The sequence below is a fragment of the Sediminibacillus sp. JSM 1682029 genome (assembly GCF_041366435.1).
GTDB lineage: Bacteria > Bacillota > Bacilli > Bacillales > Amphibacillaceae > Sediminibacillus > Sediminibacillus terrae.
Genome location: NZ_JBEWYY010000009.1, coordinates 1 through 115,343, shown reverse-complemented (window position 1 = coordinate 115,343; position 115,343 = coordinate 1). Strand labels below are relative to the sequence as shown.

The 115,343-nt window shown below is 44.2% G+C and carries 95 protein-coding genes, 1 rRNA gene and 1 pseudogene; 72 read left to right on the top strand and 25 right to left on the bottom strand.

Annotated features, from left to right (window positions below; translation table 11 throughout):
• Positions 1–143 precede the first annotated feature (143 nt).
• Entirely contained in the window at positions 144–1,094 is a 951-nt protein-coding gene (corA, locus tag ABVF09_RS15150) for a magnesium/cobalt transporter CorA (protein WP_371069568.1), read from the bottom strand.
• 167 nt (positions 1,095–1,261) lie between these two features.
• On the opposite strand from corA, the gene ABVF09_RS15145 reads away from it, so the two are divergent.
• The 4 genes from ABVF09_RS15145 to pdxA all read left to right on the top strand — a co-directional run bounded on the left by ABVF09_RS15145 (position 1,262) and on the right by pdxA (position 6,520).
• A complete protein-coding gene (locus tag ABVF09_RS15145) occupies positions 1,262–3,004 on the top strand; it encodes a sigma-54-dependent Fis family transcriptional regulator (protein WP_371069567.1) in 1,743 nt (580 codons plus the stop codon).
• Between the two features lie 185 nt (positions 3,005–3,189).
• A complete protein-coding gene (locus ABVF09_RS15140) occupies positions 3,190–4,212 on the top strand; it encodes a 2-keto-3-deoxygluconate permease (protein WP_051382142.1) in 1,023 nt (340 codons plus the stop codon).
• 15 nt (positions 4,213–4,227) lie between these two features.
• Positions 4,228–5,559 carry a four-carbon acid sugar kinase family protein gene (locus ABVF09_RS15135; RefSeq protein ID WP_371069566.1) on the top strand — a complete coding sequence of 444 codons (1,332 nt, stop codon included), beginning with the start codon at positions 4,228–4,230 and terminating at the stop codon, positions 5,557–5,559.
• The gene (gene pdxA / locus ABVF09_RS15130; RefSeq protein ID WP_371069565.1) at positions 5,522–6,520 is read left to right on the top strand and encodes a 4-hydroxythreonine-4-phosphate dehydrogenase PdxA; all 999 of its coding nucleotides are present in this window, start codon (positions 5,522–5,524) and stop codon (positions 6,518–6,520) included. Before ABVF09_RS15135 ends, pdxA begins: the two co-directional genes overlap by 38 nt.
• 520 nt (positions 6,521–7,040) lie before the next feature.
• Here the strand turns inward: pdxA and ABVF09_RS15125 are convergent.
• Together ABVF09_RS15125 and ABVF09_RS15120 are read right to left on the bottom strand one after the other, a co-directional pair.
• Positions 7,041–7,988: a nuclease-related domain-containing protein gene (locus tag ABVF09_RS15125; protein ID WP_371069564.1), complete on the bottom strand. Its 948-nt coding sequence runs from the start codon at positions 7,986–7,988 to the stop codon at positions 7,041–7,043.
• 107 nt (positions 7,989–8,095) lie between these two features.
• Entirely contained in the window at positions 8,096–10,102 is a 2,007-nt protein-coding gene (locus tag ABVF09_RS15120) for a glycoside hydrolase (protein ID WP_371069563.1), read from the bottom strand.
• Between the two features lie 216 nt (positions 10,103–10,318).
• Between ABVF09_RS15120 and ABVF09_RS15115 the strand changes: the two genes are divergently transcribed.
• The 7 genes from ABVF09_RS15115 (at position 10,319) to ABVF09_RS15085 (ending at position 17,960) form a co-directional block, all read left to right on the top strand.
• The gene (locus ABVF09_RS15115) at positions 10,319–10,987 is read left to right on the top strand and encodes a GntR family transcriptional regulator (RefSeq protein ID WP_153463403.1); all 669 of its coding nucleotides are present in this window, start codon (positions 10,319–10,321) and stop codon (positions 10,985–10,987) included.
• A 44-nt stretch (positions 10,988–11,031) separates the two neighbouring features.
• Positions 11,032–13,086 (top strand): alpha-glucuronidase family glycosyl hydrolase, encoded by a 2,055-nt coding sequence (locus ABVF09_RS15110; RefSeq protein ID WP_371069594.1) that lies wholly within the window; start codon positions 11,032–11,034, stop codon positions 13,084–13,086.
• A gap of 389 nt (positions 13,087–13,475) precedes the next feature.
• Positions 13,476–14,645 carry an extracellular solute-binding protein gene (locus ABVF09_RS15105; protein ID WP_051382140.1) on the top strand — a complete coding sequence of 390 codons (1,170 nt, stop codon included), beginning with the start codon at positions 13,476–13,478 and terminating at the stop codon, positions 14,643–14,645.
• A 61-nt stretch (positions 14,646–14,706) separates the two neighbouring features.
• A complete protein-coding gene (locus ABVF09_RS15100; RefSeq protein ID WP_371069562.1) occupies positions 14,707–15,816 on the top strand; it encodes an ABC transporter ATP-binding protein in 1,110 nt (369 codons plus the stop codon).
• Between the two features lie 5 nt (positions 15,817–15,821).
• Positions 15,822–16,685, top strand: a complete 864-nt coding sequence (locus ABVF09_RS15095) for an ABC transporter permease (protein WP_153463400.1) — start codon at positions 15,822–15,824, stop codon at positions 16,683–16,685.
• A gap of 18 nt (positions 16,686–16,703) precedes the next feature.
• Positions 16,704–17,606 carry an ABC transporter permease gene (locus tag ABVF09_RS15090; RefSeq protein ID WP_371069561.1) on the top strand — a complete coding sequence of 301 codons (903 nt, stop codon included), beginning with the start codon at positions 16,704–16,706 and terminating at the stop codon, positions 17,604–17,606.
• A gap of 138 nt (positions 17,607–17,744) precedes the next feature.
• Positions 17,745–17,960, top strand: coding sequence for a hypothetical protein (locus tag ABVF09_RS15085; protein ID WP_371069560.1), 216 nt, complete (start codon positions 17,745–17,747; stop codon positions 17,958–17,960).
• Between the two features lie 152 nt (positions 17,961–18,112).
• Here the strand turns inward: ABVF09_RS15085 and ABVF09_RS15080 are convergent, their stop codons facing one another.
• Together ABVF09_RS15080 and ABVF09_RS15075 are read right to left on the bottom strand one after the other, a co-directional pair.
• Complete coding sequence (locus ABVF09_RS15080) at positions 18,113–18,268, bottom strand: DUF1540 domain-containing protein (protein WP_074599965.1); 156 nt, start codon at positions 18,266–18,268, stop codon at positions 18,113–18,115.
• Between the two features lie 339 nt (positions 18,269–18,607).
• Positions 18,608–19,417 carry a C40 family peptidase gene (locus tag ABVF09_RS15075; RefSeq protein WP_026571265.1) on the bottom strand — a complete coding sequence of 270 codons (810 nt, stop codon included), beginning with the start codon at positions 19,415–19,417 and terminating at the stop codon, positions 18,608–18,610.
• Positions 19,418–19,773: 356 nt separating this feature from the next.
• Here ABVF09_RS15075 and ABVF09_RS15070 point away from each other — a divergent pair, with 356 nt between their 5' ends.
• The 5 genes from ABVF09_RS15070 (at position 19,774) to ABVF09_RS15050 (ending at position 27,808) form a co-directional block, all read left to right on the top strand.
• A complete protein-coding gene (locus ABVF09_RS15070; protein ID WP_051390475.1) occupies positions 19,774–20,388 on the top strand; it encodes a YesL family protein in 615 nt (204 codons plus the stop codon).
• Between the two features lie 23 nt (positions 20,389–20,411).
• On the top strand, positions 20,412–23,135 hold the full coding sequence (locus ABVF09_RS15065) for an alpha-mannosidase (protein WP_371069559.1): 2,724 nt from the start codon (positions 20,412–20,414) through the stop codon (positions 23,133–23,135).
• On the top strand, positions 23,125–24,444 hold the full coding sequence (locus ABVF09_RS15060; protein WP_371069558.1) for a glycoside hydrolase family 125 protein: 1,320 nt from the start codon (positions 23,125–23,127) through the stop codon (positions 24,442–24,444). Before ABVF09_RS15065 ends, ABVF09_RS15060 begins: the two co-directional genes overlap by 11 nt.
• Positions 24,445–24,630: 186 nt before the next feature.
• Positions 24,631–26,301, top strand: a complete 1,671-nt coding sequence (locus ABVF09_RS15055) for a sensor histidine kinase (RefSeq protein ID WP_371069557.1) — start codon at positions 24,631–24,633, stop codon at positions 26,299–26,301.
• On the top strand, positions 26,294–27,808 hold the full coding sequence (locus ABVF09_RS15050; RefSeq protein WP_371069556.1) for a response regulator transcription factor: 1,515 nt from the start codon (positions 26,294–26,296) through the stop codon (positions 27,806–27,808). The genes ABVF09_RS15055 and ABVF09_RS15050 overlap by 8 nt, the downstream gene beginning before the upstream one ends.
• A 301-nt stretch (positions 27,809–28,109) precedes the next feature.
• On the opposite strand, the gene ABVF09_RS15045 is transcribed toward ABVF09_RS15050, so the two are convergent.
• Positions 28,110–30,035 carry a CDP-glycerol glycerophosphotransferase family protein gene (locus ABVF09_RS15045; RefSeq protein WP_371069555.1) on the bottom strand — a complete coding sequence of 642 codons (1,926 nt, stop codon included), beginning with the start codon at positions 30,033–30,035 and terminating at the stop codon, positions 28,110–28,112.
• A gap of 530 nt (positions 30,036–30,565) precedes the next feature.
• Between ABVF09_RS15045 and ABVF09_RS15040 the strand changes: the two genes are divergently transcribed.
• The 5 genes from ABVF09_RS15040 to ABVF09_RS15020 all read left to right on the top strand — a co-directional run bounded on the left by ABVF09_RS15040 (position 30,566) and on the right by ABVF09_RS15020 (position 39,539).
• Positions 30,566–31,495 carry an ABC transporter permease gene (locus ABVF09_RS15040; RefSeq protein ID WP_371069593.1) on the top strand — a complete coding sequence of 310 codons (930 nt, stop codon included), beginning with the start codon at positions 30,566–30,568 and terminating at the stop codon, positions 31,493–31,495.
• A gap of 19 nt (positions 31,496–31,514) precedes the next feature.
• The gene (locus ABVF09_RS15035; protein ID WP_026771840.1) at positions 31,515–32,492 is read left to right on the top strand and encodes a carbohydrate ABC transporter permease; all 978 of its coding nucleotides are present in this window, start codon (positions 31,515–31,517) and stop codon (positions 32,490–32,492) included.
• A gap of 30 nt (positions 32,493–32,522) precedes the next feature.
• A complete protein-coding gene (locus ABVF09_RS15030) occupies positions 32,523–33,995 on the top strand; it encodes an ABC transporter substrate-binding protein (protein ID WP_371069554.1) in 1,473 nt (490 codons plus the stop codon).
• An 80-nt stretch (positions 33,996–34,075) separates the two neighbouring features.
• Positions 34,076–36,406: a glycoside hydrolase family 3 N-terminal domain-containing protein gene (locus tag ABVF09_RS15025; protein ID WP_371069553.1), complete on the top strand. Its 2,331-nt coding sequence runs from the start codon at positions 34,076–34,078 to the stop codon at positions 36,404–36,406.
• A complete protein-coding gene (locus ABVF09_RS15020; RefSeq protein ID WP_371069552.1) occupies positions 36,393–39,539 on the top strand; it encodes an alpha-mannosidase in 3,147 nt (1,048 codons plus the stop codon). The genes ABVF09_RS15025 and ABVF09_RS15020 overlap by 14 nt, the downstream gene beginning before the upstream one ends.
• A gap of 298 nt (positions 39,540–39,837) precedes the next feature.
• Here ABVF09_RS15020 and ABVF09_RS15015 read toward each other — a convergent pair whose 3' ends face one another.
• Positions 39,838–42,555 (bottom strand): endo-beta-N-acetylglucosaminidase, encoded by a 2,718-nt coding sequence (locus ABVF09_RS15015; RefSeq protein WP_371069551.1) that lies wholly within the window; start codon positions 42,553–42,555, stop codon positions 39,838–39,840.
• 296 nt (positions 42,556–42,851) lie between these two features.
• Here ABVF09_RS15015 and ABVF09_RS15010 point away from each other — a divergent pair, with 296 nt between their 5' ends.
• Positions 42,852–43,664 carry an endonuclease/exonuclease/phosphatase family protein gene (locus ABVF09_RS15010; protein WP_371069550.1) on the top strand — a complete coding sequence of 271 codons (813 nt, stop codon included), beginning with the start codon at positions 42,852–42,854 and terminating at the stop codon, positions 43,662–43,664.
• 80 nt (positions 43,665–43,744) lie between these two features.
• Here ABVF09_RS15010 and ABVF09_RS15005 read toward each other — a convergent pair whose 3' ends face one another.
• Complete coding sequence (locus ABVF09_RS15005) at positions 43,745–44,791, bottom strand: C40 family peptidase (RefSeq protein WP_026571275.1); 1,047 nt, start codon at positions 44,789–44,791, stop codon at positions 43,745–43,747.
• Between the two features lie 438 nt (positions 44,792–45,229).
• Here ABVF09_RS15005 and ABVF09_RS15000 point away from each other — a divergent pair, with 438 nt between their 5' ends.
• From ABVF09_RS15000 to ABVF09_RS14915, 18 genes are all read left to right on the top strand, one after another.
• A complete protein-coding gene (locus ABVF09_RS15000; RefSeq protein ID WP_026771835.1) occupies positions 45,230–46,021 on the top strand; it encodes a zinc-ribbon domain-containing protein in 792 nt (263 codons plus the stop codon).
• 149 nt (positions 46,022–46,170) lie between these two features.
• Positions 46,171–47,958 (top strand): zinc ribbon domain-containing protein, encoded by a 1,788-nt coding sequence (locus ABVF09_RS14995; RefSeq protein ID WP_371069549.1) that lies wholly within the window; start codon positions 46,171–46,173, stop codon positions 47,956–47,958.
• 277 nt (positions 47,959–48,235) lie between these two features.
• Positions 48,236–49,030: an SDR family oxidoreductase gene (locus ABVF09_RS14990; protein WP_371069548.1), complete on the top strand. Its 795-nt coding sequence runs from the start codon at positions 48,236–48,238 to the stop codon at positions 49,028–49,030.
• Between the two features lie 22 nt (positions 49,031–49,052).
• Entirely contained in the window at positions 49,053–50,936 is a 1,884-nt protein-coding gene (locus ABVF09_RS14985) for a BglG family transcription antiterminator (RefSeq protein ID WP_371069547.1), read from the top strand.
• A gap of 3 nt (positions 50,937–50,939) precedes the next feature.
• A complete protein-coding gene (locus ABVF09_RS14980; RefSeq protein WP_153461658.1) occupies positions 50,940–51,410 on the top strand; it encodes a transcriptional regulator GutM in 471 nt (156 codons plus the stop codon).
• Positions 51,394–51,945, top strand: coding sequence for a PTS glucitol/sorbitol transporter subunit IIC (gene srlA / locus ABVF09_RS14975; RefSeq protein WP_026771830.1), 552 nt, complete (start codon positions 51,394–51,396; stop codon positions 51,943–51,945). The genes ABVF09_RS14980 and srlA overlap by 17 nt, the downstream gene beginning before the upstream one ends.
• A 10-nt stretch (positions 51,946–51,955) precedes the next feature.
• The gene (srlE, locus tag ABVF09_RS14970; RefSeq protein WP_371069546.1) at positions 51,956–52,966 is read left to right on the top strand and encodes a PTS glucitol/sorbitol transporter subunit IIB; all 1,011 of its coding nucleotides are present in this window, start codon (positions 51,956–51,958) and stop codon (positions 52,964–52,966) included.
• 18 nt (positions 52,967–52,984) lie between these two features.
• Positions 52,985–53,335, top strand: coding sequence for a PTS glucitol/sorbitol transporter subunit IIA (locus tag ABVF09_RS14965; protein WP_371069545.1), 351 nt, complete (start codon positions 52,985–52,987; stop codon positions 53,333–53,335).
• A 147-nt stretch (positions 53,336–53,482) separates the two neighbouring features.
• Positions 53,483–54,199 carry a GntR family transcriptional regulator gene (locus tag ABVF09_RS14960; RefSeq protein WP_026571286.1) on the top strand — a complete coding sequence of 239 codons (717 nt, stop codon included), beginning with the start codon at positions 53,483–53,485 and terminating at the stop codon, positions 54,197–54,199.
• 146 nt (positions 54,200–54,345) lie between these two features.
• On the top strand, positions 54,346–54,831 hold the full coding sequence (agaV, locus tag ABVF09_RS14955; protein ID WP_026771829.1) for a PTS N-acetylgalactosamine transporter subunit IIB: 486 nt from the start codon (positions 54,346–54,348) through the stop codon (positions 54,829–54,831).
• Positions 54,832–54,868: 37 nt separating this feature from the next.
• Positions 54,869–55,648 (top strand): PTS N-acetylgalactosamine transporter subunit IIC, encoded by a 780-nt coding sequence (gene agaW / locus ABVF09_RS14950; RefSeq protein ID WP_153461667.1) that lies wholly within the window; start codon positions 54,869–54,871, stop codon positions 55,646–55,648.
• Positions 55,638–56,456 (top strand): PTS system mannose/fructose/sorbose family transporter subunit IID, encoded by an 819-nt coding sequence (locus tag ABVF09_RS14945; RefSeq protein WP_371069544.1) that lies wholly within the window; start codon positions 55,638–55,640, stop codon positions 56,454–56,456. The genes agaW and ABVF09_RS14945 overlap by 11 nt, the downstream gene beginning before the upstream one ends.
• Before the next feature lie 25 nt (positions 56,457–56,481).
• Positions 56,482–56,898, top strand: a complete 417-nt coding sequence (locus tag ABVF09_RS14940; RefSeq protein WP_371069543.1) for a PTS sugar transporter subunit IIA domain-containing protein — start codon at positions 56,482–56,484, stop codon at positions 56,896–56,898.
• A gap of 53 nt (positions 56,899–56,951) precedes the next feature.
• Positions 56,952–58,133, top strand: a complete 1,182-nt coding sequence (locus ABVF09_RS14935; protein WP_026771828.1) for an SIS domain-containing protein — start codon at positions 56,952–56,954, stop codon at positions 58,131–58,133.
• 16 nt (positions 58,134–58,149) lie between these two features.
• Positions 58,150–59,352, top strand: coding sequence for an N-acetylglucosamine-6-phosphate deacetylase (nagA, locus tag ABVF09_RS14930; RefSeq protein WP_371069542.1), 1,203 nt, complete (start codon positions 58,150–58,152; stop codon positions 59,350–59,352).
• Entirely contained in the window at positions 59,315–60,277 is a 963-nt protein-coding gene (gene lacD / locus ABVF09_RS14925; protein ID WP_153461670.1) for a tagatose-bisphosphate aldolase, read from the top strand. Before nagA ends, lacD begins: the two co-directional genes overlap by 38 nt.
• Before the next feature lie 34 nt (positions 60,278–60,311).
• Positions 60,312–61,247, top strand: a complete 936-nt coding sequence (locus tag ABVF09_RS14920) for a hexose kinase (protein WP_371069541.1) — start codon at positions 60,312–60,314, stop codon at positions 61,245–61,247.
• Between the two features lie 387 nt (positions 61,248–61,634).
• On the top strand, positions 61,635–62,342 hold the full coding sequence (locus ABVF09_RS14915; protein ID WP_237648575.1) for a copper homeostasis protein CutC: 708 nt from the start codon (positions 61,635–61,637) through the stop codon (positions 62,340–62,342).
• A 146-nt stretch (positions 62,343–62,488) separates the two neighbouring features.
• On the opposite strand, the gene ABVF09_RS14910 is transcribed toward ABVF09_RS14915, so the two are convergent.
• Entirely contained in the window at positions 62,489–62,617 is a 129-nt protein-coding gene (locus ABVF09_RS14910) for a hypothetical protein (protein ID WP_268744594.1), read from the bottom strand.
• Positions 62,618–62,966: 349 nt separating this feature from the next.
• On the opposite strand from ABVF09_RS14910, the gene ABVF09_RS14905 reads away from it, so the two are divergent.
• From ABVF09_RS14905 to ABVF09_RS14895, 3 genes are all read left to right on the top strand, one after another.
• The gene (locus ABVF09_RS14905) at positions 62,967–63,947 is read left to right on the top strand and encodes a formylglycine-generating enzyme family protein (protein ID WP_026771824.1); all 981 of its coding nucleotides are present in this window, start codon (positions 62,967–62,969) and stop codon (positions 63,945–63,947) included.
• Between the two features lie 292 nt (positions 63,948–64,239).
• Complete coding sequence (locus tag ABVF09_RS14900; RefSeq protein WP_026571303.1) at positions 64,240–64,521, top strand: AbrB/MazE/SpoVT family DNA-binding domain-containing protein; 282 nt, start codon at positions 64,240–64,242, stop codon at positions 64,519–64,521.
• An 83-nt stretch (positions 64,522–64,604) separates the two neighbouring features.
• Positions 64,605–64,817 (top strand): hypothetical protein, encoded by a 213-nt coding sequence (locus ABVF09_RS14895; protein WP_026571304.1) that lies wholly within the window; start codon positions 64,605–64,607, stop codon positions 64,815–64,817.
• A gap of 80 nt (positions 64,818–64,897) precedes the next feature.
• On the opposite strand, the gene ABVF09_RS14890 is transcribed toward ABVF09_RS14895, so the two are convergent.
• The gene (locus ABVF09_RS14890) at positions 64,898–65,197 is read right to left on the bottom strand and encodes a hypothetical protein (protein WP_026571305.1); all 300 of its coding nucleotides are present in this window, start codon (positions 65,195–65,197) and stop codon (positions 64,898–64,900) included.
• 177 nt (positions 65,198–65,374) lie between these two features.
• On the opposite strand from ABVF09_RS14890, the gene ABVF09_RS14885 reads away from it, so the two are divergent.
• Entirely contained in the window at positions 65,375–65,818 is a 444-nt protein-coding gene (locus tag ABVF09_RS14885) for a hypothetical protein (RefSeq protein WP_153461674.1), read from the top strand.
• Between the two features lie 101 nt (positions 65,819–65,919).
• Here ABVF09_RS14885 and ABVF09_RS14880 read toward each other — a convergent pair whose 3' ends face one another.
• Positions 65,920–66,090: a hypothetical protein gene (locus ABVF09_RS14880; RefSeq protein ID WP_153461676.1), complete on the bottom strand. Its 171-nt coding sequence runs from the start codon at positions 66,088–66,090 to the stop codon at positions 65,920–65,922.
• A 137-nt stretch (positions 66,091–66,227) separates the two neighbouring features.
• On the opposite strand from ABVF09_RS14880, the gene ABVF09_RS14875 reads away from it, so the two are divergent.
• Entirely contained in the window at positions 66,228–66,542 is a 315-nt protein-coding gene (locus tag ABVF09_RS14875; RefSeq protein ID WP_051382136.1) for a DUF5634 family protein, read from the top strand.
• Between the two features lie 367 nt (positions 66,543–66,909).
• On the opposite strand, the gene ABVF09_RS14870 is transcribed toward ABVF09_RS14875, so the two are convergent.
• A complete protein-coding gene (locus ABVF09_RS14870) occupies positions 66,910–67,743 on the bottom strand; it encodes an aldo/keto reductase (protein ID WP_371069540.1) in 834 nt (277 codons plus the stop codon).
• Positions 67,744–68,100: 357 nt separating this feature from the next.
• Here ABVF09_RS14870 and ABVF09_RS14865 point away from each other — a divergent pair, with 357 nt between their 5' ends.
• From ABVF09_RS14865 to ABVF09_RS14800, 14 genes and pseudogenes are all read left to right on the top strand, one after another.
• A complete protein-coding gene (locus tag ABVF09_RS14865) occupies positions 68,101–69,618 on the top strand; it encodes a response regulator transcription factor (protein ID WP_371069539.1) in 1,518 nt (505 codons plus the stop codon).
• A gap of 9 nt (positions 69,619–69,627) precedes the next feature.
• Positions 69,628–71,448 carry a sensor histidine kinase gene (locus ABVF09_RS14860; RefSeq protein WP_371069538.1) on the top strand — a complete coding sequence of 607 codons (1,821 nt, stop codon included), beginning with the start codon at positions 69,628–69,630 and terminating at the stop codon, positions 71,446–71,448.
• 110 nt (positions 71,449–71,558) lie between these two features.
• A complete protein-coding gene (locus ABVF09_RS14855) occupies positions 71,559–72,860 on the top strand; it encodes an extracellular solute-binding protein (protein WP_371069537.1) in 1,302 nt (433 codons plus the stop codon).
• Between the two features lie 153 nt (positions 72,861–73,013).
• Positions 73,014–73,928, top strand: coding sequence for a carbohydrate ABC transporter permease (locus ABVF09_RS14850; protein WP_051382168.1), 915 nt, complete (start codon positions 73,014–73,016; stop codon positions 73,926–73,928).
• Positions 73,925–74,740: a carbohydrate ABC transporter permease gene (locus tag ABVF09_RS14845; protein ID WP_026571312.1), complete on the top strand. Its 816-nt coding sequence runs from the start codon at positions 73,925–73,927 to the stop codon at positions 74,738–74,740. The genes ABVF09_RS14850 and ABVF09_RS14845 overlap by 4 nt, the downstream gene beginning before the upstream one ends.
• Before the next feature lie 26 nt (positions 74,741–74,766).
• Positions 74,767–77,877: a beta-galactosidase, LacZ type gene (gene lacZ / locus ABVF09_RS14840; RefSeq protein ID WP_371069536.1), complete on the top strand. Its 3,111-nt coding sequence runs from the start codon at positions 74,767–74,769 to the stop codon at positions 77,875–77,877.
• A 378-nt stretch (positions 77,878–78,255) separates the two neighbouring features.
• Positions 78,256–80,334: a beta-galactosidase gene (locus ABVF09_RS14835; protein ID WP_371069535.1), complete on the top strand. Its 2,079-nt coding sequence runs from the start codon at positions 78,256–78,258 to the stop codon at positions 80,332–80,334.
• Positions 80,321–82,045 carry a glycoside hydrolase family 35 protein gene (locus tag ABVF09_RS14830; protein WP_371069534.1) on the top strand — a complete coding sequence of 575 codons (1,725 nt, stop codon included), beginning with the start codon at positions 80,321–80,323 and terminating at the stop codon, positions 82,043–82,045. The genes ABVF09_RS14835 and ABVF09_RS14830 overlap by 14 nt, the downstream gene beginning before the upstream one ends.
• A 799-nt stretch (positions 82,046–82,844) precedes the next feature.
• Positions 82,845–83,069 (top strand): annotated as a pseudogene (locus ABVF09_RS14825) (lipid II flippase family protein); the annotation flags it as partial.
• 13 nt (positions 83,070–83,082) lie between these two features.
• Positions 83,083–83,427, top strand: coding sequence for a hypothetical protein (locus ABVF09_RS14820; RefSeq protein WP_371069533.1), 345 nt, complete (start codon positions 83,083–83,085; stop codon positions 83,425–83,427).
• Between the two features lie 82 nt (positions 83,428–83,509).
• A complete protein-coding gene (locus tag ABVF09_RS14815; RefSeq protein WP_371069532.1) occupies positions 83,510–83,929 on the top strand; it encodes a hypothetical protein in 420 nt (139 codons plus the stop codon).
• A 93-nt stretch (positions 83,930–84,022) separates the two neighbouring features.
• Complete coding sequence (locus ABVF09_RS14810; RefSeq protein WP_153461695.1) at positions 84,023–84,481, top strand: hypothetical protein; 459 nt, start codon at positions 84,023–84,025, stop codon at positions 84,479–84,481.
• Between the two features lie 305 nt (positions 84,482–84,786).
• Positions 84,787–85,956: a hypothetical protein gene (locus ABVF09_RS14805; RefSeq protein ID WP_371069531.1), complete on the top strand. Its 1,170-nt coding sequence runs from the start codon at positions 84,787–84,789 to the stop codon at positions 85,954–85,956.
• A 30-nt stretch (positions 85,957–85,986) separates the two neighbouring features.
• Complete coding sequence (locus tag ABVF09_RS14800; RefSeq protein ID WP_026571323.1) at positions 85,987–87,231, top strand: metal-dependent hydrolase family protein; 1,245 nt, start codon at positions 85,987–85,989, stop codon at positions 87,229–87,231.
• 239 nt (positions 87,232–87,470) lie between these two features.
• Here ABVF09_RS14800 and ABVF09_RS14795 read toward each other — a convergent pair whose 3' ends face one another.
• The 9 genes from ABVF09_RS14795 to ABVF09_RS14755 all read right to left on the bottom strand — a co-directional run bounded on the left by ABVF09_RS14795 (position 87,471) and on the right by ABVF09_RS14755 (position 96,298).
• Positions 87,471–88,103 (bottom strand): DUF4352 domain-containing protein, encoded by a 633-nt coding sequence (locus ABVF09_RS14795; protein ID WP_153461699.1) that lies wholly within the window; start codon positions 88,101–88,103, stop codon positions 87,471–87,473.
• 150 nt (positions 88,104–88,253) lie between these two features.
• Positions 88,254–88,385 carry a hypothetical protein gene (locus ABVF09_RS14790; RefSeq protein WP_272914930.1) on the bottom strand — a complete coding sequence of 44 codons (132 nt, stop codon included), beginning with the start codon at positions 88,383–88,385 and terminating at the stop codon, positions 88,254–88,256.
• Between the two features lie 398 nt (positions 88,386–88,783).
• Positions 88,784–89,692 carry a glycine betaine ABC transporter substrate-binding protein gene (locus ABVF09_RS14785; protein WP_153461701.1) on the bottom strand — a complete coding sequence of 303 codons (909 nt, stop codon included), beginning with the start codon at positions 89,690–89,692 and terminating at the stop codon, positions 88,784–88,786.
• A 5-nt stretch (positions 89,693–89,697) separates the two neighbouring features.
• Entirely contained in the window at positions 89,698–90,369 is a 672-nt protein-coding gene (locus tag ABVF09_RS14780) for a cysteine hydrolase family protein (protein WP_153461703.1), read from the bottom strand.
• Positions 90,370–90,389: 20 nt separating this feature from the next.
• A complete protein-coding gene (locus ABVF09_RS14775) occupies positions 90,390–90,923 on the bottom strand; it encodes a GbsR/MarR family transcriptional regulator (RefSeq protein WP_153461705.1) in 534 nt (177 codons plus the stop codon).
• Between the two features lie 151 nt (positions 90,924–91,074).
• Positions 91,075–92,871 carry a cation:proton antiporter gene (locus ABVF09_RS14770; RefSeq protein ID WP_153461707.1) on the bottom strand — a complete coding sequence of 599 codons (1,797 nt, stop codon included), beginning with the start codon at positions 92,869–92,871 and terminating at the stop codon, positions 91,075–91,077.
• A gap of 255 nt (positions 92,872–93,126) precedes the next feature.
• Positions 93,127–93,774, bottom strand: a complete 648-nt coding sequence (locus tag ABVF09_RS14765) for an HD-GYP domain-containing protein (RefSeq protein WP_371069530.1) — start codon at positions 93,772–93,774, stop codon at positions 93,127–93,129.
• 193 nt (positions 93,775–93,967) lie between these two features.
• Entirely contained in the window at positions 93,968–95,218 is a 1,251-nt protein-coding gene (locus tag ABVF09_RS14760) for a hypothetical protein (protein WP_371069529.1), read from the bottom strand.
• Between the two features lie 204 nt (positions 95,219–95,422).
• On the bottom strand, positions 95,423–96,298 hold the full coding sequence (locus ABVF09_RS14755) for an NAD-dependent epimerase/dehydratase family protein (protein WP_371069528.1): 876 nt from the start codon (positions 96,296–96,298) through the stop codon (positions 95,423–95,425).
• A gap of 194 nt (positions 96,299–96,492) precedes the next feature.
• Here ABVF09_RS14755 and ABVF09_RS14750 point away from each other — a divergent pair, with 194 nt between their 5' ends.
• Positions 96,493–96,990, top strand: coding sequence for a DinB family protein (locus tag ABVF09_RS14750; protein ID WP_153461711.1), 498 nt, complete (start codon positions 96,493–96,495; stop codon positions 96,988–96,990).
• Positions 96,991–97,019: 29 nt separating this feature from the next.
• On the opposite strand, the gene ABVF09_RS14745 is transcribed toward ABVF09_RS14750, so the two are convergent.
• Both ABVF09_RS14745 and ABVF09_RS14740 read right to left on the bottom strand, forming a co-directional pair.
• Positions 97,020–97,562, bottom strand: a complete 543-nt coding sequence (locus tag ABVF09_RS14745) for a competence protein ComK (RefSeq protein WP_081718191.1) — start codon at positions 97,560–97,562, stop codon at positions 97,020–97,022.
• Positions 97,563–97,643: 81 nt separating this feature from the next.
• Entirely contained in the window at positions 97,644–97,892 is a 249-nt protein-coding gene (locus ABVF09_RS14740) for a helix-turn-helix domain-containing protein (RefSeq protein ID WP_051382133.1), read from the bottom strand.
• 428 nt (positions 97,893–98,320) lie between these two features.
• Between ABVF09_RS14740 and ABVF09_RS14735 the strand changes: the two genes are divergently transcribed.
• Genes ABVF09_RS14735 through ABVF09_RS14715 form a run of 5 tightly spaced genes read left to right on the top strand, consistent with a single transcriptional unit; the run spans position 98,321 to position 103,339 of the window.
• On the top strand, positions 98,321–99,241 hold the full coding sequence (locus ABVF09_RS14735; RefSeq protein WP_153461715.1) for a hypothetical protein: 921 nt from the start codon (positions 98,321–98,323) through the stop codon (positions 99,239–99,241).
• Between the two features lie 52 nt (positions 99,242–99,293).
• Positions 99,294–99,941, top strand: a complete 648-nt coding sequence (locus tag ABVF09_RS14730) for a DUF4129 domain-containing protein (protein WP_026771811.1) — start codon at positions 99,294–99,296, stop codon at positions 99,939–99,941.
• Positions 99,942–99,961: 20 nt separating this feature from the next.
• On the top strand, positions 99,962–101,104 hold the full coding sequence (locus tag ABVF09_RS14725; protein WP_371069527.1) for a DUF4350 domain-containing protein: 1,143 nt from the start codon (positions 99,962–99,964) through the stop codon (positions 101,102–101,104).
• Positions 101,101–102,030 (top strand): AAA family ATPase, encoded by a 930-nt coding sequence (locus ABVF09_RS14720; RefSeq protein ID WP_371069526.1) that lies wholly within the window; start codon positions 101,101–101,103, stop codon positions 102,028–102,030. The genes ABVF09_RS14725 and ABVF09_RS14720 overlap by 4 nt, the downstream gene beginning before the upstream one ends.
• Entirely contained in the window at positions 101,981–103,339 is a 1,359-nt protein-coding gene (locus ABVF09_RS14715) for a DUF58 domain-containing protein (RefSeq protein ID WP_371069525.1), read from the top strand. The genes ABVF09_RS14720 and ABVF09_RS14715 overlap by 50 nt, the downstream gene beginning before the upstream one ends.
• On the opposite strand, the gene ABVF09_RS14710 is transcribed toward ABVF09_RS14715, so the two are convergent.
• Entirely contained in the window at positions 103,320–104,297 is a 978-nt protein-coding gene (locus ABVF09_RS14710) for a stage II sporulation protein M (protein ID WP_371069524.1), read from the bottom strand. The genes ABVF09_RS14715 and ABVF09_RS14710 overlap by 20 nt on opposite strands.
• A 186-nt stretch (positions 104,298–104,483) precedes the next feature.
• Here ABVF09_RS14710 and ABVF09_RS14705 point away from each other — a divergent pair, with 186 nt between their 5' ends.
• Positions 104,484–105,221, top strand: coding sequence for an RDD family protein (locus ABVF09_RS14705; protein WP_371069523.1), 738 nt, complete (start codon positions 104,484–104,486; stop codon positions 105,219–105,221).
• A gap of 544 nt (positions 105,222–105,765) precedes the next feature.
• Here ABVF09_RS14705 and ABVF09_RS14700 read toward each other — a convergent pair.
• Positions 105,766–106,314: a sigma-70 family RNA polymerase sigma factor gene (locus ABVF09_RS14700; RefSeq protein ID WP_371069522.1), complete on the bottom strand. Its 549-nt coding sequence runs from the start codon at positions 106,312–106,314 to the stop codon at positions 105,766–105,768.
• A 384-nt stretch (positions 106,315–106,698) separates the two neighbouring features.
• On the opposite strand from ABVF09_RS14700, the gene ABVF09_RS14695 reads away from it, so the two are divergent.
• From ABVF09_RS14695 to ABVF09_RS14670, 6 genes are all read left to right on the top strand, one after another.
• Positions 106,699–108,081, top strand: coding sequence for an ABC transporter substrate-binding protein (locus tag ABVF09_RS14695; RefSeq protein WP_371069521.1), 1,383 nt, complete (start codon positions 106,699–106,701; stop codon positions 108,079–108,081).
• Positions 108,082–108,187: 106 nt separating this feature from the next.
• A complete protein-coding gene (locus ABVF09_RS14690) occupies positions 108,188–109,084 on the top strand; it encodes a carbohydrate ABC transporter permease (RefSeq protein WP_371069592.1) in 897 nt (298 codons plus the stop codon).
• A gap of 15 nt (positions 109,085–109,099) precedes the next feature.
• On the top strand, positions 109,100–109,924 hold the full coding sequence (locus ABVF09_RS14685; RefSeq protein WP_026571341.1) for a carbohydrate ABC transporter permease: 825 nt from the start codon (positions 109,100–109,102) through the stop codon (positions 109,922–109,924).
• Between the two features lie 24 nt (positions 109,925–109,948).
• Positions 109,949–113,053 carry an alpha-mannosidase gene (locus ABVF09_RS14680; protein ID WP_371069520.1) on the top strand — a complete coding sequence of 1,035 codons (3,105 nt, stop codon included), beginning with the start codon at positions 109,949–109,951 and terminating at the stop codon, positions 113,051–113,053.
• 178 nt (positions 113,054–113,231) lie between these two features.
• The gene (locus ABVF09_RS14675; RefSeq protein WP_035427212.1) at positions 113,232–114,338 is read left to right on the top strand and encodes a GntR family transcriptional regulator; all 1,107 of its coding nucleotides are present in this window, start codon (positions 113,232–113,234) and stop codon (positions 114,336–114,338) included.
• A gap of 665 nt (positions 114,339–115,003) precedes the next feature.
• A 16S ribosomal RNA gene (locus ABVF09_RS14670) occupies positions 115,004–115,343 on the top strand; the annotation flags it as partial.

The window sequence follows — 115,343 nt, the reverse complement described above, 5'->3', positions numbered from 1 at the left end:
TACAAATCCTTTGTATATCAACCTTCAGGGATGCAAAGATCCGTCCCTATTTAGAAGCTTGTAGGGAAACAATGAATCCGAGGGGACAGTCCCTCTCTATGCGTCTTCATTATGGGGACTGTCCCCCCCTCCGATGCTATGCTTCATCCGAACCAGCCTTTTTTCTTGAACCAGATAATCATACTTACTGTAATAATAAACATGACGGCGAGGGAGGCATGGTAGCCATACTGCCACTCCAATTCAGGCATGTTGACAAAATTCATTCCATAAATGCCTGCGATGAAGGTCAAAGGCGCAAAAATCGAGGTGATGACGGTCAGTACCTGGATAACCTTGTTTTGCTGATAAGAGTTGACGGAAATAAAGTTGTCGCGGATGTCATTCGTGATTTCCCGGTTGGATGCAACCATTTCAGACAGCTTCATCAAATGGTCATAAATGTCGGCGAAGTATTCCCTCCGTTCCCGGATTCCGTCCAAACGATGGGAGCTTAACATCCGGTAAAATAAATCTCTGATTGGATTGATCGTGTGGCGCAATCGCAACAGCTCGTGCCTTAAATCGAAAAGCTGATCGAGCAGTACATCCATTGGCTTGTCCTCCGGATTTTCTTCAACTTGATTGATCAGGTCCTCCAAGTGATAAACTATCGGAAAAAAGTTGTCGACGACCTTGTCCAATACTTCGTAAAAGACCCGGTATTCATCCCAGCCAGTCAGATCCTCTTGCTGCATCAACCTGTCCCATACCTGCTGAACCTCGGTAGAATCCCAGTGGTGGAAGGTTACCACATAATTGCTTCCGATAAAAAAATCGATCTCCCGCTGTTCCAGACTTTCAGCACGAATGGCATGTGTGACGAAAAAAGAGAAATCATCATAGTAGTCCAGCTTGGGACGCTGGAGACTATGAATGCAGTCTTCAATGGCGAGCGGATGGAAATGCAAAGCGGTGTCCAACTGCTTGATTTCTTCGGAGTCCGGCTCGCTGAAATCAATCCACCACCATTTGTACTGTGAAAAATCGACATCTTTTATATCGATGTCGGTCCATTTTCGGTTTTCTTCTGTTACGGCTACGATTTTAATCATATAAAGGCTCCTTAAATAATATGAAAGTTCCTCTACTCATAAGTATAAACAGATTCTATGACTTGCTAAACGCCTGAATGGCTGTCCCTATTAATGACATACCCGAAAATCTATGACATAATGTACTTGTTGAAATTTGCAACAGAAATAGAAAAAGAGGGATAATCATGATTAAAGCAATGGTGATTGCTCCATATTCTGGGTTAGCAGAGACAGTCAAGCATCTTCGACAACAAGAAAAGGAACTTACCATAGATATCGGAGTCGGAAACTTAGAGGAAGGTGTGGAATTGGCCCGTCAGGCGGAGAAAGACGGCTATGATCTGATAATCAGCCGGGGAGGTACGGCTTCCTTGATCGAAGAAGCTGTGTCAATACCGGTTATCCAGATCGATGTCACCGGCTATGACATGCTGCGGGTGTTCACATTGGTCCGCGACATGGAGGCAGGCGTGGCAATGGTTGGATTTCCAAACATTTCGCAAGGAGCGGCTACGATTTGCAATATTCTCGAATATGACATCAAAATGATTACCATCGGGAGCGGCGAAGAAGTGAAAGGACACCTGGAAGCATTGAAACAAGCGGGCTATGCGGTAGTCATGGGAGATGTCGTTACCGTCCAGACGGCAGAGCAGGTCGGTTTAAGGGGGATACTTATCACATCCGGAAAGGAAGCGGTATTGGCTGCCTTCAATGAAGCGAAACGGATTCACAGGCTGTTCAGTAAAGTGAAAAACCAGTTCTCCCATTTAAAGAATGCATTTGAATCATTGCCCGCGGCACTTGCAATGTCTAAACCAGACGGTGAAGTCGTGGCCAGTAATCCCATGTATTCCGAAACGGTTCTTGATCAGGATCTTTTGCAGACAGAATCTGTCCTGAAGATGTTGCAAAAAACGAACGGTCAGCAAGCAGAGCAATCCGCCGTAATCGCTGGCAAGAACCGGTCTTATTTTGTGCAGACCTTTCCGACAAAGGATGATTCGCTCGTTGGGATCCTGCTCCGTCCTTCCTTTTTATCGCAAGCGACCGAACAAGCGATTCAGATTAAAAGCAATCCGGCTCACATGCCGATCATCGGTAATAGCCCCTTTGCTCAAAACGTAAAAGAGTGTGTACAGAATTATGCGGGAGCGGAAGAGGCGATATGGATTGCCGGTGAAAAGGGGACTGGGCGCGAAACGGTTGCACAGGCCATTCATTTTGAACGTTTTGGTCAGGAGGCTCCGATGATTGTAATCGATGGTGCCAGGGTCACTGAGGAGGATCTGTATTTACTGGAAAGCAGAGCATCGATTATAGAATTAAAGCGAGGGACCGTTTTACTAAAACAAACAGACAAACTCCAGATAGGCGTTCAAAGGGTGTTGTTGCAGCTGCTCTTTGGGAAACAGCAACGAGTATCCGTAATTGCGATGGGAGACTTGAAAATCGCAGCCGAACGTTTGGACAACCAACTCTTCCAACACCTGGCAGGTATTACATTGCATTTGATTCCATTGCGGGAAAGGAAACAGGACATCTCGGCTTTCGTCCACTACTTTTTATCCGAGTTTCACGCCAATCAAGGCAGTGAAACATTAAGCATCAAGCAGGAGGCAGTCCAGGCATTGCAAAATTACGAATGGCCCGGAAATTTGGATCAGTTGAGACTGGTCGTGCGAGAACTAAGCATGCGTACAAACGGATATTACGTCGAACAGGACATTATTCCTTCTGTCCTGCAGACGCAGACCGGACTCGCTGCTCAAGAAGGTACATCCATCCTTTCCATCCAGGGAACGTTGGCTGATATGGAGCAGCAAATCATGCAAAAGGTATTAGCAGAAGAAGGAATGAATCAATCGAAGGCGGCAAAAAGATTGGGAATCAATCGATCTACGCTTTGGCGTAAGCTCAATCACTGAGCTTACGCCATTTTGTTGCAAAATAAAACGTGACCGAAAGAGAAATGTTGTATTTTTCGTCAAAAATTTTACAAATTGTGTTGCTTTTTGTAACTGTTTGCATTAATATAATAACTGAAAACGCTTTATAGCAATTATATTGTTTTATTTTGAAACAATCATGTTAAAATGGGGGAGGAAGAAAAATGCAAATTAAAGCAACGTTAGATCGAATTCCAGGGGGCATGATGGTCGTTCCGTTACTATTGGCGGCAATCCTGAATACCTTTGCTCCTGATTTACTCAGAATCGGTAACTTCACACAGGCACTGTTCGTGGATGGGGCAAGTACCTTGATCGCTTTGTTCCTATTATGTACCGGTGCACAAATCAACTTCCGCAACGTGGGAGTCAGTCTTGGGAAAGGCGCCACACTGTTGACGACAAAATGGGTCGTCGGTGCAGCATTCGGTTTGCTTGCCTACGCACTGGCAGGAGATAACGGGCTATGGCTTGGATTGGCACCGATCGCCATCATCGCTGCAATGACCAACAGTAACGGTGGTTTGTATATCGCCATCGTCGGCCAATACGGCAACAAAACAGACCGTGCGGCATATTCTTTGCTGGCATTAAACGATGGACCGTTTTTCACCATGGTCGCTTTGTCCATTTTCGGGGCAATGGGCTTCGTTGACGGGATGTTCTCGCTGCAATCTTTCATCGCAGTTCTGCTGCCTATTCTGGTTGGTATGGTTTTAGGTAACTTGGATTCGGATATGCGTGATTTCCTTGACAAGGGAAGTTCGATGCTTATTCCATTCTTCGCCTTTGCGCTTGGTATGGGAATCGATTTCGGTAAAATCATCGAAGGCGGATTGACAGGTATCGTGCTTGGCTTGATGACTGTTTTCCTTACAGGAACCATTTCTTACTTTGTGTTTAAAGCATTCAAATGGAATCCGATCGTCGGAGCTGCAGAAGGTTCTACTGCGGGAAATGCAGTGGCGACACCAGCAGCCATCGCGGCGGCAAACGCCAGCTTCGCCAGTGTTACTGACCTTGCGACAGTACAGGTCGCAGCGTCGACCGTGACAACAGCAATTTTACTACCGATATATATTGCATTTTTAGTAAAACGATTGGAGAAAAAGGGAGTAAACCTTCCTGGAGACTACGAAGAGAAAGATACCTCTTCTGGAAAAGCAACTTCAATCTCTGCATCTTAAGAACGGGGGATTAGTATGGCACAAGTAATCGGGATAATCGCAGACGATTTAACCGGCGCTAATGACAGCGGTGTTCAGCTGACAGAAAAAGGTATTGACACGTCTGTATTGTTTGATATCCCAACCCATCAGGAAAAGGTAGATAAAGGCATTGTCATCGACACCAATTCCCGGGCACTAAGCAGGGAAGATGCCTATGATGTAACAAAAAAAGCAGCAAATTTCTTGAAAGATTCAGGCTATCAGCATATTTATAAAAAAATGGATTCTACGTTACGCGGCCATATTGGAACAGAATTGGAAGCTGTACGGGAAGTGTTTCAACCGGAGTTTGTCATTGTAGCTCCGGCTTTTCCCCCTTACGGCAGAACGACCGTGGACGGTCATCACTATGTGAAAGGTGTGAAGATTTCCGAGACGGAAATTGCACAGGATCCCAAGCATCCCGTCACCGAGTCATATATCCCGGCAATCATTGAAGAGGAAATCGGAGCGCCTGTCGGATTGCTAAAAGCCGATGAATTACGTAAAAGCTTTGTTTCCTGGGTCGAAAAAATAAAACAATTCAAGGAACAAAACGTGCAATATATTGTGTGTGACGCCGAAACACAAGCCGACCTGCAAGCCATCGTGGAGCGGATGGTATTGTTGGCTGACAACCTTGTCTGGGCAGGTTCAGCCGGTTTGGCAGAGGTGCTTCCGTTGGTTCTTAAGCTAGGTGATCAATCCGCGCCAAGTGTGGTCCCGCATTCTGAGCAGGTGATGACAGTCTGCGGCAGCTTGTCGGAAGTAACGCAGCAGCAGGTCCACTATGCCAAGGAGCAGGAAAACGTCGTACCTGTGGAAATCGACACCATGCAAATCTTTTCCGGTAATTGGCAGCAACATGCGGTACACTATGTGCAGATGAGCGAAGCCGCGTTAAAACAGGGGAAGGACATTGTGCTTTATGTTCCATCCAACCAGCAAATCCGTGAACAGGTGAAGCAACTGGGAAAAGAACTGGAACTTAGTAAAAACCAAATCGGAGAACGTATTTCGGAAGCCATCGGCCAGGTTGTTTCAACTGTCGCCGAACAGCATTCAAAGTTGACAGGCTTTATTCTGACAGGCGGTGATACCGCCAAAGAAACCGCCCGCCACTTAGGGGCTGTAGGCTTCCGATTGATCAAACAAATAGAGGCGGGAATTCCTGTCGGCACGTTGATTGGAACCAGCCGTGAAATTACAGCAGTCACAAAAGCAGGAGCGTTCGGACAAACAGAATCGATTTACCGAGCGATGCAGGAATTGAAAGGAGTCTTACATGATGAGCAAGAAGCCAATCGTCGGTATAACTATGGGTGATGCCGCAGGTGTCGGCCCAGAGATTATCGTGAAAAGTTTACAAAAACAAGAAGTATACCAAAATGCCCATCCATTTGTCATCGGGGATGCCAAAATGCTGGAACGGGCAGCAAAAGTGCTCGATACCGAAATCACCATTAAACGAGTGAATGAAGCAGAAAATTTTGAAGACACCACTTTCGGTGAAATCGCCTGTTATGATCTTGATATATTACCGGAAGACTTGCCGTTTGGCCAAGTTTCTCCGGAAGCAGGGCATGCAGCGTTCGAATATCTGAGAACGGCGATCGAACTTGCCAATGCTGGCCGGATCGATGCCATTTGTACCGCGCCTTTAAACAAAGAAGCACTGCACAAGGGCGGCCATGTATATCCGGGCCACACAGAAATTTTGGCCGAATTAACCGGCACGAAAGATTTCTCGATGATGCTCTCATCACCGAAGTTGAAAGTAATTCATGTAACGACGCACGTCGGACTGATTGACGCCATCAACATGATCGCACCAGAACGCGTTTATCACGTTATCCGTCTTGCTCATGAAACGTTAAGCAATTCCGGCATCAAACAGCCGAAAATCGCCGTTTGTGGTATCAATCCGCATGCAGGTGAAAACGGCTTGTTCGGTTATGGTGAAGAGGAAGAAAAAATCATTCCGGCCATCGAACGTGCTACAGGAGAAGGAATCAACGTAGAAGGCCCCCTTCCTGCGGACACGTTGTTCTTCCGCGCCCAACGCGGTGACTTCGACATTGTGGTCGCCATGTATCATGACCAAGGCCACGGACCGATCAAAGTGCTCGGCCTGGAAGCTGGCGTCAATATCACAGTCGGCCTGCCGATCATCCGCACAAGCGTCGACCACGGCACCGCCTTCGACATCGCCGGCACCGGTATCGCCGATGACCAAAGTTTACTGGAAGCATTGCGTCAGGCAATAGAACTGGCACCGGAGAAATAAATAGATAATGAGAGAACCCCCGACGTAGTCGGGGGTTTTTCTGTTGTTGTAGTTCCTGTAGTAGAGCGAGTAGTAAGAAAAGAAGAGCGACTTCCCTGGAAAGAAGAGCGAAAACCGGAAAAAGAAAATCAACGAATTGAAAGAAGATCAACTAAAGTAAAAAGAGGAGCGACTCCCACGGAAAGAGGAGCGAAAACCAGAAAAAGAAGATCAACCTGGACGAAGAAGATTAACTAGGCTCAAAAGAGGAGCGACTCTTCCGAAAAGAGGAGCGAAAACCAGAAAAAGAAGGTCATCCCGGGAGAAGAAGATCAACTAGGCTCAAAAGAAGAGCGACTCCCACGGGAAGAGGAGCGAAAACCTGGAAAAGAAGATCAACCTGGACGAAGAAGATCAACTAGGTTCAAAAGAAGAGCGACTCCCACGGGAAGAAGAGCGAAATCCAGAAAAAGAAAATCATCCCGGAAAGAAGAACAATTCCCCCGGGAAGAAGATCACCTCCATATAATGAATAGAACAATTATTTATTATAATATTTTCTCTGATTTGAATATCCTTTTGCTGAGAAATTTTTACTTAGGAGTCGCTTAGCCGTATGTCGATCAATATGAAGAAACTGTTGACACGCATGATTTGTAATGAAGGGGGTAAATAGAAGCATATAGTCTGCGGTTGCTTGTAAATGTGCATCTCTTGATTCACTTTTACAGTAAGAGCATATCCATTTGCTATGAACTCTTTCCATATCAAAGGTTTTACAATCAGGGCATTGGACCCCTGTCCGGATTTCCGATTTTCTGATTCCTTTAAATGTATAGGCGTTGACTTGTTCTTCGATATGGGAATCAAGAAGGGAAATTCGCATCTTTTCTAAAGAATAAGAGGGAGATTTTGCATAGTGACTTTTTACTTCATTCAACTTCTCTGTTAAATACTCGGAGTGAATTACTTTTCGCGAGATATCTTCAATGTTGCCGCTTGCCTTTATAATTGTCCTGGGGTTGCTGACCACGATAAATGATTCGATGGGCAATAGTGGAAGTTTGTTCTGTTGAAAGTATTCCAATAGCTTCCTTCTCTGACTCTCAACTTGTACAAGAGGCGATTGAAAGCCTTCCTCTTTCCCGTCTGCAGTCCGGATTAATTGATTGAAAGTTTGATCAAACAGCAAAGTGCCCGTCACATTTTTTATTTCCAGAATAACAGCAAACTTTTTCGACAGCAGTAGAGAGTCCATTTGAAAAAAATGTTGTTTGTAAGGGAGGCGTAAATCATGAAAGATGGAAAAGGAATCTGGAGGGAGAGAAGTTAGATGGAAATCGATCTGCTTTTCACCATGATAACCGGTGAGTCTTCTGGCGTAATCTTCTTTTATAGAGGGGAATTTGGAGTGACTTGCAGGTAAACGGCGAATCAATGCTTCCAGCACTTGCAGTTTGCGTGGAACTGCTCTTTTTTTGACAATCAATAATAATCACCTTCCTTTCCTAGTACCATTCTTAATTCTCCATTTTGCTAGAAAACCTTCTTAAAACAATAAAAAACTGCCCCCCAACAAAATGGGGGCAGCCGCACCTATTCGACTACTTCATCACTAAACTGAAATTCCTTTACATTAAACATCTTCTTGTTACTATGGTTATCGTTAGTGAATACAAGATATAAATCGTGGAAACCATTTGCGCCGTCAGTAGAATTAGTGTCAATCATGGTAGAAACGTTCTTCCAGTCATTCGGGTTTCCGTTTCTAGGCACTTCCATCGTTCCGACTACTTTGCCATTTTCCGGATCGTCCAGCCGAACCTCAATGGTACCTCCAGCAATCGGAGCGACAGTAGCGTTCATACTGAGGATTCCCCGCTTATCGGCCTGTCCGCTGGCTGACCCATCGGCAAAATTCACATTCGTATATTTGATATAGGAGCCATCCCTGACATTGGTGATCACTTTGTCACCAGCTTTACTCTCCATGGTTTGCAGTCCCGAGGATTGGCCATCATTCTCTGCTGCCACATAAGAGGAAAATACATCTTTCATATCCGGAAGAGCAGGAAGCTCGAATTGTTTAGGAATAAAGGTTGTAACACTGGATTCTCTCAGCTCCATTGAAAATTGGTTGTCGTTTGTTTCGACCGTATCTAGTTTTTCAAGATTCTCACTGGCAGAAGTGCGATAAGGTATTACGGCTTCTGCATCTCCCGGGAATCCTTCCAGGTCGAAAGTAATCTCTTGATTTTGGTCGCTGTTGTTTACTGCTACGATGGTGAAATTATCAGTCTGAGGATCTTTATAGGCGGTAACCATGATATCTTCTGCTGGATGTTTATCGGCCTCAATCATTTGGTAGCCGGGCTGGATAAAACGGCTATAATTTCCGAAGGTGTAAAAACGTTTAAAAATCCGGAATTGGCCATTTTCCGTCGGTGCGATGCCTTGGTCGCTGCCATCATTAACGAGGCGGATCAAATCCGAACCATCAGCTCCGTTATTTGCTGCCGGCCACCACCAAAAATAGGCATTCGCCCCGGTTTCCTCAAACATATTGCCAATTAAATTGGCGTATCTAAGTCCGTCTGTAATCGTATTATGTTCAAAAGTTTGTTTGTTGCTTCCCTGGTTCATGTATTCGGTTTGCCAGATGGTTTTCCCCAATTCCTGTGTCTGGTGGAAAGCTTCCGGATCTGGTTCTGTTCCCCCGTTTTGCAATCCAGTATATGCGTGGGCGGCAACTACATCGACGTACTCGTTGGTAATCGGATCGTTCAAGGCCGGAAGAGCGAATTCTTCATTGAATCCCACTGATTCCCCCAAAACAATGTCGGCCGGAATGTCTCTCTCTTCAAACGTCGGACCCATAAAATCCCTGACAAATGTGTTCAGTTCTTCTGGTGTCCACAAACTGCTGGAGTAGCCACCGGAGAAATCCGGTTCATTTGCTGGAGAAATGTGGGTGATATCGAGATCAAAGTGTTCCTTATATCCTTCCACGTATGCTGCTAAGTAGTCTGCATACTCCTGATACATATCTTCTCTCAGCTTGTTTGGGGCTGTGCCGTTATCGATTACACTGCCGTTTTGCTTCATCCAGGCCGGAGCACTCCAAGCAGTGCTTAAGAATGTATCCACGCCCCGTTTTTTAGCTTCGTTCATGATCCAAATCTGATACTGGTCAAATTCTTCTTTATCCCAGTCGGGATTCTCCCACACATATTCTTCAGGTGAAGGCAAAATGGTGTCGGTTGGGCCGTCGTAGTGTTCATTTCCCCAATCATTAATGCCGCCGTCTCCAATCATGCTTCGCACAATGCTAAGGCCGATGCCATTTTCCTGACTGAACAGCAGATCAAGGATTTTAGTTCTTACCGGCTCCTCCAACCGCATAATCGAGCCGCCCTTGTGAAAGGCAAATGATCCGCCAAAACCGTCCATCTCTTGAAGTTGATTGTCCCATTTAATAACTGTTACCGGGGATTCGGTTGAAGTTTTCATTTTGGCAAGAGAGGTGCTTTGCCAACCGAAGGACCCAAAAACTAGTGCAAAAATCAGCAGTAAACTTAAAACCATTCCATTTCTCTTCTTCATTTTTTTCTCCTTCCATCAGTTGATTTATATACAATCACAACCCCTTTTGCAAGCGTTGTCATTTAGGGGGATAACGTTAAAAACGATTTAGACAAGCGAAAAAAGGGATTGAAATTGCCAGATAAACACTCTATACTGTTTTTATAACTACCATACTAGTACAATTAGAGTATCAAATGACGGTTGTTACGTAAAGGGGTGAGGGAAATTTCATCAGTGATCACTCGGGAAAACCTTTCAACAAGAAGTTTTGTCTATGAAACTTTAAAGAAAAGAATCATTGAATTAGAGCTGGAGCCAGGCCATAAAATCTCCGAGCAAGAGATTGCTGCAGACTTGGAAGTAAGCCGCACACCAGTCAGGGAGGCTTTTTTAAAGTTATCACAGGAAAACTTGCTGGGAATTTTTCCGCAAATCGGAAGTATTGTTTCAAAAATTGATTTAAATCTTGTAGAAGAAGGCAGATTTGTGAGGGAGAATATTGAAAGAGCCATCGTCCGGGAGGCATGTCAAAAATTCGGGGAAGAACAGCTTTTCCATTTGGAATCGAACTTAGCCATGCAGGAATTATGTTTAGAAAAAGGATCGTATTCCAGATTATTGGAATTGGATGACCAATATCACCTGCTGCTGTTCGAAGGGTGTAATAAATTGCGGACATGGAAGATGATCAGACAAATGAACAGCCATTTCGACAGACTGCGTGTCTTGAGGCTGGCTTCAGACCTGGACTGGGATGTACTCGTCTCACAGCATCGCGATATCTATAATTATATTCAGCAAAAGGAAGCCGACATGGCTGAGAAGTTAATTCTTGAACATCTCAATTTGGTGAATTACGAAAAAGAAGAGTTAAAGCTTGCTTATTCCAATTATTTTAGTTGAACATGCAGAGCCATTCTCTAGAAAGGGTGAAGAGTGTGAAAGATATGTTAGATACCGATAGCTATCAAGCTTGGCTCCAATATAGGCCGATAGGAGCGAAAAAAGAAGAATACAAAAAATGGCTGGCAACAATTGAGGTAAAAGAAGAGTCGAAGATTTTGGAATCTGCGGCAGATGAATTGAAGAAGGGAATCCAGTCTATGTTAGGGGTAACCCTCAATCCTGACGCATTCGGTGAAGGGCGCATTGTCTTAGGTACATACGAGCAAGTGGACCTGAAGCAATATGGGATTTCTCCTAATACTTTTCGAGACATCACAGATGAAGGCTATCTGTTGAAGTCCGTGTTTGAAAAAGAAGAACGGGCTATCCTGTTAATCGGAAAAACCGACAGAGGAGCCCTATATGCAGCATTTCATTTGTTAAGACTTCTGCAAAAAGAGGTTCCTATTGACCCAATCGCAGTAGTCGAGTCACCAAGAAATCAATTCAGGATGATCAATCAATGGGATAACATGGATGGCTCAATCGAGCGAGGATACTCCGGTCAATCTATTTTTTATGCAGATAATGATTTTAAAGAAGATTTAAAAAGAGTGAAAGATTATGCCAGATTGTTAGCTTCTGTGGGCATTAACGCTATTTCGATCAACAATGTAAATGTATGGGACGTAGAAACGAAGCTGATCAGCAAGACATTTTTGCCGAAAGTGAAAGCGGTTTCATCCATTTTTTCAGCTTACGGAATCATCACTTTTTTAAGCATTAATTATGCCAGTCCGATGGAATTGGGCGGTTTGGATACGGCCGATCCGCTTAGTGCAGAGGTGGAAAAATGGTGGAAGGATAAAGTAGCGGAAATCTATGAATATATTCCGGACTTTGGCGGGTTTATTGTCAAAGCAGATTCGGAAGGGCGGCCTGGTCCTTTCACTTATAACCGGGGACACGTAGAGGGGGCAAATGTTCTGGCCAAGGCTTTAAAACCGTTTGACGGAAAAGTGATTTGGCGCTGCTTTGTTTACAATCATCTACAGGACTGGCGGGACAGAAGTACAGATAGAGCAAGAGCTGCGTATGATCATTTTAAGCCGTTGGATGGAAAATTCACGGATAATGTTATCTTGCAAATAAAAAATGGTCCGATGGATTTTCAGGTGCGCGAACCCGTTTCCCCTTTGTTGGGAGCCATGACACAAACCAACCAAATGCTGGAGTTTCAGATTGCACAGGAATATACCGGTCAGCAAATCGACGTGTGCTACTTGATTCCTCAGTGGAAAGAGGTACTGGATTTTGAAACGTACACAAAGGGAGAGGGTTCGAAGATTAAGTCGATTGTAGACGGATCGCTTCATGACTATCAATATAGCGGTATCGCTGCAGTCTCAAATATCGGAAATGACGCGAACTGGACCGGACATACCCTTGCTCAAGCGAACCTTTATGGATATGGGCGATTAATTTGGAATCCTGAGTTGACAACAGAACAAATAACAAAGGAATGGATTCATTTGACCTTCGGGCATGATCGAGAAGTGGTCGACACGGTCGAGTACATTTTGCTTCATTCATGGAAAGTTTATGAAAAGTACACAGCACCATTGGGAATTGGCTGGATGGTCAATCCAAACCATCACTATGGTCCCAATGTCGATGGCTATGAGTATTCGAAATGGGGGACTTATCACTTTGCCGATCGTGATGGCATCGGTGTGGACCGGACGGTGGAAACAGGGACAGGGTATAGCTCGCAATATGAAGAGCCGAATGCAAAAGTATATGATTCGTTAGAGCTCTGTCCAGATGAACTGTTATTATTTTTCCATCATGTGCCTTACACCCATCAATTGAAATCAGAGAAGACGGTCATCCAGCATATTTATGATACCCACTTTGAAGGGGTGGAAGAGATAGAAGCCTTTATCGGCAAGTGGAACGGAATAGAGGGAAAAGTGAATAAAGCCATATTTGAAAGTGTCAAACAGCGATTAAAAATGCAACGGGACAATGCCATGGAATGGCGTGATCAAGTGAACACCTATTTTTACAGGAAGTCGGGAATTCCGGACCAACAAAACAGGACCATTCATCCATGAAGCTATAGATCTCTGCTTCTAATGACAAGGGCAGAGGCCCATTACAAAGAGCAAAATAACCAAAAAGCACCCAAAGCTAAAATTAATTGTAAGAATATTGCCATTACTAAAGATAGCGGGTACAATGTAGTTACTAACATACTAGTATAACTAAAATGTTTATGAGAAAAAGTTGCTGTTTTTTAGTTAGGCTGACATATTAGTATGACTACAAACGAATAAAAAAACTTGACACATTAGAAAACAAACCTTCAATTTTTCTATTTATGCAATCGCTTACATAAGACGGTTCTTGAAGGAGGTGATTTTCGGCAATATTCACTGAGAATCAATCCAGCAGAGTCTATGGTGCTTTGATATATTTTTAAAACTTTGGGGAGGGAAATGAATTGAAAAAACAAAAACTGTTTTTGATAACGACAATGTTTGTAATTGGGCTGTTGCTCTCAGCTTGCAATGGCGGTGCCGAGGGTAGCGGTGGTTCTGGAGGAAAGACGACACTAACAGTCTATTCAGTTGCCGGTGGTGATGAATATTATAACGACATCGTGATTCCGATGTTCGAAGAGGAGTATGGCGACAAATACAACGTTGAATATGGGCGGGGTACCCCGCAAGAGGTAATTAACAAGATAAAAACGCAAGGGGATAACGGAACGATTGATGTGGTCATCACTGGTTTAGATGGATTGCCATTGGGAATCAAGGATGGTCTATGGGAGCAGTTGTTGCCGGATTATAGTGAAGAGGTCCATGCTGATCAATGGAACGAAATTGGAAGCGCTTATAAAGAAAAGTTCGATGGTTATGGCGCACCTGTTACAACAGGCTCAGGAGGTCCGATTCTTGCTTACAACAAAGACAAAGTAGATAACCCGCCAACCAGTTATGCTGAACTGAAAGATTGGATTGCCGAAAATCCAGGTAAATTTACTTATCCAGCTGTCCCTTCCAGCGGACCTGCACGAGGCTTTTTCTTTGGCTTGGCTCAATCGCTGGGGGAAGACTTTAATGATCCTGAGTCCCTCGATAAAACGTGGAAGTACTTAGAGGATATAGGCGAAACGATTGATAATTACCCAACCAAGACGTCAGACAGCTTTGATATGCTTTATGAGGGAGGGGTGGACATCATCCCGCATACACCATTCTGGTTTGCCAACTTAGTAGCCACAGGAACGGTCCCGCCCAATATTGGAACTGTCGTATTAGAGGATACCAAACAAATTATCGATTCCCATTTCTATGTAATGCTGAAGGATTTGCCAGAAGAGCGAAAGGCAGCTGCATTGGATTTTCTTGAATTTGCCACCTCTAAAGAAATTCAATCACAAGGTTATGCTGTAGGCTTTTTACCAGCAAACGGAGATGCTTCCCCCGAGTATTTAGAGGAAGAGCGCGTAGCCACTTATGAAAAATATTTGGAAGGTGTCATGCCAGAATTTAAAGATGGAGACACCATTTATGTTCCTGAAGACAACTGGGTATTATTCCCGGATTTAGAACCAACGAACAAAAGCTATAGTTTGTGGGAAGAGAAAATTCAAGCTTCGAAATAAATCGACAGTGCAGAATACACCCCGCCTTTTAGTAAGGCGGGGAAATAAAGGAGTGAAGATCTTGGCACAGGCCTTAAAAAGCAAACGTTTTGTTTCGGAATCTACAAAAGTCGAAATCAACGATTTAACGAAGAGATTCGGTTCTACTACTGCTGTTCAAAATGCCAGTCTTACCATCGAAAACGGCGAATTTATGACCCTGCTCGGCCCCAGTGGCTGTGGAAAAACAACGATTTTATCCATGATTTTGGGAATCTTGCAGCCCACTTCCGGTGATATCATTTTTAACGGTCAACCGATTAATCAAATCGACATGAGCCGTAGGGATATCGGCATGGTTTTTCAAAATTATGCGTTGTTTCCCCATATGACTGTTGCGCAGAATATTGCATTCGGGTTGGACATGAGAAAAATAAACAAAGCGGAGAAGAAGAGACGGGTTAATGAAGCAATCGACATGGTGCAGCTAACCGATTTAGGAAATCGGTTCATCAAGGATTTGAGTGGCGGGCAACAGCAGCGAGTTGCTTTGGCACGTGCCATTGTAATCCGCCCCCGTGTATTGTTGCTCGACGAGCCGTTAAGTAACTTGGATGCGAAATTGCGCAAAGAAATGAGGACGCAATTGAAAAAATTGCACAATGAGCTGGGAATCACAACAATATACGTCACACATGATCAGGAAGAAGCTTTGTCGCTTTCTACTAAGGTGACTGTCATGTCCAATGGAGTTATTCAACAAATTGGAACGCCAAAGGAGATTTTTGGAAGGCCGAAAAATTATTTTGTTGCGAATTTTATCGGATATGGTAATTTTCTGGAAGGAACGCTTGTCGATGTACAGGATGAGTATTTTATTTTCGAGACGAACAACGATTCGGTCCGTCTGGCAGTAAAACAGGATGAAAAGCACCAGGTTGGAGATGAGGTCATCTTGACGATCAAACCGGAGATGGTGGAAATCATTACAGATGCCAAAATAGGAATGAATTCACTGCAAGGATACATAACAGTCAGTGACTATATTGGCAGTGCAACAGGATATGAGGTAGAAACAGCTGGCGGCCGGACGTTCAAAATTAATGTGTTAGGACTCAACCCTTATGCATTGGGTGAAGAAGTGAAGCTTTACCTTGATCCCGACAAACTATTAATCATCGACAAGGAGTGAAGACCATGAACCAAGAGGTGTTTACCAGGAAAAGAGATTATCTCCTGCTTCTCCCGTCATTGCTTCCTCTTTTATTATTATTTGTCTATCCTTTGTTAAAAGGGTTTATCATGACTTTTCAGGAACCTGGTTCATCGGCAATGACGATGCATAATTATATCGAGTTCTTCACAAATGCAAAGTACTATGACACGATTTGGCGAACTTTATACTTAGTGGTCCCGGCCGCAATTCTGGAGTTGTTCATTGCTTTTGGCATCACTTATTTTATCAGAGGCAAAATGAGAGGGGGCGGGTTGATAGCCGGTTTGACGATATTTCCCTTAACCCTGGGTTCGATCATCATTGATATGGCTGTTATCGCCTTCTTTAAACCGACAGGATGGTTTAATACGACAATGATTAACATGGGCATACTGGATGAACCGTTTACATTGGTTTATAACTATTGGGGTGCTTTTATCGCATTGATCATTCTGGGAGTAGCTTTTATTGCCTCTAATCTAGTTGGTATGATGGATTCAATCGATCCCAGTTTGGAAAAAGCGGCAAGAACGCTTGGAGCAAGTCATTGGGTCACATTTAAGCGGGTATTCTGGCCATTGATCCGCTCGAATGTATTAACGGTTTTCGCCCTGAATCTGATTATGCAAATCGGGGTTTATTCTACTGCAGTCATTGTCGGTAATCCTGCTTCTGAAACAAGGACGTTTGTGGTTGTGGCATTTGAAGAAGCGATGCGAAACTTTAATTACAATATGGCAAACACAGTAGCTATTGTCATGGGAGTTACACAGTTATTAGTGTTGGCTATCGTATTTGCAATAAGAAAACGCGGGTTTGTCGGTTCGGCTAGCACATTTAAGTAGAGAAAGAGGTGAGGAATCATGAGAGCGGAAAAACCGATCATCGAGGAAGAAACAGAAACTCCTGTTGTGAAAGGGAAGCATCAAAAACCATTAAGAAACAGTAAGAAAGGAAAATTGCTGCAAGGTGGCTATAAGACATCTTCTTGGGTGTTGATACTTTTATTCCTGACCATTGTATTGGGGATGACCTTGGCGGTTATTTTAAGTGCTTTCGGGGAAGAATGGTACGGAACTATTTTACCAGAGGGGTATACCATTGAGTGGTTCGTGAATGCCTGGCAGGCATACGAAGTTGGTGAATATTTTAAAATCACAATGGAAATCGTCCTTACAGCTACCGTTATTTCTTTGATATTAAGTTTGCCGACAGTATATATTTTAGCTAGAAGGGATTTTCCTTTCAAACAGGCACTTCTCGGCTTCTTTCAAATGCCGTTTACGTTGCCGGACCTTCTTTATGCTATACCGGTAGCTTCTATTTTCTATTCAATCGGTTTGGCGGAAACAATGACTGGTTTAATCGTCGTTAATTTGATTGTGGGGATACCTTTTTCGGTGTTCATCCTTCTTCCTTACGTGGAATCACTTGACCCGAGGTTGGAATATGCAGCACAATCTTTGGGAGCATCCAAATTCAAACTGTTTCAACGGGTGATCATTCCGCAAATCGTCCCCGGGATTACGGCCTCGGCTATAAACATTTTCATCAGGATGTTTAATACCTTTACTATTATACTGTTAATTTCAGGTCCGAAAACACAAACATTGAACGTAATGGTCTTCAGCGTGTTGCAAGGATCGGGATCACAGCCGCCGGCCATGCTTAATTCGTTGGCCTTGACGTTGATGATTCCACTGCTATTTTTTTCCTTTCTTAGTTTGTGGGTTTCTTCCTTTACACAGAAACGGTTGGGTAAATAACAGCAATCTCTTGAGCACAAGTACTGGACGATTTGGTTAATCTTTAATGAAGAATCAGGAAAATGTATCAAGTTAGAGTCTCCCGTCTTACTTTTGGTTAGACGGGTTTATTTATGGAATAGAATGGTTCGTCATTTAGTGTTTGAAAACCAAATTCGAGCGACTTTACCGGATGAGGACGAACAAAAACCAAGGATCAATCCGGATAAAGAAGATCAACTAGACCGAAAAGAGGAGCGACTTCCTTGGAAAGCAGAGCGAAAATCGGGCAAAGAAGATCAACTAGTCCGAAAAGAGGAGCGACTTCCTTGGAAAGCAGAGCGAAAATCGGGCAAAGAAGATCAACTCGAATGAAGAAGATCAACTAGAGTTAAAAGAGGAGCGACTTCCCCGGAAAGAAGAGCGAAAATCTGAAAAAGAAGATCACCGCGTCTATCATAGTACGTTGAATGTGTCTGTTTTAAAACCAGGGCCTGTCCCTCGACAGGCCCCTTACAAGAAGATGCTTAGTGTTTTGGCTCGAATGTTTGGCAGTCTGTTTCTTCTTGGTCTGAAGCTTCTTTGCCAGTATGACTGACGACATAGATAGCATCTGCTGCACACTTGTTGCCGTGTGCCCAATACTTACAGTTTTTCACTTCACACAACACGTCTTGAGCCATCCCTTACACCTCCTGTACGCTTATCATTCCAATAATCATTACTAACATGCATTCGATTAAACCGGAAGGGGCAGTCCCCCAACACACTACCAAGACGCAGCGCTGCCAAGGTGGGGGACTGTCCCTTTACCCTGCCCCTCCAACAAACGAAAAAAATTTAAAAAAGTGGTTTAACTATCCAAACAGGGGGTATATAAACAGTAATTCCAACTCTATCCCTAGAGATCTGTCCCTAAGTACAACTGAGTTTACAGCAGCCCGCAATTGGGTTTAAATAAAAAAGACAGACCGAGATTGCCCTCTCGATCTGTCCTGTATTCTTCAAAGTATTAAAATGCCTTATAAGCTGCCGTAGCCTGCAAAGTGACCTTTCCAGTAGGAGTTGCTTAGGCTTGTTAGCTGTACACCGCTTGAACTTGCATGTACGAATTGGTTATTTCCTGCATAAATACCCATGTGAGAAATACCGGATTTATAGGTATTTTTGAAGAAAACTAAGTCTCCTGGTTGTGGGCTGCTGATCTTGGTTGATTGATTGTAGTATCCGGCAGCATTGGTGCGGGATACGTTTTGTCCAGCTTTGTTGAATACATAATAGATAAAACCGCTGCAGTCAAATCCGCTCGGACTCGTTCCACCCCATGCATATGGAGTTCCGATGTGTTTTTTTGCTTCGTTTACAAGAGCAGAACCATTGCTTACTGTAGAAGATTTCACTTGTGTTTTCGGTGAAGAACTGGAAGTCCCGTTAATCTTCAAGGTTTGTCCCACAAAAATCAAATCAGAAGAAAGGCTGTTCCATTTCTTCAAGTTGCTTACAGAAACACCGTATTTGACACCGATATGTGATAACGTATCTCCAGCTTTCACTTTATATGTAGTAGATGAACTGGAACTAGCTGTATTGTTGGAAGATGTAGTAGTAGATTTGTTAGAGTCCGTTTCAATTACCTGGCCTGGATAAATAATATGGCCGGAAATGCTGTTGATAGATTGTAAGTTGGAAACGGATGTGCCATATTTCTGCGAAATTCCCCAAAGGGTATCCCCAGATTTTACTGTGTACGAGGCGGCTTCAACGTTAGTTGTAAAAGCAGATGCGATAGCGACAGTTGCTGCGAAAGACAATAATGTCTTTTTAGTCTTCATTCCTTCACTCCTCAGATGTTTTATGACTTTTCCAATATAGCATGAATTTGCCAGATTACTAGCCTTGTAATGGTTTTGTAATAGAACTTACAAAGCGCTGTCATAATAGGTCGAACTATATTCCTATGAGCTGAAATTGCAAGGTTTTTCGGGTTATTGTTTTATATGTAGTTGAAAAAAGTACACCAATTCAAAACTCGAACTTTTCCCCTTCCTAAAGCCTGAAAAAATGTTTTATAACTGTAAAAATTTTAGGTAGCATGAAATTATTTGATAAACAGCTGACGGACTTCCCCGTTGGCTGTTTTTTTAGGCTAAAATAACACGTAAGCGATTTCATTGGTGGGAGGGTTCTTATGAAGGATAGATTCGGAACTTTTTTAGTGGAAACGAGTGACTGGATCATGCGGCTCATTAAAACAAATTTCGCATGGTGGATCCACATATTGATGGGTGGAATCTTGCTTGGCTTTTTTCCGGCAACCCTGGCTTTGTTTGCTACAGTCCGGCGCTGGACAAGAGGAGACCTGGATTTTCCTGTTTGGTCATCCTTTCATCAGTGTTACCGAAAGCATTTTTGGAATGTGAATGCATTGGGGATGATATACCTGCTCGTAGGAATTTTTCTTTTCATCGATATTCTGTTGGCAAATAAGATACCGGGTGTGTTAGCGGTTATCGTGTATTTTTTTCTATCCTTTGTATTTCTTATCTATTTGCTGTCGTTTACTTACTTTTTTTCTGTGTATGTTCATTTTCAGCTTCCGTTTAAAGAATACTTGAAACAACCATTCATCATCATGCTGATCAGCTTTAAACAAAATGTCTTGATTCTAATAGGGATTGCAATGATTGGTTACTTTATCTATCAAATGCCGGGATTGATCCCATTCCTATCCGGAGTACTTCCGGCATATTGGATCATGAATATATTAATCAAACAATTTAATAAACTCGCAGTATCCGACTAAATAGCGTGAAAAGGAGTATATGTATGGAAAAAGAAAAGACAAGGGTACACATTATTTCTCACTCTCATTGGGATAGAGAATGGTACATGGAATTTGAAAAACACCGTTTTTTATTGATAGATCTTATAGACCGTCTAATCGAAAAACATGAAAAAGGCGAGGATTTTGAGAGTTTTCATTTAGACGGCCAAACGATCATTCTGGAGGATTACTTTGAGATAAGACCGGATGAAAAAGAAATAGTAAAAGAAATGATCGAACTTGGAAAGTTACATATCGGGCCATGGTATGTCCTGCAGGATGCATTTTTGACAAGTGCTGAATCGAATGTCCGGAATCTTCTTTATGGTCTGAAAGATGCAGAGGCTTATGGCCGTTATGTTAAATTGGGATATTTTCCGGATACTTTCGGCATTTATGGGCAGGCGCCGCAAATTTTACAGCAAGCAGGAATTGATTCAGCAGCTTTCGGGCGAGGAGTTAAACCGACCGGTTTTAATAATATGGTGATGGATTCCGCTGATTTTGAGTCTCCCTATTCAGAGTTGGAGTGGAAAGCGCCGGATGGTTCTTCGGTTTTGGGCGTTCTTTTTGCAAACTGGTACTCAAATGGAAACGAAATACCGGTTAACCGGTTAGAAGCAAAAGCTTTTTGGGACCAAAAACTTGCCGATGCAAAAAAGTACGCTTCTACCAATCAATTACTGTTTATGAATGGCTGCGACCATCAACCGCTTCAAGCAGATTTGCCTGAAGCGCTCCAGACTGCGAAAGAGCTTTATCCCGACATTGAGTTTATTCACTCCAGCTTTGAAACTTATCAAAATGATTTAAAACAGCATTTGCCGAGTACTCTGCAAACCATTCATGGCGAACTCCGCAATCAAAAGACGGATGGTTGGTCGACATTGGTGAACACTGCTTCATCAAGGATTTATTTGAAGCAAATGAATCAAAAATGCCAAACATTGTTGGAAAACGGTGCAGAACCAATGGCTGCAATGGCTCACTTAACAGGAAAACCGTATCCGGAGCAATACCTGGAATATGCCTGGAAAACACTAATGAAAAATCATCCGCACGATAGTATATGTGGCTGCAGCGTAGATGAAGTTCATAGAGAAATGGAAACGCGTTTTAACAAAGCTGAATCAGCAGCAAATTTGATCATTGGACAGTCATCCCGATCGATAGCAGAAAAAATAGATACTTCCTGGCTACCAGAAGATGCTGTTCCTATTGTAGTTTACAATACGTCCGGTTGGAATCGCGACACGTTGATCCGAAAAACGGTAGAGTTGGAAAAAGTCTTCTTTGACGAAAAGCCTTTCTCTGAAATACCAGACTACTTGGCATCAAAACGAACACCGGAGTTTCAATTATATGATGCAAGCGGTCTTGCCATCCATGCAGAAATCACAGATGAAAGAGTGGAGTTTGATTACGATTTGCCGGATGACCGTTTTCGAAAACCTTATTATGCCAAAAAGGCACAGGTGTCCTTCTTGGCAAATGGTCTTCCGACATTTGGTTATCGCCTTTTCTACCTGTTGCCAGAACAAAATAAAGAAAATAATGAATCTACGCTTTTTACAGGCGACCGGCAATTGGAAAATGAGCATGTGCGGTTGACCATCCACGACGATGGTTCCTATGATTTAATGAATAAGGAAACCGGTAAACAATACCGAAAGCTTGGTGTTTATCAAGATACTGGAGATATTGGAAATGAATACATGTTCAAACAGACAAGTGATGGCAAACAGTACTCTACAATTGAGGAAAAAGCAAATGTACAAATTATCAAGGACACCCCCTTGGAAGCACAGGTGGAAATTATCCACGAATGGGAACTTCCAGCCCAAGCCGACGAGCTGTTGGATAAGGAAAGGCAAAGCCTTGTCTGGCATCCGGATCGTCAGGCCGGCCGATTGAGCGAAACAAAAGTACTTAGCATCAAGACATGGATAAGCCTGGAAAAAAACGCGAAAGGTCCAAAAATAAAAGCATCCATTGATAATTCTTTAAATGATCACCGGCTCCGTGTATTGTTCCCGACAGACTTTATCGCCGATCATCATCATGCGGCCAGTGTGTTTGAAATTGCCGAAAGACCGAACAAGCCTGAGGGAGAGTGGGAGAACCCTATTTTTGATCACCATCTGCAACAGTTTGTCAGTATATCAGATAACGTGGACGGGTTGACGATAGCCACCAAGGGATTGAATGAGTATGAAGTTTTGGAAGACCGCAATACGGTTGCGGTCACAATTCTGCGGAGTGTCGGGGAAATGGGCGATTGGGGTGTTTTTCCCACTCCGGAAGCTCAATGTTTAGGTGAAAACACCGCTGAGTGGATGATCATCCCTCACAAAGGGAATGTCCTCGAGTCCCGAGCATTTCAAGAAGCATATCAATATTTGATTCCGTGTTTCAGCGAGCAAACGACGAAACATCCGGGGACGCTGCCTTCGGTCATGGAATACTTAGATTGGAACCAGGACGGGTTGGCATTATCGAATATGAAGATAGGGAAAAGCGGGGACCTTTTCATTCGCTGGTTCAACCCTGTAAAACAGCCAGTTCCTTTACAAGCACAAGTAAATGGATATAAGGATTTTTACCAAAGCAGCATAGTCGAAAAGCTGGGAGAAACGTCCGGCCGGACACGGTCAGTCAATACAGTGGTAGAACCATATAAAATAGTGACCTATGGATTCAGAAAGGACAATGAAAATGAAGATTGAACAGCAAACCATACCTTCAGGCTTGGCAAGTATCATAGAAGAAGTCAATGAGCATTTTGGAAATGAACCTTCTATAAAACAGCTTTTTCGTAACTGTTTCCTGAATACCTATCAAACTACCTTACGGAAAAAAGAGGACGGGACGACATTTGTGATTACGGGTGATATACCTGCCATGTGGCTCAGGGATTCCACATCCCAAATCAGGCCATACTTGATGGCTGCTTCAAAAGACAGAGCAGTCGCGGCATTTATCAAAGGGGTCATCTTCCGTCAATTTGGTTATATCTTACAGGACCCATATGCCAATGCCTTTAATGAAGAACCCAATAGCAATGGCCATCAAACAGACGGAACGACCATGGCTCCGATTGTCTGGGAAAGAAAGTACGAAGTGGACTCGCTCTGTTATCCAATTCAACTTGCCTATCTTTATTGGAAGGAAACAGGGGATGACTCCGTCATTAATGATCAGTTTTACCAAGTGCTCGACACCATCCTATCGACTTGGAAAGTGGAACAAAACCATGAACAGCAATCGTTATACCGATTCACGAGAAATGATGTAAGGATTTCCGATACGCTTATCCGGAATGGAAAAGGATCTGAAACGGCATGGACAGGGATGACATGGTCCGGATTCCGTCCGAGTGACGATGCTTGTCTTTATGGATATTTAGTTCCGGCGAATATGTTTGCTGTAGTCGTTTTGGAATATGCAGCGGAAATGTGCAGGTATGGAAAAGAGGAAAAGCTGGAAAAAGAAAGTGCCGCCCTCGCCGAAGAAATCAGGACAGGAATCGAAAAATTCGGTACGATTCAGCACCCGGTTTATGGTAGAGTTTATGTATATGAAACAGACGGACTCGGCAGATACCATATCATGGATGATGCAAACGTTCCCAGTCTTTTGGCAGCGCCTTATCTTGGCTATTGCAGCTTTGATGATGCTACTTATCAAAATACTAGAAAACTGATCCTGAGCAGGGACAATCCATATTATTATGAAGGGAATGCAGCGGCAGGTATAGGCAGTCCGCACACCCCCGACCATTATATCTGGCATATTGCGCTCGCTGTGCAGGGGATGACCACCGCGTCGAAACAAGAGAAAGAAAGAATATTAATCTATTTTTCAACCACAGATGGAAAAGAGGGCTACATGCATGAAGGGTTCCATGCAGATGATCCCGCCTCGTTCACGAGAAGCTGGTTTGCCTGGGCTAACTCGATGTTCAGTGAATTTGTCTTGAGCATGGCAGGGAAAGCGGTAAAGCACAGTCCTTTATATAAACAGTTGAATAAATGACCGAGAAACCGTGGGCTTCTGTCTCACGGTTCTCCTTATCACATATGTACGTAATGCTATCCAGGGCTATTTATTGGGGGAATGGGAGTGCAAAAGAGGTTGAAGAGGCTCGCACGATTTTTTCGAAGAAGGATGTTCCACCGTATCCTGCTAATCTATTCTGCCATCATTTTAGGGTGCATGTTTTTGCTGTTTTTCATTACAGACAAGTATTATACAGACGTGGTAGTGAAAAAAGAAATTGACAAGTCCTATCAGCGAGTCGAAAAAATAACCTCTTTTATCGAGGATAAAAATGAGAAGGTTTCCAAAGCTGTTCGTGAATTATACTATGACCGGGATTTGATTGAAGATGTGACCCATGCATTGCAGGATGATTATAATAACTATCTTTCCTATCGGCTGGACATGTATTCGATGAGCGGTTCATCAGTCCCGTCCCATTTTGGGACCTTTTTAAATAGCTTCTATTCACAGGATGACGGGATAACGGCTGTTTCTCTTTCAGATCCTGCTGAGAGAGAAAAGTATTACCAGATTTATAAGAATGAGGCCTGGAATCTGAGCAAGGAAGAGACACGGGGGAAGCTGCCGGCAGATATCATGCATTCCGGCGAGTTGTTGAAGGTTTCTACCAATATCAATAACCCGGTTACGCTCGATCTGGTTGGCTATTTGAATGCCTATTACAGCTTTGATGAAGTGAATCGGATGTTGAAGCTGCAAAAGGACCAAGTGAAAGCTTCCATTTATATATACAATGATGACCGGCAACTGCTGTTCCGGTTTGGAGAAAAATTAGCAATCAATCCTATGGAAAAGCTTGCCTTCGGGGACCAAACCGCCGATCTTGTATCAAATGGTTCCACTTATTATACAAATTCCCTCACCGACAGCAGTGGCGGTTATATGGTGGTGGCGGTGCTGGCTGAATCGAAAATAAAAGAAGTCACGACCAGGCGCAAAACTATGCTGGGCATCACCTTGTTTATCTCGGTCGTTGCCATTCTAGTTACCTATTGGTCCATTCGACGATACTCACAACGCTTTCTATCCATCGAACAAACCATGAAACAGGTCCAGGCGGGGGATTTGGACGTCCGTATCCCTATCAAAAAGGAAACAGATGACTTATCCATCATTGCCGGGAACTTCAATATCATGCTAGATGATGTGAACAACTATATAAAAAAGATCTATTTGTCCAGCATCAAGCAAAAAGAAGCGGAATTGAAGAACTTACAAACTCAAATCAACCCGCATTTTCTCTACAATACGTTAGAGTCTATCCGTATGAAGGCCATATCTGACGGTTCACGCACAACAGCGGATATGATCGTACTGTTGGCAGATATGTTCCGATATTCCTTGGAGCAGGACGATGTGGTGACCTTGGAAGAAGAAATTGCGCATGTATCTAAATATGTAGAACTATTCAAAGTCAGACAGCCGGATAAATTGAAATTCGATGTTCAATTACCCGCTCACTTAATGGATAAAAGCTTGCCAAGATTCATTTTGCAGCCGCTGGTTGAAAATTATATTATCCATGGAATAAGGAGAAATAAATACGATAACACGCTGGTGATTTCCGTATATGAGGAATCGGCGTGTCTACTGATCTCCATAGCAGATAATGGTAAAGGAATCGAAAGGGAAAAAAAGAAGATTCTGCAATCAAATTTACGGAATGGACTGCCGAACAATGAGTCACTGGGATTGTTTAACGTAAATGAACGAATCAGGTTGAAGTATGGCAATGAATTCGGGCTTGAAATCAGCAGTGAAGAAGAGGATGGCACTAGAATCTTAATAAGATTGCCAATCAATGAGATGGAGGTGCGGGAAGATGTATAAACTTTTTATTGTTGACGATGAGCCGTTGATTATGGAAGGTCTGACTTCTTTGATTGATTGGAATGCATACGGGTTTGAAGTGGTCGGAACCGCTCAAGACGGGCAAGAAGCATTCACTTCTCTCCGTCGATGCGCCTGTGATTTATTGATCACCGATATACGAATGCCGGAAATGGACGGTTTGCAGTTGATCGAGAAGCTGAAGCAGTCAGGTTCGAAAATGAAATTCATCGTCCTGTCCGGTTATCAAGAATTTCCTTTAATTAAAAAAGGTCTTCAGCTTGGCATCGAAAATTATTTATTGAAGCCGGTTCGCGAGCAGGAACTGATTGAAACAATCAAGAACGTCAAGGAAAAGATCGATAGAGCCTATATGAATGAAACGACAAGCGACATCCTCAGGGATAACGCCATTTGGCGTTGGCTGAACGGAAATATGGGCTATACGGATTTAAAGGAGCGTCTGTCTTTATACGGAATGAAAGGATTATCGCTTCCTTTGCAGCTGGCTCTTCTTCATTTCCCAAAAACAAATCGGTTGCCAAGTGAGACATTCGGGGACATTCAGCAGGATATAGAAGCTATTCTGCCAGGTGCCGATATGGTGAAAACCCCTGAGCAGGAGTTAGTAGTCGTTTTTCCACTCGAAGCTTCGCCTGAAATTTCAAGGGAAAAGTTGAATGCATTGGAAGGTTGTTTAAGCGGAAAGCTAGATGAATTTTATATAACGGTGGGAAATCCGATTCATTATCTTGATGAAGTCCCATCGAGCTTCGGTAAAATGAAACAGCTGAGCAAATTGAAGCTATTATTGCCAAAAGGAAAGCACATCATAGCCGACCAGCTTTTAGTCAGCCCAGACGAACAATTCGCGGTCAAAAACCTGAACAATCAACCGTTGATAAAATGTTTATCCGAAGGGAACATAGACAGGGCGAAGGAATGGTTGGCACAAGTATATCAAGGGTTCTGGGAAAATGTAACAAATGACAGTCCGACAGAGCTCAGAGCATTTTTATATGAGCTGACCATCGAACTGAAACAGAAGTTTCATTTGTATGTCGAGGAACAAGTGTACACTGATTTCCTTCGCCTTGTTTCGAGCGCTGAGACTCGCGAAGAAATGCAACAGATACTGGATTGCTTCATCGAGCGGCTGGGAGACTCTATATCAAAATGGAGTCAGGGAGCAAGTCCGATTATCCAAAGCATCCTGAAATATATTGAAAACCATTATCAGGAAGAGATGTCTTTAAAAACTTTAAGCTACCAGTTCCATGTCAACAATATATATTTGGGACAACTCTTTCAACACGAAGTAGGTCAGTCGTTCTCCAATTATCTAAATGAATACAGGATCGGAAAAGCAAAAGAAATATTAAAGAATTCCCATTTAAAAGCGGGTACCGTAGGAAAGAAAGTGGGATACACGGATGCCGCTTACTTTTATAAGCAATTCAAAAAATACGTAGGTTCTACTCCGTCCGAATGGCGGCCGACCATTTAGACGCAGTAGCGGGTTTGGCATTTAGTTGAATGCGTGGCGCCAACTTTGTAGTTGATGATGGAATATGGAGACCTAAAACGATTGCTACTTCCCTTGTAAGCGTGGAGCAGAAGGAAACATCATTTGGTTAATCCAGGCCATGCTCTATTTCGATGGTTTAATTCAAAAGGATGGAATGGTATTTTCTAGAGGGCAGTGACATTAAGCGCCTTCCGGCGAAGAGGCCCTGTCACAATAGTGGAATGCTTGGATGAGATATAAAAAAAGGCCCTTTTTTGTTTTTGGGCCTTTTACATAGTTATTAATACAGTATGTTGGTTAATTTATTGAAGGTATTAAAAGTATTTTTTCCTTCAGTACATTCAACGAGGGAACTATACTTCTTTTGGTACCTGCTTTTTTGTTTACTCAAATAATTACACTTTATTAGTTTTTCTAGATCATTAAAATCATATGCAATATCTCCAAAAGCAATATTTTCTTGTAAAATATTTGGGGATCCGTATTCTTCTTCACACTTCTCTTTGTCTTCCCAATAAAAAACGATATTACTTCCTCCGGCAAAAGCCATGTAGGTAACTGAAGAATAATCCGATATAAGGACTTTGGATTTTAGTAATGCGTCCTTTATATCTCCTTGATAAAAATAATGCTTGTTTTCCTCATAAAACTCAGGAAACTGCTCTTGTAAAATGATTCTAGCCTTAGGATGCAAAATTATATTCATCCTCTTATCTTTATAAAAATCTGCTGATTGCACTTCCTTAATAAAGCTTAAATAACGATCAAAGTAGCTTCCTTTTTCGATTTTCCCAGTTAAGTCCCACGGTCTCCAAGTTAACAGAAACGTAATATCAGTTTTAGGTAGTTTTCGTGAATTTACGTACAAATCAATGTTTGGCAATCCAGATATAATCAATTCCTCTTTGGTGTACTGTGTGTTTTTTCTAAATAGTTCTTGTTCAAATTCTGAATTAACTATAATATAGTCAGGAGCGATGGGCACCTTCTTGTTATAATATCCCCTTTCAAATAGATTTGTGGCTAAGGAGACACCGTGTTGTAAAAAGAACTTATACTTGTTTTGAAGAATTTTCTTTTTTAATAACGAATCATTGTCATATAAACGTCTTTGTACATGAGTAACCAAATCAGATGATATGAAACTTCTCGCTAAGAAAATATAATAGAAGGCTAAAAAACTATTTTTTGCAAAAAGGTTTTTAGGATACTTCTCCTTAATTTCCTTAAAGAGTGGGTTATTTTTGTCTAATATATATATGCTATTAGCGTTTTGTTTCACCGAGTATTTAAATAATTCAAACCCAGACTCGGCTGCACCTGCAGCAAACTTTTCAAAATATATATCATATTTTTCCTTGTGTTTGCTAAATAAAGTTAGTCCAAACGCTAATTTTTCTTTTACAATAGTTGACTTATTAAGGGTGCTTGTTACTACTAGTACAAATTGACCAGTTACCGATTTTCTTAAGAACATTTCTGTATCTGTTTTACCAACTTTTACTGAGCGTGTATTGAAGACAAAGTGATTTTTATCATAAGCATCTATAAAGTCTGCTTTATAGTTGTAATAATAGTTGATATCTTCATTTACCACTTTTATAAATATAGGGATGTTAATGTCACTAGATTTTAAGTAATGCCGATAAATATCTTTGAGCGGGATGCGTACTACATAAGCGTGAAGTAAGAGGGTGAGTTTACTAGTATAATCTGAAAATCTATTCCGTAAAGATTTAGGAAATAGGAATACCACTTTATAATTTTTACTCTTTTGGTAACCTAAAGACAGTTGGATATCAATAATATCTTTGTTATCGCGAAATCTTAAAACCCCTACAAACCACAGCGTTGTTAAAAACATAAAAGCCAAAGATCTATACAATGGATCCTTTTCAACTTTATCTACAATTTTTTTAGGTGTTAAATATTTGTGTCTTTTAGCAATTATAAATGCTACCCTGTTTTTTGTATCTGAATAAAATATAATCTGTTTATTTCTATGATAAATTATCTCTATGACTTCCATAGAAGAATGGAGATTGGTCTTTACTATTTCTTCTCCATTTTCACGATAAAGGAAATATTTTTTGTTGTTCTTTTTCTTTAACAAACTTTTTTTTCCACTAAAGTCACAATAACTTGATTTCAAATTAAAAAAATCCGCTGCATATAAATATTTTAATTTTTCATCTACCTCTAACAATTGAGCTCACCCCTACCAATAAAAAAATATCCAAAAATTTGACAAGTAATATGATTATTTTACATATTAACCGAATAGCAGTCAATAAGGGGAAAAGATTGCCTGCCCTAAAATCCTTTTTTCTTATAGACTAATTGACTTGCTCTCAATCATTTTATCAACCTTGTTAATGCTTTGTTCTGAGCAGATATCTTATTCCTCCCTTAATTGGCCATTAGAAGCATTTTTATATTTAGTAAGGTTTTCATCAGCTATTATCTACCTCATCCTCCAGCTAATCCCCGATGTCCTCAACATGCCATGAATATGGTCGATTAATTGGACTCGTTCACAAAATACCACGGTAAAGGGGAGGGAGCCGATCAAAGCAAAGGTTAGGCAAAGCCTTTTTAGTGCTGCATCAATCATCGGAGGTTTTATATTTTCAGAAAATAAAACGTTTACAAAATAAGTACATTGAATCTTAAATTTATCAACTATCCTATATGAAAGCCCTTTCTTATAATGAAGGTAAGGAAGGAGGTTGGCCCCTGATGAATTGGTTACGCAACATCTGGAAGAATCGGGTCTGGTTATTGATGGTGCTGCCGGCGACTGTATGGTTTGTGCTTTTTTCCTATTTGCCGATGGCCGGTACAGTCATTGCGTTCAAAAATTTCCGTTATGATGCAGGCGGTTTCTTTTCCAGTGTCATGAGCAGTGAATGGGTAGGACTGGAAAACTTCGAATTTTTGTTTAACTCCAGCGACGCATTCATCATCACGCGCAATACCCTGTTGTATAACTTGGTATTCATTGTCGTAGGTTTGATTATTTCTGTAACAATCGCCATATTGATCAGTGAAATTGCGAATAAAAGACTGGCGAAAATTTATCAGACCGGTATGCTGTTTCCGCACTTTCTTTCATGGGTAGTCGTTAGTTATTTTGTCTTCACCTTTTTGAGTGCGGACCGCGGGATGGTTAACAGCCTGATCGAATGGTTGGGAGGAGATCCGATTTCCTGGTATAACGATCCGGAATATTGGCCCTACATTCTGACCTTCACCAACTTATGGAAAACGGTAGGTTATGGAAGCATTATTTACATTGCCGCTATTGTGGGAATTGACAGGAGTTATTACGAAGCGGCGATGATCGATGGAGCAAGCAAGCTTCAGCAAATCAAAAACATCACCATTCCAATGATCAAGCCGCTGATCATCGTCCTGACCATTCTCAACATCGGGAATATCTTCAATTCGGACTTCGGGCTTTTCTTTCAAGTGCCGAGGGACTCTGGTCCTTTATACGATGTCACGAATGTCATCGATACATATGTGTATCGTGGTTTGATGAATCTGGGCGAAATCAGCATGAGTACAGCAGCAGGACTGTATCAGTCACTTGTCGGATTCATTCTTGTGTTGGCAACTAACTATGTGGTGAGAAAAATCGATAAAGATTCGGCATTATTCTAGCAGGAAGGAAGGCGAAAAAATGGCAAAGCGAAAAGACGATATAATAGAACAACAACCGCCGGCCCTTTCTCCGGTAAAGAATAGCGAAAAAAAACGAAAACGATTGAACAATGACAAGTTATCAGGAATTCCGAATGTCATTGTAAACGTCTTGATGGCGGCATTCACGTTCTTATGTCTGTTCCCTTTTCTTTACGTCATCATCATTTCCTTTACAGATGAAAATGCGCTTACAACAAATGGCTTTCAATTGATCCCCGAAGAGTGGAGCACTTTTGCCTACAGCTACCTGTGGGATATGAAAGCCCAATTGCTTCAGTCCTATATGATTACCATTATCGTCACAGTGCTCGGAACGATAATCAGTGTGTTGACAATTGCATTGTTTGCTTATGCCATATCAAGAAAACAGTTCAAGTATCGGAAGCTGTTTACCTTCATGGCCTTGTTCACATTGCTTTTCAACGGTGGAATGGTTCCGCTGTATATAGTGGCAACCCAGCTGCTTCATTTGAAAAATACGATTTGGGCACTGATTCTCCCATTGGCAGTGAATGCTTTTTATATTTTGATTATGCGGACTTTCTTTCTTCGCTCTGTTCCGGAACCTTTATTGGAGTCGGCGAGAATCGATGGTGCAGGCGAGTGGCGGATCTTTTTCCAAATAGTTTTTCCATTGGCACTGCCGGGGATTGCCACCATCGCCTTGTTCAGTACACTCGGATACTGGAATGATTGGTTCCACGCCTTATTGTTCATCGATGAACCGCAACTTGTCCCTTTGCAGTCGTTGTTAATGAAAATCGAAAACAACATCGAATTTCTGACCCAGAATACCCTGGTCAGCGGACAATCAGCAGAAATGCTGGCAGCCATCCCAAAAGACGCAGCGAAAATGGCGATGGTAGTCATTTCTACCCTGCCAATAGCAGTAGCCTATCCTTTCTTTCAGCGATTTTTCATACAGGGGCTGACTGTCGGAGGCGTAAAAGAATAAAAAATACAATAATTCAGGAGGGAATTTTTTATGAAGAGATTTCGTTTTGTCGGTATCATTGGTCTGCTTTTCATCATGTTGTTGACGGCTTGCTCCAACCAGTCGGATGAAGCATCGAGCGAAGGGAAAGAATCGGAAACAGTCACGCTGACATGGTACACAGTAGGTGCACCGCAGCCGGATGAGGACAAAGTAATGGAAAAGGTAAACGAATATGTGAAAGAAAAAATCAATGCGACAATCGATTTAAAGATGATCGACTGGGGCGATTATGAGCAGAAGATGCAGGTGATCACTGCTTCTGGTGAAAACTATGACATCGCTTTTACAGCTTCCTATTTGAACAATTATACGCTGAATGCCAGAAAAGGAGCCTTCCTGGCCATTGATGACTTGTTGGAAGAGCACGGGAAGGAATTGAAAGAAACACTCGATCCTGCACTTCTGGAAGGGGCAAAAATCGATGGGAAGCTTTATGGCGTACCGGCAAACAAAGAGGTTGGCCAACAAGCCGTATATGTATTTAATAAAGAAATGTTGGAAAGAAACGATCTTAGTATTGAAAATGTAAATAGTTTGGAAGATTTGGAGCCGTTGCTTGCTACCATTAAAGAAAATGAATCAGGCGTTACCCCGCTGGCGACGTCAGGCGCTTCTTCTCTTTGGAGACCGTTCCTTCCATTCGATTATATATTCAATGAACAAATGCCATTTGCGGTGAGACTCGATGGAAACGGCGAAGAAGTGGTGAATCCATATGAATCGGAAGAAATGATGGAATCGTTGAAAACGATGCATGAATATTACCAAAAAGGTTACATTTTGAAGGATGCTGCTACCAGCAAAGAAACGTTTCCGTTTGAAGTGGATAACTGGTTTGTTAGAAAAGAAGGTTACCAGCCGTACGCAGAGTTGCTATGGTCAAGAAATGCCGGCTATGACGTAGCTGTGGCTCCGGTTCACGACCCTATCGTGTTCAACGGATCGGTGACCGGATCCATTCAGGCGATTTCTTCTACATCCAAGCATCCAGAAAAAGCGATGGAATTTCTGAACTTGTTGAACACAGACCCTTACCTTCGTAATCTGATGGATAAAGGAATCGAGGGAGAACATTACGAGAAACTGGACAATGGGAAAATTAAGGATTTGCCGGCAAGACTTGATAATTACAACATTTCCAGTTACACCCTCGGAAACCAATTCATTCTCGATCTATATGAAGAAGATCCGGATGATAAGTGGGATGCTTTCAAAGAATTCAATGCTTCAGCAACCAATGCACCTACTTTAGGATTCCATTTCGACACAAACCCGGTGCGGACAGAAATAGCTTCCATTTCCAATGTGATGGATGAATTCGCTCCAGCTTTATATACCGGTTCAGTAGACCCGGAAGAATATTTGCCGAAAGCAAATGAAAAATTGAAAGAAGCTGGCATCGACAAAGTAATGGAAGAAATCCAAAAACAATACGATGAGTGGAGAGCAGAGAACCAATAAAGATAGAGTACAAGAACAGAATCTCTTAGATTTAAGAGGTTCTGTTTTATTTAAGCGATGGATTGGCAGGTGGAAATCAATTGGGAGGTTACCAGGATAAAAGCGTGACAATAAAAGCAAGAGTCGATCACTTGTTAGAGCAGATGACCTTGAAGGAGAAGGTCGGCCAGCTAAATCAGAAATTGTACGGTTGGCAGGCCTACCGGAAAACGGATAATGGTTATGAACTGACGGAATTGTTCAAAAAACACGTCGAGCAGTTTGACGGGATGGGCGCCCTGTATGGCTTGTTCCGTGCCGATCCCTGGTCGGCTGTCGACTTTACCAATGGCATTGCGGCAGAGGATAGCGCCGTGGTGACCAATATGATTCAAAAATATCTGGAAGACAACACCCGCTTAGGAATCCCTGTGCTGTTTTCAGAAGAATGCCCGCACGGTCATCAAGCCTTGGGGAGTACGTTATTTCCGACACATATTGGAGCCGGGGCTTCCTGGAATCCTTCGTTGCAGAAACGGATTTCTTCACACGTGGCCAGTGAATTGCGGGCGAGAGGAACTCATTTGGGGTTGGTATCCACATTGGATATCGTGAGAGATCCCCGCTGGGGAAGAACGGAAGAATGTTTCAGCGAAGACCCCTACTTGTCAGCAAAGATGACAGAAGCAGTGGTGGAGGGGATGCAAGGAACTTCCGGAGAGTTTGATGAGGATAAAGCCGTTGCAGTATTAAAACATTTTGCTGCACAGGGAGCAGGCGTAGGCGGCCATAATTCAGGACCTGCTTTGATAGGGGAACGCGAGTTAAGAGAACTATTTCTCCCGCCAATGAAGGTTGCGGTCCAAAGAGGAGCACTGGCATGCATGGCTGCTTACAACGAAATCGACGGAGTGCCATGCCATAGTAACAAACAATTGCTGACAAACATTTTGCGTGAAGAGTGGAATTATCAGGGAATCGTCATGGCCGACGGAACTGCGCTTGACCGGCTGCTGAAGTTGACGGGGGATAAAGAACTGGCCGCTGCTTACGCACTGGAAGCGGGAGTCGATTTGAGTTTGTGGGATGAAGTCTACTTATCTATCGAGTCAGCGGTCCGTAATGGAAAAATCGAAGAGCGGTTAGTAGACCGGGCAGTAGAACGTATGCTGACGATAAAACACAAGCTCGGACTATTTGATGGCAGGAAATGGACACCGGTTTCTAAAGCATCACTCGTGGTAGGCAACAATAATTTTGAAAAGACAAACCTGGAAATGGCAAGACAGTCCCTTGTATTGTTGAAAAACGAGAAAAGCATTCTGCCGTTGGAAGGAGTCAAAAAGCTGGCAGTAATCGGACCGAATGCAGATAACCTGTACAACATGATGGGCGACTATACACCGCCGCTAAAAACAGAAAGTGGCAGCACCGTACTTCAAGGCATCCGCCGCACGGCTCCGACTAACGTCGAAATTGCATACAGCAAAGGGTGCGGAATAAGGGACAGTACGATGGCAGGTTTTGCCGAAGCAAGGAAAATCGCAAGTGAATCGGATGTCGCTATCATTGTCGCAGGCGGTTCCAGTGCCAGGGACTTTGGGATGGACTTCGAAAATAACGGAGCTGTCAAGCACTATGATGCAGCTGAAATGGACTGTGGTGAAAATGTGGATGTCGCCGATTTGTCCCTTGGAGGCGTACAAAGCCAGTTGATTCAACAAATAATAGAGACAGGTACGCCGGTAGTGTTGATTCTGATTCAGGGGAGACCGCATGCTATCCCTTGGGAAGCAGCGCACTGTTCCGCCATTCTGTGTGGATGGTATCCGGGACCACTAGGCGGAACAGCGGTAGCGGAGGCCTTGTTCGGAAAAATCAATCCGTCCGGAAAACTGCCCGTGTCGATCCCGGCTTCCTCCATGCAGCTTCCTGTATATTACAATGCCAAGGATAGCGGCGCCAAAGAGGATTATTTCGATATGAGTGGCAAGCCTCTTTTTCCTTTTGGCTATGGTTTGAGTTATGCAACCTTTTCTTATCGGTTGACAAGTTACGGGAAAAAAAGCTTGAGCGTGTCAGAATTGGAGGAAGGCCGCCGGTTCGATATAGCCGTGGAAGTAAGCAATATGGGGGAACGCGCCGGTTATGAGGTTGTGCAGTTATATATAAAAGATATGGAAGCAAGCGTCACACAGCGAAAAAAGGAATTGAAGGGCTTCGAAAAAGTCTGGTTGGAACCGGGAGAAACCAAAGCGGTTCGTTTCTGGCTGGGGAAAGAACAGCTCTCCATTTGGGATATACAAATGAAAGAAACGGTAGAGCCTGGATTGGTCAAAGTCATGGCCGGCGGGTCGTCAGAGCCTACGACGGAAGCCTTTCTACGAATAACTACCAAAAGGTTGGGAGGGGAAGAAAGTGCGTCGAACTGAACGATTAATCCGTTATTTAGCAGATCATCAATTCAGCAAATTGGCACCGATCGATGAGTGGGAGCTGCAAAGGGCTGTTTATGAAAAGCCGGGTCAATACCGTTATTTGGACAACGGGATGGTCAAAAAAGGGGAGTGGCTTGTCGATTCAGGGACAACCGTATTCCTGAAAACGACTGTCAATATTCCGGAGGATTGGAAGAAGGGGGAGCTCGGGTTTATTTTTCTTGCCGAAGGACAGAAGGGTCCTTCATACTGTGAGTCGCTGGTTACCCTCAATGGCGAACCGGTTCAAGGATTGGATCGGAATAAAAACTTTGTCGCCATCCCATCTTCCGTTGTCGCCAAAGGCCGCATATCCCTTGAAATGGAGTTGTTTAATCCGGAAGCGATACCTGATGATAAACTAAGGGGGTTCAATCAGGTAGCAAAAGCAGAAACAGAGCCACCGCCTGTTTATTTCCAGGCAAGTTCCATTGTAAGTATAAATAAGCCAATGCAAAGTTTGCTGTTTACATTGGAAACACATTACGAAGCAGCACTGTTGCTTCCTGATTCCGATTCAAGACGGAATCTATGGCTAACGGAAATGGAAAGTATCGCGGAAGCCGTCGGAATTCCGCATTCAAAGCAATTGACGGAAGAAATAGACTGGCACAGTTACGAGGAAAAGTTAGTAAACGCCGCTCAAAAGTTGGCCGGTTACCGGGAGGGTACGATTCGGGCGATCGGACAGTCACATATTGATGTAGCCTGGCTGTGGCCAATGAAGGAAACGGTCCGGAAAGTCAGCAGGACTTTTTCCAGTATGTGCACTTTGCTTGATGACTATGATCATTTTCAGTATGCACAAAGTCAGCCGCAATTGTTTGCCTTTTTGAAAAAACATCACCCGCAGGTTTTTGAGCGGGTAAGGCAAAAAGTACAAGACGGAAGGATGGAGCTGATCGGCGGAATGTGGGTCGAACCGGATTTGAACATTCCGTCCGGTGAGTCGCTTGTCCGCCAGCTTTTGTACGGAAAGAAATTTTTTAGCAGCGAATTTGGCCGGGAATCCCGGGTTGAATGGCTGCCGGACACTTTTGGTTATTGTGCTTCCCTGCCGCAAATCTTGAAAAAAGCAGGGACTGATTACTTCATGACGACAAAACTGAATTGGAATGACACCAATCGTTTTCCGCATGATTTGTTTTATTGGGAAGGGATAGACGGTACCAAGATATTGTCTTATTTACATTCCATACTTGGACAGGAAACGCACCCGAAGGAAGTCAAAAACACCTGGGATGATTTCAAGCAAAAACAACGATACCCTGAAAGAATGCTTGTTTATGGCTACGGAGACGGCGGAGGCGGCGTCACCAGGGAAATGGTGGAGCGGCTGGAAAGATCCAGGTCCCTGCCCGGACTTCCTAATGTGGAATTCGACACTGTCCATGGATTTTTTGAGCGGATCGAACAGAAAAAAACGTCCCTTCCACTTTGGTATGGCGATTTGTATTTAGAGTTGCACCGCGGCACCTATACCACCCATGCCCAAGCAAAGAAAAACAATCGCCGGGCAGAGGGATTGTACCGGGAAGCGGAAATATGGAACAGTCTGGCCTATATGATGTTTGGCTATGATTATCCATCAGAACTATTTGAGGAAGGGTGGAGGCTGTTACTTCTAAATCAATTTCATGACATTGTGCCAGGCACCTCGATCGAAAGCGTTTATGATTTGTCACAGCAGCAATACGAGCAAATTTTTCAAATAGGGACAGAGCTCCACCGCCAGGCAACCGAGTATCTCGCCGGGTCAATCGAAACGGAAGGGCCTGGCCAGCCGCTTGTTTTATTCAACAGTCTCAGCTGGAAACGCGACGGCTTGATATCCTTAACAGGCGGAAAAGAACGAACAGATACAGTTGTTTGCGATCGGGATGGATCGGTTTATGAAATGGATGTCCTTGTTGGAGAAGATGGGAATGTTACGAGTATTGCCCGTGTTCCTGAGATTCCCGAATTAGGTTACAAAACGGTCTGGCTGAAAGAGATAAACAACATGGAAACGGCGACCGGAAAGAGTGGGGATGCCTTTGAAGGAAAGTGGGAAACGGCATCCTATAAAGTGGAATTCACATCGGAAGGATGGATTAGCAGGCTGTATGACAAACAGGCTGACAAAGAAATTATCAAACCAGGCGATGTCGCCAACGAACTGCAGCTGTTCGATGATTTGCCGACTGATTGGGATGCCTGGGATATTGATCCGTACTTTGAAAATCAGCCGGTAAGAAATAACCGGATTAAAAAGATGGAAGTAACTCACAAGGGGGTTGTTTTCGATCAACTTACCTTTCAATGGGAAATCAATGCCTCCCTTGTTACGCAAACAATCTTATTTTATCATCATGACAAGCGAATTGATTTTAAAACGGAAGTGGACTGGCAAGAAAAACACAAGCTGCTAAAGGTCGCTTTCCCTGTCAACATTCATAATCGAAAAGCTGCCTATGAGATTCCGTTTGGCTCCGTAGAACGGGCGACACACAACAACACATCCTGGGAACAGGCACAGTATGAGGTATGCGGTCAACGCTGGGCTGATTTATCGGAAGGAAATTTTGGGATATCCCTCTTGAATGACAGTAAATATGGGTACGATATTAAAGAGAATTGTATCCGTTTATCTTTACTTCGGGCGCCGAAGTGGCCGGATGAAACGGCCGATATCGGGAAGCATACTTTCACGTATAGTCTGTTCGCTCATGAGGGAGACTGGCGCCAGGCTAAAACAGTTCAAGCAGGTTATGAATTGAATAATCCGGTAACCGCGATCAAGGCAACCAACCATAAAGGGGACTTGCCATCGAGTGGTTCTTTTCTGAAGGTGGAAAGCGATACGGTGATCATAGACGCCGTTAAAAAGGCAGAACAGGAAGCCGGACTGGTGATACGGGCTTACGAGTCGACTGGAAGTGAAGCCGATCTTGCTGTTGAAAGCTTGTTCCCTGTGGCGGAGGTCTCGTCCGTCAACCTTCTGGAAAAGCATCTGGAAAAGATGAAAGAAAATAATGGAACCTGGAAACGAAAATTGACTCCGTATGATATTTCCACCATTTTACTTGTCAGAAGTGAAAGAGGCTGAGACTTACCGTCACCTACTTGTAAAAACGAACAATTACTGGATAGGAAGTATGAAACCTTTTTCCATTGGAAGATAGCAATATTCCATTCCGGGAAGGCACTTAGCTTGACGCGGGGTGTCTGTCAACTTCGCCGCAGCAGGCGGAGCACTCATAAAACAACAGTATATAAGGGAGTCTGTCTAGGGGTCTTACTGTATATGAAAAACGTAAAAACCGAACGAATTCGAAAGCTGATTTTTCGAATGTCGCTCGGTTTTTGTTTTGGTCACTATGTTTTTGTTCCAATAACTTTGTCTTTTACTTTCCTACAGTGTAAGATACCGATTCCGATTTATTGCCCGAATAATCCTCTAATACCACTTCTACTTGATCGCCCGAAGCCACCGTTGCAAGCTGTTTCAAAGGATGTGTCCCGCGGATAAGATAATCGGACACTTCGTTGCTATGTGGCATTTCATGCTGAACTAGTTCTCCGTTCACGTATAGATAGAGGTGATGCCAGTCTTCAGGAGTGGGGATGTCGAGTGATAACACACTATCTTTTACATGAAAGCTGCCAGTGTATCGAGAAGGAACAGCATCGTTCAAACGGCCACTATGAGTGATTCCGTGAGCCTTTGATTTCAATGGTTTGACGGTGAGTTCATATCTGCTTCCATCCGGATCATCTATCGGTATTTGTAACTCGTCGACCCCTTTATCGGCATAGTAAATCTGCCCATCATCGCGATCACCGCTACCTTTGGTAAGCGTCACTGCTGTTTTGGCACTGCCTGATCGCTGCTTCCATTTCACTTTGAGGAATGCGTCTTCTTCTCTCACTTGCAGGTCGCTGATTTCTTTTTGGAAATCATGCGTAAGTTTGGCCGGACTGCTTTCTGTGCCATCCGGTCCGACGGCTTTCAATAACAATGTTGCATGTTTCGATTCCCCATATAGGGATTTAATATAATAATGGTCATCATAGGTTCCGCCAAGGAAGACAGTGTTCCCATTGGAAAGCTTTGCATACAAATGGTATTTGCGGACTTCGTCATAATCATTCAAATCCCAGCTTACCTTCATTTCGTTTGTGTCATAAGCCTTTTCAAGCTGAAAATTGGTTGGCTTATCGGGTTTCGTTTTTTTGCCATCGGAAAGTTTTATTTCGCCGATATTTATTTGATAATCTTTTGTACTCTCTTTGCCAGGCGAGAAACCAAGACCGAAAGCGGCAAGTTCTCTTCCTGCTTCATCCTTCAAATTGACTTTTTGCGTGATCCATTTGTCTTTCTGCTTGTCGCTATGCGGGATTTCCTTATAAACGATCTCCTCGGGTTTATCTTTAAAAATGAATCCCGCTTTCAATGTGCCTTCGTCATTACTGGATTTTTGATAGGTAATATCAAAGCTGGACCCCTTTGTAATATCCAGGTCAGTTTTATACAATCTCAGAAAATGATCCTCTTGCAGGTCCCCTTCTATCACAAGGGAGCTTCCACCCTTGTAGCCGCCTACTGTTTTATAATCGAAGTTTTCGCCAGAAACGTAATCTTTTCCGTAATCAAAATCGACTTTCAACGTGGTTTCTTTCCCAGAGTTGTTCTCGATCCACCATTGCCAGGTAGGAAGAATATCCTGCAGATTGATGTTAGACCATTCTTCCTTGTTTGCTACTTCTCCGTTTTGATAATACTTCAATCCGTGTCCGGTATTGAAGTTGGTGACAAAACTGGTTCCGTTTATCACAGACCGTTCTGCGATATAGGAAGCAATACCATCCCAATTCGGATAGTCATCGTTCCTGGTGGCATTGGTTGGATCCTGGTTCGGCCCCGACCACCATAGACGTTCCCGTTCAAAGACCTTATACTGGTTATCGTTTTCGGTACGGCCCAATCCAGTATCAGCATCCAGTTCACCAAGCACGAATTCTGATCCTAACGTTGCGATCGCCGTTTTGGGATTTCCCTGAGAATCAAGAATATCCCGGAGGTTATATGGCTGGTTATACTTATACATGCCGGCCTCTACACCAGTGAAGACAGTATATAGGGGGTTCAGTCCCAGGCTTTCCGCATGCTGTTTTGAATTTTCGATTCGCTGTTCATTCCACCAATAGTTAAGAAAAATCGAGTCGGAGACCCTTCCCATCAAATTGTCTTTTACAAAGGGGCTGTTTGATTGGTTGAATTCATTCTGATAGTCGATTTTACCGCTTGGATCTGTAACAGAGTCATACCATTGAATATACAATCCTTTCTCGCGCATCGCCTGCATGAATTCTTTGTAAAGACTGACTTCGGTTGGTGAAATATCTGTTTCCTGGTTGATGAAATACCCATCGAAGCCGTAAAATTCCGCCATTTCAACCAATTTTTTTGCAACAGGAAATTCGTTGCTGTCATTTTTAATCAGCAAGTCCGAATGTGTTTGTCCTTCTCTTGGTAAAAAAATCGTTCCTAAGGATAAAGTCCCGTTTTTATGAGCGGCATTGGTGTAGGCGGGATTCGGCAAGTTAAGTATGCCGAATTCGAAGTGGCGCTCTGTCCAGTCTGCTTCGGGATCATATAACTCCTCGGGAACTTCTGAAGTAGGCAAGCCGTGCCAGGAAGCAAAAATATCGGTGTACTGCCAATAGTTATGCAGTAAGCTATCAAAGTTATCGTTGGCCTGATAAGATTCAAAAAAAGCGTTCCCATAATCCCCGGCCAGATTCAACATTTGGGTATCGGGGGAAAGGGATGGATTCGCCTGGGTCGCCATGAAGGCGTCATTTCGTTCCTGTAACGGAACAGATGCCTTCAAGTATGCAGCGTTAAGATCGGTTTCAGGCGACCAGTTAAGTATATCCAACACTCTGTACCCATGAGCATACGGCTGGTTTTCTCCTTTTTCACCCTGACCTTCGATTGGCAGTGTATCACCGGCCATGACTTTCGAACTCATACCAGTCATCACGAGAAGAAAAACGATTACACTCATGAAAAAGAGATGGTAATGACGGGAGAAATCAATGTTTTTCCTTGTTAACATAAAACTTCACACTCCTCTGTAATTGTGTTGAATTCGCTAGGCTGACCTCCTTTATTAAAAAAGTAAGATGCTAGTTCTTTCCAAAACCTTATCCAACATTATAAGAAAGCGTTTACATAATGGATAGTAGAAAAATGTTAGTTTGTATGGAATAAGTTTATATAATCTGGACAATCAAGGTTTAAAAAGAGTTGTAAAGACATATCTCCGAAAGGCAAAGGGGAGAATAGGCATATTCGGACGGCTTATCGCATTGTCTGTAAGGCAAACATTTTTTATCTTGGGGGGATATGCAAGTGAAACAGATTTTGCTTTGCTTCATGGCAAGTTCTATTTTCCTTTTTGCTTCAGTAGGGGCAGTTTCTGCTGAATCTCAGGGCAAGGAGGTGTCGGTCGATGTTATGTCTTATAACATTCACCACGGGGTAGGGCTTGATGGGAAGTTGAATTTGGAGCGCTCCGCTGATGTCATAAAGGAAGCTGACGCAGAAATAGTTGGCATTCAGGAAGTGGACCGCTATTATGGAGACCGCAGTGATTTCAAAGACGTGGCGAAAGAACTTGCTGATTTACTGGGATATCACTATGTGTTTGCTGCCAACCTTAACTTGGAACCGGCTGACGGGCATGCGGAGAACAGACAATACGGAACAGCCATTCTCAGTGAATATCCGATTATCGACTCGGAAAATATCTTCCTTAGCAGTTTTGGGGAAGAGCAGCGCGGCCTTCTCCGAACCGACATAAATGTCCGAGGGATTCATTTAAATGTTTACAATACCCATTTAGGATTGGACGTGGGTAGCAGGCTGGCGCAAATGGGTGAGATAATCGAAGTTGTGTCTGAACATCCGGGGGCCGCCTTTTTGTTGGGGGATTTTAACGCTGAACCGGATAGTGAAGAATATCGGCTTTTAGTCGACAGGACAGATTTTGTAGATGTATTTTCGAACGTGGACGATGCTAATACATTTCCGGTAATCAATCCAATCAAGCGGATCGATTACATATTCGCCACGCCTGACATTGAAGTGAATAACCAGCAAGTGATTCCGACGGAGGCTTCTGATCATTTGCCGGTGGCGATCGAGGGTATTATAAGAAGATAAATGCAGGGCGGTGCATACTAAAGCAAACAGAACAATGACAATGCCCCGATCGGGATTCTCGATCGGGGCATTGTCATCAATCAATAAAACCGCTTAAATCCATCAAAATGCTGTTTCCAGTACGGGTTATCCAGGCTGGTAACTTTCACCCCGCTAGATTCTGCAGAGATAAAACTGTTATTTCCTACATAAATGCCGATGTGAGAAATTCCGGCCCGATAGGTTCCAGAGAAGAAAACAAGGTCCCCTAATTGCGGTTTGTTCACATAATAGGAGCGGTTATAGTATCCATCACTGGAATACCTGCCGATGCTCTTGCCTGCTTTATTGTATAGATAATAAATATAGCCGCTGCAATCAAAACCGCTTGGAGATGCTCCTCCCCATACATACCCTGTGCCGATGAAACTTTTTGCTTCATCGATCAATTTGGTAACATTGTAATCTACTGTTTCAGCATCCACTTTTGTATCAGGAGTGTCTTTTTTCGTTTCATTAACAGTACTTCCATTTACTTTTAAAGTTTGGCCGACATAAATCATATCAGAAGATAAGCCATTCCATTTCTTTAAGTCGCTGACAGATACACCATACTTGCCGGCAATCTTTCCGAGATAGTCACCAGAGACTACTTTATATGTAGCAGTATTGGATGATTCCTGTTTCTTATCTGCGTTGTTTGATTTATTGCTCGAACTGGAGCTGGATCCGGAAGCAGATTTGGAAACAACAAACACATCCCCAGGATAAATCAACGTCGTCGACAGGTTGTTCCATTGCATTAAGTCAGAGAGTGAAATATTGTGCCGGGCAGCAATCTTGCTGAGTGAATCACCGGATTTCACTGTATATGTAGTAGACTTGGAAGTATCTTTTTTCTTCTCCGATTTATCTTCTTTCTGTGGTGATGAAGTTTTACCGTCAACTTTCAGGACTTGATTTGGGAAAATAACTGTGTTCTTCAGCTTGTTCAATGACTTCAAAGAATCGACAGAAGTATTATGCTTTTGCGCAATTGACCAAAGTGAATCCCCTTTTTGAACTTTGTAAGAAGCGGCTTCGACTGTCATGCTGTACGACGAAGCGATTACTGCTGTCGCAGTGATTGATAATAAAGTCTTTTTCATATCAATTTTCCCCCTCTTTCCCCGTACTTTTACAAGATTTTCTATTAAGCTAGTATAGCATATATTACAAAAGATTCAGCTACTTGTAATAAAAATGTAATATAAAGAGTCTAAAGAAGCATTTCACAAACTTTACCTGGAATTCATTTTCGTTCACGGTCTTTCTTTACTAATTTTCTTCCGTGAGTAAATCTATCTTCTTTAATGACAGCGTTCTTTCCGTTTCGACCTCCACACTTATAACTGAATTTCCTTTCAACAAATTCTTATAAAGCTTTACAAATTATCTTATTAATAGTTAAAAATACCTAAAATGATGATATAATACTCCTATTCGTCTCGTTGATTTAGTTCGTAAGACCGTTTTATAAAGAGTACATATACCATGATAAAAAAGGACTGTTCAACGAGATAAAACCAGGAAAAGGGGATGGAATAATGCATTGTACCAAATGTGGGTCACTGAACGAAGCAGATGCTAAATTTTGTGCGGAATGCGGCTCGAAAATAGCTTCAGAACAATTGGAAGAAAACCAGCAGCCGGCCAAGGAGGAACAAGCCGCGACTGTAGAACCGGCAGCAACAGCTGGAGGAAGCAACGAATATGTGGAAAAAGGGAAAGAAATCAGCCAGCAGTTTTTCGGTTTTGCGAAGGAAGCTTTAAAGGGGCCGATGGTTGCCAGCAGAAAGGTTACCGCAGCTGATACTGTCAATGGGATAATCGCTCATGTGCTGTTCGCTTTATTACTGCCATTATTTTCTTATTTTACTGCTAAAAGTTTCAGCAATGGCTATTTCACGATACCTTTCGGAACAACAGTAGTTCAGCCATTTATTTATCTATTAATCTATTTGGCTATCTATACAGCGGTAGTTTTTGGCGTGGCAAAATTGATGAAATCGAATCTTACATTCCTGGAAGTCATGAGCCGGTTCGGGGTATTTAATGTATTGCCGGCAGCAGTGCTGTTGGTGGCGGTCATCTTTTCTTTGATTTCAGCAACTGCATTCAGCCTGTTTCTTTTTGGTGTTTCCCTTGTTTTGTTTCTTGCTTCCAGCTTGGCAGTCATTTTTTCTGTCAAAGAAGATGCTGTAGAAGGCGGAATCGATGTTTATTATGGTCTGATCATCGCAAATATTGCTATGGTGATCATCTTCGCCATCATTGGAGACAGCATTGTTGGTAATTTGATGAATGAATTAGAAAACTCCTTTTACGGATTTCTATAAATAATGGGCAATGACAGACACCTTGTGTAAGGTGTCTGTTCTTACATGCTCATACAACAAACAGGGAGGCTAATATGAATTTTTGTAATCAATGCGGCACGAAATCCGAGACTGGCAAGAAGTTTTGCACGAATTGCGGAGCACCTCTGATGAATGAAAATTCTTCAGCTGAAAATCTGGAACAATCGACTCTAAGCAGCCAACTGCAGTCTGTTAAAAGGGCGTCGAATAAACAACCTTGGTCACCTAAAAAGAAGAAGCAAATCATCATTGGTTCAGCCGTTGCAGTGGCGCTGACGGCATTATATTTTATCGGCGCATACTTTACTTCCCAAGAACGATTGGTCGATTCGTTTGAGGACGCGGTTGCTGATGGGAATCCGGAAAAAATCGCCGACCTGTTATCTTACCGTGATAAAGAATTGACGATTACAACAGAGGATGCGGAAGCATTTGTTGAATATTTAGAGGCGCATCAGGAAGACCGGGATTTACTGGTCGAATCCGTGAAACAGCAATCAGAATCAAATAACAGAAATAGAGCTGCTGCAGAGGGGGGAGAAAAAGCGTTCATCCAACTGGAGCAGGCAGGAAATTTTTTGTTTTTTGATACATATGAATTGTACATAGATCCAATATACGTGAAATTGGAAACGGCTTTTAAAGGAACCAAACTATACAATGGAGATGAAGAATTGGCAGAAGCGACCAGCAACGATTTTTCTCAGGAAGCTGGTCCGTTCCTTCCGGGTATTTATACTTTCACAGCTGCGTACAAGCATGAATACATGGATGCGAAAGAGGAACAGGAAGTGGAACTAACTCCCTATGATAATCATTCGACAATAAACCTGTCCGTTGACGGGGGCACTGTGCGATTCACTTCGGAATTCGACGATTCGATAAAAAGCAAGGTGATCATCAATGATGAATCGGTCGATTTTAATGCATTTTCGGAAGAAGAATTTGGACCAGTAGCATTTGATGGTTCTATGAAAATGGCTGTCCAGGCAGAATTTCCATGGGGTAAAATGACGACGGAAACCGCGGCATTGGAGGATGAATATTTTCCAGTGGAATTTCCCATGAATGATGAACTGCAGAAGTCATTGGCAGATGCGATTGCAAGCTATTACACTTCTTATGGGAAGGCTCTGGAAAAAGGTGATTTCGGGCTTGTCGAAAATGTATCGGAGGATATGAAGGACGATTTTGATAACGAACTCGACTATTATGGTCAGGAGTCGTACATCTATACAAATAAAACGTCCAAGTTGGAAATGGATACAGACACGTTTTCATTGAGGAGCACGGAAGATGGTTTCGAGACAACTGTTTATTTGAAAGAAACAGGGGAAGAAGATTTTTACTATCAGGCAGATGAACCTCAGCCGGCCGAAGAGGAGACATACTTGATATACGAGCTTGTCTACCAGGATGACCATTGGATGGTTACGTACAAAGGAGACACTTGGGTGACACCGGGTGAATTCGAGCATGTGGCAGATATAATCGCTGAACCGGTTACTTATACAATCGACAATAGCGAGGCAAGCGAGTCTGATGAAACGAAAGAAGAATCCGATAACACAGAGGAAGCGTTGAAGAAAGTGTACGAAAACTATTTAGATGGACTGATCGATGCCATCAATAATGGTGACTATAGTGAGGTAGAACCATTTATCAAGCCAGGCAGCGAATTGGAAACTGCACAGCGTGACTTGGTCAATAGGTTGAGTGAGAAGAATATAGTGGAAGAATTACAAGGAAGCAGTTTTGAAGGCTATGAATCTGATGGGTCTGACTATATCTTCAACACTTCAGAAACAATCAAAATCAATTACCAAGACGGTACTTCCGAAGTGCAAGACTATGAGTGGCAATACACTGCAGTAAAAGATGGAGACCAGTATAAACTGGCCGATATCGAAGAATAGCGAACTGGAAAGCAGCAGGACTGGTCTGCTGCTTTTTTGTTGCTAATCGAGTAAAGGGCAAAAGGTCGAAGTTATAGTGAAAAGAAGAAGGAGGGATTGCAACTCTATTCCATCTCCCTTCTTCTTTTTTAATTTCCAATGCCCGAAAAGGAATTTCCACTCACATAAAACGTCAATTAATCCCCCCTTTTTCCAAAATCGCCACAAAAGTAAGAATTAATTTTGAAAACGCTTATTTGTACAATGAACGCAACAAGAAATTTAGGAGGCATTAGTGATGGGAAGTTGGTTAGGACTGGAAGAAAAAGTTGCCATTGTGACAGGCGGAAGTTCAGGAATTGGCAGAGCGATTGTGACAGCCTTGTTGGACAATGGTTCGATTGTCTATAACTTGGATTTAAAAGATCAGCCATTGGATCACGATCATTATCGTTTTATGGAACTGGATGTCACAGACGCTGCAGCTGTAAAACAAACGGTAGACACGGTAGTGGAAAAAGAAAGCAAAATCGATGTGCTGGTCAACAATGCAGGCATTAATCTTCCGAGATTGCTTGTAGATATCAAAGGCGAAAAGCCTGAATATGAAATGGATGAAAAAGATTTAGATGTCATGTTCAATGTGAATTTAAAGGGGCCTGTTTGGCTCAGTCAAGCAGTAGCCAAACACTTCATTTCTCAAAAGTCTGGTATTATTGTTAATGTTTCGAGTGAAGCTGGACAAGAAGGCTCGGAAGGTCAAAGTATCTATTCGGCGACCAAAGCTGCTTTGATTGGTTTTACAAGAAGTTGGGCAAAAGAACTTGGTAAGCATAATGTAAACGTTGTAGCCATAGCTCCGGGGATTCTTGAAGAAACTGGATTGCGTACACCACAATATGAGGAAGCTCTTGCTTACAGTAGAAATACGACTGTCGATCGATTAAATGGCGATTATTCTAAATCGATTCCATTGGGCAGGGTGGGCAAATTGACGGAGATTGCTGACCTGGTTTGTTATTTAAGTTCTGATAAAGCAAGTTATATAACAGGAACCACAGTTAACATTTCGGGTGGTAAGTCTAGAGGCTGATTCCATAGATAGGGGAGAGGTCATGCAACTTAATGAAAAACACCTAAAGATGATAGAGTCTCTCATGCATGAAGAGATTGAAGTAGAAAAGTTGTCCTATCAATTAAATCTTACAGAAAAAACAATCGTGAATTATATAAGACAAATCAACAGTGACTTTCAAGATGCCGCGGTCATCACCAAACAGCATCAAAAATTATCCTTGGCAATCAAGGAACAACAGGTATTTTTCGACAAACTGGATTTGTTAAAAGATGAATGCCAGGAACATGACAGAGTGAATCAGCAAAGGAAAGACGAACTTTTTTATCAATTATCTATTCACAAGCAAACGACCCTTGATGACATGGCGGATAGGTTGTTTTTGAGCAAGACACTGGTCAGTAAAATTCTGCGGGAGTTGAAAGAGGATATCGAGACATCACACGTACAGTTCACAGGTACGCCAAATGTAGGCTTGATATTGGAAGGCTCTGAGTTCGAGATACGCAAATTGGCGATTGAACAATTCCCGTCCGAGTTTATCGAATATGAAGTGCCGCCGAGTTTGGTCACAGGATTGGATCAATTGCAACAAGATTGGAAACTGGATGAACAGTCATTGGAACGGTTGGTTTTGGCGCTCAAAGTGACCTTGCAGCGAATGGAGCAGCTTTGTTTAATAAGTGGCACAGTCGATTTAGATGCACATATTTTTCATTCGGAAGAGTACATGGCATTGGATTTTATAAAAGAGTATATAGAAAAAGTTTTCCCAGAGGCCAATGCAGGAAAAGAAATCATCTTAATCGTTGTGCAATTGATGGGACGCAGGGCTTCGCTATTGGATGAATTATTGACGCAACAAGATGAAAGCCTTATTCAAAAGATCATTGATCAAACGATTTGCGATGTAGAACGGTTTTACGGCCTTAAAATCGACGAGGAGCTATTCACGAAGGATATTCGTTTACACATTAAGCATTTAATCAATCGATTGATCTTCCGTATCAAGTTGAATAATGAACTGGCATATGACATGCAGCAGCGATTTCCTTTTGCCTATGAATTGTCTACCTTGCTGGGAGAAAGCATTACACGCGTGACCGGCTTGGGAATGCCGGAGAAGGAACTGGGCTTTTTAACGATATATTTCAGTGTGTATTTGGAACAACTCGAGCAAAAGATGAATGAATTACATGACATTGCGATTTTGACGAATCAAGGATTGAGCACGACCAAGTTGTTGACCATGAACTTGCGCAAAGTGTTCGGCACCCAAATCAACGTGGAGGTCATTGATGAATCCGAGTTTACCGAAGAAAGCATTCATCCATTTGATTTAGTCATCTCAACGATCAAAACAAACAGAATGTTCAACAAAGTCATATACATCGAGGATGTCTTTGATCAGCAGCTGCTTAAATTGAAAATAGAACAGTTCTTGATTTATAAGGATGTAAGTAATAAAAAATTGTTCAACCGCAGTGTTTTGGTGGATTTCCTCGATCATTCCGATTTTTACCACTTTCAGGGCCGGCAAACATATCAAGATATCATTTGTCGACTGGCTGATGAGCTTTACATTGAAGGGAAAGTAGACGCAGATTTTAAAAAGAGTTTGATTGAAAGGGAAAACAAAAAATCTACGATCAACGGTCAATTAGGCTTTCCGCACGCCAGCCATAAGCAAGACGGGATTTTTATCAAGGTCGGTGTTTTAGATGAACCGCTTGATGATCATGAAAATGTCAGATTGGTCGTACTTATCGCATCTTCCGAGGAAAACGTGAATGAGGCAATGCTTATCCGGATTTATGAGGAAGTATTGGCGATTACGACAAATCACTATATTTTGAACAAAATCAATGCTAAGACAACCTTTACGGATTTGTCACGATTATTAAATCAGGAAATGAGGGAATAGCCTATGTTTATCATGCTGATTATCTTTGCTGCGATAGGCTTTGTCGTTCAGTATTTACTAGGTCTGCTCCAGATCAAAAATTTTACCAAAAACTATACCCAACTGCGGGAAAAGGGCCGAGTCGCCATTGGAAGACGTCCGGCTATCGTTAAATCTGGAACGCTGGTGTTACTTCAGCTAAACAATAAAAACGAGATTGAAGATGCGCGATACATGCAAGGTGTCACCGTATTCTCTAAATTCAAACCGCTTAAAGGTTTGGAAGGAAAGAAACTGCAAAAAGTTAATGCCAGTGATTTGGAGGATTACAACAAACTGCTGAGAAAAGCGGTTTTAGATGCGCAAAACACTTTCCATGTCATTCAAAATGGCGGAGAAATTGCCCAAATTCCTTCACCGATGATGAAAGCTGTACGGAAAGTAAACGGAATGTTTAAAAAAGAAAGGGGTCTAAAGCATGGACTACATCGTTAAATTTGCAGAAGGATTTATCAACTTATTCCAAACAGGTGCCGATACGTTTATCGATTGGATGACATCGATTGTACCGCTTGTACTGATGTTGTTGATTGCGATGAATACCATCATTCAATTGATAGGCGAGGAGAGAATCAATGTTATTGCACAAAAATCAGCCAAAAATCCGTTTTTAAGGTATTTGGTGTTACCATTCCTGGGATCCTTCATGCTGGCGAATCCTATGGTCCACTCTTTGGGCAGATTCATGCCAGAGAAATATAAACCGAGTTACTTTGCTTCCGCGGCACAGTTCGCCCATACAAGTAACGGGATTTTTCCACATATTAACCCGGCGGAATTATTTATCTACTTGGGCATTGCACAAGGTATCCAGGAGCTGGGGCTGCCGATGACAGATTTGGCTGTCCGTTACTTATTGGTCGGTTTGGTGATGAACTTCATCGGTGGTTGGGTTACGGACTTCACAACGAGTTATATAGAGAAACAACAAAACGTGAAATTGAGCAAAGAAGTAAAAGTAGAAGGTTGAGGTGGACAGCATGGCTGAAAAAGCGAAAATCGTCAAAGGTTCGGGTGGTTTCGGCGGCCCGTTGACAATCGGTGTCGATGGTAAACGGGACAAACTGATGTATGTCACTGGCGGTCATAAGCCTGCCATTGTAGATAAAATATGTGATATCACCGGGGCAACACCTGTGAATGGTTTTGAAACATCTGTACCGGAAGAGGAAATCATGGCAGCAGTCATTGATTGTGGTGGAACGTTACGTTGTGGCATTTATCCGCAAAAAGGCATCCCTACGATCAATATCATGGCTACCGGTAAAAGCGGACCTTTGCGCCAATATATAACCGAAGACATTTACGTATCCAACGTAGACGTTGATCAAGTGTCGGCGGCCGGTACAGAAAGTGAAAGTACGTCTGTAAAAGAGACGCAAGCAGAGGAGAAACAGCCAGAACAACAAGCGACCTATTCAAAAGACAAAAAAATCATGGAAACACGCGCGGAACAAGAAAATAAGAGTATTCTTACCAGAATCGGCTTAGCAGCGGGAAAAGTTATCAACACCTTCTATCAGGCTTCCCGCGATGCTGTGGAAACGATGCTGCATACGGTCATTCCGTTTATGGGATTTGTGGCACTATTGATCGGCATCATTCAAGGCTCTGGCATCGGCGACTTGTTCGCAAATGTGATGTCTCCGCTTGCCGGAAATATATGGGGACTGATGGCCATCGGCTTTATTTGTTCCTTGCCCTTTTTAAGTCCATTACTAGGGCCGGGAGGAGTTATCGGACAAGTACTCGGTACGCTGATCGGAGTGGAAATCGGCAAAGGGAACATTCCTCCAAACCTTGCACTTCCGGCCCTATTTGCGATCAATACGCAAAACGCCGCAGACTTCATTCCTGTTGGATTAGGTCTGGCAGAAGCAGAAACGAAAACAATCGAAGTAGGGGTGCCATCTGTCCTTTATTCCAGATTCTTGAATGGTGTGCCGCGAGTATTTGTCGCTTGGCTGGCAAGCTTCGGATTATATAAATAAACAAGGAGCGTATGATTCATGTATCGAACAGAAATAAAAAAAATCGGGAAAGATGCAAAAGCTTTTGAAGCAGAAAAAATGATGGTTCTGTTTGGAGAAAATGCACCAGCTGAACTTGCGGACTTTTGCTATATCATCGATGTAAACCCTGTAGAAAAAGAGATTACGGAAGATTCCAAGTTGACTATTGACGGAACCACTTATGAAATCACGAAAGTTGGTTCAGCAGTCAACAAGAACCTTCATGATCTAGGACATATTACATTACGGTTTAATGGGAGTAAAGAAGAAGAACAATCAGGTACGTTGTATTTGGAAGATGCAGAATTGGTGACGGTAGAGGTTGGTTCTACGATAACGATTGGATAGAGACAGAAGTCCTCCTCGGATATTTGAGGAGGGCTTTTTCTATCAATAAATAATGATGTCCTCTTTACAAAATTCTGAAAAAAGGTTATCATAAGCCTAACTGGTAATGACCAGTTCAGAATGAATAAAAGAGTTAGGTGACAGCATGTGATTAATAATAAAAGAATTCCTTTATATCTTCAATTGATGGATAAAATCATCGAGAAAATTAATGCACAAGAGTATAGAGAACAAGAAAAGCTGCCTTCCGAACGGGAACTGTGTGACATGTATGGAATGAGCCGCATTACAGTCAGACAAGCAATGCAGGAATTGGAACGGGAAGGATATATATATAAATTGCACGGCAAGGGAACATTTGTGGCACCGAAATCCTACAGTCAAAACTTGGTGAAATTATATAGTTTTACAGATGAGATGAGGAAAATAGGGAAGATTCCTACCAGCAAGGTGCTTTCATTTGAAGCCGTAGAAGCGGAAGAAGCGATTGGCAGCAAGATGGGGATCCACCCAAAAGAAGAAGTCTATAAAGTTGTGCGTTTAAGACTTGCTGATGAAGAACCTCTCATGTATGAAACGTCCTACATTCCGGTAGCCAAGTTTCCGGGACTGACACAGGAAACACTGGATAAACAACCAATGTATGAAGTATTTTATAACGATTACAATATTCCTGTAAATAAGGCAGTTGAAAGCTTTTCACCTACATTGGTTCGTGAAGAGGAAGCGAAGCATTTACGAATTTCGAGCAAACAAACGGCTATGTTGATAAAAAGATATGCATATTCAGATAAACAATTAATTGAATATACCATTACCGTGGCCAGAGGTGACAAATTCGAATATAAAGTGGAACTGACTTAAGAAAGGTAATACTACCTTTTTTAATAAACTGGTTATGACAACATAACCATTAATTTTCTAGTAAAAGGGGGGATTCATGTTTGTGATGGAATGAAGCGATGTACTTGGTTTTGAGTTCAACTACTATTATAAAGGGGATGGAGAAAATGACAAAACCCAACATTTTATTGACGAGAATTGATAACAGATTGATACATGGTCAGGTAGGGGTCACCTGGGTAAATCACCTTGGAGCCAACTTAGTAGTTGTTGCCAATGATAAAGTGGCTGAAGATGAAGTACAGCAAAACCTGATGGATATGGTGCTGCCGGATGTAATCCAAACCAGGTTTTTCACCTTGCAGAAAACGATCGATATTATCCACAAGGCTTCGCCAAAACAGAAAATATTTTTGGTCGTCCGAGACGTGAAGGATGCACTTAAATTGAAAGAGAATGGGGTCCCTATCGAATATTTAAATATAGGAAACATGCATTATGAAGAAGGCAAAAAGCAAATTTCCTCGACGGTTTCCGTGGACCAGGATGACATCGAAGCCTTCAAGAAACTGGATGAACTTGGGGTGAAACTCGATTTAAGAGGAGTGCCGAATGAAAAAGGCAGAAATATATTGGAACTGTTAGAAAAATGATTTATTCGCTGACCAATACGAAAAAGGGGGCGTCACTATGTTAGTAGAAGCGATACTTATTGCCTTATGGGCAGGTATCCTGGGAATAGATTTATACAACGGCTTGACGCATATTCATAGGCCGGTTGTTTCAGGAGTAGTTGTCGGTTTGATACTGGGGGACCTCACCACCGGGCTGATAGTAGGGGGAACGTTAGAGTTGATATGGATGGGAATGGTTCCGCTTGCCGGTGCTCAACCTCCTAACGTTGTTATTGGTGGTGTAATAGGAACCGCATTTGGTGTCATTACCGGACAGGATCCGGATGTTGCTGTTGGTATCGCCATCCCGTTTGCGGTGGCAATGCAAGGGCTTGTTACACTTTTATTTACATTATTCGCTCCGCTGATGCATAAAGCAGATCAATTCGCCTTAGATGCAAATACGAAAGGGATAGACAATCTCAACTATCTGGGTCTTACCATCACCTTTTTCTTTAACGCTTTCATTGCATTCTTGCCAATATACTTTGGCGCACAGACAGCTGCTGAATATGTGGAAGCTGTACCACAATGGATTATAGATGGATTGGCCGTCGCAGGGGGGATCATGCCGGCTATCGGTTTCGCCATGCTTCTGCGGATTATGATGAAAGTTGAATACATCATGTTTTTCATTGTAGGGTTCATTCTTGCGGCCTATTTGGAGTTACCGATACTCGCTATCGCATTAATCGGGTTGGCAATTGCGTTATATGATTTTTATCAAAATAAAAATAAAAATGGCCCAGCAGGTGGAAATCAAGCTAATGAGGAGGAGATAACGGATGGCATCTAACTACATGTATGAAGACTCACATCCGGCAGAGGAGTTAAGTCAGAAGCAAATCCAAAAACTTGCCTGGAGATCCTTGTTGCTGCAAGCATCTTTCAACTATGAACGTATGCAGGCTGCTGGCTGGCTTTACGCCTTAATTCCCGGATTGAAACAAATCCATAAGAATAAAAAAGATTTAAGTAAATCGATGAAGGACAACATGGAATTCTTTAATACACACCCATTTTTAGTGACATTTGTGATGGGTATCATCCTGGCCATGGAACAAAAGAAAGAAGACCGTGAAGCTATAAGGGGAATCAAGGTAGCGACAATGGGACCGTTAGGCGGTATCGGAGACGCTTTATTCTATCTGACGCTTCTTCCGATTACGGCCAGTATAGGTGCTTCTTTAGCTGTGGAAGGGAATATAGCGGGTCCGATTGTATTTTTGATTGCCTTTAATATTATCCATTTCGGCGTACGCTTCGGTTTAATGAACTACGGATACAAAATGGGTGTAAAGGCCATATCCAAGTTAAAAGAAATGATGGGGTATATTTCACGCTCTGCTTCCATTGTAGGTTTAACAGTTGTAGGAGGATTGATTGCTACCTATGTGGGTTTTGAAATAGACTACATTTGGAAACAGGGTGAATCTGAAATGAACGTGCAGACAGATATTTTGGATCAGATCATGCCTGGTTTGCTTCCATTAATTTATACATTGTTGGTTTACTGGCTTTTGAAAAAAGGACGTTCCCCTATCACATTAATCGGATTGACAGTGGTCGTTGGGCTGATTGGTTCGTTCTTTAATATTATGTAATCACTTTCATTGAGGAGGGCTCAGAATGATTGGAATGGTATTGACGGGTCATGGCACTTTTCCGGAAGGTTTGCTGGATTCCGTTCAACTAATTGCAGGGATACAAGAAAATGTAAAAGCCGTGTCATTTAAAGAAGACAAAGGTGCGCTGGAGAGTCAGCTTCGTGAAGCGATCGCCTCTGTCGAACAAGGGGATGGAGTCATCTGTTTTGCAGACCTCGCTGGCGGAACACCATTCAATGTCAGCAGCTTGATAGCCAACGAAAAGGATAGTGTAAGAGTCGTCGGAGGAACCAATGTCCCAATGGTGTTAAGCGGCGTTTTTCAACGCGAAAAATCACTAGATGAATTTGTTTCTTTTGTTTTAAGTGAAGGGGCTGGTAACGTCAAGAAATTCGAGAAAAAGAGAAACAAAGAAGCATCCAGTTCTACAGGAATTTAATGAATTACATCACAACTGGTTATGACAACATGACCAAATGAGGAGGGCTTGATTTGTTCAATTTATCGATAGAAGAAATTAAGGAGAGAGGGGCTTTCCATACAGCCACAGAAATTCATCATCAACCAGAAGTATGGCAGGAGTTATTGTCGACTATGGAAAAGTCGAAATCCGGATTCAAAGAATTTTTGGAAGGAATTTCTGAAAAGCATGAACAAGTGCATGTCATTTTGACAGGAGCAGGTACATCAGCTTTTGTCGGGGATACCCTCGCTCCGGAATTGAATAAATGGTGCAAACAAAATGTTTTTTTTGATGCCATCCCAACTACAGATATTGTCTCCAACCCACGTGAATATTTGAAAGCGGATCGTCCGACCGTCATGGTGTCTTTTGCCCGATCAGGAAACAGTCCGGAAAGTGTAGCAGCTGTAGCACTGGGCGAGAAGTGCATCAAAGACTTTTACCAAGTTGTCATCACCTGCAACAAAGACGGTCAGTTAGCTGCAAATACAAAAGGAGATGATAAAAGCATAACCGTGCTAATGCCAGAAAAATCCAATGATAAGTCCTTAGCAATGACCAGCAGTTTCACCTCTATGCTTTTGGCAGGTTATGAACTTTTTCTCCCGGAAGAGGCTAAAGGGACGATTGCTGATCAAGTTATAGCAAATGGAGACAGACTGATAAAGCGTGTTGGTGATCACATTGATACGGTTTTAGGTATCGATTTTAATCGAATCGTTTATCTCGGCTCTGGTCTTTTAGGGATGCTTGCCGAAGAGGCTTCCTTGAAAATGCTGGAGTTGACTGGCGGCCAGGTGATTGCTTTCCATGATTCTTCCCTTGGATTTCGCCATGGTCCAAAGTCTGTTCTGAATGAACAAACTGTGGTGGTCGTATTCCTTTCAGAAAACGAGTATACCAGAAAATATGATTTGGACATGCTTCGACAACTTCACGAAGAAGGAACAGCAGCGATGGTGGTGGCAATGACGCAAAATGCCGATAAGGATGTGGAGGAACTTGCCCATTTCACTGTTTCAATCAGTGAAGGAGGAAAAAGTCCACAAAACGATCTTCAAGCGGCTTTATCTTATATAATCTTTGCTCAAGCACTAGCTATGAAAAAGTCGATGCAATTGGGAATCACACCTGACAATCCAAGCCCCAATGGCGAAATCAGTCGTGTGGTCCAGGGTGTCACCATTCACCATTATAATGTGGAAGCATAAAAGCAGGAGTGAAAACATGCGGTATTTTATAAAGGCAGATCAATATTTACTTGAGCATGGAGTAATAGAAAAAGGATATTTGGTGGTGGAAGACGGGCGTTTTTCTTCGATATCCACTGAAGTACCGACCGGAGAAAAAGTCATAGACTGGAGCGGCTACATGGTCGCTCCAGGTCTGTTTGACACACATATTCATGGAATCAACGGTCAGGACATCATGGATGGTAAGGAGGAAGCTGTAAAGGGAATTTCCACCACATTGGCTTCGCAAGGTGTAACACGGTTTCTGCCGACAACCTTGACGTCTTCCGGTACAGATTTAAGAAAGACGCTTGAGGCCATAAAACGAGCGGAAGATGATGGGCTGCCCGGCGCTCAATCCCAAGGAATATTTTTAGAGGGTCCTTATTTTACTGAACAACATAAGGGAGCACAAAACAAGAAGTATTTCCGGGACCCGGATATCGAGGAGTTTCAACAGTGGCAAGAGATATCTGGTGGCAATATAGTGAAAATTGCTTTGGCACCGGAACGGGAAGGCTCGCTTGCGTTCATCCGTAAGGTAAAAGGTGCTGGGGTGCAAGTAAGCATCGCCCACTCGGATGCTACGTTTGATTGTTGTATAAAGGCCCTTGAGAATGGTGTGAATAATTTCGTCCATTTGTTTAATGGGATGAGGGGGCTCCATCACAGAGAACCGGGTGTAGTAGGAGCTGCTTTCCATTCGGAAGATGCGTTTGTTGAGTTGATTTCCGATGGCTTGCACGTCCATCCGGAAGTGGCTGCTCTTACCTATCGTTTGAAAGCAGATCAATTGATGTTGATTACGGATTGTATGCGTGCAGGCGGCATGCCTGACGGAAGTTACAAATTGGGAGAATTTCCTGTAATCATGGAGGCCGGAGTAGCAAGAACGGAAACAGGATCGCTTGCTGGCAGTACACTTAAACTGCTGGACGGAATCAGAAATTTACAGAAGTGGACAAAAGCTGATTTACAAGATATTTGGCACTTGGCTTCCTTGACACCTGCTAAGAGTTTAGAGATGGACAATGAAATCGGCAGTATTTCATTTGGAAAAAAAGCAGACTATGTGGTGATTGATTCAAACTTGGAAGTTCAAGCGACTGCCGTCGATGGAAACCTCATCTACACTAAGGAAGAAGAAAGGGGAAAAAATGATGCAAACCCGTACAGTGAAAGCAGAGCGATTAAGTAAGTTGATGAACGATAATGGCTATTTCAGCGCTTTGGCGATTGATCAACGTGGTGCCTTGAAACGGATGATGGGAGAAGACACAACGAAACAAGAAATCGAGAAGTACAAATCACTCGTTTCTGAGCGTTTAACTCCTTATGCTTCTGCTATACTATTGGATCCTGAGTATGGCTGGCCTGCGGCAGGCAAAAAAGATGAACAGTGCGGTCTTCTTGTAGCTTATGAAAAAACGGGGTATGACACAAGCGATGTTGGTCGTATGCCCAGTCTTCTTCCGGACTGGTCGGTCAAACGGCTTGTCGAGAAAGGAGCGGACGGAATAAAAATACTCATTTATCATGATATCGATGGTTCTATCGAAGTGAATGAGAAGAAGAATGCCTTCGTGGAAAGGATTGCATCCGAGTGTAAAGCGGAAGATATACCGTTTTTTTTAGAAATCATTACGTATGATGAAGGAATGGATGATATGAAAGGCCGGGAATTTGCTAAAATGAAGCCTCGAAAAGTCCTGTCATCTATGAAACACTTTTCTGGTGAGCGGTTCGGGGCTGACGTGCTGAAGGTCGAGGTTCCTGTTAATATGAATTTTGTAGAAGGGTTCACGGAAGAAGAACCAGTATATACCCGTGAGGAAGCCTCTTCCTATTTTAGAGAACAAAGTGAATCTACGAATCTTCCTTATATATTTTTGAGCGGTGGTGTAAGTGCAGAGCTTTTTCAAGAAACACTGAAGTTCGCAAAACAATCAGGCGCAGCATTTCATGGTGTCCTTTGTGGACGTGCAACATGGAGTGGATCTGCTTTTAAATATAAAGAAGCTGGGTCAGCAGCTGCCAATGAATGGTTGGAAACAGAAGGGACAGAAAATATCACGTCTCTAAACAATGTACTAGCGGAAACAGCCGCTTCAAGCCAGCCATAAAATATCTATGTTTCGAGAAAAATGAGGTGATGAGATGATTCTCACGGTAACGCTGAACCCTTCAGTGGACATCAGCTACAAGTTGAACGGCACACTTAATTTGGATGATGTCAATAGAGTTTCTGAAATCAATAAAACTGCCGGAGGAAAAGGACTCAATGTATCGAGAGTATTGAAACAATTGAAAAATGAGGTAAAGGCGACAGGGTTTTTAGGCGGGCATTTAGGAGAGTTCATCGCCGAAGAATTGTCTGTACGGGACATCAGGCATGATTTTGTTCGTATAAAACAGGATACACGGAATTGTATTTCCATACTGCATGAAGGGATGCAGACGGAGATTCTGGAAAAAGGCCCCATGATAAATAGTGGAGAAGCTGTCCAGTTTTTAAATCAATTTGCCATTCAATTAAAAGAAATAGATGTTGTTACTCTTTCAGGAAGTCTTCCGGCTGGTCTGCGGGGTGATTTCTATAATCAGCTTATAACCATTGCCCGTAAGTTCAGGATACCGGTCTTGCTGGATACGAAAGAAGACCTGCTGGAAAAAGCCATCAGGCACACGACAAAACCATTTTTAATCAAGCCTAACGCGAAAGAAGTCGCAGGATTGTTTCATAAAGATTTTCAAAACCAGGAGGATATACTCGCAAACCTTCAGTCCGAGTACTTTTCCCAAATTCCGTGGGTTGTTGTGACTCTGGGAGCGGACGGAGCAATCATTAAATGCAAAGAGAAATTCTATAAAGCAGAGATTCCTCTGGTGGAAGCAATCAATCCTGTAGGGTCAGGTGACGCTGTCCTTGCCGGATTTGCTTCTGCTTTCCATAAAGGAATGAAGGATGAAGAAGCAATTAGGTATAGCCTTGCGATGGGAGTATCCAATGCCATGGAAGAGCAGACTGGGTGTGTTCAGCTTTCTGACATAAGTGATTTGATGGAGAGGATCCGGATTACCTCGGTGAAATGATACCATTATGAAAATGAGTATAATATTCGATGGAAATCACGCCGCTTTGGAAGTCCGAATAATTTCCCATACGTCGGTCATGATAAAACGAAGACGATTCTTGTCGTTTTGCAAGCAACTTATAAGACCTAAACAATCAGGTAATAGGAGGAAGCAGCATGGCTGAAGAACACAGAAAAAAGAACTTTGCTCCAACCAATCCAAGCAAAAAGCAACCAGATGAACAAAGAAGAGGTAATGCAAAATCTAACTCTCGTGGTAAAAGTCGATAACACAGGGGAATAGATTAGGCAGAATTCTTTCCTTGTGTTTATTTGATGGTAGATAATTCGTCTTTCAACGGGGTGGAGTTCTAGCATAAATAGAGATAGTTATACAGGAGAGTGAATGAAACTGATCACAGAAGTAATTGTCCAAAATGCAGAGGAAGCGAGACAAGCAGAATACTTAGGTGCAGACCGTCTGGAGCTTGTCTCCGCTATCAGTGTGGGCGGCTTGACCCCTAGCTATGGCACCATAAAACAAGTGTTGCAGTCGGTAAAAATCCCAGTGCAAGTTATGATCCGCCCTCACAGCTACCACTTTCATTATAATGATGCAGATTTAGCTATCATCTTAGAGGATATTAAGGGTGTGCTAAGTTTAGGCAGCAATCGAATAGTGTTCGGTGGGTTGAATAAAGATAACACAATCGACGAGAGGGCACTGACGGAAATAATCAAATTGGAATCCGAAGTCGATATCACTTTCCATCGGGCCTTTGATAAGGTAATGGCTCAAGAAGCTGCTTATCATACGTTGCTCGATTATAAACAACAAGTGAAACGGATCTTGACTTCTGGTGGAGAAGTTGATTGTGAAGCTGGAAAGCACCATTTGAAGAAGCTGGTGAACTTATCGGTAAGAACTAACGGCCCCGAAATCCTGCCTGGGTCCGGTTTAGGGCCGGACAACATCGAGATGATTCATTCCGTTGTCTCTGCTACCCAGTATCATTTTGGAAAAGGGTTGCGCAAAGAGAAGAATTTTGCTGAAGGTTTTGACCCGGAAGCATTTTCGAGAGTTAAAAAGTTTTCGAAGATGAAGGATGACTGAATCGAGTGAAGTGAGTAGGCTTTTTATAGAGAAAGGTTGGCAGTCGAGAGCAGCCAACCTTTCTGTGTATTTTTATAGTCCACTCTTTTTTTATGTTCGGGAATCCTTATTCCTTAATTAAGTAGCTATTCCTTGCTATTTAAATCCTACATTTCTTCAGAACGAGAAGGAGCATTTTTGGTATGTTGTTTAATGAGAGTTGATACATACGATTCAAGTTCAAACCGATCCTCTTTTATGAATTGATCTAACTTCAAATTATTTCTTTGTTGCATGTCATTTCCCTCCTAAATCGTTTTGTTGTTTGTTTCTATTATTCTCTTATTCTTGCTTTTTTAAACATCATAGATTATCAGTCAGGGAGTTGAGGGAGTGAGCCAAGCGCTCTTATAATGCAAATCATAGGTATTGTGGAGAAATCTAACGATCATATACAAAGAATAAACCAGTGACCTAGCGGCATATGTAAATGCCCAATCTTTTACTGAGTAGAACCGACTTGTATTGCCCGCATTTCTTCCTATAAATGATAGAATAAAGGAAGGAAACTTTATCTGACAGGAATAAGGCGAAAAAGAGTGTGTTTTTAAGGATGCAATTTCCAGCTAAAGGAGGTGTGCTAAGATGGCAAAAGAGACATCTACTCACCATATAGGCTCTTGCTGTGCCGGAAGTAGATCTAAGGTCCGCGAGTTTATTCCACCTGGAGATGAAACCGCAAAATCAATTGTAAATGCAGAAGGGCACGTGCGGTTTCAGGAGAAAATGATCTATGTTCCCGGCGGTGAATACTTGATGGGAACAGACGATGAGGAAGGTTTTAAAACCGATGGAGAAGGACCAGTAAGAAAAGTGGAAGTATCTCCTTTTTACATGGACAGTTATACTGTCACCAACGAAGAATTTGATGCGTTTGTGAAGGAAACAGGTTACCAGACCGAAGCAGAGAAATTCGGTTGGTCGTTCGTTTTTTATAAATTTTTGCCCGAAAAACCGTCCATGACCATTCAACAGCTTCCTTCCACACCATGGTGGTTTGCTGTGGAGGGTGCTTATTGGTACCAGCCGGAAGGGCCGGATTCTTCGATTGAAGACCGAATGGATCACCCGGTGATTCATGTTTCCTGGAACGACGCGGAAGCGTTTTGCCAATGGGCCGGGAAACGGCTTCCGACCGAAGCGGAGTGGGAATTTGCTGCCAGGGGCGGTTTGGAACAGAAAAAATTCCCATGGGGAGATGAACTGATGCCGAATGGAGAACACCACTGCAACATTTGGCAAGGTGATTTTCCAAAAGAGAACACGGCGGATGATGGATACGTTGGAACCGCGCCGGCCAAATCTTTTCCTGCCAATGGATTCGGCTTATACAATGTATCAGGAAATGTTTGGGAATGGTGTGCCGATTGGTTTGATCGAAGCAAAGATATGAAACAGCTGCTGAATCCGACCGGACCTTCCAAAGGCACAGCAAAGGTGATGCGCGGCGGTTCCTACCTTTGTCATCATTCTTATTGCAACCGATATAGAGTAGCAGCCCGCAGTTCGAATACCATTGACAGTTCGACCGGGAACATGGGGTTCCGGTGCGTGCGGGATACTTGAAAGGATACTGATGTTTTGCGGTGTAGTCAGTGACGGATGCATAAGCAAAGCGGCTCGATCGGTAACCTGGCCTGCTTTTAAAAGAAAAAGGGTTTCCGATTCACTATCATGCGTGATTTATCGGCTTCATTAGCCATCCTGTCAACCTGTTAAAAGTTTTACAGGATGGCGTATAATGGTGAAAATCTTACACAAAAACAAAGTATTCGTTGAATTCTGCTCTGACTTGTTACAATGATGCTATCTGGTTTTTAGTTTTTTTATTTATTATTTTCATAAAGGAGAGAATGAAGTGAGAAGTACCGGTGTAGTAAGGAAATTGGATCAATTGGGCCGCATTGTTATTCCGATGGAAGTCCGCAGGAATTTAGAAATAGAAGAAAAGGACCCGGTGGAAATCTTTGTCGATGAAGAAAAAATCATCCTGCAAAAATACAAGCCGCGCAAGCAGTGTATGATAACAGGGGAAATCAGCGAGGACAATATTGTACTGCCAAGCGGAATTGTACTGAGCCCAAAGGGAATGGAAATCCTTCAAGAACAAATTGAAGACAATTTTCCTGTTAAAGGTTAAAATACATTTTTTTAAGTAACATTCATACTACATAGGAAATCCGGAAGAATAAATGACAACTCGTTATTTAATGGAGGTCCTATATGAAAAACGACAAACAACTGCGTAAAGAAATGGACAACGTCAAAACCGAAACGGACAGCTCAGCAGTCCTGAATGATGTCATTGACAGTGAATTCGAACAGCATCCAGGACAGAATGAAGAGCTGACTAAAAACCATCCACTCACCGCCGAACAAGAAATCACGCAAAACAATACCGACGGGAAAACGTGGATGCATGCCGAGGAAGAGTAAAAAGAGGAAGTGGTTGGTCTCGTTAAAACGAGCCAACTGCTTTTTTGTGTTCCTTGCCGTCCGTAACAAATAAAGATTGTTCAATCGGCATTATTCAATTCCTTGATGAGGCTTTTCTCCAACTTCTTTTGACATTTAACGAGATAAGTTTTTGAATCCAGTTTGGAGGAATGAAAGCCCCCAATCGTTTTACGGACGTTCCGGTTGTGGACAATCAGCTCCTTGTATTTTTCGTCTTTCAGACAATCCCTGAACCATTGGTGTTTTTTTAGTTGTTTTAAATTTTCACCTACATCTTCTCCTGTGACGATTTTTCTAACTGGAAAAAGTTCGATAAAAACAAGGAAAACAAAGATAAACAAGTAAAATAATGCTTTCAAGAAAATCCCTCCTCTGAATAGTATTAATCAAAATACGTAAAAAGAGATAAAAAGGGTTCATATTCCATAACAGATGCTGTTTATCCTCATTAAAATCTTGATAACGAAATTTTGAAATAATTGGTATTATCTAAAACGCCAACATATGGAAATCCGCAATTCAAAAGGGGGATGAATGTGAAGACAAAGAAGTTCAGATGGTACCTTGCTTTTTTCATCAGTTTGTTGATCCTGGTGGGTACTTATTACTTTGCTTTCGATTTTCAGTATATCAAATACGAAGTCAACGACCAGAATCAGTTCGTCATGTATGAGGGCCTGAGCGGACCTCGGCCCGTGATCAATTCGGACGTAAGTAATGAAGAGGAAAGTCTGTCTGTGTTGGGGACATATATGGAGGAATTCAACATGTGGGTGTTGGCGGCATTAATCATTGCTCCTTTCTTTATAGCGACGTACGCCGTCTTGTTAAGTGAACGGCTTATGAAAAGTCACCCGAAAAAAAGAAAATATATCTCCTATACAGCCGCAGTCAATGTCACTGTTGCAGGTTTCTTTGTCTTTCAATGGCTGAGGTATGCAGAATTAGTAAATGATGCTTATCATCATGTCATGTTTTAAGGAGTGACATTTCTAAATCGATTGGTAACGAACCCTCTTCTTCAAAGAGCTGGAGGAAAAAGCAGTTGGTTCTGAAAAAGACAGACCAACTGCTTTTCTTGTTATTTCTGCTTTTTTCTGTGCTCTTCGTTCAAATAACTGTTTTCGCCGGGGGAATAAGTGATATCGCGAAAATCATTCGCTTCCTGTCCCGGATAGCTCAATGGCTGTTCCCCAATGGGGTTGTTTTTCTTTTCGCGTTTGAGGTTATTTGGATCTTTTGCTCTCGTCATCGGAACCATCCTTCTAAAGTTCTTGTAGTACCTTCCTTCTCTAGTCTGCTTCAAACACACACGGCAAGACGAGGAAATTTTTGCATGCATGGTTTGTACGAAAGGAATCCATATTAAAGAACAAGGAGGGATGGATCGTGGATCAGGTAACCATCGACCAGATAAGGGGCGACTTGCAAGACTCCTTCGATACGCTAATGGAAAGATATAACATCGATGACATTGGTACCTTTGAAGAAGAAGGGCCGGAAGACGAATATTACATCGGCTATACGATAAGAAAAAATGGAAGAGTGTACATGGTACACATGCCGTTCACCAAAACAGGAGAGGGGCAGTTGGAACTGGCTAGACAGGAATGGACAGTGGAAACAGATGACCCTACCGACAAGGATATCAGCGGCTTTACGACTATCGACACTGTATTCGAGCAATTGTTCAAAAAAGAGTAAATAGCATTTAATCCGTAACGGGTATGAATAGACAGGAAAAGGAATTCGTTTCCCGTACGCACTCTCCCAGAATGGAAAAAAGGACAAAAGCAACGCGACCAAAATAATAAGCAAATCTTTCTACCCCAAGAAAAACGCAACTTCCCACTCCGCCCAGGTACTTCGCTGTCCGCGGGCACGGCTTCAGCTAAATTGGCAAAGAATACCGCTTTGCCAACGCGTAGTATCTTGCCGTAGCGATTTGAAGCGCGGAACAAACAACAGGATAAAAGAATATATAAATGCAATCCGAACGAATTTAATCGGGATACAAAATTCGTTCGATTTTATTTTGGTCACGATACTTTTATCACATGCTCTTTGTCCTTTATTTCTTTTCATCCGGATCACTGAATGCACGCACGCCAGTGTCCATCTGTTCGATTTTTTTCATATCCTCTTCTGACAACTCAAAATCGAATACATCGGCATTGGCTGCGATCCGATGCTCCTTTGTCGACTTTGGAATGGTGATGACTTCGCTTTGCAGGTTCCAGCGAATAATAATCTGGGCCGGTGACTTGCCGTACTTGTCACCGATTTCTGTCAATGTCGGGTCGTCGAGCAGTTGGCCCCGTTTGAATGGGGACCATGCCTCGAATCGAATGCCGTGTTCCTGGCAATATGCCCGCAATTCTTTTTGTTGAAAGTGGGGATGGAATTCTACCTGATTGACCATCGGCGTGATTTCTGCTTCGTTCCTCAGTTCATCCAGATGATGCTCTTTGAAGTTGCTGACACCGATCGCCCGCACTTTTCCCTCATTGTACAGCTTCTCCATTGCTTTCCATGTCTCTTTGAATTTGCCTTGCGATGGCACCGGCCAATGAATCAAATATAAATCTAAGTAATCGAGCCCCAATTTGTCCAGGCTGGTTTCAAATGCAGACAGGGTCGAGTCGTATCCTTGGTCGCCGTTCCACAGCTTCGAGGTTACGAACAACTTGTCTCGGGGGATGCCGGATTCCCTTATTCCTTGGCCTACGCCTTCTTCATTTTTGTAAACAGCAGCAGTATCGATGCTTATGTAGCCGTGCTTGATGGCGGCTTTGACAGACTGGACTACCTCGTCACCATCCTCGACCTTGAAAACGCCAAGTCCGAGCCAAGGCATTTCCACCCCATTATGCAATGTTGTTGTGTCCTGAAGATTTTCCACCATTTAGATACCTCCAAGCAATATTTCTTTTTATTTTCCCATACCTACTGAAAAACACAAATGATATACCTCGTGTTGCGGTCCCCTTCCCATATAGTCAAAATAACCTCCATACGATAGAATGGTTCACTAACAGGAACTGTTTCGATCAGTTGATTGAATGCCATCATGTGGGGAGTTTCCATAAAAAAGCTCTTGGCATGGCGGCGTTGAACGAAAAGAAGTACTTATCCCCGATCATTTATATTAAACTTATATAAAGAAAACGATTCTCCTGCCATGTTTTCAGCAATATAAAAAGTTTTCCCGTGCACGTGCCGCTTCGTAGTAAGCTACTTGTAAAAGGGGGAGGGAGATACTATGAGTGGGTTGTACAAGGTATTGATCGTTGACGATGAAATGTTGATCAGAAAAGGGATAATCAATTATATCGACTGGGAACGGGAAGGGTTCCAAATAGCCGGGGAGGCTGCGAATGGCAAGGAAGCCATGCAGATGATCGAAAAAGTGGAGCCCGATATTTTGATCACCGATATCGTGATGCCCGACCTCGATGGAACCGAACTCGTCAAATTGGCAAAAGCGAAATATCCCGAATTGGAAATCATCGTATTGAGCAGTTTCGAAAACTTTGATTATGTCCGCTCGACCTTTCAAAATGGGGTGGCAGATTATATTCTCAAGCCTAAGCTCAACGGGGAAGAATTGATCAAAACGCTGCGCAGGATAGCGCCTGCCACTAAAGGAACTGCTAAAAAGGCCGCTTCGATGGAGGAGGTGCTGGAAAAACGGATTCAAGGGTACACCTTGCCCAGCCATGAAGAACAAATGCTAAAGGATTTTCCTTATGACCGATTTTTCCTGACAGCGATTTGTTGGTTGGATTCTGACATGGAAGGACAGGTGTTGGAAAGTTTCATGAATCTGGGGGTGGATAAAAAAGCCTTGCTGCTGCCTGAAAATGAAAACGATTTCTATTTGCTGCTGATCAATTTCCCGGTTGAGCAGCAGCTATCCGTCAAGCAGGAACTGATTAACTTGACAAACGAGCATCGCGGGACCGGAAAAAATATTGCATCATTAATTAGTATGCCGTTTTCGTTTATAGATGAACTGAAAAATATCCATGAAAACAGTCTCCAGAAATTGTATAACTACCTGTTTTATTTATCAGGAGAAAGTGTTCTGATCGACGGGGAACTGCCTGAAACAGAAAAGGCAAATACGTTCCGTCTGAGTCAGTTCATCGAGGTGTTCAAACAGAAAAAGTTCGACAGCGCGATTGCTTCACTGGAAAGGCACGTGGAACAGCTAACGCAGGATTATAAACAAGATATTTTTGAGTTTAAATCATGGCTGGAAAACATCATTTTCAACATCATCGTTTTATTGGGCAATATGAAATACCGTGTCGAGGAACTGGAACAGGGAAAATATCAGTATTTTGCCGATATCAATGAAGCCAAAACTGCCAAATCGGCAGTTGCCCGGTTTGAAGAATTCCTTGGTGCTGTTCAGTCTTTGCTTGCCGACCATACGAAGGCGGACCGTTCTCCGGGTATTCAGGCACTGCTCGACTACATCGATGAGCATTATGCCGATTCTCTGTCATTGGGTGCATTGGCCGAGCATTTTCATTACAATCCTTCCTATTTATCCAGTTATTTCAGCACTCACTTTCATATCGGTTTCAGTGACTATTTAAACCATGTCAGGATCGCCAAGGCAAAAGAAATTCTGGCCACAAGCAGATCATCGGTCAATCTAGTGAGCGAAATGGTCGGCTATGGGGAACCTAGCTACTTTTGCAAAGTTTTCAAACGGATAGAAGGTATGTCTCCGGGACGGTATCGCAAAAAAAGTTCAGCAAAGATGTGAGGATGAATGATGAAAAAATTGATGAACACAATCCGGACAAACAGTCTATTTGTGAAAATGTTCCTGGTCATGGTGATCAGCATCATCGCAGTGACGGTGTTGATTACCTTCAGCACCATCCGGATGTCGAATAATTTATTCATGGAAACGTTCAGTATTACCAATACGAAGGTGCTGAATCAAATCAAACAGCAATTTGAAACGTTCAGTTATTCGGTAGCTTTTACTACTATCAACGTCCAGGATAACGGGACGATCAAGCGGCTGCTGACAAAAGAGAACGTCAGTTCGCTGGAAGCTTCCAATTCTTTTTACACCATCAAAGAGCAGATGGACCGGATTTTCTCAAACAATCCGAACGATGCCAACATGATTGTCCTCGGGAAAAACAAGCAATTGTTCAATATGAAATATATCAACTGGTCGGTGTCCGCCGATGCCTTGTTTGATCACCCGATCACGAAAAAGACCAACGATCATCCAGATGAAATTCTTTATCAATTTGTGTCAGAAGGGGAATTCACCAATGGCAGGAGGATGATCGTTGCGACAAAAGCACTCACCGAAAGCTCGACCGATAATGTATACGGCTATTTATATATACCGATTCGCGAAAAGGACTTGCGTGAGTTTTATGAAGGATATACAAGCGAGGGAAACAGTGTGCTGGTCATGAACGGGGACGGGCAAATCATATCCAGCAATCAGCAGGGATTAATCGGAAAAACGGATCAGGAATTGCTGGCAGTTGCCAAAGAGACAGATGAAAATGGCTTGGAATACCAGGATGTTCATGTGTTTGGCAAGGATTATATGCTGCTGACTTCGTCACTGCCTGCACTGGATATGTATTTGGTCAATCTCGTAGATAAAGAGCTGGTCATCAACAATCTGGTCGATCGGAAGGAGATTGTCCTGATCAGTATTGCGATCGTCCTGTTGGCGGTCGGCATTGTTTTCATCATTTCCAGGAGAATGACCAATTCGCTACAGAGGCTCGTCAAGCAAATATCCGATATGGCTAAATACGATTTTAACAAACCGGTTGATGAGAGCGGCGGTTATGAAGCCAAAAAGCTGGCGCACGCTTTCAATTACATGCTGAATGAACTGCAGGACCACGTCCGCAACCTACTCAAGGCACAGCGTAAACAGCGGAAGTCCGAGCTGGAAGCTCTGCAGCATCAAATCAATCCGCACTTCCTTTACAATACATTGACTTCGGTGAAATTTCTCGTCAAGGAAAACAAAAAGGAGGAAGCACTGGAGACAATCGATGCGCTCATTCCGCTGCTGCAAAATGCGCTCGGCAATGTCGATGAAACCATCACGGTCGAACAGGAAGTAACCAACATCAAAAACTACGTATTGATCAACCAAACGCGTTATGGAGAGCAGATCAAGGTCAATACCCTCATTGCTCCGGACTGTCTGCACTTTCATTTGCCGAAGCTGGTGATCCAGCCGTTTATCGAAAATGCTTTTTTCCATGCCTTCACGGAAAAGAAGCAGGGCTATATCCAGGTCTTGATCGCAAGGCGGGAAGAACAGCTGGTTTGTGAAGTCGTCGACACAGGGGACGGCATGCGGATCGACCAGATACCGAGCCGCAAAGGAAAACGACAGCTGTTCATCGGGATCGGCGTCCGCAATGTCCATGAACGGATCCAGCTGTTGTTCGGCAAAGAATATGGGGTGGAAGTGACCAGTCAATTAAACAAAGGGACCAAAGTGAAAATTGTGCTTCCATTGCTTGAAGAGGACGCTAAAGAAAATACCATTTCTAATAATAATACCAAGCCCCGTGTCAGCGGTGAAGAAAACTTCTAAAAATAATTGAACAATGACCTAAAGATCGTTCTAACGGTCTTTTTTTCCTCGATGCTATTATGGAAACAAGCGGTAATGATAACGCTTACATTAAAGAGGGGGTAAGGTTTATGAATTTTGCGCACTGGAAAAAGACAGGTTTGCTTTTACTGGCCGTCGTCACGCTTCTCGCTTTGGCAGCTTGTTCCTCGGATGATGCCAGTGGAAGCTCGGATGGCGGAAATGGAGAAGAACCGGACAAAATCACGGCCTGGGCCTGGGATCCGAATTTTAACATTGCGGCACTGGAGCTTGCCAAAGATGCGTACGAAGAAGACTTGGACCTTGAAATTATAGAAAACGCACAGGACGATATCGTGCAAAAGTTAAACACAGGTCTCAGCTCCGGCAGTATGAAAGGCATGCCAAATATTGTATTGATTGAAGATCAGCGAGCTCAAAGCTTCTTGCAATCTTATCCAGATGCTTTTTATCCAATTGGCGATTATTTCAGCACCGATGATTTCGCACCTTATAAGCTGGCTCCTACCAGTCTCGATGGAAAGCAGTACGGACTGCCGTTCGATACAGGGGTTACCGGACTGTTCTTCCGTACGGATTATTTAGAGGAAGCGGGATACAGCAAGGAGGATTTGACCGATATCACCTGGGAAAAGTACATCGAAATCGGCAAGGAGGTCAAAGCGAAAACAGGCAAAGACATGATTTCACTTGATCCGAACGACTTGGGAATTCTCCGAGTCATGATTCAAAGTGCAGGTTCCTGGTACGTGGAAGATGATGGAAAAACTGTGAACCTGGTCGACAACGAGCCCTTGAAAAAGGCATTTGAAAACTATAAAGCGATGATCGAAGCGGACTTTGTCAAAGCCAATTCCGATTGGAGCCAGTTTATTGCTGCCTTCAACAGCGGCGATGTAGCAACCGTTCCAAGTGGTAACTGGATTGCTCCGAGTATTGAAGCGGAAGAATCTCAGGCAGGTAAATGGGAAGTCGCTCCGATTCCGCGCTTGAATTTGGAGGGAGCTGTCAATGCATCGAACCAGGGAGGAAGCTCTTTCTATGTCTTGAATATCCCTGGCAAGGAAAAAGCGGCTGAGTTCCTCGGGGCTACGTTTGGCTCGAACGAAGCGTTTTACCAGGACCTCGTACTTGATGTAGGCGCACTCGGTACGTACGCACCTGCTGCCGATGGAGAAGCATACCAGGCGGAAAATGACTACTTCAGTGGTCAACCTGTCATCGCCGATTTCTCCGAATGGACAGAGGAAATCCCGAGCGTCAACTATGGGTTGCACACATATGCGATTGAAGACATTCTCGCCGCAGAAATGCAAAACTATCTGAAAGGCAAGGATATCGAGGATGTATTGGCCGACGCCCAGGCACAAGCAGAATCGCAGTTGAAATAGTGCGGAGTGATGAAAAAACAATAGCTTAGCCTTGAATAGGAAAGTCCAACCAAAAGGGATTCTGCGAAAGCTTGTACTTTCAAAGAGTCCCTTTCTTGCACAGTCCTATATAGATTTCGCATAAGGAGGAGTTGAAAACAGATGAGTAAAGTGATGAAAGAAACGGGCCTTCCCTATACTGCCAGCAAGAAAACGCTCGGCAGGCGGTTGAAAAACAATTACATCGGCTGGCTGTTCATCTTGATAGCGGCAGCAGGAATCAGTTTGTTTTATTTTTATCCGATGCTCCGTGCATTGTTGCTCTCTTTCCAGTCCGGAATGGGAGCGAATTTGGAATATGTCGGTCTGGATAATTATGTGAGGCTGTTCAGTGATCCGACATTTATCGCCGCATTGACGAACACATTTATTTATTTGCTGATCCAGGTACCGGTCATGATTGTCCTGGCATTATTTTTTTCCGTCTTGTTGAATGATGCGACCTTGAAGTTCAAAGGATTTTTCCGTACAGCGATCTTTTTACCATGTGTTACCTCATTGGTAGCCTATGCTGTCATATTTAAATACTTGTTCGGCGTGGATGGCCTGATCAACAAGTTTTTGATGAACTTGTCGCTTATTTCGGAACCGTTGGACTGGCTGTCCGACCCGCTTCTCGCAAAATTCACGATCATTGCAGCGATCACATGGCGCTGGACTGGGTATAACATGATTTTCTATCTGTCCGCCTTGCAAAACGTCGACCGTTCCATGTATGAAGCGGCGAAAATCGACGGTGCTTCGAGCTTGCAACAGTTCTTTTATATTACGGTGCCGATGCTGAAACCGATCATTTTGTTCACCTCCATCATTTCCACGATCGGTACGTTGCAGCTATTCGATGAAGTCATGAACATTACCAATGGGGGACCGGGGAATGCGACTTTGTCGATTTCGATGTACATCTACAATCTTTCCTTCGAATACAGTCCGGATTTCGGTTATGCGGCAACGGTTTCTTATGTGATCGTGATTCTGGTCGTTCTCTTATCGCTCTTACAATTCAAAGTGGCAGGTGATGATAAATGAGAAAGATAAAACGGATTGCAACTTACACTTTCCTGAGTGTTGCTTCGATCGTCTCGATTTTTCCGTTTCTTTGGATGCTCGTCAGCATGACCAACAAATCTGTCGATGTTACCCAGGGACGCCTGCTGCCGGGTACGTATTTATTGGAAAACTTACAGGCGTTGTTTGACACGGTCGACATGGGGACGGCATTGCTCAATTCCACCATCATTGCCGTGATTACCACTTTTTTGACCTTGTTGATTGGTTCACTTGCCGGTTATGGTTTCGAGATTTACCGGACGCCCGGGAAAGACAGGATATTCAATCTCCTGCTGTTATCGATGATGATTCCGTTTGCGGCGATCATGATCCCGTTGTACCGATTATTCGGCGGCTTGCCTTTTTTCGGCATCGATACGTTGGCTGCGGCGATACTGCCGACGATCATCACTGCATTTTTCATTTTTTTCTTCCGGCAAAACACGAAGATGTTTGCCAAAGAACTGGTGGAAGCTGGAAGAATCGACGGTTTGAGCGAACTTGGCATCTTTTTCCGAATCTATTTACCGACAATGAAAACGTCTTATGCCGCAGCGGCAATCATTGCGTTCATGAACAGCTGGAACAACTATTTATGGCCGTTGGTCATTCTGCAGTCACCGGAAAAGCAGACGATTCCGCTGTTGATTTCCAATCTTGGCGCCGGTTATTCTCCAGATTACGGGTTGATCATGTCAGCCATCGTGATTGCAACGCTGCCGACTGCCATCGTCTTCTTTGTGATGCAGAAGCATTTTGTAGCAGGAATGATGGGATCAGTCAAAGGATAAATTTATTTACGTAGGGGGAGATTCAGATGGTAAATGATTGGGAAAATCACCAGCTATTACAGCGAAATCGCAGGGACGCACGCGCACATTTTATTCCTTTTTCCGACAGGCAAACGGCGCTGACATTCAATCGCAGGCTTTCACCAGCTGTCCATTCATTGAATGGACGCTGGAAGTTCCATTACGCGGAAAATCCTCAGACGGCACCGGAAGGATTTTACACGGAAGGCTATGAAACGAGTGGGTGGGATGATTTATATGTCCCTTCATCCTGGCAAATGCATGGTTACGGAAAACCGGCTTATACGAATGTCGTCTATCCGTTCCCAGTGGAACCGCCTTTCGTGCCCACCGAAAACCCGACCGGTTCCTATGTCAGAGAGTTCTGGATTGCCGCAGAATGGCTGGAAAAACAAGTGACCATTACCTTCGCAGGGGTGGACAGTGCTTTCTGTTTATGGGTGAACGGGAAAGAAGTCGGTTACAGCCAGGGGAGCCGGGTTCCATCTGAATTTGATTTGACCGCTTATATCCGGGAAGGAAACAACAAGCTGGCTGTCCAAGTGTATCAGTGGTCCGATGGGACGTACTTGGAAGACCAGGATATGTGGTGGCTGAGTGGTATTTTTCGCGATGTCTATTTAACTGTTGTTGCGAAAGTACATGTCGAGGATACTTTTGTAAAGGCAGACTTTGTTGAAAACGGGGAAGGCCGCCTGTCGATTGAAACGGTCATTGAAAACAGCGGAGAAACGGCAAGCGGGGAATCCCGGCTGCATTATCAGCTTTTTGATGCAAACGGAGCTTTTGTTGGGGAAGCGGATAGCGAAGAGGTAACGCTCGATGGGGCAGGAAAGGAAACGATCATCACCACTTTTTCTGTGGAAAGTCCTCATCCATGGTCGGCCGAGGATCCCTATTTATATAAGCTGCTGATTTCGCTCCAGACAGGATTGGATGAAACAACCGAAGTGATTCCCGTCCGCGTCGGGTTCCGGAAAATCGAGTTGCGTAACGGTTTGTTTTATGTGAACGGCAAGGCGATTAAGCTGAAAGGGGTAAACCGCCACGATCATCATCCCGACTTGGGGCGCGCCGTCCCGCTGGAATGGATGGAGGAAGACATCCGGTTGATGAAGCAGCACAATATTGATGCAGTCCGGACGGCTCATTATCCGAATGATCCGCGATTTTATGATTTGTGTGATCAATATGGATTGTATGTAATTGACGAGGCCGACTTGGAAACGCACGGTTTTGATGTAATCGGTGACTGGAGCAGGCTAAGCGATGACCCGGAATGGAAGGAAGCTTACCTGGATCGGATGAAACGGATGGTCGCCCGTGATAAAAACCATCCATCCATCATCATGTGGTCGCTCGGGAACGAGTCCGGTTACGGAAAAAACCATATGGCGATGGCAGAGTGGGCGAGAGGATATGATTGCACACGATTGATCCATTATGAAGGGGAATGCCGGGCAATCACCCGGTCGGAAAGCAATTATGATCCGCAGCGCGATCCGGAAGCCTCGGATGTTTTCACGACGATGTACACGGCTGTTGAAGTGATGGATGATTTAGGGCAGCGGAATGATTTGAAGAAGCCGCATATCCTGTGCGAGTATGCCCATGCCATGGGAAATGGTCCCGGCGGGTTGAAGGAGTATTGGGAAGCCTTCTACAAATATGATCGTCTCCAGGGTGGATTTGTCTGGGAATGGCTTGACCACGGGATTCGCAGGGTGACAGAAGATGGAGAAGAATACTTTGCGTATGGAGGTGACTTCGGAGAAAAACCGCACGATTCCAACTTTGTGATCGATGGTCTGGTGAAGGCTGATCACACTCCGTCACCGGCGTTAAAGGAGTATAAAAAAGTCATCGAACCGGTTTTGGTCGAAGCGGTTGATTTGGAAAAAGGCATGATAAAGGTTACGAATCGTTATGATTTTATTTCCTTGGATCATTTGCAGGCGGTCTGGTCGGTGAAGACCGGTGAAAAGGTGGTCGCAACTGGTACCTTTTCGGTTGCCGGTATTCAGGCAGGTGCAAGCGAAGAAGTTGTCTTGTCTTATCAACTGGAAAGGGTGCTGGGCGAAGGAGGAGAATACTGGCTGGATATCGACTTTATGTTAGGGGTCGATACTACTTGGGCGAAAGCCGGTCACCTGGTTGCATGGGCTCAATTTGAACTCCCGGCTCCTTCGATTGATGTATTTCCTGCTACAACGAAAACAAAAATGCCTTTGCGTGTGGTAGATGGAACTGGTGGTCTGCTTGTCGAGGGAGTGGATTTTCACCTCCTGTTTAATAAAGGAAACGGAGATATTGCCGAATATCAGTACCAGGGGGTCGATTTGTTGAAGAAAGGGCCGTCCCTGAATTTGTGGAGGGCACCGATCGACAATGATCTATGGGCCCAGGTGCATTGGAAGGATATCCCCTCGATCAAAGAATGGAAAGACTTCGGCCTGCACTGGCTCCAGCAGCGGATTGAAAAATTGAACTGGCAGTCGATGAGTGATGGCCGGGTACAGGTCGCTGTGAAAGCCCGGGTGGCTCCTCCTGTCCTGGAGTGGGGAGTTGCCACTACGTACAGCTATACGATTGATGTTGCCGGTGGACTTGCAATCGATGTAAAAGGTGAACCGTATGGAAAGCTTCCAAGTACCTTTCCGCGCATCGGGTTGAAGATGGAAGTGCCGGCAGTGTTCAATCATGTGAAATGGTATGGCCTCGGGCCGGGAGAAGCATATGTCGACAGCCGGCAAGCGGCTCGCGTCGGTGTCTGGACAAAGGCTGTCGAGGACCTCCGCACGCCGTATGTTTACCCGCAGGAAAACGGCAACCGCCACCAGGTCCGCTGGGCGCGGTTGACCAATGAAGCAGGAACCGGAATGACTTTCCGGGGTCAGCCTGTATTTGACTTCAACGCGCAATATTATACACAGGAAAACATAGAGGAAGCACAACATACGTATGATTTAGTCAAACAGGACTTTCTTACGATCATGCTCGATCACCGGCAGCACGGACTCGGCTCGGCAAGCTGCGGTCCCGATGTGCTGGAAAAATACAGACTCAAGAGCGGCCCTTTCCGGTTTGGCGTGAAGATGGATCCGGAATGGCATTGATGGGGGCGCTTTTCAGTGGATGGCGGTGAATTGGAGTTGATTAACGAGGGAAATACCATCCTTCACAGTTGATGAAAATGGAAAGAAGGCGTGCGGAAGAAGGAACCCCTTCACCGGTGTGATGAAGATGAAAAGGCGCACGGAAGAAGAAAACGTCTTTCATGGGGGCAGTGAAGATGAAATGGAGCAGCGCAAAACGGGGAATGAATGGTCGACGTAGAGTGCCTTTGTCTTCATTCCATGTGGATGAAGTACAACCATCACGGAAATGAAGTATTTTTCCGTAGTCGATTCATAACGCTGCATGAAGAAGCAACAAGCCATGCGAAAAATTCCTCTTTAAAGAAGGAAGAACGAGTCAGGAAAGGATTTGATGAAATGAAATATAATCCAGTCAGTTCGAAAATCCCGAAAATGCTTCACGGTGCCGACTACAATCCGGAGCAATGGGAGGATTATCCCGGCATCATGGAAAAAGATATCCGCATGATGAAACTGGCAAATTGCAATGTAATGTCTGTCGGTATTTTTTCCTGGGCTAAACTCGAACCGGAAGAAGGAGTGTTCCGGTTCGAGTGGCTTGACAAGCTTCTCGATAAACTTTCCGAGAATGGCCTTTACGCGTTCTTGGCGACTCCGAGCGGCGCGCGTCCGGCCTGGATGTCGGAGAAATATCAGGAAGTGCTCCGAGTCGGTCCAAACCGGGTGCGTAACCTGCACGGGCTGCGACATAACCACTGTTATACTTCCGCGGTTTACCGTGAAAAAGTGAAGACGATCAACCAAAAGCTGGCGAAACGGTATGCCGGCCACCCTGCAGTGATCGGCTGGCACGTTTCCAACGAATACGGGGGAGAATGCCATTGTGATTTATGCCAGGAAGCATTCAGGGAATGGCTGAAAGAAAAATACGGAACATTGGATCGCTTGAATCATAGCTGGTGGACGACGTTTTGGAGTCATACGTACACCTCGTGGTCGCAAATTGAATCGCCTGCACCGCACGGGGAAACGATGGTCCACGGACTTAATTTGGATTGGAAGCGGTTCGTGACAGATCAGACCCTCGACTTCCTCAAACAGGAGATCAAACCATTGAAAGCAGTGAAACCAGACCTGCCGGTTACCACCAATTTCATGGAGGCATTCGAGGGACTCCATTACGGCAAGTTTGCCGATACGCTTGATTTTGTTTCGTGGGATTCGTATCCGACCTGGCATGATCCTGACGGGGATGTCGAACAGGCAGCCTGGGTGGCGATGAACCATGACATGTTTCGTTCGATCAAAGACGGACAGCCGTTTTTGTTGATGGAAAGCACACCTAGCATGACCAATTGGCAGCCAGTCAGCAAACTGAAACGTCCAGGTATGCACTTGTTGTCTTCGATGCAGGCAGTCGCGCATGGATCGGACTCTGTACAGTATTTTCAATGGCGTAAAAGCAGGGGGTCCAGCGAGAAGTTTCATGGTGCCGTAGTTGATCACGCAGGTCACGAACATACCCGGGTGTTCCGGGAAGTAAGCAAAGTCGGGGAGACTCTTGCCAAATTGGATGAGGTTGTCGGAACCTCCGTAGAAGCAGAAGTAGCCATCATTTTTGATACGGAAAACCGATGGGCGATAAAAGATGCCCAGGGACCGCGCAATCAAGGGATCAAGTATGAAAAAACAGTCGCGGCACATTATCAGGCCTTCTGGAAGCAAGGGGTAGCTGTCGATGTCATCGATATGGAGAAGGATATTTCGAAATACAAACTGGTGGTAGCGCCGATGCTCTATATGGTGCGGGATGGTGTTGGCGAAAAAATCGAAGCATTTGTCGAGAATGGGGGTACAGTCGTCACCACCTATTGGTCGGGTATCGTCAATGAAACCGATTTGACGTTCCTCGGAGGTTTTCCCGGCCCGCTTCGACGTACACTCGGCATCTGGTCCGAGGAAATCGACGCTTTGTATGATGGGCAGAAGAACCAAATCAAGTTGAAGGAAAATACGCTTGGCTTGAATGGAGAATATACGACTGTCGAGCTTTGTGATTTGATTCATTTGGAGGGAGCGGAAGTGTTGGCGACTTACCAGGAAGATTTTTATGCCGGCCGTCCAGCACTGACGGTCAATCGTTTCGGCCGGGGAAAAGCATACTATATCGCCTCTCGCAATGAACAGTCCTTCCACGACGCCTTTTATGGAAAACTGGTGGAAGAAACTGGGGTAAAAAAGGCTTTGGAATCCAAGTTGCCGCAAGGTGTGTCGGCGCAAAGCCGGACAGATGGCAAGCATGATTACTTATTTTTTATGAACTTTGGCGGTGAAAAGCAAACCGTTGTTTTGCCTGATGGAACTTTTACTAATCTTATTGACGGAGGCTCTGTTTCCCAGTCGATTGAAGTGCCTTCTTTTGGATTGCGACTCTTAAAACGAGAACGGAAGGAGGGCGCCCATGCTGCAGGCTAGAGACGGAATGTTTTACTTAGATGACGAACCCTTTCAGATCTTATCCGGGGCCATGCATTACTTCCGCACGGTCCCCGAGCAATGGGAAGACCGGCTGCAGAAGCTGAAAGCGCTCGGTTTGAACACGGTAGAAACCTATGTGCCCTGGAACCTGCACGAACCAAAGAAGGGGCGGTTTGAATTTTCCGGGCTGGCCGATATCGAACAGTTCATTCAGCTGGTGCATGAGTTGGATTTGTATATCATCATCCGTCCTTCCCCGTATATTTGCGCTGAATGGGAAATGGGCGGCCTGCCTTCCTGGCTTTTGAAAAACCCTGATATCGTGCTTCGCAGCAGTGATCCTGTCTATTTGCAACATGTGGAAGAATATTACGACATACTGCTGCCGAAGCTGCGTCCTTTCTTGTATCAACATGGCGGCCCCGTCATTGCCATGCAGATCGAAAATGAGTATGGTGCTTACGGAAATGATCATCCGTATTTAGCTTTTTTAAAAGACCAGTATGCCAAGCATGGTTTGGAGACGTTTTTATTCACATCCGACGGGCCGGAGTTTATCAAACAAGGATCTTTACCGGACGTGACGACGACATTGAACTTTGGATCAAAGGTGGAGGAGGCCTTCCAACAACTCGAGGAGATGAAACCTGGTTCCCCGAAGATGGTGACGGAATTCTGGATTGGCTGGTTCGACTATTGGACAGGGGAACACCATACCCGGGATGCGGAGGATGCTGCCCAGGTATTCAAGGAACTGATGGAAAGCAACAGCTCGGTCAATTTTTATATGTTCCATGGAGGCACCAATTTCGGCTTCATGAACGGCGCCAATCACTATGATATCTACTACCCTACGATCACCAGCTATGATTATGATAGTCTATTGACGGAAAGTGGCGGGGTGACCGATAAGTACCGTGCCATCAAGCAGACATTACAAGATTACATGGACGTTCCGGAAGACTATCAAAGCAAGTCTACCGCCAAAGCATATGGAACAGTAAAATTGAAAGAAACGGTCAGTTTATTTGATACACTGCAGCATACCAGCAGGCGTATCGAACACGTCGCCCCCCTGTCGATGGAGGAGATCGACCAGTCTTATGGTTATACACTATACCGCACCAAGATCGACAGACAAGGGGACTTGAACCTGAAAATCGACGCCATCCAGGACCGCGGTTTTGTGTACATCAACGGCAGCTATGTCACGACCGTCTATAAAAATGATGAAGAACGCGTGATTACGCTGCCTTTTCCAAACAGTATCAATAGATTGGAAATATTGGTGGAAAACATGGGAAGGGCCAACTATGGAGAGCATTTGTCAGACCGGAAAGGACTCATTCACAACATTTGGCTCGGTGAACAGTACTTTTTTCATTGGGAAATGTATGCCATCGAACTGGAATGTTTGCCGACCGATTATGGGTTGAGTGAGGATTCGCGTTATCCAAAATTTTTCCGGGGAACCTTCGATGCCCCCGCGCGGCGTGACACGTTTGTCGATGCAGCCGGCTTTATAAAAGGAAACATCTTTATCAACGGCTTCAACCTCGGCAGATACTGGAGCACAGCAGGTCCGCAGCAACGGCTTTATTTGCCCGGTCCTCTGTTGAAGGAAAAGCATAATGAATTGGTTATTCTGGAATTGGAGGGTACGAGTACGCGGCAAGTTCAGTTGGAGGGTGAGCATTTACTGGGATAGCGAGACAAGACGGGAAAATCGTGACCAAAATGAAAACCGAACGATCCATCATTCGTTCGGTTTTTTGATGAGCTAAAAGCAAATGATATGAAAAGTGCAACGTTCCACTCCGGCAAGGTACTTCGCTTTCCGCGGGCACGGCTTCAGCTAACTTGGCAAAGAATACCGCTTTGCCAAGTGGATCTTCAGCTCGCGCTCATCCCGCCGGAGTCTTCATACCTTGCCTCCGTTGGAAGGAGATACTTTCTTCTGGTGTGTTTTCCGTTTTGCCTCATGTCCTTGCGGATAGAAAGCGAAGCCGCATGGAGACCAGGAGTACTTCTTTATCCTTATTATGCTATTGTCCCATTTCCAAAGAATAAAGGAAACTCCGTGCTTATTTTTTTCCTCTTCTCTGTTTAGATACCTATCAGCCAATAGAAGAATATAGTTTTGTTCATCTTGTCTTGATAAAGTTGAAATCAGGCCACGAAAACGTAGCGAAGGCAAGATACCGAGACTCCTACGGGAACAGCACGAGCTGAAAATCCCGCAAGAAAGCGTTTGGTGCTTTCTGAGGAAGTTGAAGCCGTGCCCGTGGAACGCGTAGTATCTTGCCGTAGCGATTCGAAGCACCCATCAAACAACAGGATATAACAAGAATACGCAACTAAAAACCGAATGAATCTAATTGGTAGTTATAATTTGTTTGGTTTTTGATTTGGTGGCCATGCTTTTGTCCCAGGCTCTTTCTTAAAAATCCAACAAGAAAAATTCCCAGTATGGTAAAATCAGGGTAAATACAAAAAGAAAGTAACTCAATGGGGTTATAAATGGGATTGCAACAATACTCCTGGTTATTTTTATCGATCCTAAATTATCAGTAATAGCAGACGATGTTGTTAATCAAAGAGGAAGTTACAATAAGTTAAAAAGCATGTCGTTAATGATGGTGACTTCGAGGTTATTAGGTACAATGCTTGCCCAGTTATTTTTCGTATGGGGAGCGGAGTATATAGCGTGGTTTACGAAATTCATTGTGTGAAGGAGACTAACATATGTCGAAAAACAAGTTATTCTTCATTGGGGCAATTTTTCTTTGTACACTGATGGGTTGTTCTCAAGCGGAAGAAGGAACTTTTATGCAAGGGGACATTACAGGAATCAACAAAGAAAGTGGAGATATGGAAGTGGACGTAGACGCATGGACAACAGTTAGCGAGAAAGGATCTTCTACAGAACCATATGAAATTGACGATGCCCCCACCTCTCAAACCATTCGAGTTTCCAATCCGGAAGATTATGAAGAAGGGGAAAAAGTTCAGGTGAAAGTGATCAAAAATTATGAGGAAGATGTGTGGGATTTAGATAGATTGACATTTGAAGTAGAAGAAGTGGATTGAATAGTAATGTCTTCAACTAACACAGCAGCAGTATTTGGGTTTTTATATAAAACGGAGGTGTTTAAGGGGAGTGGTTCAATAAATGGATGATCATTTTGTACCGAAGGTGATGAAATTTTTAGCTTTTTTATTGATTGCAGGTATTCTTATTGGTATTTCTTATCTAATTGTTTATAAAGTTTCATTTTTACCAAATGGTTATGACATAGTTGAAGTGTCAGACGAAAGTATATCGTTGACATCATTCAATATGGTTGGAATGGAAAAGAAAGGGATAGACGCAGTTTTTTCAGAAAAAGATACTTGGAAGATCAAAGCCATAGAACATGAAGTGAAAAAACAAAAGGAATATCTTTGGATTTTGTTTTCTGCAATTAGTGTAAGCGCATTTTTGTTCGTTTATAAGCTTCTTATCAGAATGCAGTTTTGGAGAGCAGTTTTAGAGAGCAATTTTAGAGAGCAATATTATGATTGCAGTTTTGTTTCCATTATTTCATCTTAGTCGATTGGTGAACAGGATAAGTGACTTCATTTCTTGATTACTAAAAAAACGGGTGCTTATCTTTAAAGTTGTCAATTTGAAAGTGAGGATAACATGGATGAAGTCAACTTGGATATTCAAGAAGTTAAGCGTTTAAAAAAGAAGCTGTTAGTCCAATACAATCTCGTGATGCTCTTGTTATTCGTGCTATTTCGTTATTTGGCCGAGAACGGAGAGCCCTCCCTCCTCATTGGTGGAAGTCTTGTGCTTATATGGATAATAGTAGCCGTCACATTGTACACCCTAAAGACAGGAAGATATTTTGGTACTAAGGCTAGTATAATGGTGCAGAAATTTGACAGAAGACGTTTGGGGGAGAAGCGTTGGAAGCGGAGAAGAATGACGGAGGCTGTCATCATCAGTGTTATTTGTATTTTTATCTCCGTCTTCGTGTGGGTTAAGGGTATTAACCCTGCAAGTGTGGACTTTCCTGGCAGTACTTTCCCGTTTATCGGGGCTTGGGTAGGTTATAACATTGGAGAAATTGTCCGAATCTATGACTTGAAAGGATAATTGAAAAATAAGTAGTTAAATAGTCATAAGCTGATGGAACCTTTACATTTTATTTCTTTACATATTAATGATTCAGAACGACTTAAATAGCTATGACATTCCATTTCATTATGGAAGTCATAGCTATTTTTTTTAATAGGCGATTGCCTTTATCCTCAATCGGTTAACCGCTTACACATCTTGCGGGCATTCTTGCAAAACGCAAATTTCGACAAAAACCATATAGACAGAAAATTATGACAGTGCTATACTATTTGAACTATTTAAATTTTTAGAAAATAAAATAAGGAATGGAGGTTTTTGGATTGTTAGAAAATCCACTAATAGCTACAGTCATACTTTTTACATTAATCGCCCTGGGAGAGTGGATTTCTATCATATCCCGGGCCAGAGTCCCGATGCTTCTGACCGCAATGGTTGGATACCTGATTTGTATTTGGACTGGCATCTTTCCGGAGAATATCTTAGATAAGTCGACCTTTGGATCCCTTGGAGCGATTTTGGTGGGACCGGCCATCTTACATATGGGGACCTTGATTCCGTTTTCGCTGCTGAAAAAACAAATCAAAGCAGTTGCCATTTCCCTGGGCGGCGTGATTGTTGCAGGTGTTCTTTTGTTGGTCATCGTTTCTTTGATTTTTGACTATCCCACTGCCGTGGCAGGAGTTGGGCCGATCAGCGGAGGGATCATCGCGTTGGTCGTCACCTCGGAAAAGCTGACGGAAATCGGATTGAGCAGTCTGGTAGTCATTCCGGCATTGATTGTCGCTTTTCAAGGTGTTCTTGGTATGCCGCTCTCGTTATTTTTCATGAAAAAATATGCGACCACCATCCAAAATGACATGGACAATGGTGTCTTCGTTCCGATGGCGGACGGGATGGATAGCGGCAAACCCGAAGCAGATGATAAAGCGCAAAGTCCGCTTCGTTCAAGTATGACACTGAAATTGTTTTATGTATTTGTCGGGGCTGCAATCGGTGTAGCGCTTGGAGAAGTGACTCCGATCAATTACAGCCTATGGTGTCTGGCGATCGGCGTTATCGGTTTGAAGCTGGGAGTCTTTGAATCTCGGACATTGGAAAAATCGAATTCATTCACACTTGTCATGATTGCCATCATATTTGTGGTGCTCGGCACCATGGGAGGAGTCACGCCACAGCAGGTACTTGATAACCTGCCAAGCATACTTCTATTTTTGTTGTTGGGAACTTTCGGCATCGCGCTCGGCGGTTACATCGTGTCCAAATTGGTGAAGTGGCATCCACTCAAGGGAATGCCAGTGGCGCTGACCGCCTTGTTCGGCTTCCCAGGGGATTACATTTTGTGTGAAGAAGCCAGCAGGAGTGTCGCACGCAACAAAGAGGAAGAACAAATCATTTTCAATGAGTTATTGGCCCCGATGTTGATTGGCGGGTTCACCACGGTTACGGTAAGCTCGGTGGTCGTGGCAGGAATCCTGGTAGGGACCTTATAACATAGAAGTATTTTACAAGGAGGAATTGGGATGGCAGTAAAACTGATTAAAAACGGATTGTTGGTCGATGGTAACGGCGGAGAGCCGGTAAAAGATCAAATCGTCGTCGTCGACGGAGCGAAAATAGTTTATACAGGAGAAGAAAGCGGTTATCAGCCGACCGGGCAAGAGGAAGTCATCGACGCACAGGGCGGTACGATTCTGCCGGGTCTGATTGATACCCACGTCCATATGATGATGGAATACATGCCGGTTTCCAAACGACTGGAAACACCATTTTCCTTTATGTACTATCAAGCAGCAGAGTACTTGAAGAACACGTTGGAAGCAGGTATCACCTCGGTGAGGGATGCGCTTGGCACAGATCTCGGGGTTAAAAAGGCGGTCGAGGATGGCTTGATTGCCGGACCGCGGCTTCAACTGAGCATCAATGCGCTGACGATCACTGGCGGACACGGGGACGGTTATACGGTTTCCGGCAATATCCTGGACTTGCTGCCGAATGATTACCCTGGCATGCCGAGTGGTCTTTGCGATGGCGTGGAAGAAGTCCGGAAAAAGACCCGGGAGATGCTGAGGGCAGGGGCTGAGGTTATCAAAGTCCATGCGACAGGGGGGGTCCTGAGCGCCACCGACCATCCGGAATTCACCCAGTTTTCCCAAGAAGAGCTGGAAGTGATCGTCCAGGAAGGCAAGTACCGCAAAGGGGTCAAAGTTATGGCCCATGCACAAGGTGCAGAAGGGATCAAAAATGCAGTGCGTGCTGGCATCCATTCGATTGAACATGGCATTTTCATCGACGATGAAGCGATCGAATTGATGCTGGAAAACGGTACATATCTTGTTCCGACGCTGTTGGCACCTGTAGCGGTATTGGAAACTGCCAAGGAAGTAGGCATGCCGGACAGCGCAGTCGAGAAATCGAAAGAAGTTATTGAAGCCCATAAACAAAGCTTTACGAAAGCATACAAAGCTGGCGTCAAAATTGCCATGGGTACAGATGCCGGCGTAATGAAGCATGGCACCAACCTTCGTGAGTTAGGTTTGATGGCCGATGCTGGCATGTCGCCGATGGAAACCATTGTCGCTTCCACTAAAACAGCAGCCGAATGTATGGGCTGGGAGGATAAGCTTGGCACCATCGAACAAGGCAAGCTAGCTGACATTGTCATTGTAAAAGGAAATCCGCTGGAGGATATTTACTCGCTGGCTGACAATGATAATATCCAAGTTGTGCTCAAGGACGGCAAGGTAGAGAAGAATTTGTTTCAATAGATTTCTTTAGGCGGAAAATAGAAAAGGAGAGAGGCAGCTCAATGACAGCCTCTCTCCTTTTGTCTATATATGCGAATTTTTCTGCAATATTCTCTCACTATCCGTTATATGCAGTCTTTAGCTAACGCCATTCATTAGTGCAGTAGAGGCACGATCTTTAACTGAAATCCAGTTTTGTTTAAGCGTGACGTGTATGCATCTTTAAATACTTAACTATTCACGTTGCTAAGTCCCTGTACTTATTCTGCCTCGTCCTCTGTAAATTCAAATGAAATGGTATTTGCGTTAGGTGAGGAGTCGCCACTAATTAATGAATAAGAAGTCCCGACAGGTGAGTCATATAATAATACCCCTGTCTTAGACTCATTAGGTTGTATTTCACCTGGCCACTTTTCTGCCACTCCATCTATGTAGAACCAAGGTAAACCACCGACATTTTCATTATCTAAATACAGGCTTAATCCATCTTCAGCGACAACTGGCACTTCGCTTAGATTTTTAAGCGTCACGTTCGCGAGGACATAGTTGCCTTCCTCGCTCGGTTGATCTCCTGCGGTATCGGTAATTTCTACAGAATTAAGGGTGATTTCAAATTCTCGTATGATGTCTTGATAACCATATTTATAATGAGCCGTGTCGCCAATTGATAAGCCAAGCTGATCTTCAGGCAAATCAAGGTCTCCGTACATACTGTCGTTGCCGTCGTTATTATCGTTTTCCTCTTTATCTTCATTTTCTTCAGGTGTAGCCGTGTTTTCTTCTGCACCATCAGCGGTTTCGCCTACCTCTTCATCTTCTGCTGAATTACTGCAAGCACTAATGAACAGAACGCTGATGACTAAAATGAATCCCCTTATCATTTTCCTCTTCAATTATACCCCTCCTAATTTACACACAAGTATTTATATTTTACCATAAACGTTCATGACTTCCTGTATATGTTTTAAATGTCCGGGAAAAAACAGACAGATGTGCAAAAGGCAGAAGTTGAGCTGCTTCTGCCTTTTTGTTCCACCTTATATTCATTTTCCTTCTGTCGCCTTCAACACCACCAGCTGATCGCCTTCTTCCAGCATGAACTTTTTTCGCAGGCTGACAATGATAATATCCAAGTTGTCGTCAAGGACGGCAAGGTAGAGAAGAATTTGTTTCAATAGATTTCTTTAGACAGTAAACAGAAAAGGAGAGAGGCTGCTCAATGAAAGCCTCTCTCCTTTTGTTTTGATCTCTTTTCGGACTAGTTGATCTAGGTCGCTCTACTTTTGCGTCGAGTCGCTCTACTTTGAAGCGAAGTCGCTCCACTAAGTGCGAGTTGCTCTTCTTAGTGTAGAAATCGCTCTACTTTTGCGTCGAGTCGCTCTACTTTGGAGTGAAGTCGCTCCACTTCGTGCGAGTTGATCTTCTTAGTGTTGAGATCGCTCTACTTTTGCGTCGGGTCGCTCTACTTTGAAGCGAAGTCGCTCTACTTTCGCGTCGAATCTCTCCACTTTTCGCAAATTGTTCTTCTTTCTGGTTCCAGAGTTTCCTCCCTAAAATTTAAAGAGGAGAAAACTTATTCAGCCAACATTTTATCGACTTGATCTCGATGTTCCTCTATCCACTCTGCCGCTGAGTCCTCAAATGAAGTATCCTCTTTCTCATAAGCGAGCATCATTTCCTCTAGGTCAGCTACATCTATACTCCACTTGGACATGATTTCGTATGCTCTCGGGTGTTTTTCTTCCAGTCCTTTGTAAGAAAGTACATATACGTTGTCGTATTGAAAATGTTCTTGTGTATCTTCTAGAAACTTCAAATCGTACTTAGCAAACATGGAATGGGGGCGCCAACCGGTTATCACGAAAGGTTCTTTGTTTTTAGTTTTTGAATCAATAACACCCATCATGGCCGATTCACTTGAAGGAACGAGTTCATAGCCATCTAAATTGTAGTTTTTATCGTTCATGACTTCCTTCGATATTTCCACGATTCCAGCTCCGGCACCAATCGTGACAATTTCGTTGTCAAACTTATCGGCTTTTCCTGCTAAGTCGTCAATTGTTTCTTCTTCAACATAGCTTGGTACAACCCAACCTAGAGGCGCGCTTTCATAGCTGGTAGCGACTTTTTGCAGGTCTTCTTTATATTCGTTCCATAGCTCTTTTTCCGTATAGGGCAGCCATGCGTCCATAAAGAAATCAATTTCCTGGTCTTGTATTCCTTGCCAAATTACTGGCTGTGTTAGAAGAGATGTTTCGACATTATACCCGGCTTCTTCCAATATCTGAGTTGCGATCGCTGTAGGTGCTTCTGTACTGGTCCATGATGGCATTCCAAAGGTTATTGTTTCTTCTGCCACATTTTCATTGGAAGAGTTGGCATTTTCTGAATCACTTGACTGGTTTTCCGTCTCATCTGATTGTCCGCAAGCAGTAAGGGCGATAAGTCCAACTAATATTGCGATTATGACTAGTTTTTTCATAAAATTTATTCTCCTTTATCTTGTGGTAGTTTGGCAAATTGCTGTCTCATATTTTCCGGTGTGAACTGCAAAGAATCCACCTCGTTTGATTCCCAACAATTAACGCCATCTCCGTTGATTTGTTGGATAATTTTTGGTGTGTTATAGACTTTCAGGTTATATACCCAGTTGGCCATAATCATTAAGGAGGCCATGTGTGCTCCTTCATTTGACGCAGCGCACATATCCTTGACCAAGTGAACATTATAGTCACGGAAATAGGCATCGAAAACAGAAGTCAGTAGGCAGCCATCTGTCACTACTCCTCCAACGATGAGGTTTTTGACTCCCATACTTCTCAAAATTATATCTAGATTTGTATCAAAAAAGGCACTCCATCGGTGTTTATCGATAACTATATCGGTCTCGAGGGGTTTTACTTCCTCCACAATCTCAATGTTTTCCGTGTTGGATGCATAGAAGAAGGGAGTGCCATCCTCCTTAAGCGGTTCCTGTCTTGAGAGCCCAATTCCATCGGCACGATTGATTTGCCTAGTATAAATAATCGGAATGCCATTTTCGCGGCAAGCTTGGATTACTTCCTGTGTATTGCGGATTGCTTTGTCCATCCTTTCCAAACCGAAGTTTCCTTCTTTTTGTAGGTCGATTAGAACGAGAGCTGATTCTTCGATGCTCATAATAAAAACTCCTTTGTCTATTAGTTGCTTTTGGGAAAGTAGTTGAATATTTCTCCAGATTCCATGGCGTTGGCTAGACGCATCACCCAATCTAAATATTGCTTAGAATCAGTAATCAAGTTTAAGTCTTTTGCCGCCATGTCCTTAATCTCATTTTGACTGCCTTTATCAGCTATGCGAGAGAAGGTTGGCTCAGTTTGTTCGATTGCTTTACTGATTAGGCTTCGCTCCATCCGCAGCATTTTGACAAAGAAAGTTAGGAAATTCTTCAGAAAATCTTTTTCAGCAATGTAATGATCTTTCCGGTTACCTTTCTTCCATACCTTTGTCACCATTTCGGTTTCCAATAAATCTTTAATGCCGTTACTGACACTTGCTTTGCTCATGGCTACCTGGTCTTTGATTTCGTCTAGGGTCAAGGGCTGATCTGAAAAATATAACAACCCATAGATTCGGCCTACAGAAGGGGTTACACCATAAATGACCATTGTTTGAGCGATAGCACTGATCATCACATCACGGGCATCCTCCAATTGTTGCATTTCCTCTGTCATTCCTTCGCCTCCTTTTAATTCAATTTATACAATAAAATCAATTTATATAATTTATTTTAAATAAATTAAACAAAATGTCAAATGCTCATGGTCATAAAGACCATAAAAAAGACAGAAGTGCGTTCACTTCTGCTGTTACATTCTCAATTATTTACTTTCCTTCTGTCGCCTTCAACACCACCAGCTGATCGCCTTCTTCCAGCATGAACTTTTTTCGCAGGCTGATCAGCTCGACGCCGTCCTTCTCCTTTTTGATGAAGAGCGGTACTACATCGGCCGGCAGGTTTTCCCTCGTAACTTTGTTTTTTTCTTTAATGAAGATTGTTTGCAATGAATAAGTTGTATTGATTTTCCGGTTTAGCTCGGTGAAAATAGCATCTTCGGAAAATAACAGATGGGTACGGTGTGACTTGTCCACCTGTTCTTCATCGTCGGAATTGTTCCTGCTTGGCAACGAAAAGGTGTTGTTGTAACCGAATTCCGGTGCATACGACTGGATGACCAGTGCGTTATAAGAACTGTCGCCAGTCATCGCCAGGATGGTTTCATAAGGTGTCAAATCCACGTCGTATTGCGTGTGCTCTGCAAGAATCTGTCCGTGATGAACGGGGATATCTTTAGAAACGGCGCCTTGAAGCCGCCCAGCAGAGGAATCACTGATCAACACGGGAATATCGAATTTCCGCAGGTATTCAGCCAAAGCGATTGAAAAGCTGCTGGCACCGACGATGAGAATGCCCGGGGCTGCGTCGTTGGCCAGTCCCAGTGCTTTGGCTAACGGTCTTAGCGTGAATCCGTGGGCACACACGGTGATAAAGACAAGAGCGAACGTTAACGTGGTCAACAGGGAAGCTCCCTGATGCCCTTCTTCCATCAACAATGCCGAAAAATAACCCGAAACCGTCAGGGCGACTACCCCTCGTGGAGCCACCCAGCCGATCAGTCCTTTTTCTGCTAGCGTCAATTCGGTTCCGATTGTCGATAGCCAAATCGATAAGGGACGGACAAGGAACAGCATCACGACGACAAATCCGATTATTGGAAGTGTGAAAATCTCGGCTATTGTTTCCCGGGAGAGGGAAGCGGTCAGCAAAATGAAAATCGTTGATGTGAGCATGACCGAAATGTTTTCGACGAAGTGACTGATATTGCCGATGGAAGAGACATACCGTTTCGTCCGGGCGAGCGTCAAGCCCATCACCGTCACCGCCAGCATCCCGGTTTCATGCATGATCACTTCTGCTGCCGTGAAGCAGATCAAAACAAAAGCCAGCATAATCGGCGATTTCAAGTATTCCGGGAAGATCCCTTTGCTGATCATGATACTGACGGCCATGCCGATTGCATAGCCGAACACAACTGCAATCAGCGCACTGAAGAAAAATTTTAACAAATAGTCGAATTGCAGCGAATCGATGGTCAAAACTTTGATGACCTCATAAGCAAACAGTGCCAGCAACGGGCCGAATGGATCGACAATAATTCCTTCCCATTTGAGCGCAGCAGCAATACGTGGAGCCAATTTGGCATTCCGCAGCAAAGGGATGATGACAGTGGGACCTGTCACGACAAACAAGCCGCCGATAATAAACGAGACCTCATAGCTGAGGCCGGCAATGAAATGGGCAGCGAGCGAGCCGGCGATCCAGGCAATGAATGCGCCGAATGTCACGATGCGGAAGACAGACTTGGAAATCCCCCTGATTTCCCGGATATCGAGACTGGAGCTTCCTTCAAACAACACGATGGCGACAGCCAAAGAAATTAAAGGGCTGTACAGATTGCCTAATGCTTCCTGTGGATTGAACAGGCCGAAAATCGGACCGAGCAGCAATCCGGCAATCGACATGATCACGATCGATGGCCATTGAATGCGCCAGGCCAGCCATTGGGAGAAAATGCCGATTCCTAGGATAATGACAATACTAACTAAAACGATATTTTCCATTTATGTAGAACACCTCTTAACCTGAATGAATAGTCATTTCAAAAAGTCGTTTCGTAAAAACATCCTGCAGGTATAGCTTCCTGCAGGATGATGGAATTGCTGTCTGAACGTTATTATTATACCTGATAGAAACAATAGATGAATAGCGTTTTTTCTTTAAAGAATGTTACAGGGGAAAATCCCGCGTGATTTTTTCTGGAGGATATGAGCAAGCGGACCTGTTTTTGGGTGGATGTTTCCGGATTATAAAAACTGCTATAAAATGTCTGTCGGTTTTTGGACTTTCGAAAATAATTTCTCGAAAAAAGGATAATGGAACGTATCATACCAGTTTGGAGGGAGTTCCAGCTCCTTCAACATAGAAACAAATTCTTCCACCAAATTCCCATCAAACTGCGACCAGGAGCATCGGCGCAATTCGTCAAAAGCATCTTGATGAGACATGTTTTGCTTTCTGTAATCTCTTCTATCATAGGTCATGGTATCAAATGTGTCGCAAATTCTTATTATTCTACCCTGGATAGAAATTTCTTCACCTATCAGCCCACGGGGGTACCCTGTTCCATTCCAGTCCTCATGGTGATCTCTGATAAATCTGGCAGCTCTCCATTTTCCTAATTCTTTTCGTACAATGACATTTCCTATATGGGCATGGCTTTCAATTATCGTCTTTTCCATAGGAGTTAATTTATCCGGTTTCAACAAAATTTCTTTTGCAACTCCAATTTTTCCGATGTCGTGTAAAAAGGCGGCGATCCGTAAATCATCATCATAACAGCCTGCTTTTTTGGCCAATAAGGTGGATAAGTACATGACACGCAAGGAATGATTATGGAATAATTGCAAAACCTCATTATCCTGGGCTATTTCTTCAAATAACGTTTCTGGGGTACGTTTTATCATCCAACCAGCCTCTCAGAAGGGGATACATTTATTATAGCTATAAAAACAGAAAATTCAAATAATTAAAGCTTAGGTATAAGATAACCATAGAGTCGAGAAAGCTTTGTTTTTGTCAGACTTTATCTTTATAAAAATCCTGTCTCTTTCATGATCACCGAAAAAAACCGTTCTCCTTTTATAGAGAACGGTATCTTCATTCATTATTATCATCATCCCGGCTTTCTTCATAACGGCGTCGTTGTCGATAGCCGTAGGTAGTGTTCAACACCGTATCTTCGCTTTCCAGTGCGGCCCCCAATGCCCCGACAAAGGTACCGACAGAACATGCCAGCCAGGCCAGCGTAATGTAATTGGAGAAGTCCACTTCATCATTTATTTGGGATTCAAGGATATCGGCCGGAACAAAGATGACCACAGCCAGAAAGAACAACAGAAATAGTGCCACGTAATACATGATAACAGCGACCATCAATGTGAATACAGTTGCTACATTATACAGTCTGGCAATATACGGTGATTTAGCATCAACGGTGTTCTCCCATAAACCATGGACAACGACGATCCATACGGAGAGCAGGGTGATGGAGGTCAACATTAGTAGTACTAACCGGAAAACTTCCAATGCGTTACTTAACTGCCATAGTGTCGGGAAAATCAGGCCATAGGCACCGGATGTGAAGGCTGCGGCAATAACCTGTTTGAAGGCCGGGAAAATGGTATAAGGCCGGTTGGCTCGGACCATGCCGGTCAACATGCGCCAGCCTCCGTATATTTTCGACTCGACTGTGTAGCGGACATCGACATCATAGTCGGCATCCGGCGTGGTTCTGCGGATTGGAGACAATCGTTCAAACAGTCTTTTCCCGTAAAGATCTTTTGCATTTTTGATTTTCAGCTTTTTGTTGTCTTTATGTTTTCGTCTGAATTTTTCCTGTTGCTTTTCCCGGGCTTCATTAGAACTGCCATAATACATCTCATTGGTTAATTGCAAAATGCTTTCTTCTACACGGTGAAGGATGGGCGCTGCACCGAGCGCGGGCTGGGATAACCAGGCGCTGCCTCGATTTTGGCTGGCTTCGGCCACAATCAGCCGTTTATCAAGGAAGATGGGCAAGTCCGTGATACTAATGGCATAATCCCATCCAAAGCGTTCTCTGGAACGGGATGTTTCCTCTAAAAGTTCATCCGAATCAGCTGTGGCGCCAGTCAGCGGATCGGTGACTGTTTTCACTTCCCAGGTGACCTGGTCATCCACGTAGCGGCTTAGATAATCTGGCAAACTTGCCGCCAGCTTGTTAGCTATAGACTCTGGTAAATCGGGAGAAGGAACCAGTCCCAATGTGATATCTGCTTGGGGATTGTCTGTATCCTGTTCCTCCAGCTCCGTCTCCAAGTGTGTGTCCTGGCGGTCGGCACTCGGTCTGGATGGGTGAATGCTGTCCATGGCGGTAACTCCTTCTCTGTCTAGGTTTCATTCGGTAGGACGTTATTAATTGGTATTTCCGTTTTAACGAGAAGGTAAACGCCGGCTTGCTAGTCCACATAAGGCAAAACGCCAGGTGAGCGGATGAAAATGCGCATGCTTGCACACATCATGCGCATTAAAAAAGCCCGACTTTCCATGGGAAATGTCGGGCTTTTTTGGCGGTTAAACCTGTACTGCCAATTTCTCGATCAGCTTTGGCAGCCAGTCTTGCAGATTGGAAAAAGCAAATCCATGGCCTTCGGCTTTTTCATTGCTCATTGTCCATGTGGATGGGATATTGTACGGAGATTCCGACTCTTTATCCGAGTAAACGACCCTTTGTCCGGTAATTTCGGCAATTTGATTCAGTAACCCTTCCAGGGATACAACACCGGTGGCACAGGCATTGATCGGTTCTGCAATGTGCATGCCGGCAAGCCACGCTAAAAAATGCCCTGCTTCCTGTTCGGAAATGAAATTCATTTCTGCTTGGGGATTATCCAGGTAAACACCCTGGTGATACTTGATCTTTTTTATGTACAGGGCTAAACGTCCGGTATAGTCATTTTCGCCAAGCACTATAGGAAAACGAACAGCAGTGACCGGGAAGGGAGCATGCTGGAAAAAAGCAGCTTCGGCTTGTTGTTTTCCCTCTTGATAGCTGAACGCGTCACTGCCGGCTACAATCAGGTTTTCTTTCATTGGATCGAAATCTTCTTCTGTTACGGGAGGAGTAATCTGCTCCATGTCGTAAACAGACAGAGACGAAGTGAATACATATTTATAGGTTTTTCCTTTGAAAATTTCCATAGAGGTCATCGCATCCTGAGACGAAAAACAAATCTGGTCATAGATGACATCCCATGTTTCATGCTTGAATGCGCGGGCCAGGCTTTGTTTATCGGTTCTGTCCACCTCCACACGGCGCACCGAGTCTCCGAACGGATCAGGTGTTTGCCCTCTGGTGGCAATGGTCACATGATACCCCTTATCGAGCAGCTGGTTGACTAAATGGATTCCGAAAAACTTGGTGCCACCGAAAATCAAGGCTTTTTTCATCATAATTCCCTCTTTCTCCCATAAGTTGAATGCGTTCTGAATGCATGCCATGCATAACATTATCAGGCATTTCCTCCCTAGTCCCAATATACTATTTGCAGAAATGCTTGTGAATTGTTATGGAACAGCCCTGGAGGATACAGTACAATTTTATTGAGTATTCCGAGTCGAATCCGATTAAAGGAGGAACTTTTATGTCCATTTTGAAGGAACAGTATAAACTTGTCCGGTTAACCAGAGAAAATGCATTTGCATTTTGTGAGCAGCTTGAAGCCGAAGACTATACAAAGGAATTGAACGGCTTTGGCTGGGGATCGATCCGGACGCTGCATGTCCACGTTGCGGATTGTTACCAGGCGTGGCTCGGCCATTTTGCCCTGAAAAAAGACAGAAGAAGAGCCGACCCGGAAACAATCACGAACGTCCCGGAAATGCGGAAACAATTCAGGCTGGTAGATCAGCTTGTCGATGAGTTTTTAACTTTCTATCAACAAGACTACTCTTTGCAGATAACCGGCTCTGTACCATGGCAAAAAGAGGAGGAACGTCTTTCCGCCCTCTGGTTGTTCACCCATACGGTAACCCATGAATTCCACCATAAGGGCCAAATCGTCTCGATGGCCCGTCAGCTTGGTTACACTCCGGTGGATACGGATTTGTTGACGCCCGCCGATATGGATAAATATTTATGAGCAGTGAACGTGGTTGTTCGATCAGCTGTTCAGGATGGTGGAGATAGCTCCTCCGGCGGATCAAAACTATGGTCTGGTACGATTTCCTGTGCAGCTCTCATGTGGCTTGAAAGCTTGATGTTGGCAAACATGGTACGTTGGAATTGCTTTTCCAAAACCCGCTTGGATTCCGTCAACCGTAGCTGCATGCCGTTATGGAAAACAATGATGGATTGAACAGCAGTTTCTTCTTTCTTCGGGGCGGACTTGATGTCGAAGATGTGTTCTAAAAAGATCCAGTGGCAGGGAATAGTATCGGGAGAACAGGTGGGAAAGGCAAAGATGTTATTTTCTGGACTGACCGGAATCGGCACCTTTTTCTTCGAACCGGTATGATGGATCACTGCTGAACGGCGTCCGTCATAAGAGGAGCCTGCATTGAGACAAGCATTTTTAATCAACTGCAGCGGTGGCCTCTTTATGTAAAGCTGACGATTCCGTTCCATTACAATGGTTTCATATTCCAACTGGCATGCCGTCAGCAGGGCCATCGTCTGTTTGTTGATTTTGTAATCCTTTTGTACTTTTTCCATCTATAACACACTCCTTGAATAAAATTTGTGCTGAACCATAGATGAAGCAAGATTAAAATTTGAATACGCTTTCATTCAATTTCAGAAAACCTCCGAATTCATATCTTCTTTGACCTCATGGAGGAAGAAATGGAGATTCAAATCAAGTGGATCACAAAGCTTTACAATAATGTAGACAGAAGGATTCTTCTGACCGCGCTCAATTTTTCCGATATAGTTGTCATCCAAATCGGCCATGTTCCCCAATTCACGCAGAGTCATGTTACGTTCTGTCCGTCTTTGCCTCAAGCGTTTTCCTAGCAGTTGTCTAAATACTTGCTTTTCCTTCATTGCTCACCCTCCTTTTTTCTATTATCTTCCTATAAATTGGAAAAATAAAGGTCCTATAGTAACTTTTTTGAAAAAATTGGTGGATTTGGGAGAGGAAGTTGGTGGAATAGGCGATAATTCGTTGTTTCAGGCAGATTTATTGGGTATTTGTCCTTTCCCGTAGTCCCCTTATTTTAGCCAAACGACTATGATCAGTAACGCTCACATATTCGTCCGCCTTTGGTCGCTCTGAAATTTATGCGTTTTTTATGTTCAGTTGAACATCGATCAGAAAGCGTCTCTTTTGGATCCGAAATGAATGGTCAAATCATTGAAAAGGTATGTAAAATCAATTCTAAAAATTTACAATGTTTGTTCGCTAATCCCCCTATCAATGTTAAAATAGTCGTTAGGTATGTTGAAAGATGAGTTTATTGGAGGAATGTAATATGAACGAACAATTCAGGAAGCCGAAAGGGTTTGGAGAGATTCTTGATCAAACCTTTCGATTGAGTAAAAACCGCTTTGCGGAATTTTTCATGATTTTTTTGATTATCGTCGGTCCGGTTTTCTTATTGCAGGCGATTGTCCAACTGCTCTCCGGACGTGGCTTTTTCCGGGAATTCGAGAGTGGAGACACTTGGCTTGAACAGTTGATCGCCACCTTCGATCAGAGCAATGTGGAGACGACATCGTTAGGGGAGGATATCAGCACGTTATTCGTCGGACTGATCGCCATGATCTTGACGGCGGTGGCTTATGGAGCGATCCTGTTCGCCATCAATCATATTAAAAACGAAGAATCATATACAGTCGGCTCTGTGATTAAACAGGCATTTTCAAGGTTCGGAGGGATTTTGGGCAGCAGCCTGTTATTCGGGGTCATTCTATTTGCACTGTTTTTTGTGCCCCTGATCATCATCATTATCGGCGGTATGGCCGGTGCCTTTATCGAACCAGTCACCGGAATCATTTTCATCATCGTCTTCATGCTTGGTCTGATGCTCGGGGTGGGGTTGTTGGCTACTCGCTGGGGTTTCTACCTTGGAAGCACTGTCCTGGATAAGGAGTCGCCGGGTTTATCCCGCAGTTGGAATTTGACTCGCAAGCAGACATGGAAGCTTTTCGGATTGTATCTCATTTTGTATTTGATTACGGCTGTCGTTAATACAGCCGTGGAGTCAATCTTTGGCATCGCCCTTGGAGCGAGTGTCCTTTTTACCATTCTCGTCAATTTATTTTCATTAATTACGTCGATGATTTTTGCTGTCGGTTATTCGGTGATGTTCTTGGATAGCAAGACACGCAACAGTGGCGAGGATTTACAGGAAATGCTCGATGATTACCAGGATGAACAGCAGTTCCGTTGATGATAACCACAATCAAGCAGTGATTGGGAAGGCAGCAGGCAGGTGATAGGGAATGGCAAGTAACGAAAATGCTAAACGGGAGCTGGAGAAGATCCTCGAGCAGGATGAATACCAAGCATACCAGGAAGAGTCGAAAAACTTCCTGCAGGCATGGTGGGAAAAAGCGAAACAATGGGTGGCCGACCATCTTAGTGACTGGTTTAATTCCCTCACTCCATCGAGCGGGGCGGCAGATGCCGTCCTGCTGTTGATTATTGTCGTCGTGGTGGCCGGTCTGGTGATCGGCATTGTCTTATGGAGCGGCAGGGTCAAGCGGCGGCAGGCATTCCGCGATGTCGCCCCCTTGCAGGGAATGGACGAGCGGCAATGGTCATACGGGCGTCATCTGTCCGAGGTTAGGAAACTTGAGGGAGAAGCTGCTTACCCTGCAGCCGCCCGCCATTTATTTCTCGCCTTGCTTTTATATTTTCATGAGCGGGAATGGCTGGAGGCGAGAATTTGGAAAACCAACTGGGATTATTATGAAGAATTGCAGAAAAGCGATCAGCAAAAAGCGGAGCAATTTTATAAGCTGGCATTGCTTTTCGAAGAAGTCACCTATGGAAACAGGCATTTAGAACAAGAAGAGTACGAAGCGTACCGCCGCCAGGCGATGCACTGGCTGCGTTCAACAGAACACCCTGCCGGCAAGAATGGGTAGCGGAGAAGGAGGAAGCAAGCTTGCGAAAATTATCATACCGAAACACCTGGCTATGGCTGGCGGCTTTTCTCTTGTTGTTTGTCGGGCTCAGTTATGTGATTCAAGGTCAACAACCTGAGGAATACCCGCCGTATCTTTCCACTTCTCCGTCACCTACCGGTACAAAAGCAATGTACACATATCTGGAAAATGAGCGGGGGACGGCGGGGCGTTGGTCTGCGTCTCCCGAACGCTTGCCTTCGGGAAAACGCGGCAGCATGCTGCTGATGATAGAACCGTCTTTCATGCCAGATCAAGAGGAAATGGACGCATACCGGGAATTCGTGAAAGCGGGAAATACCTTGATGTTATGGATGAACAACCCGGATGGCCTGTTCGATATACAGACAAGGCAGCAAATGCCGGATCCTGCAGGTACGACGACATTGAACGATTTGGACGGAGAGGAATACCGAGCGGAGGTTTCTTCGGTTTTTCGGTTGCAGGAGCGAGATACCGACGAAGTATTGCTGGAAGATGAAGCCGGAGCGTTGGCGCTGAAGCGAAAACTCGGTGACGGAGCGCTAGTTGTTTCCCTAACCCCCGATTGGACCATGAACCGGTTGATAACAGAAAACGACCATGCGGCGCTTTTGACTAAATTGTTGAGTGCTGCAGCAATCAATGGTGGCAGCAGCTTGTTGTTTGATGAGTATGTCCACGCTGGCGAAAATGCAGCAGGCGTCACCACTCTGTATCCGAAGTGGCTTTTGGTACTGGCGCTGCAGGCGCTGTTACTCACGATTCTGTGGCTTTGGTACCGCGGCAAACGGTTCGGACCGATCGACATTCCGAGGGAAGAATCGGTGCGATTCAGCGACGAGCAAATCCAGGCAGTTGCAGCTTGGTATCAGCGAGGCCGTTATTACCACGATTCCCTCGTCACGCAAGCCGACTATGTAAAGCAGCTTTTGCTGGAACGGCGGGGGATTGTTTTGAATGGGGATTGGAAAACGGCGGCAGATAAACTGAGCAGCAAAGCCAAGTATATACCAGCAGAAGAAATCCGGGAATATGTCGAGGGATTGGCAGAAGTAGTCGGGAAACAAAATCTCAGCAAACAGGAATATTTACTATGGTCGAAACGACTTGATCGATTAAGGGAAGAGGTGGAAGATAGATGAGAACAGAACTGACCGCTTTATTGGAAAACTATGAACGATACATATACGGACAGCGGACCAATTTGAAACTGCTTTTATCGGCCGTTCTGGCAGGGGGACATGTGTTGATTGAAGGTGTTCCGGGGACCGGTAAAACCCAGATGGTCCGGACACTGGCGAAGCTTGTCGGCGGGGACTTCAACCGGATCCAATTCACGCCGGATCTGTTGCCGAGTGATATTACCGGGAGTATGGTATACAGCATGAAGGATGGTAACTTTCAAACGCTGAAAGGACCGATTTTCACCAATGTCCTGTTGGCGGATGAAGTCAATCGTACGCCGGCCAAGACCCAGGCTGCGCTTCTGGAAGCGATGGAAGAAAAACAGGTGACGATCCAGGGCGAGACCTATCAGCTGCCGGAAGTGTTTTTCGTGGTTGCCACGCAGAATCCGATTGAATACGAAGGGACCTACCCATTGCCGGAAGCGCAGCAGGACCGGTTTTTGTTCAAGCTGGACATTGCTTTTCCGGAATTAGAGGAAGAAAAAATGGCTGTCAAACAGGCTTTGGAGCATCGTCCTGCCCGGCAGGAGGCAGAGGCGCTGCTGGATATCGAGACTTTTTTGACCATCCGCCGCGAAATCGAGCAAGTCAAAATCAGCGACGAGGTTTTGCATTACACGATGGAACTGGTCAGAAGGACACGTGGGAACGAGTCGATCCGTTTTGGTGCCAGTACGCGGGCGGCGATTTCCATCGGCAAAGCTGCCAGGGCTTGGGCGTATTTGTCGGATCGAGACTATGTAACGCCGGACGATGTCAAAATGGTGGCCCGTCCTGCACTGCGGCACCGCATTCAATTAGCCCCGCACGTAGAATTGGAGGGAGCGACTGTTGACCAGGTCATTCAAGAACTTATTGGGTCGGTTGCTGTTCCGCGATAAAGGAATTTTGCCTACCAGGCGGCTGTTAGGCTTGTATGCTATTTTTTCACTGGCGATGACGCTGCTGGCAATCGGCGGGATGGCCTGGATTTATCTGGCCGTGTGCAATGTGCTGTTCTTGGTTGTCAGCCTGCTTGATCTATTGCTGTCACCAGGGAAAAGAGAGTTGTCGTTCAGCCGGGAAATACCGGAGGAAATGGAGCGGGGCATTCGATACACGATTACACTTCAGGTAGAAAACCGTTCGCAACGATCGGCAGGCTTCCGTATGATTGACCGAATACCGGCAGTTTTCGAGCGGCCGTTTCCCTTGACGGGCCGGATAGAAGGGGAAAGCACTGTCCATGTCGACTATTCGACGAAAGCCGCTGAGCGGGGAAAGTACCTGATTGATCAATTATACGTCCGGTATACAGGAATGCTGGGGCTGTGGGAAAAACAAGCCACTCCGGCGCTGGCGGATACAGTCCGTGTCATCCCGGATCTGACTGCCACGAAACAATATTTAGAAGGTGCGCAGCAATTTTTGCTGTATGAAGGAATGACCATCCGCAAGCGGCAGCGTGGACAGGGTGAATTTGATAAAATCAGAAGTTATGTCGTCGGAGATGATCCGAGAATGATTAATTGGCGTCAAACCGCTAAGCTGCAAGAAGTCATGACCAATGAGTACGAACCGGAGCACGGCAAGTATGTCGCGATTTTGATCGATTGTGGCAGGATGATGGGGGCGGAGCTTAAAACGGGAAACCGTCTGGAAAAAGCATTGGAAGCTGCAATGACAGTCGCTGCCGCTGCCTTGCAAAACGGAGACCATGTATCTGTTGTCGGATTTTCCAAGGATATTCAGGTGTATGTGCCGCCTGAGAAAGGGATGGCCCATTTGCAAACGATCCTGCATGCTATTTACAACTTGCAGGTGGAAGCCAGTGAGTCGAATTACGCAGCGGTTTTACAGTACTTACAGACGGCCCAGAAGAAACGCAGCATGATTTTGCTGTTTTCCGATGTCACTGCCTTTTTACAGGAAGAGAGTGGGTTGGTGTATTTGAAACGGCTGCGTCAGCGCCATCTGTTTTTCATGGTCGGCGTCGAGGATGAAACCATGCGGGAAAGAGCGAAACAGTCATCTGACGATGTACGGCATGCGATGGTGAAAAGCATTGCACAGAAACAGCTTTTATATACAAAACAGCAAAAAACAAAATGGGAAAGGCAAGGCCTTTCCCTTGTGGAAACGGAGGAAGACCGACTGGCGGCCTCCGCTGTTTCTCAATACATGGACGTGATCAATCGAGGATTGCTATAGCCTCCGGCTGCCGCTTCATCAGCAATTTGCCGATGACTATATAGGCGGCCAATCCAACGATGGTAATTCCGGCCACAGCATACTTGGCTTCCAAGGGGAGGGCGGCAGGCGTGATAAAGCCTTCGATGATGCCGGCAATGATGAACAGCGGTACCGTTCCGAGCATCAGCATCACCGAGTGTTTTGCCTGCTGCTTCAACTGCCAGCCGCGGGAAAAGTTGCCTGGGACGAACAACTTATACCCCATCAGCAAGCCCGCGCCCCCGGCTATAAAAATGGCGGTCAGTTCAACAATACCGTGCGGAACGATAAACGCCCAGAATTCATAGGATTTTCCGTAGTGCCAGAACAGGGCAGCCAAGGCACCGACGATAAAGCCGTTGTATACGAGTAAATAAACGGTCAACAGCCCGAACGTGACCCCTCCGGCAAAAGCCAGGATGGCCACCTGGATGTTGTTGGTCATGATGGTCGCCGACATATAAGACGAATCCACGGAATTGCTTCCTTCGCCCAATTGTTCGGGCTCGACACCTTGCACCATGTCTGCCGGGAGGATGGCGTACAAATGCATGGGATCGTCAGCCACAGCAAGAAAACTTGCCAAAGCACCGAGCAGGAACAGGAGCATGGCGACCACGACGGCTTTCCATTGCTCGAGGAGAAGCCCGACAAACGTGGTAGTGAAAAATTGCCGGATCTGTTTGCCGCTGGAGGTTTGGTCTTTATAAAGGATGTTATGCGATTTTGACACAAGCCCGTTCAAGTAAGCAGTAACCTCGTCGGATGGGAAGTAGGTCTGGCTGTAGGATAAGTGCTGGGCTGCTTTTTGATAGAGCTGGTGAAATTGGTCGATATCCGATCCGTTGGTTTGTTTCCGCTTATGGAGCCTGGTACCTAGATCCTCCAGTTGCTTCCATTCTTCACGGTGTTGTTTGACGAATTGTTTTACTTGCATGGGTTCACCTCTGATTGACGGTCCAATCGACCGCAGTCTTTGTTTCTATTATAATAATCTTGTAAATAAATAGAAACCGTCCATCGCTTATTTTTTTGTAGAAAGGGGGAGGTCCTTATCAACAATCAAGAACAGGTAAACATTAAAACACCGGAGTACGTCTCCCTGCAGTTTACGACAGCAGGTTTGGGAAGTCGGGCCGCTGCTTTGATCATCGATCAGTTGATATTGACGGTGGTAAATTTGCTCATCATTCTGTTGGTGTTCTTACTCGATTATGCCAATATCGGCAATATTGCGAGTGTGACAGGTTCGACCATGCCGCTGGCTATTGCAGTCATTGTCGTCTTTTTATTGAACTGGGGCTACTTTTTCGTGGCGGAATTTTTCTTTGGTGGAAAAACAATCGGCAAAAGGTTGATGGGGATTAGAGTCGTCCAGGACAACGGACACAGCATTACCTGGCTATCCAGCCTGATTCGCAATTTAATGCGCATTGTCGATATGCTGCCAGCCAGCTACTTGCTCGGCATGCTTCTGGTATTTTTCCATCCGCGCCATAAGCGGCTCGGCGATATCGTGGCCGGCACGATTGTCGTGCATGAAAGGAAAGGGAAAAATAAAAAACAGGCCAAAAACATCGAAAAAGAAGTCGAAAGCAGGGGACTTAGCAAAAACGATTTGAATCTGGATGAGTGGACAATCCGTTCCCTCGGAAAAAAAGAATGGGATTTGCTGAAAATCTATGCCGCACGCTTCCACCAGCTTCCGCTAGAGGAGCGATATCAGCTGACCCAGCAAATGACCGCCGCATTGCTTCCTAAAATCGGCATTGATAAAAATAAAAAAGATATAAGAGAATTGGAGAACATCCTCCTGGTCTTATACCTGATTTTGCGGGATGAGTGGGAGTTTGAGTGGTAGGAAGATTTAATTCTCTTTCTCTATCTCCGATATAATCTAGGGGTGGATGGTGGATATATTCTCTGGAACAGCAAAAGACGCGGTACAATCTCAAATGAACGGAATGGTATTACAGTTAGCGAAACTGTTAGGAACAGTATTTTTAGCAGGGATAATAGTAGGAGTTTTACTGGAAATAGTCCCTATACAAGTACCGAGACCAGTAAAAAATTTCCTGATAACCGTTGTTTCATTAATAGCTTTTTATTATGCAATACAGTGGTATCTTGGATAGAGGAAATCCGGGCGGCATTTGCTGCCCGGATTTTTGTGCTTAGGACGGTTTGGACGGAAGAAGATCAACTTGGCGTGCAAGAAGAGCGAATCCGTGCCAAAGAGGATCAACTCCGGGAAAGAAGATCAACCCGGCAAGAAAGAAGAGCGAATCCTTACCAAAGAGGATCAACTCCGGGAAAGAAGATCAACTTCCGGCCGAAGAAGATCAACCCGGCAAGAAAGAAGAGCGAATCCGTGCCAAAGAGGATCAACCCGGCGGGAAAGAAAATCAACTACCGTGCAAAGAATCCTCCAAACGCACCACCCGTCTGATCTTCGGTTTGGCGGCTCTTGCCCAATTTTTCACGGCAGCTGTTGTGACCTGCTCCTTCTGGGCAATGGCTTTGACCGATAGATCCTCGAGGACGTATAACTGGAACCAAATCATTTGTTTTTCGGTGAGAACGCTTTCCAGTCGCGCAAGTAAGTAGGGGTCTATTCCTTCCTGCAAAAAGGTGACCACTCGATCGGGATTGGCTTTTTCCATTTTTATGAACTTTTCTTGTTTTTCCTGCTGACGAGTTTGCTTGCGGATGACACTAAGCAGTGCTTTTTCCATGCAAAAATAAGCATAAGTGGAAAATTTACCGCGCGCCGGATCATAGGATTCGCACGCCTTCCATAAAGCGATGGTAGCTTCCTGATAGAATTCTTTTTCTGGATCACGGATGTTCCATTTATTCAACAGGTAGAAAATCATTTTTTCGTAATCTGCCAAAACCTCTTCAAAACTGCTGACCTTGTCCAACTTACCCTCGTTTCCTAAAGGCGCCTTCATCGTTTATTCCGCGGTACATCCATCTTAGCTGCATTCGGCTCAAGAATCCTGGAACGAAAGGGCGTCTTTGGGAAGAGCTTATATAGGAATCATCCTTTGATAGGATCAAAAAAACTCGTCGGAGAAGTTGCACTTTGAAAATGAGAAATACAAGAATGGGCTTTTTAAAAAAAGAATATTCAAAAAATTCATAAATATTATATTGACCTATATAAATATATCAAGTAAGGTATGTATATACCAACTTAGCATCTGGAAGGGAGGACGGTGGCCCGGAGCCGAACGGGAGACAGACTTTTGCAGCTAGAGCTTTCTTTTTTCACCTGATTTGTAAGCGCTTACCTAGATTGGGAAGATATTTCTGATAAAAAGGAGCGATTGACAATGAGGTTTTTTTCTTGGAGAAAAATGATTGGCTTTATGATGGCGATGGTGTTTTGTTTGATGGCTGCTGCTTGTTCTGATGGATCTGCTTCTGAAACAGACGGCGGTAGTGCTGATAAAGAAATCAGTATTACGTACAGGTCTGGCGGCGGAACCAATAAAGGTTTGACGGACTGGCTCCATCAGGAAGTGATTCCGCAATTCGAGGAAGAACATCCGGATGTCAATGTGAAACTGGCGCCTTTGGAAGTGAATGAAGGGGACTATTTTGCCAAGGTGTCTCTGCTTCTGCAATCCGAAAATACTGCCCCCGACATTGTCACGGAGGACACCTTCATGGTCAACTCGGATGCAAGCGCTGGATACTTAGAGCCTTTGGATGAACGGATTGAAGGCTGGGATGAGTGGGACAGCATCACCGAAAACGTAAAAAATGGCGTCATCGCGCAGGATGGCAAAGTTTACGGCGTACCATATAACACCGATTCGCGCGGTCTTTGGTATAACAAAGAACTGCTAAAGGAAGCAGGTGTGGAAGTGCCATGGGAACCGAAAACCTGGGATGACATCCTTGCCGCTGCCACTGCTGTAAAAGAGAATCTGACGGATGATGTAGTGCCGCTTTGGATGAATTCAGGAAAAGCAACCGGAGAAGCGACTTCGATGCAAACATTCCAAATGCTGCTTTATGGAACGGACGATCCATTATATGATTCTGAAAGCCAGAAATGGATCGTTGAAAGCGACGGGTTACTGGATTCATTTAAATTCATCGATGCGGTTTATGAACAGGGCCTCGGACCGGAGCTTTCTCAGGTATTGAACGGCCAAGGTGGTACGGTCGCTTATCAACAATTGATGCCGCAAGGGAAGTTGGCGATCGGCCTGGACGGTATCTGGCAGACCGGAAACTGGCATGAGGATGGAGCTGCTCCGTGGCCGGAAGCTTTCGATACGCTCGGATTCGCGGCAATGCCTACCCAGAATGGGGAAGCTCCGGGGACGACTTCGATGTCCGGTGGATGGGCACTTTCGATTCCCGCCAAGTCAGACAGCAAAGACCTCGCATGGGAGTTCATCAAACTCGCTTCCACCAAAGAAAACAACCTGAAGCTACAGCTGAAAGACGGGAATCTGACACCTCGTGAAGACGTGGCACAGGAACCGGAATATTTGGAGATGGAAATGTTCGAGGAAGCATCCTCCTTCCTGGAGAACACCCACTTCCGTCCGGCTGTAGACAAATATCCGAATGTCTCCACGGTGATCCAAACGCTTGTCGAAAATGTCGTCTCCGATAAAATAACGCCGGAAGAAGCGGCGGAGCAATACAAACAAGAAGTAACGGAAATTGTCGGGGAAGACTTGGTTACAACCAAATAGCTGATTCTGCTCCCTGCCGGCAGGCTGCGGCAGGGAGCTCCGCATTCACATTCCCAGGGAAAGAGGTGTTCACGTGCGTGCAGATGTTCAAACCCAGCGGAACCAAATCGGCTCTTCTGCAACCGGCAAAAAGAAGAAGGATCCAACCGCTTTGCGTTCGGTTTTGTTCCTGCTTCCTTCCTGGCTATTGTTGCTGGTCTTTTTCATCGGACCTATCCTGCTGACGTTCTACTTTTCTTTTACCAACCTGGCATTGACGGGAACACAGGCACAGAACATTGAATTTGTCGGATTTCAAAATTTCCTTTCCATGTTCGAAGATCCTACTTTTCGCATCAGTGTCATGAAAACCATCGTCTTCCTGTTTCTTTCCGCAATCGTCGGCCAGCAGATTTTGGGCTTCCTGTTGGCAATATTGATGAAAGAAAAAAACCCAACTTTTCGCAGACTGATCGGCATCATCGTGATTGCCGGATGGGTGACACCGGAGATTGTCGTTGCTTTTTGCTGGGTGGCGTTTTTGAATGACAACGGGACGTTAAACATGATTCTCAATGCCATCGGATTGGAATCCGTCACCTGGCTGTACACGTTCCCGATGATCAGTGTGTGTATCGCCAACATATGGCATGGGACTGCGTTTTCCATGATGGTTTTCCAGGCGTCGCTCGACGATGTGCCGAAAACGATCGAGGAGGCCGCAACCATCGACGGTGCTTCCCGGTTTCAGGTTTTGATTCGCATTATTTTGCCCATGGTCAAGGGGTCGATCGTCACGAATATGATCCTGGTCACCTTGCAAACTCTTGGTGTTTTCACCTTGATTTTCACCATGACAGGCGGAGGACCGGGCACGTCGACGCAGACACTGCCTATCTTCATGTATAACCAGGCTTTCGTCAATTATCAATTAGGCTATGGAACGGCGATTTCCTTGGTGCTGTTGATTATCGGCATCATTGCCAGCTTGTTCTACATCCGGTCTATGAAAGTGAAAATATAATGGGGAGGGAGCAATGTGAATCGTTTTAAATGGGAGAGAACGATCCCTTATGTCATTTTATCCATCATCGGCATTTGCTTTTTACTTCCGCTTTTATGGGTGCTGTTTGCCTCGTTTGATGCCAATGCCCAGCAGGCGCTTACGATACCGGACTCGTTCACGCTTGCCAATTTCACGGACATTTTATCCGAGCCGGCAACGATCCGTTCATTCATTATCGGGTTGTTCTTATCCTGTGGCCAGGCGCTTCTGGTCGTCATTGTCGGTGTCATTGCGGCCTATCCGCTTTCCAGATACACGCAGAAATACAAGAAACCATTTATGTATTCTATTCTGTTTATGACTTCACTTCCGATCACAGCGGTCATGGTACCGGTCTATCAGTTGTTCATTTTCTTGAACCTGCAGGATTCCCTGGTGGGGACCATGCTGTTTTTGACGGCCTCCGGTCTGCCGTATGGAATCTGGATGCTGAAAAATTTCATGGATGCGGTCCCGCCGGAGTTGGAAGAATCCGCATGGGTAGACGGGGCATCGATATGGAAAGGGGTCAGACGGGTGGTGGCGCCTTTGATGATTCCGGGGATATGCACCGTTGCGATTTTTACATTTTCCATGAGCTGGGGCAATTTCTTTGTCCCATACATTTTGATTCAGACGCCGGATAAGTTCCCGGCCTCTGTCACCATCTATCAATTTTTCGGCACTTATGGCATGGTGGAATATGGAAAGCTTGCGGCTTTTTCCATCATCTATACACTGCCGGCGGTAATATTGTACTTGTTTTCGCAGCGCTTTATGTCTCAAGGCTTCAGCTTGGGCGGTGCTACAAAAGGATAATTTTTTCAAAAAGGAGTGTATGCAATGTTTTGGACAATCGAAAAGCTGGAAAGACGGATTCAGGAGTTAGATTCTTATCGATATCGCGATCTTCAGCCGATACATTCATTTGAAGCGTTACTCGATCCGGAGGGGGGAGTCGGTGAACGCCCGCCTGCTCAGGGGGATTGGCAGGAAATGAAACTGCACGACCGCTGGGAGGGCCGCGATAAATACTTATGGCTTAAAACGAAAGTGGAAATACCAAGTCAGTGGCGGGAACAGAAAATTGTCGGTGTGTTTGATTTCGGTAAAACCGGGGGAGGACATAATTCCGGTTTTGAGTCATTGCTTTACGTAGACGGATCCCCTTATCAAGGGGTGGACATGAACCATCAGGAGGTGTTTTTCGCCCCATCTGTTGCCGGTGGAAAGGTCGATTTATGTTTCCGGCTTTGGTCCGGTTTGGAAGGGGGCGGCAAGCGGACCATTCAGGAACACCAGTTGAAGACGGCGTTTTTCGCTTTGTTGGATGAGCGGGTGGATGATTTGTACTATACGGCCACAGCGGCCATTGAAACGGTGAAGTACTTAGATGAAAATCAACCGGAAAGGGTTGCGCTCCTAAAAGCATTGGATTCGGCATTCCTGCTTGTGGACTGGTCTCAACCGGGAAGCGAGTCGTTTTATGAAACGGCTTATCAGGCACAGGAACAATTGAATAAGGCAGTCGATGCGATTCCGAACCATTATCCGGTGACTGTCCGTGCGATCGGGCATACCCACATCGATGTCGCCTGGTTATGGCGGCTGAAACATACGCGGGAAAAAGCGGCACGTTCTTTTTCGACCGTACTCCGCTTGATGGAGCAGTATCCGGACTATGTATTTTTGCAAACCCAGCCGCAATTATACGATTATATCCGGGAAGATTACCCGGAAATTTATCAACAAATAAAAACACGGGTCGAGGAAGGGCGCTGGGAGCCGGAGGGCGGCATGTGGCTGGAAGCGGACTGCAACTTGACCTCCGGTGAATCGCTCGTACGCCAGCTGTTGCTGGGTACCCGCTTTTTCCGGGAACAATTCGGCAAGGAATGTGAATACTTATGGCTGCCCGATGTGTTCGGATATAGCTGGGCATTGCCGCAAATTTTGACCAAGTCGGGAATCAAGACCTTCATGACTACGAAAATAAGCTGGAGTCAGTACAACCAAATGCCGCATGATACTTTTAAATGGCGCGGCATAGACGGAACGGAAATCCTGACGCATTTTATCACCACCCCCGAAGATAATCGCTGGTTCTATACGTATAATGGGAAAATCACTCCGAGGACGGTGAAAGGCATCTGGGAAGCCTACCGGGATAAAGATATCAACCAGGAGCTGATTTTGTCGTATGGTTATGGAGACGGAGGAGGCGGCGTCAATCGGGAAATGCTGGAGATGCGCAGGCGACTGGATAAAATGCCGGGTCTTCCGGAAGTGAAAACCGGGAGAGCCGACGAATACTTCCGGCGTCTTCACAAAACCATCGACGGGACCGACCAATACGTCCACACCTGGGATGGCGAGTTGTATCTGGAGTATCACCGGGGCACGTACACAAGCCAAGCATACAATAAGCGGATGAACCGCAAAATGGAACTGCTGCTGAGGGAAACGGAATGGTTGAACACGCTTAAAAGCCTGCATCTTCAAAATTGGTCGGGTTATCCGGCTGAGTCGCTGACAGGAAGCTGGAAAACGGTATTGCGTAATCAGTTCCATGATATAATTCCTGGTTCTTCGATCCGCGAGGTTTACGAAGACAGCAAACTGGAGTATGAAGAAGCGGAACAATTGGCAAACAGGGCTTGGGCAGATGCCGCCAATACATTGGTCGATCCGGAAGTAGACACCTTCACCATTTTCAACAGTGCTTCCTTTTCACGTGATGAGGTCGTTGTCGTGGAATATGACGGCGATGGCTTGGAATGGAAAAACCACCATGGGGAGGTGCTGGAATCCCAACCAACTGCTGATGGAAAGTGGCTGGTAGAAGCGAAGAATATTCCTTCCCTTGGCACGAGTACTATTCACTGTGAAAAAGGTACAGCTCAAGGTCGGTCTATTTTCCAATCTGGCGAGCATGGAATCGAAACACCGTACTATCGGATCTCCTGGAACGAAGCCGGACAGCTTACCGGAATTTTTGATAAACGGTACGATCGCCAGGTGCTGGCTGCAGATGAACGGGCCAATGTCCTGCAAGTATTTGAAGACAAACCGATGCGTTTTGACGCTTGGGACATCGACTTGTATTACCAGCAAAAGATGAGGGAAATTGATCAGCTGTCCAGTTGTGAGGTCATCGAAAACGGGCCGGTTCGTGCAGTTGTCCGGTTTGCATGGACTTACGGCGACTCCACTGTTGAACAGAAAATGATGGTTTATGCAAACAACCCGCGCATCGATTTTGCAACAGATGTCGACTGGCACGAACGGGAGCAGCTTCTGAAGGCGGCCTTTCCGGTCGATGTCCGTTCCACGGAAGCTACCTATGACATCCAATATGGCAATGTGAAACGTCCGACGCATTGGAACACGAGTTGGGATTATGCCCGTTTCGAGTCGGTGGGACATCAGTGGGTCGATCTGTCGGAGACTGGCTATGGTGTAAGCCTGTTGAATGACTGTAAGTATGGACATGACATCAAAGACAATGTGATGAGGCTCACTTTGTTGAAAAGTTCCATGAACCCTGATATAGAGCAAGATCAGGGGGAGCATCATTTTACTTATTCATTGTTGCCGCATAACGGAGACTGGCGCGAAGCTGGTACTGTGCAGCAGGCATGGGCGTTAAACAATCCACTGACTGTCCAATCAGGAGTGGCGGACTCCCGATCGTTGTTCCGGCTGGATAGTGAACATGTAATGGTAGACGCAGTGAAAAAAGCGGAAGATGATGACCGGATTGTTGTCCGTCTTCATGAATATACGGGAGCAAGGGGAACAATCGAGGTCGTCAGCGATTATGAGATAGTATCCTGGCAAGAAACTGACCTGATGGAACGAAATCCAGCTTCTTTAGAAAGGGAGGAACCGTTCCGCTTTGATATCAAGCCTTATGAAATCAAAACCTTTCTAGTGGATTTAAAATAGAAAAAAAGCTGTACGTCTCCTTTTTCCCCCGCCACTGGCAAGTAGTAGGGCGGGGGATTCTTGCACGGGCGACTTACTGAATTCACCAATAATGGAAAACACTGCGACTGATGATTAGCCCTTTTGTTTTAAATGGTATATCATTATGTTAAAGGTCTTAATACCCAGAGGTGACCACATGAAGTCTTTATATGAACAGGTTTACGAGTCGTTAAAGCAGGAAATCATCGCTGCCAAATATAAACCGGGAGACCGGGTGCCTTCGGAAAAAGAATTATCGGACGCTTTTCAAGTAAGTCGGATCACCAGCAAAAAGGCTTTGGAAAAGTTGATGAATGAAGGGTATGTATATCGACAGCGCGGAAAAGGGACTTTTGTATCCGAGTCGACATCGGAAGGCGGGCGGCGGACGGATAAGCCATTATTCGGTTTAATTGTCACCACGTTTGATGACAGTTTTGGAAGCGGTTTGATTGCTGCAATCGAAAGAGCTGCCGACGAAAGATGTTTGTTTATATTGAAGTGCTCTTTAGGAGATCCAAAAAGGGAAGAAAGAATCGTGAAGGAACTGCTTGATTACGGAGTGGATGGCCTGATTGTCTTTCCTGCTCAAGCAGAACACTACAGCTCCGAAATATTGCGGATGGTTGTCGATGAATTTCCGTTGGTGTTGATTGATCGTTCCTTCAAGGGGGTGGCGGCTACGTCGGTTTCCACAGCCAATGAAGAAGCGGCAAAAACAGGGATCGATTATTTATTCGAGCTTGGCCATGAACAAATCGGTGTACTGGCTCCGGATAACTTTGAAACCACCACGATCGAGGACAGACTGGATGGTATTGTCGAGGCATTTGCTGAAAAGCAGGTCGTTGTCAGCCGGGATTTATGGTGTTCAACATTAAAAAGTACTCTCCCGACACCATTGGGTTCCAAAGAAGCGGATATCGAATCGATTAAAACACATCTGAAAGAACATCCGCAAATCACGGCTTTGTTTGCCCTTGAGTATAATATCGCTGTCTTGGCTAAGACTGCGGTGGAACAATTGGGGCTTTCTGTGCCGGAAGACATTTCCGTTTTGTGCTTCGACAGTCCGCCATGGAATGAGCTTGAATGGAATGTCACCCACTTGAAACAGCAGGAAGCAGAGTTGGGAACGCTGGCTGTCGAACGTCTATTGAATATGTATTATGATGAAACCGGTTTTGAAAAAGACAGGCTGTCAGCAGAATTGGTTATCGGCGCTACGACAGCGAATGTGAAAGTAAAGCATCCTAGTTCCTGAACATCAGTTAGCCGAATTCTTTCCTTATTAAACAGTTGAAAACGGGTAGAGGTTCCTTCTATCCGTTTTCCTGTTTCCTGACTGTTGCAGCTTCTTCCCTTTTAAGGAGAGTATTCAACTTTTGTATAGTCAGTGAGGTATTACTAGAGTGATGGATAGGAAGATCTATTACGGAAAATATTACCTTATGAAAAAGGTTGAGTTCTTCGTTGGTGCATGATATATTTATAACTCCCTTCGAGTAAGGGAAGCGGCAGAAAAGAGATTCGAGAACATTCTTATTTGAACGTAGCTAAGAAAGTGTTGATTTTTCATCTGTCACATGTTATATTAATTAAGTTGCTGTAGTAACTTGCGACTTTGGAATTGGGGAAAAGTGTTGACTTCACTAGCTTATTCATGTTATATTAATTGAGTTGCTTATTTGAAGCGCAAACAATCCATTTCAAAAAGTTATTGACTTTATTCTAGCAATCTGATATAATAGTTAAGCTGTCGTTGAGGCAGCAAGAGACAATTTGATCTTTGAAAACTGAACAAAACAACCAGTATGTCAAGCAAGATATACAAGCTAGTTTTTTGAACGAGCAAGCATCAAATGATCGTCGATTAAGTTCGCAACGTCCTGTTGCAACATCGACATCAGCACATCCATGTGCAAGTCATTTATGGAGAGTTTGATCTTGGCTCAGGACGAACGCTGGCGGCGTGCCTAATACATGCAAGTCGAGCGCGGGAAGCAGGCAGATCCCTTCGGGGTGAAGCTTGTGGAACGAGCGGCGGACGGGTGAGTAACACGTGGGCAACCTGCCTGTAAGATCGGGATAACTCCGGGAAACCGGGGCTAATACCGGGTAATACCTTTCTCCGCATGGAGGAAGGTTGAAAGGCGGCCTTTTGGCTGTCACTTACAGATGGGCCCGCGGCGCATTAGCTAGTTGGTGGGGTAACGGCCTACCAAGGCAACGATGCGTAGCCGACCTGAGAGGGTGATCGGCCACACTG

Excerpts from the sequence above, each read along its gene's own strand:
- ABVF09_RS15120 (WP_371069563.1), bottom strand. The coding sequence starts at position 10,102 with ATGAAGAAGAGAAATGGAATGGTTTTAAGTTTACTGCTGATTTTTGCA.
- nagA (WP_371069542.1), top strand. The coding sequence starts at position 58,150 with ATGCGGTATTTTATAAAGGCAGATCAATATTTACTTGAGCATGGAGTA.
- ABVF09_RS14985 (WP_371069547.1), top strand. The coding sequence starts at position 49,053 with ATGCAACTTAATGAAAAACACCTAAAGATGATAGAGTCTCTCATGCAT.
- ABVF09_RS15035 (WP_026771840.1), top strand. The coding sequence starts at position 31,515 with ATGGCAAAGCGAAAAGACGATATAATAGAACAACAACCGCCGGCCCTT.
- ABVF09_RS15015 (WP_371069551.1), bottom strand. The coding sequence starts at position 42,555 with ATGTTAACAAGGAAAAACATTGATTTCTCCCGTCATTACCATCTCTTT.
- agaV (WP_026771829.1), top strand. The coding sequence starts at position 54,346 with ATGACAAAACCCAACATTTTATTGACGAGAATTGATAACAGATTGATA.
- ABVF09_RS14780 (WP_153461703.1), bottom strand. The coding sequence starts at position 90,369 with ATGAGCATCGAAGAATCAGCTCTCGTTCTAATCGACCTACAAAAAGAA.
- ABVF09_RS14700 (WP_371069522.1), bottom strand. The coding sequence starts at position 106,314 with ATGAAGGCGCCTTTAGGAAACGAGGGTAAGTTGGACAAGGTCAGCAGT.
- ABVF09_RS14905 (WP_026771824.1), top strand. The coding sequence starts at position 62,967 with ATGGCAAAAGAGACATCTACTCACCATATAGGCTCTTGCTGTGCCGGA.
- lacZ (WP_371069536.1), top strand. The coding sequence starts at position 74,767 with ATGGTAAATGATTGGGAAAATCACCAGCTATTACAGCGAAATCGCAGG.
- ABVF09_RS14995 (WP_371069549.1), top strand. The coding sequence starts at position 46,171 with ATGAATGAAAATTCTTCAGCTGAAAATCTGGAACAATCGACTCTAAGC.
- ABVF09_RS14980 (WP_153461658.1), top strand. The coding sequence starts at position 50,940 with ATGTTTATCATGCTGATTATCTTTGCTGCGATAGGCTTTGTCGTTCAG.
- ABVF09_RS14815 (WP_371069532.1), top strand. The coding sequence starts at position 83,510 with ATGGATGATCATTTTGTACCGAAGGTGATGAAATTTTTAGCTTTTTTA.
- ABVF09_RS15145 (WP_371069567.1), top strand. The coding sequence starts at position 1,262 with ATGATTAAAGCAATGGTGATTGCTCCATATTCTGGGTTAGCAGAGACA.
- ABVF09_RS14800 (WP_026571323.1), top strand. The coding sequence starts at position 85,987 with ATGGCAGTAAAACTGATTAAAAACGGATTGTTGGTCGATGGTAACGGC.
- ABVF09_RS14735 (WP_153461715.1), top strand. The coding sequence starts at position 98,321 with ATGAACGAACAATTCAGGAAGCCGAAAGGGTTTGGAGAGATTCTTGAT.
- ABVF09_RS15000 (WP_026771835.1), top strand. The coding sequence starts at position 45,230 with ATGCATTGTACCAAATGTGGGTCACTGAACGAAGCAGATGCTAAATTT.
- agaW (WP_153461667.1), top strand. The coding sequence starts at position 54,869 with ATGTTAGTAGAAGCGATACTTATTGCCTTATGGGCAGGTATCCTGGGA.
- ABVF09_RS14855 (WP_371069537.1), top strand. The coding sequence starts at position 71,559 with ATGAATTTTGCGCACTGGAAAAAGACAGGTTTGCTTTTACTGGCCGTC.
- ABVF09_RS15050 (WP_371069556.1), top strand. The coding sequence starts at position 26,294 with ATGTATAAACTTTTTATTGTTGACGATGAGCCGTTGATTATGGAAGGT.
- ABVF09_RS14765 (WP_371069530.1), bottom strand. The coding sequence starts at position 93,774 with ATGATAAAACGTACCCCAGAAACGTTATTTGAAGAAATAGCCCAGGAT.
- srlA (WP_026771830.1), top strand. The coding sequence starts at position 51,394 with ATGGACTACATCGTTAAATTTGCAGAAGGATTTATCAACTTATTCCAA.
- srlE (WP_371069546.1), top strand. The coding sequence starts at position 51,956 with ATGGCTGAAAAAGCGAAAATCGTCAAAGGTTCGGGTGGTTTCGGCGGC.
- ABVF09_RS14895 (WP_026571304.1), top strand. The coding sequence starts at position 64,605 with ATGAAAAACGACAAACAACTGCGTAAAGAAATGGACAACGTCAAAACC.
- ABVF09_RS14990 (WP_371069548.1), top strand. The coding sequence starts at position 48,236 with ATGGGAAGTTGGTTAGGACTGGAAGAAAAAGTTGCCATTGTGACAGGC.
- ABVF09_RS14940 (WP_371069543.1), top strand. The coding sequence starts at position 56,482 with ATGATTGGAATGGTATTGACGGGTCATGGCACTTTTCCGGAAGGTTTG.
- ABVF09_RS15090 (WP_371069561.1), top strand. The coding sequence starts at position 16,704 with ATGAGAGCGGAAAAACCGATCATCGAGGAAGAAACAGAAACTCCTGTT.
- ABVF09_RS15060 (WP_371069558.1), top strand. The coding sequence starts at position 23,125 with ATGAAGATTGAACAGCAAACCATACCTTCAGGCTTGGCAAGTATCATA.
- lacD (WP_153461670.1), top strand. The coding sequence starts at position 59,315 with ATGCAAACCCGTACAGTGAAAGCAGAGCGATTAAGTAAGTTGATGAAC.
- ABVF09_RS15030 (WP_371069554.1), top strand. The coding sequence starts at position 32,523 with ATGAAGAGATTTCGTTTTGTCGGTATCATTGGTCTGCTTTTCATCATG.
- ABVF09_RS14835 (WP_371069535.1), top strand. The coding sequence starts at position 78,256 with ATGAAATATAATCCAGTCAGTTCGAAAATCCCGAAAATGCTTCACGGT.
- ABVF09_RS14910 (WP_268744594.1), bottom strand. The coding sequence starts at position 62,617 with ATGCAACAAAGAAATAATTTGAAGTTAGATCAATTCATAAAAGAGGAT.
- ABVF09_RS14750 (WP_153461711.1), top strand. The coding sequence starts at position 96,493 with ATGTCCATTTTGAAGGAACAGTATAAACTTGTCCGGTTAACCAGAGAA.
- ABVF09_RS14965 (WP_371069545.1), top strand. The coding sequence starts at position 52,985 with ATGTATCGAACAGAAATAAAAAAAATCGGGAAAGATGCAAAAGCTTTT.
- ABVF09_RS14775 (WP_153461705.1), bottom strand. The coding sequence starts at position 90,923 with ATGACAGAGGAAATGCAACAATTGGAGGATGCCCGTGATGTGATGATC.
- pdxA (WP_371069565.1), top strand. The coding sequence starts at position 5,522 with ATGAGCAAGAAGCCAATCGTCGGTATAACTATGGGTGATGCCGCAGGT.
- ABVF09_RS14870 (WP_371069540.1), bottom strand. The coding sequence starts at position 67,743 with ATGGTGGAAAATCTTCAGGACACAACAACATTGCATAATGGGGTGGAA.
- ABVF09_RS14740 (WP_051382133.1), bottom strand. The coding sequence starts at position 97,892 with ATGAAGGAAAAGCAAGTATTTAGACAACTGCTAGGAAAACGCTTGAGG.
- ABVF09_RS15075 (WP_026571265.1), bottom strand. The coding sequence starts at position 19,417 with ATGAAGACTAAAAAGACATTATTGTCTTTCGCAGCAACTGTCGCTATC.
- ABVF09_RS14845 (WP_026571312.1), top strand. The coding sequence starts at position 73,925 with ATGAGAAAGATAAAACGGATTGCAACTTACACTTTCCTGAGTGTTGCT.
- ABVF09_RS14760 (WP_371069529.1), bottom strand. The coding sequence starts at position 95,218 with ATGGACAGCATTCACCCATCCAGACCGAGTGCCGACCGCCAGGACACA.
- ABVF09_RS14720 (WP_371069526.1), top strand. The coding sequence starts at position 101,101 with ATGAGAACAGAACTGACCGCTTTATTGGAAAACTATGAACGATACATA.
- ABVF09_RS14865 (WP_371069539.1), top strand. The coding sequence starts at position 68,101 with ATGAGTGGGTTGTACAAGGTATTGATCGTTGACGATGAAATGTTGATC.
- ABVF09_RS14920 (WP_371069541.1), top strand. The coding sequence starts at position 60,312 with ATGATTCTCACGGTAACGCTGAACCCTTCAGTGGACATCAGCTACAAG.
- ABVF09_RS15070 (WP_051390475.1), top strand. The coding sequence starts at position 19,774 with ATGAAGGATAGATTCGGAACTTTTTTAGTGGAAACGAGTGACTGGATC.
- ABVF09_RS14695 (WP_371069521.1), top strand. The coding sequence starts at position 106,699 with ATGAGGTTTTTTTCTTGGAGAAAAATGATTGGCTTTATGATGGCGATG.
- corA (WP_371069568.1), bottom strand. The coding sequence starts at position 1,094 with ATGATTAAAATCGTAGCCGTAACAGAAGAAAACCGAAAATGGACCGAC.
- ABVF09_RS14820 (WP_371069533.1), top strand. The coding sequence starts at position 83,083 with ATGTCGAAAAACAAGTTATTCTTCATTGGGGCAATTTTTCTTTGTACA.
- ABVF09_RS14770 (WP_153461707.1), bottom strand. The coding sequence starts at position 92,871 with ATGGAAAATATCGTTTTAGTTAGTATTGTCATTATCCTAGGAATCGGC.
- ABVF09_RS15065 (WP_371069559.1), top strand. The coding sequence starts at position 20,412 with ATGGAAAAAGAAAAGACAAGGGTACACATTATTTCTCACTCTCATTGG.
- ABVF09_RS14945 (WP_371069544.1), top strand. The coding sequence starts at position 55,638 with ATGGCATCTAACTACATGTATGAAGACTCACATCCGGCAGAGGAGTTA.
- ABVF09_RS14710 (WP_371069524.1), bottom strand. The coding sequence starts at position 104,297 with ATGCAAGTAAAACAATTCGTCAAACAACACCGTGAAGAATGGAAGCAA.
- ABVF09_RS14915 (WP_237648575.1), top strand. The coding sequence starts at position 61,635 with ATGAAACTGATCACAGAAGTAATTGTCCAAAATGCAGAGGAAGCGAGA.
- ABVF09_RS14675 (WP_035427212.1), top strand. The coding sequence starts at position 113,232 with ATGAAGTCTTTATATGAACAGGTTTACGAGTCGTTAAAGCAGGAAATC.
- ABVF09_RS14755 (WP_371069528.1), bottom strand. The coding sequence starts at position 96,298 with ATGAAAAAAGCCTTGATTTTCGGTGGCACCAAGTTTTTCGGAATCCAT.
- ABVF09_RS15140 (WP_051382142.1), top strand. The coding sequence starts at position 3,190 with ATGCAAATTAAAGCAACGTTAGATCGAATTCCAGGGGGCATGATGGTC.
- ABVF09_RS14880 (WP_153461676.1), bottom strand. The coding sequence starts at position 66,090 with ATGACGAGAGCAAAAGATCCAAATAACCTCAAACGCGAAAAGAAAAAC.
- ABVF09_RS14830 (WP_371069534.1), top strand. The coding sequence starts at position 80,321 with ATGCTGCAGGCTAGAGACGGAATGTTTTACTTAGATGACGAACCCTTT.
- ABVF09_RS14785 (WP_153461701.1), bottom strand. The coding sequence starts at position 89,692 with ATGAAAAAACTAGTCATAATCGCAATATTAGTTGGACTTATCGCCCTT.
- ABVF09_RS14730 (WP_026771811.1), top strand. The coding sequence starts at position 99,294 with ATGGCAAGTAACGAAAATGCTAAACGGGAGCTGGAGAAGATCCTCGAG.
- ABVF09_RS15080 (WP_074599965.1), bottom strand. The coding sequence starts at position 18,268 with ATGGCTCAAGACGTGTTGTGTGAAGTGAAAAACTGTAAGTATTGGGCA.
- ABVF09_RS14745 (WP_081718191.1), bottom strand. The coding sequence starts at position 97,562 with ATGGAAAAAGTACAAAAGGATTACAAAATCAACAAACAGACGATGGCC.
- ABVF09_RS15095 (WP_153463400.1), top strand. The coding sequence starts at position 15,822 with ATGAACCAAGAGGTGTTTACCAGGAAAAGAGATTATCTCCTGCTTCTC.
- ABVF09_RS15005 (WP_026571275.1), bottom strand. The coding sequence starts at position 44,791 with ATGAAAAAGACTTTATTATCAATCACTGCGACAGCAGTAATCGCTTCG.
- ABVF09_RS15135 (WP_371069566.1), top strand. The coding sequence starts at position 4,228 with ATGGCACAAGTAATCGGGATAATCGCAGACGATTTAACCGGCGCTAAT.
- ABVF09_RS14860 (WP_371069538.1), top strand. The coding sequence starts at position 69,628 with ATGAAAAAATTGATGAACACAATCCGGACAAACAGTCTATTTGTGAAA.
- ABVF09_RS14810 (WP_153461695.1), top strand. The coding sequence starts at position 84,023 with ATGGATGAAGTCAACTTGGATATTCAAGAAGTTAAGCGTTTAAAAAAG.
- ABVF09_RS14680 (WP_371069520.1), top strand. The coding sequence starts at position 109,949 with ATGTTTTGGACAATCGAAAAGCTGGAAAGACGGATTCAGGAGTTAGAT.
- ABVF09_RS14850 (WP_051382168.1), top strand. The coding sequence starts at position 73,014 with ATGAAAGAAACGGGCCTTCCCTATACTGCCAGCAAGAAAACGCTCGGC.
- ABVF09_RS15110 (WP_371069594.1), top strand. The coding sequence starts at position 11,032 with ATGTTAGATACCGATAGCTATCAAGCTTGGCTCCAATATAGGCCGATA.